General features: G+C 37.2%; 119 protein-coding genes, 1 other RNA gene and 6 pseudogenes (2 of these 126 running past the window's edge). 30 read left to right on the top strand and 96 right to left on the bottom strand.

What is annotated here, in order from left to right:
- On the top strand, positions 1-40 hold the end of the coding sequence (locus tag MKX49_RS10595; RefSeq protein WP_340876396.1) for an oligosaccharide flippase family protein. Its footprint begins 1,292 nt before the window's first position; the window shows 40 of its 1,332 coding nt (coding positions 1,293-1,332); its start codon lies beyond the left edge, outside the window; the stop codon is at positions 38-40.
- Between the two features lie 180 nt (positions 41-220).
- Entirely contained in the window at positions 221-412 is a 192-nt protein-coding gene (locus MKX49_RS10590) for a DUF3934 family protein (RefSeq protein ID WP_202310887.1), read from the top strand.
- Between the two features lie 215 nt (positions 413-627).
- Here MKX49_RS10590 and MKX49_RS10585 read toward each other — a convergent pair whose 3' ends face one another.
- Complete coding sequence (locus MKX49_RS10585; protein ID WP_048686441.1) at positions 628-993, bottom strand: DUF948 domain-containing protein; 366 nt, start codon at positions 991-993, stop codon at positions 628-630.
- A 94-nt stretch (positions 994-1,087) separates the two neighbouring features.
- Complete coding sequence (locus MKX49_RS10580; protein WP_072272964.1) at positions 1,088-1,477, bottom strand: DUF948 domain-containing protein; 390 nt, start codon at positions 1,475-1,477, stop codon at positions 1,088-1,090.
- A 169-nt stretch (positions 1,478-1,646) separates the two neighbouring features.
- Here MKX49_RS10580 and MKX49_RS10575 point away from each other — a divergent pair, with 169 nt between their 5' ends.
- The gene (locus MKX49_RS10575) at positions 1,647-1,976 is read left to right on the top strand and encodes a four-helix bundle copper-binding protein (protein ID WP_340876393.1); all 330 of its coding nucleotides are present in this window, start codon (positions 1,647-1,649) and stop codon (positions 1,974-1,976) included.
- Between the two features lie 211 nt (positions 1,977-2,187).
- On the top strand, positions 2,188-2,499 hold the full coding sequence (locus MKX49_RS10570) for a hypothetical protein (protein ID WP_034312065.1): 312 nt from the start codon (positions 2,188-2,190) through the stop codon (positions 2,497-2,499).
- A gap of 97 nt (positions 2,500-2,596) precedes the next feature.
- Here the strand turns inward: MKX49_RS10570 and MKX49_RS10565 are convergent, their stop codons facing one another.
- Positions 2,597-2,812, bottom strand: coding sequence for a hypothetical protein (locus tag MKX49_RS10565; protein WP_340876391.1), 216 nt, complete (start codon positions 2,810-2,812; stop codon positions 2,597-2,599).
- A gap of 76 nt (positions 2,813-2,888) precedes the next feature.
- Entirely contained in the window at positions 2,889-3,560 is a 672-nt protein-coding gene (locus tag MKX49_RS10560; protein WP_318292694.1) for a hypothetical protein, read from the bottom strand.
- A 311-nt stretch (positions 3,561-3,871) separates the two neighbouring features.
- Here MKX49_RS10560 and MKX49_RS10555 point away from each other — a divergent pair, with 311 nt between their 5' ends.
- Positions 3,872-4,081 (top strand): YqaE/Pmp3 family membrane protein, encoded by a 210-nt coding sequence (locus tag MKX49_RS10555; protein WP_340878519.1) that lies wholly within the window; start codon positions 3,872-3,874, stop codon positions 4,079-4,081.
- Between the two features lie 60 nt (positions 4,082-4,141).
- Here MKX49_RS10555 and MKX49_RS10550 read toward each other — a convergent pair whose 3' ends face one another.
- Positions 4,142-6,712, bottom strand: a complete 2,571-nt coding sequence (locus tag MKX49_RS10550; protein WP_340876389.1) for a helicase-related protein — start codon at positions 6,710-6,712, stop codon at positions 4,142-4,144.
- Between the two features lie 528 nt (positions 6,713-7,240).
- Here MKX49_RS10550 and MKX49_RS10545 point away from each other — a divergent pair.
- Entirely contained in the window at positions 7,241-8,200 is a 960-nt protein-coding gene (locus MKX49_RS10545; protein ID WP_340876388.1) for a sensor domain-containing diguanylate cyclase, read from the top strand.
- A gap of 277 nt (positions 8,201-8,477) precedes the next feature.
- On the opposite strand, the gene MKX49_RS10540 is transcribed toward MKX49_RS10545, so the two are convergent.
- Complete coding sequence (locus MKX49_RS10540; protein ID WP_048686455.1) at positions 8,478-8,657, bottom strand: hypothetical protein; 180 nt, start codon at positions 8,655-8,657, stop codon at positions 8,478-8,480.
- Positions 8,658-9,401 (bottom strand): type II toxin-antitoxin system SpoIISA family toxin, encoded by a 744-nt coding sequence (locus tag MKX49_RS10535; RefSeq protein ID WP_226990501.1) that lies wholly within the window; start codon positions 9,399-9,401, stop codon positions 8,658-8,660. It lies immediately after the preceding gene.
- Between the two features lie 440 nt (positions 9,402-9,841).
- On the opposite strand from MKX49_RS10535, the gene MKX49_RS10530 reads away from it, so the two are divergent.
- Entirely contained in the window at positions 9,842-10,756 is a 915-nt protein-coding gene (locus MKX49_RS10530; RefSeq protein WP_445670162.1) for an MBL fold metallo-hydrolase, read from the top strand.
- Positions 10,757-10,849: 93 nt separating this feature from the next.
- Here the strand turns inward: MKX49_RS10530 and MKX49_RS10525 are convergent.
- The 4 genes and pseudogenes from MKX49_RS10525 to MKX49_RS10510 form a co-directional block, all read right to left on the bottom strand.
- A pseudogene (locus tag MKX49_RS10525) lies at positions 10,850-11,661 on the bottom strand (transposase); the annotation flags it as partial.
- Between the two features lie 296 nt (positions 11,662-11,957).
- Positions 11,958-13,306 (bottom strand): IS3 family transposase gene (locus MKX49_RS10520; protein WP_340876385.1). Its coding sequence is split into 2 segments (ribosomal slippage): positions 11,958-12,847 and positions 12,847-13,306, totalling 1,350 coding nucleotides; the frame shifts between segments, so codons are not numbered across the junction.
- Positions 13,307-13,415: 109 nt separating this feature from the next.
- Positions 13,416-14,363 (bottom strand): DMT family transporter, encoded by a 948-nt coding sequence (locus MKX49_RS10515; protein ID WP_048681971.1) that lies wholly within the window; start codon positions 14,361-14,363, stop codon positions 13,416-13,418.
- A gap of 178 nt (positions 14,364-14,541) precedes the next feature.
- Positions 14,542-14,739: a hypothetical protein gene (locus MKX49_RS10510; protein ID WP_340876384.1), complete on the bottom strand. Its 198-nt coding sequence runs from the start codon at positions 14,737-14,739 to the stop codon at positions 14,542-14,544.
- Between the two features lie 350 nt (positions 14,740-15,089).
- On the opposite strand from MKX49_RS10510, the gene MKX49_RS10505 reads away from it, so the two are divergent.
- Entirely contained in the window at positions 15,090-15,416 is a 327-nt protein-coding gene (locus tag MKX49_RS10505) for a YnfA family protein (RefSeq protein ID WP_251539444.1), read from the top strand.
- Positions 15,417-15,526: 110 nt separating this feature from the next.
- On the opposite strand, the gene MKX49_RS10500 is transcribed toward MKX49_RS10505, so the two are convergent.
- The 4 genes from MKX49_RS10500 to ssrS all read right to left on the bottom strand — a co-directional run bounded on the left by MKX49_RS10500 (position 15,527) and on the right by ssrS (position 19,210).
- A complete protein-coding gene (locus tag MKX49_RS10500) occupies positions 15,527-16,375 on the bottom strand; it encodes an MFS transporter (protein ID WP_340878517.1) in 849 nt (282 codons plus the stop codon).
- Positions 16,376-16,836: 461 nt separating this feature from the next.
- Positions 16,837-17,025: a hypothetical protein gene (locus MKX49_RS10495; RefSeq protein WP_340876382.1), complete on the bottom strand. Its 189-nt coding sequence runs from the start codon at positions 17,023-17,025 to the stop codon at positions 16,837-16,839.
- A gap of 304 nt (positions 17,026-17,329) precedes the next feature.
- Positions 17,330-18,697 carry an MFS transporter gene (locus MKX49_RS10490; protein ID WP_289349919.1) on the bottom strand — a complete coding sequence of 456 codons (1,368 nt, stop codon included), beginning with the start codon at positions 18,695-18,697 and terminating at the stop codon, positions 17,330-17,332.
- A gap of 325 nt (positions 18,698-19,022) precedes the next feature.
- Positions 19,023-19,210: non-coding RNA, 6S RNA (ssrS, locus tag MKX49_RS10485), on the bottom strand.
- Between the two features lie 353 nt (positions 19,211-19,563).
- Here ssrS and tatA point away from each other — a divergent pair.
- Positions 19,564-19,770 (top strand): twin-arginine translocase TatA/TatE family subunit, encoded by a 207-nt coding sequence (gene tatA, locus MKX49_RS10480; protein ID WP_048686086.1) that lies wholly within the window; start codon positions 19,564-19,566, stop codon positions 19,768-19,770.
- Positions 19,771-20,096: 326 nt separating this feature from the next.
- On the opposite strand, the gene MKX49_RS10475 is transcribed toward tatA, so the two are convergent.
- On the bottom strand, positions 20,097-21,395 hold the full coding sequence (locus MKX49_RS10475) for a globin-coupled sensor protein (RefSeq protein WP_340876380.1): 1,299 nt from the start codon (positions 21,393-21,395) through the stop codon (positions 20,097-20,099).
- 557 nt (positions 21,396-21,952) lie between these two features.
- Positions 21,953-23,365: an amino acid permease gene (locus MKX49_RS10470; RefSeq protein WP_063593482.1), complete on the bottom strand. Its 1,413-nt coding sequence runs from the start codon at positions 23,363-23,365 to the stop codon at positions 21,953-21,955.
- 480 nt (positions 23,366-23,845) lie between these two features.
- Here MKX49_RS10470 and MKX49_RS10465 point away from each other — a divergent pair, with 480 nt between their 5' ends.
- A complete protein-coding gene (locus MKX49_RS10465; RefSeq protein ID WP_340876379.1) occupies positions 23,846-24,907 on the top strand; it encodes a DUF3900 domain-containing protein in 1,062 nt (353 codons plus the stop codon).
- Positions 24,908-25,120: 213 nt separating this feature from the next.
- Here MKX49_RS10465 and MKX49_RS10460 read toward each other — a convergent pair whose 3' ends face one another.
- The 14 genes from MKX49_RS10460 to MKX49_RS10395 all read right to left on the bottom strand — a co-directional run bounded on the left by MKX49_RS10460 (position 25,121) and on the right by MKX49_RS10395 (position 37,334).
- Positions 25,121-25,519 carry a hypothetical protein gene (locus tag MKX49_RS10460; RefSeq protein WP_340876378.1) on the bottom strand — a complete coding sequence of 133 codons (399 nt, stop codon included), beginning with the start codon at positions 25,517-25,519 and terminating at the stop codon, positions 25,121-25,123.
- Between the two features lie 46 nt (positions 25,520-25,565).
- Positions 25,566-26,552 (bottom strand): DUF5677 domain-containing protein, encoded by a 987-nt coding sequence (locus tag MKX49_RS10455; RefSeq protein WP_340876377.1) that lies wholly within the window; start codon positions 26,550-26,552, stop codon positions 25,566-25,568.
- A gap of 100 nt (positions 26,553-26,652) precedes the next feature.
- The gene (locus tag MKX49_RS10450; RefSeq protein ID WP_340876376.1) at positions 26,653-28,371 is read right to left on the bottom strand and encodes an ATP-binding protein; all 1,719 of its coding nucleotides are present in this window, start codon (positions 28,369-28,371) and stop codon (positions 26,653-26,655) included.
- An 11-nt stretch (positions 28,372-28,382) separates the two neighbouring features.
- The gene (locus MKX49_RS10445) at positions 28,383-29,528 is read right to left on the bottom strand and encodes a hypothetical protein (RefSeq protein ID WP_340876375.1); all 1,146 of its coding nucleotides are present in this window, start codon (positions 29,526-29,528) and stop codon (positions 28,383-28,385) included.
- A 159-nt stretch (positions 29,529-29,687) separates the two neighbouring features.
- On the bottom strand, positions 29,688-30,047 hold the full coding sequence (locus MKX49_RS10440; protein WP_340876374.1) for a P27 family phage terminase small subunit: 360 nt from the start codon (positions 30,045-30,047) through the stop codon (positions 29,688-29,690).
- A 145-nt stretch (positions 30,048-30,192) separates the two neighbouring features.
- Entirely contained in the window at positions 30,193-30,417 is a 225-nt protein-coding gene (locus MKX49_RS10435; protein WP_116821441.1) for a hypothetical protein, read from the bottom strand.
- 18 nt (positions 30,418-30,435) lie between these two features.
- Complete coding sequence (locus MKX49_RS10430) at positions 30,436-30,792, bottom strand: hypothetical protein (protein WP_340876373.1); 357 nt, start codon at positions 30,790-30,792, stop codon at positions 30,436-30,438.
- A 92-nt stretch (positions 30,793-30,884) separates the two neighbouring features.
- On the bottom strand, positions 30,885-32,465 hold the full coding sequence (locus tag MKX49_RS10425) for a phage major capsid protein (protein WP_340876371.1): 1,581 nt from the start codon (positions 32,463-32,465) through the stop codon (positions 30,885-30,887).
- Positions 32,466-32,470: 5 nt separating this feature from the next.
- Positions 32,471-32,659, bottom strand: a complete 189-nt coding sequence (locus MKX49_RS10420) for a hypothetical protein (RefSeq protein ID WP_340876370.1) — start codon at positions 32,657-32,659, stop codon at positions 32,471-32,473.
- A 663-nt stretch (positions 32,660-33,322) separates the two neighbouring features.
- Positions 33,323-34,105, bottom strand: a complete 783-nt coding sequence (locus MKX49_RS10415) for a hypothetical protein (protein ID WP_340876368.1) — start codon at positions 34,103-34,105, stop codon at positions 33,323-33,325.
- A 92-nt stretch (positions 34,106-34,197) separates the two neighbouring features.
- Entirely contained in the window at positions 34,198-34,380 is a 183-nt protein-coding gene (locus MKX49_RS10410; protein ID WP_340876367.1) for a hypothetical protein, read from the bottom strand.
- Between the two features lie 606 nt (positions 34,381-34,986).
- On the bottom strand, positions 34,987-35,499 hold the full coding sequence (locus MKX49_RS10405; RefSeq protein ID WP_340876366.1) for a hypothetical protein: 513 nt from the start codon (positions 35,497-35,499) through the stop codon (positions 34,987-34,989).
- Between the two features lie 189 nt (positions 35,500-35,688).
- Entirely contained in the window at positions 35,689-36,213 is a 525-nt protein-coding gene (locus tag MKX49_RS10400) for a DUF6241 domain-containing protein (RefSeq protein ID WP_340876365.1), read from the bottom strand.
- A gap of 320 nt (positions 36,214-36,533) precedes the next feature.
- Entirely contained in the window at positions 36,534-37,334 is an 801-nt protein-coding gene (locus MKX49_RS10395) for a hypothetical protein (protein ID WP_340876364.1), read from the bottom strand.
- 293 nt (positions 37,335-37,627) lie between these two features.
- Between MKX49_RS10395 and MKX49_RS10390 the strand changes: the two genes are divergently transcribed.
- Positions 37,628-38,758, top strand: a complete 1,131-nt coding sequence (locus tag MKX49_RS10390; RefSeq protein ID WP_340876362.1) for a site-specific integrase — start codon at positions 37,628-37,630, stop codon at positions 38,756-38,758.
- A 56-nt stretch (positions 38,759-38,814) separates the two neighbouring features.
- Positions 38,815-39,342 (top strand): annotated as a pseudogene (locus MKX49_RS10385) (DUF3898 domain-containing protein); the annotation flags it as partial.
- Positions 39,343-39,621: 279 nt separating this feature from the next.
- On the opposite strand, the gene MKX49_RS10380 reads toward MKX49_RS10385, so the two are convergent.
- Positions 39,622-39,879, bottom strand: a complete 258-nt coding sequence (locus MKX49_RS10380; protein ID WP_340876360.1) for a hypothetical protein — start codon at positions 39,877-39,879, stop codon at positions 39,622-39,624.
- Between the two features lie 197 nt (positions 39,880-40,076).
- On the opposite strand from MKX49_RS10380, the gene MKX49_RS10375 reads away from it, so the two are divergent.
- Entirely contained in the window at positions 40,077-40,316 is a 240-nt protein-coding gene (locus MKX49_RS10375; protein ID WP_340876359.1) for a helix-turn-helix domain-containing protein, read from the top strand.
- A gap of 637 nt (positions 40,317-40,953) precedes the next feature.
- On the opposite strand, the pseudogene MKX49_RS10370 reads toward MKX49_RS10375, so the two are convergent.
- From MKX49_RS10370 to MKX49_RS10345, 6 genes and pseudogenes are all read right to left on the bottom strand, one after another.
- Positions 40,954-41,523: pseudogene (locus tag MKX49_RS10370) on the bottom strand (hypothetical protein); the annotation flags it as partial.
- 93 nt (positions 41,524-41,616) lie between these two features.
- Positions 41,617-41,754, bottom strand: coding sequence for a hypothetical protein (locus MKX49_RS10365; protein ID WP_340876358.1), 138 nt, complete (start codon positions 41,752-41,754; stop codon positions 41,617-41,619).
- A complete protein-coding gene (locus MKX49_RS10360; RefSeq protein ID WP_340876357.1) occupies positions 41,751-42,095 on the bottom strand; it encodes a YolD-like family protein in 345 nt (114 codons plus the stop codon). The genes MKX49_RS10365 and MKX49_RS10360 overlap by 4 nt, the downstream gene beginning before the upstream one ends.
- A gap of 86 nt (positions 42,096-42,181) precedes the next feature.
- The gene (locus MKX49_RS10355; protein WP_340876356.1) at positions 42,182-42,328 is read right to left on the bottom strand and encodes a hypothetical protein; all 147 of its coding nucleotides are present in this window, start codon (positions 42,326-42,328) and stop codon (positions 42,182-42,184) included.
- 45 nt (positions 42,329-42,373) lie between these two features.
- The gene (locus MKX49_RS10350) at positions 42,374-42,547 is read right to left on the bottom strand and encodes a hypothetical protein (RefSeq protein WP_340876355.1); all 174 of its coding nucleotides are present in this window, start codon (positions 42,545-42,547) and stop codon (positions 42,374-42,376) included.
- Positions 42,548-42,666: 119 nt separating this feature from the next.
- A complete protein-coding gene (locus MKX49_RS10345; protein WP_340876354.1) occupies positions 42,667-43,017 on the bottom strand; it encodes an endonuclease domain-containing protein in 351 nt (116 codons plus the stop codon).
- 109 nt (positions 43,018-43,126) lie between these two features.
- Between MKX49_RS10345 and MKX49_RS10340 the strand changes: the two genes are divergently transcribed.
- Positions 43,127-43,345, top strand: coding sequence for a hypothetical protein (locus tag MKX49_RS10340; protein ID WP_340876352.1), 219 nt, complete (start codon positions 43,127-43,129; stop codon positions 43,343-43,345).
- A gap of 68 nt (positions 43,346-43,413) precedes the next feature.
- Here MKX49_RS10340 and MKX49_RS10335 read toward each other — a convergent pair whose 3' ends face one another.
- The 8 genes from MKX49_RS10335 to MKX49_RS10300 form a co-directional block, all read right to left on the bottom strand.
- Positions 43,414-43,875 (bottom strand): putative toxin-antitoxin system toxin component, PIN family, encoded by a 462-nt coding sequence (locus tag MKX49_RS10335; RefSeq protein ID WP_340876350.1) that lies wholly within the window; start codon positions 43,873-43,875, stop codon positions 43,414-43,416.
- Positions 43,865-44,011 (bottom strand): hypothetical protein, encoded by a 147-nt coding sequence (locus MKX49_RS10330; RefSeq protein WP_340876349.1) that lies wholly within the window; start codon positions 44,009-44,011, stop codon positions 43,865-43,867. Before MKX49_RS10330 ends, MKX49_RS10335 begins: the two co-directional genes overlap by 11 nt.
- A 435-nt stretch (positions 44,012-44,446) precedes the next feature.
- A complete protein-coding gene (locus MKX49_RS10325; RefSeq protein WP_340876347.1) occupies positions 44,447-44,869 on the bottom strand; it encodes an HNH endonuclease in 423 nt (140 codons plus the stop codon).
- Between the two features lie 402 nt (positions 44,870-45,271).
- The gene (locus MKX49_RS10320) at positions 45,272-46,096 is read right to left on the bottom strand and encodes a hypothetical protein (RefSeq protein WP_340876345.1); all 825 of its coding nucleotides are present in this window, start codon (positions 46,094-46,096) and stop codon (positions 45,272-45,274) included.
- Positions 46,097-46,121: 25 nt separating this feature from the next.
- A complete protein-coding gene (locus MKX49_RS10315; protein ID WP_340876344.1) occupies positions 46,122-48,095 on the bottom strand; it encodes a hypothetical protein in 1,974 nt (657 codons plus the stop codon).
- A 1,109-nt stretch (positions 48,096-49,204) separates the two neighbouring features.
- The gene (locus MKX49_RS10310; RefSeq protein ID WP_340876343.1) at positions 49,205-49,384 is read right to left on the bottom strand and encodes a hypothetical protein; all 180 of its coding nucleotides are present in this window, start codon (positions 49,382-49,384) and stop codon (positions 49,205-49,207) included.
- A gap of 689 nt (positions 49,385-50,073) precedes the next feature.
- Entirely contained in the window at positions 50,074-50,658 is a 585-nt protein-coding gene (locus MKX49_RS10305; protein ID WP_340876341.1) for a hypothetical protein, read from the bottom strand.
- 321 nt (positions 50,659-50,979) lie between these two features.
- On the bottom strand, positions 50,980-51,828 hold the full coding sequence (locus MKX49_RS10300) for a pyridoxamine kinase (RefSeq protein WP_053346497.1): 849 nt from the start codon (positions 51,826-51,828) through the stop codon (positions 50,980-50,982).
- A gap of 209 nt (positions 51,829-52,037) precedes the next feature.
- Between MKX49_RS10300 and MKX49_RS10295 the strand changes: the two genes are divergently transcribed.
- Entirely contained in the window at positions 52,038-52,577 is a 540-nt protein-coding gene (locus MKX49_RS10295; RefSeq protein WP_340876339.1) for an ECF transporter S component, read from the top strand.
- 339 nt (positions 52,578-52,916) lie between these two features.
- On the opposite strand, the gene MKX49_RS10290 is transcribed toward MKX49_RS10295, so the two are convergent.
- The 4 genes and pseudogenes from MKX49_RS10290 to MKX49_RS10275 all read right to left on the bottom strand — a co-directional run.
- The gene (locus tag MKX49_RS10290) at positions 52,917-54,188 is read right to left on the bottom strand and encodes an Ig-like domain-containing protein (RefSeq protein ID WP_340876338.1); all 1,272 of its coding nucleotides are present in this window, start codon (positions 54,186-54,188) and stop codon (positions 52,917-52,919) included.
- Positions 54,189-54,315: 127 nt separating this feature from the next.
- The gene (locus MKX49_RS10285; protein WP_323599650.1) at positions 54,316-54,948 is read right to left on the bottom strand and encodes a type 1 glutamine amidotransferase family protein; all 633 of its coding nucleotides are present in this window, start codon (positions 54,946-54,948) and stop codon (positions 54,316-54,318) included.
- 76 nt (positions 54,949-55,024) lie between these two features.
- On the bottom strand, positions 55,025-55,987 hold the full coding sequence (locus MKX49_RS10280; protein ID WP_340876335.1) for a helix-turn-helix transcriptional regulator: 963 nt from the start codon (positions 55,985-55,987) through the stop codon (positions 55,025-55,027).
- A 63-nt stretch (positions 55,988-56,050) separates the two neighbouring features.
- Positions 56,051-56,301, bottom strand: a pseudogene (locus tag MKX49_RS10275) (recombinase family protein); the annotation flags it as partial.
- 715 nt (positions 56,302-57,016) lie between these two features.
- On the opposite strand from MKX49_RS10275, the gene MKX49_RS10270 reads away from it, so the two are divergent.
- Positions 57,017-57,964 (top strand): IS110 family transposase, encoded by a 948-nt coding sequence (locus MKX49_RS10270; protein WP_231892157.1) that lies wholly within the window; start codon positions 57,017-57,019, stop codon positions 57,962-57,964.
- 92 nt (positions 57,965-58,056) lie between these two features.
- Positions 58,057-58,248: a hypothetical protein gene (locus tag MKX49_RS10265; RefSeq protein WP_101226107.1), complete on the top strand. Its 192-nt coding sequence runs from the start codon at positions 58,057-58,059 to the stop codon at positions 58,246-58,248.
- 267 nt (positions 58,249-58,515) lie between these two features.
- Here MKX49_RS10265 and MKX49_RS10260 read toward each other — a convergent pair.
- From MKX49_RS10260 to MKX49_RS10240, 6 genes and pseudogenes are all read right to left on the bottom strand, one after another.
- A pseudogene (locus MKX49_RS10260) lies at positions 58,516-59,720 on the bottom strand (IS110 family transposase).
- 259 nt (positions 59,721-59,979) lie between these two features.
- The gene (locus MKX49_RS10255; protein WP_054399311.1) at positions 59,980-60,177 is read right to left on the bottom strand and encodes a hypothetical protein; all 198 of its coding nucleotides are present in this window, start codon (positions 60,175-60,177) and stop codon (positions 59,980-59,982) included.
- A gap of 1,483 nt (positions 60,178-61,660) precedes the next feature.
- Positions 61,661-62,080 carry a hypothetical protein gene (locus MKX49_RS10250; protein WP_340876333.1) on the bottom strand — a complete coding sequence of 140 codons (420 nt, stop codon included), beginning with the start codon at positions 62,078-62,080 and terminating at the stop codon, positions 61,661-61,663.
- Positions 62,081-62,174: 94 nt separating this feature from the next.
- Positions 62,175-62,363: a hypothetical protein gene (locus MKX49_RS10245; protein WP_048683874.1), complete on the bottom strand. Its 189-nt coding sequence runs from the start codon at positions 62,361-62,363 to the stop codon at positions 62,175-62,177.
- On the bottom strand, positions 62,363-62,467 hold the full coding sequence (locus tag MKX49_RS28410; protein ID WP_404826692.1) for a peptidoglycan-binding domain-containing protein: 105 nt from the start codon (positions 62,465-62,467) through the stop codon (positions 62,363-62,365). The genes MKX49_RS10245 and MKX49_RS28410 overlap by 1 nt, the downstream gene beginning before the upstream one ends.
- A 67-nt stretch (positions 62,468-62,534) precedes the next feature.
- Positions 62,535-62,861, bottom strand: coding sequence for a hypothetical protein (locus MKX49_RS10240; RefSeq protein ID WP_340876332.1), 327 nt, complete (start codon positions 62,859-62,861; stop codon positions 62,535-62,537).
- A gap of 1,037 nt (positions 62,862-63,898) precedes the next feature.
- Between MKX49_RS10240 and MKX49_RS10235 the strand changes: the two genes are divergently transcribed.
- On the top strand, positions 63,899-64,168 hold the full coding sequence (locus MKX49_RS10235; protein ID WP_340876331.1) for a hypothetical protein: 270 nt from the start codon (positions 63,899-63,901) through the stop codon (positions 64,166-64,168).
- A 233-nt stretch (positions 64,169-64,401) separates the two neighbouring features.
- Here the strand turns inward: MKX49_RS10235 and MKX49_RS10230 are convergent, their stop codons facing one another.
- The 6 genes and pseudogenes from MKX49_RS10230 to vanR form a co-directional block, all read right to left on the bottom strand.
- Entirely contained in the window at positions 64,402-64,869 is a 468-nt protein-coding gene (locus MKX49_RS10230; protein ID WP_340876329.1) for a CBO0543 family protein, read from the bottom strand.
- 96 nt (positions 64,870-64,965) lie between these two features.
- The gene (locus MKX49_RS10225; protein ID WP_340878516.1) at positions 64,966-65,850 is read right to left on the bottom strand and encodes a YitT family protein; all 885 of its coding nucleotides are present in this window, start codon (positions 65,848-65,850) and stop codon (positions 64,966-64,968) included.
- A gap of 549 nt (positions 65,851-66,399) precedes the next feature.
- Positions 66,400-66,782, bottom strand: a pseudogene (locus tag MKX49_RS10220) (VanZ family protein); the annotation flags it as partial.
- A 54-nt stretch (positions 66,783-66,836) separates the two neighbouring features.
- On the bottom strand, positions 66,837-67,700 hold the full coding sequence (gene vanY / locus MKX49_RS10215; protein ID WP_340876327.1) for a VanY-A/VanY-F/VanY-M family D-Ala-D-Ala carboxypeptidase: 864 nt from the start codon (positions 67,698-67,700) through the stop codon (positions 66,837-66,839).
- An 84-nt stretch (positions 67,701-67,784) separates the two neighbouring features.
- On the bottom strand, positions 67,785-68,909 hold the full coding sequence (gene vanS / locus MKX49_RS10210) for a vancomycin resistance histidine kinase VanS (RefSeq protein ID WP_340876325.1): 1,125 nt from the start codon (positions 68,907-68,909) through the stop codon (positions 67,785-67,787).
- On the bottom strand, positions 68,902-69,597 hold the full coding sequence (gene vanR / locus MKX49_RS10205) for a vancomycin resistance response regulator transcription factor, VanR-F/VanR-M family (RefSeq protein ID WP_340876324.1): 696 nt from the start codon (positions 69,595-69,597) through the stop codon (positions 68,902-68,904). Before vanR ends, vanS begins: the two co-directional genes overlap by 8 nt.
- 515 nt (positions 69,598-70,112) lie before the next feature.
- Here vanR and MKX49_RS10200 point away from each other — a divergent pair.
- Complete coding sequence (locus MKX49_RS10200) at positions 70,113-70,865, top strand: alpha/beta fold hydrolase (RefSeq protein ID WP_340876323.1); 753 nt, start codon at positions 70,113-70,115, stop codon at positions 70,863-70,865.
- 7 nt (positions 70,866-70,872) lie between these two features.
- Positions 70,873-71,457, top strand: a complete 585-nt coding sequence (locus MKX49_RS10195) for a TetR/AcrR family transcriptional regulator (protein ID WP_340876321.1) — start codon at positions 70,873-70,875, stop codon at positions 71,455-71,457.
- A gap of 285 nt (positions 71,458-71,742) precedes the next feature.
- Here MKX49_RS10195 and MKX49_RS10190 read toward each other — a convergent pair whose 3' ends face one another.
- On the bottom strand, positions 71,743-73,347 hold the full coding sequence (locus MKX49_RS10190; RefSeq protein ID WP_340876320.1) for a phosphodiester glycosidase family protein: 1,605 nt from the start codon (positions 73,345-73,347) through the stop codon (positions 71,743-71,745).
- Positions 73,348-73,603: 256 nt separating this feature from the next.
- Here MKX49_RS10190 and MKX49_RS10185 point away from each other — a divergent pair, with 256 nt between their 5' ends.
- Complete coding sequence (locus MKX49_RS10185) at positions 73,604-73,912, top strand: hypothetical protein (protein ID WP_340876319.1); 309 nt, start codon at positions 73,604-73,606, stop codon at positions 73,910-73,912.
- A gap of 95 nt (positions 73,913-74,007) precedes the next feature.
- Here MKX49_RS10185 and MKX49_RS10180 read toward each other — a convergent pair whose 3' ends face one another.
- The 3 genes from MKX49_RS10180 to MKX49_RS10170 form a co-directional block, all read right to left on the bottom strand.
- A complete protein-coding gene (locus MKX49_RS10180) occupies positions 74,008-74,277 on the bottom strand; it encodes a peptidoglycan-binding domain-containing protein (protein ID WP_340876317.1) in 270 nt (89 codons plus the stop codon).
- Positions 74,274-74,846: a M15 family metallopeptidase gene (locus tag MKX49_RS10175; protein WP_340876316.1), complete on the bottom strand. Its 573-nt coding sequence runs from the start codon at positions 74,844-74,846 to the stop codon at positions 74,274-74,276. The genes MKX49_RS10180 and MKX49_RS10175 overlap by 4 nt, the downstream gene beginning before the upstream one ends.
- A gap of 497 nt (positions 74,847-75,343) precedes the next feature.
- Positions 75,344-75,553: a hypothetical protein gene (locus MKX49_RS10170; protein WP_053534922.1), complete on the bottom strand. Its 210-nt coding sequence runs from the start codon at positions 75,551-75,553 to the stop codon at positions 75,344-75,346.
- Positions 75,554-76,080: 527 nt separating this feature from the next.
- Between MKX49_RS10170 and MKX49_RS10165 the strand changes: the two genes are divergently transcribed.
- The 3 genes from MKX49_RS10165 (at position 76,081) to MKX49_RS10155 (ending at position 80,080) form a co-directional block, all read left to right on the top strand.
- Positions 76,081-76,902, top strand: a complete 822-nt coding sequence (locus MKX49_RS10165) for an alpha/beta fold hydrolase (RefSeq protein WP_340876315.1) — start codon at positions 76,081-76,083, stop codon at positions 76,900-76,902.
- 22 nt (positions 76,903-76,924) lie between these two features.
- Complete coding sequence (locus MKX49_RS10160; protein ID WP_340876314.1) at positions 76,925-78,136, top strand: SpoIIE family protein phosphatase; 1,212 nt, start codon at positions 76,925-76,927, stop codon at positions 78,134-78,136.
- 1,029 nt (positions 78,137-79,165) lie between these two features.
- Positions 79,166-80,080, top strand: coding sequence for an iron-hydroxamate ABC transporter substrate-binding protein (locus MKX49_RS10155; RefSeq protein WP_340876313.1), 915 nt, complete (start codon positions 79,166-79,168; stop codon positions 80,078-80,080).
- An 87-nt stretch (positions 80,081-80,167) separates the two neighbouring features.
- Here the strand turns inward: MKX49_RS10155 and MKX49_RS10150 are convergent, their stop codons facing one another.
- The 10 genes from MKX49_RS10150 to MKX49_RS10105 form a co-directional block, all read right to left on the bottom strand.
- Positions 80,168-80,311 carry an immunity protein YezG family protein gene (locus tag MKX49_RS10150; RefSeq protein ID WP_340878515.1) on the bottom strand — a complete coding sequence of 48 codons (144 nt, stop codon included), beginning with the start codon at positions 80,309-80,311 and terminating at the stop codon, positions 80,168-80,170.
- Between the two features lie 200 nt (positions 80,312-80,511).
- Positions 80,512-81,021 carry an Imm6 family immunity protein gene (locus tag MKX49_RS10145; protein WP_340876312.1) on the bottom strand — a complete coding sequence of 170 codons (510 nt, stop codon included), beginning with the start codon at positions 81,019-81,021 and terminating at the stop codon, positions 80,512-80,514.
- A 165-nt stretch (positions 81,022-81,186) separates the two neighbouring features.
- Positions 81,187-81,357, bottom strand: a complete 171-nt coding sequence (locus MKX49_RS10140) for a hypothetical protein (protein WP_340876311.1) — start codon at positions 81,355-81,357, stop codon at positions 81,187-81,189.
- A gap of 277 nt (positions 81,358-81,634) precedes the next feature.
- Entirely contained in the window at positions 81,635-82,123 is a 489-nt protein-coding gene (locus tag MKX49_RS10135) for a hypothetical protein (protein WP_340876309.1), read from the bottom strand.
- Positions 82,123-82,833, bottom strand: coding sequence for an AHH domain-containing protein (locus tag MKX49_RS10130; protein ID WP_340876308.1), 711 nt, complete (start codon positions 82,831-82,833; stop codon positions 82,123-82,125). Before MKX49_RS10130 ends, MKX49_RS10135 begins: the two co-directional genes overlap by 1 nt.
- 344 nt (positions 82,834-83,177) lie before the next feature.
- Positions 83,178-83,645, bottom strand: coding sequence for an immunity protein YezG family protein (locus tag MKX49_RS10125; RefSeq protein ID WP_340876307.1), 468 nt, complete (start codon positions 83,643-83,645; stop codon positions 83,178-83,180).
- Between the two features lie 2 nt (positions 83,646-83,647).
- Positions 83,648-85,618, bottom strand: a complete 1,971-nt coding sequence (locus MKX49_RS10120; protein WP_340876305.1) for a DNA/RNA non-specific endonuclease — start codon at positions 85,616-85,618, stop codon at positions 83,648-83,650.
- A complete protein-coding gene (locus MKX49_RS10115; protein ID WP_063576321.1) occupies positions 85,615-85,905 on the bottom strand; it encodes a YwqI/YxiC family protein in 291 nt (96 codons plus the stop codon). Before MKX49_RS10115 ends, MKX49_RS10120 begins: the two co-directional genes overlap by 4 nt.
- The gene (locus MKX49_RS10110; protein ID WP_309078806.1) at positions 85,905-86,333 is read right to left on the bottom strand and encodes a YwqH-like family protein; all 429 of its coding nucleotides are present in this window, start codon (positions 86,331-86,333) and stop codon (positions 85,905-85,907) included. The genes MKX49_RS10115 and MKX49_RS10110 overlap by 1 nt, the downstream gene beginning before the upstream one ends.
- Before the next feature lie 239 nt (positions 86,334-86,572).
- Positions 86,573-86,821, bottom strand: a complete 249-nt coding sequence (locus tag MKX49_RS10105) for a hypothetical protein (RefSeq protein ID WP_063591217.1) — start codon at positions 86,819-86,821, stop codon at positions 86,573-86,575.
- Between the two features lie 342 nt (positions 86,822-87,163).
- Between MKX49_RS10105 and MKX49_RS10100 the strand changes: the two genes are divergently transcribed.
- Positions 87,164-87,568, top strand: a complete 405-nt coding sequence (locus MKX49_RS10100; protein ID WP_340876304.1) for a hypothetical protein — start codon at positions 87,164-87,166, stop codon at positions 87,566-87,568.
- 150 nt (positions 87,569-87,718) lie between these two features.
- Here the strand turns inward: MKX49_RS10100 and MKX49_RS10095 are convergent, their stop codons facing one another.
- The 17 genes from MKX49_RS10095 to MKX49_RS10015 all read right to left on the bottom strand — a co-directional run bounded on the left by MKX49_RS10095 (position 87,719) and on the right by MKX49_RS10015 (position 105,282).
- Positions 87,719-88,012, bottom strand: a complete 294-nt coding sequence (locus MKX49_RS10095) for a hypothetical protein (protein ID WP_063593415.1) — start codon at positions 88,010-88,012, stop codon at positions 87,719-87,721.
- Positions 88,013-88,359: 347 nt separating this feature from the next.
- Positions 88,360-89,370: a serine hydrolase domain-containing protein gene (locus tag MKX49_RS10090; protein ID WP_340876303.1), complete on the bottom strand. Its 1,011-nt coding sequence runs from the start codon at positions 89,368-89,370 to the stop codon at positions 88,360-88,362.
- 125 nt (positions 89,371-89,495) lie between these two features.
- Positions 89,496-90,326 carry an ammonia-dependent NAD(+) synthetase gene (gene nadE / locus MKX49_RS10085; RefSeq protein ID WP_063593412.1) on the bottom strand — a complete coding sequence of 277 codons (831 nt, stop codon included), beginning with the start codon at positions 90,324-90,326 and terminating at the stop codon, positions 89,496-89,498.
- 34 nt (positions 90,327-90,360) lie between these two features.
- Positions 90,361-91,830 (bottom strand): nicotinate phosphoribosyltransferase, encoded by a 1,470-nt coding sequence (locus MKX49_RS10080; protein WP_034312208.1) that lies wholly within the window; start codon positions 91,828-91,830, stop codon positions 90,361-90,363.
- A 61-nt stretch (positions 91,831-91,891) separates the two neighbouring features.
- The gene (locus tag MKX49_RS10075; RefSeq protein ID WP_034312211.1) at positions 91,892-92,443 is read right to left on the bottom strand and encodes a cysteine hydrolase family protein; all 552 of its coding nucleotides are present in this window, start codon (positions 92,441-92,443) and stop codon (positions 91,892-91,894) included.
- 15 nt (positions 92,444-92,458) lie between these two features.
- Positions 92,459-93,223: an NUDIX domain-containing protein gene (locus MKX49_RS10070; RefSeq protein ID WP_054396004.1), complete on the bottom strand. Its 765-nt coding sequence runs from the start codon at positions 93,221-93,223 to the stop codon at positions 92,459-92,461.
- A 193-nt stretch (positions 93,224-93,416) separates the two neighbouring features.
- The gene (locus MKX49_RS10065) at positions 93,417-94,946 is read right to left on the bottom strand and encodes an acyl-CoA carboxylase subunit beta (RefSeq protein WP_063593407.1); all 1,530 of its coding nucleotides are present in this window, start codon (positions 94,944-94,946) and stop codon (positions 93,417-93,419) included.
- 22 nt (positions 94,947-94,968) lie between these two features.
- The gene (locus MKX49_RS10060; RefSeq protein ID WP_318291721.1) at positions 94,969-95,751 is read right to left on the bottom strand and encodes an enoyl-CoA hydratase; all 783 of its coding nucleotides are present in this window, start codon (positions 95,749-95,751) and stop codon (positions 94,969-94,971) included.
- A 19-nt stretch (positions 95,752-95,770) separates the two neighbouring features.
- The gene (locus tag MKX49_RS10055; protein ID WP_063593405.1) at positions 95,771-96,673 is read right to left on the bottom strand and encodes a hydroxymethylglutaryl-CoA lyase; all 903 of its coding nucleotides are present in this window, start codon (positions 96,671-96,673) and stop codon (positions 95,771-95,773) included.
- Between the two features lie 14 nt (positions 96,674-96,687).
- Positions 96,688-96,900 (bottom strand): acetyl-CoA carboxylase biotin carboxyl carrier protein subunit, encoded by a 213-nt coding sequence (locus MKX49_RS10050; RefSeq protein WP_034312225.1) that lies wholly within the window; start codon positions 96,898-96,900, stop codon positions 96,688-96,690.
- A 31-nt stretch (positions 96,901-96,931) separates the two neighbouring features.
- Complete coding sequence (locus MKX49_RS10045; RefSeq protein ID WP_048680678.1) at positions 96,932-98,281, bottom strand: acetyl-CoA carboxylase biotin carboxylase subunit; 1,350 nt, start codon at positions 98,279-98,281, stop codon at positions 96,932-96,934.
- Positions 98,282-98,293: 12 nt separating this feature from the next.
- On the bottom strand, positions 98,294-99,931 hold the full coding sequence (locus tag MKX49_RS10040; RefSeq protein WP_251539624.1) for an AMP-binding protein: 1,638 nt from the start codon (positions 99,929-99,931) through the stop codon (positions 98,294-98,296).
- Positions 99,932-100,055: 124 nt separating this feature from the next.
- Positions 100,056-101,198 (bottom strand): acyl-CoA dehydrogenase, encoded by a 1,143-nt coding sequence (locus tag MKX49_RS10035; protein WP_252269911.1) that lies wholly within the window; start codon positions 101,196-101,198, stop codon positions 100,056-100,058.
- A 60-nt stretch (positions 101,199-101,258) separates the two neighbouring features.
- On the bottom strand, positions 101,259-101,924 hold the full coding sequence (locus tag MKX49_RS10030; protein WP_318291718.1) for a TetR/AcrR family transcriptional regulator: 666 nt from the start codon (positions 101,922-101,924) through the stop codon (positions 101,259-101,261).
- 150 nt (positions 101,925-102,074) lie between these two features.
- Positions 102,075-102,830, bottom strand: a complete 756-nt coding sequence (locus MKX49_RS10025) for a hypothetical protein (RefSeq protein WP_340876301.1) — start codon at positions 102,828-102,830, stop codon at positions 102,075-102,077.
- A gap of 28 nt (positions 102,831-102,858) precedes the next feature.
- Positions 102,859-103,905, bottom strand: coding sequence for a cytochrome d ubiquinol oxidase subunit II (locus MKX49_RS10020; protein ID WP_063593400.1), 1,047 nt, complete (start codon positions 103,903-103,905; stop codon positions 102,859-102,861).
- Positions 103,906-103,920: 15 nt separating this feature from the next.
- The gene (locus MKX49_RS10015; protein ID WP_054396021.1) at positions 103,921-105,282 is read right to left on the bottom strand and encodes a cytochrome ubiquinol oxidase subunit I; all 1,362 of its coding nucleotides are present in this window, start codon (positions 105,280-105,282) and stop codon (positions 103,921-103,923) included.
- A 362-nt stretch (positions 105,283-105,644) separates the two neighbouring features.
- Here MKX49_RS10015 and MKX49_RS10010 point away from each other — a divergent pair, with 362 nt between their 5' ends.
- Positions 105,645-107,093, top strand: coding sequence for a flavin monoamine oxidase family protein (locus MKX49_RS10010; protein ID WP_445670161.1), 1,449 nt, complete (start codon positions 105,645-105,647; stop codon positions 107,091-107,093).
- A gap of 169 nt (positions 107,094-107,262) precedes the next feature.
- Here MKX49_RS10010 and MKX49_RS10005 read toward each other — a convergent pair whose 3' ends face one another.
- The 3 genes from MKX49_RS10005 to MKX49_RS09995 are packed head-to-tail and all read right to left on the bottom strand — an operon-like array spanning position 107,263 to position 110,895.
- The gene (locus MKX49_RS10005; RefSeq protein WP_340876298.1) at positions 107,263-108,375 is read right to left on the bottom strand and encodes a Ger(x)C family spore germination protein; all 1,113 of its coding nucleotides are present in this window, start codon (positions 108,373-108,375) and stop codon (positions 107,263-107,265) included.
- On the bottom strand, positions 108,372-109,466 hold the full coding sequence (locus tag MKX49_RS10000) for a GerAB/ArcD/ProY family transporter (RefSeq protein ID WP_340876297.1): 1,095 nt from the start codon (positions 109,464-109,466) through the stop codon (positions 108,372-108,374). The genes MKX49_RS10005 and MKX49_RS10000 overlap by 4 nt, the downstream gene beginning before the upstream one ends.
- Positions 109,438-110,895, bottom strand: coding sequence for a spore germination protein (locus MKX49_RS09995; RefSeq protein ID WP_340876296.1), 1,458 nt, complete (start codon positions 110,893-110,895; stop codon positions 109,438-109,440). The genes MKX49_RS10000 and MKX49_RS09995 overlap by 29 nt, the downstream gene beginning before the upstream one ends.
- Positions 110,896-111,103: 208 nt before the next feature.
- Here MKX49_RS09995 and MKX49_RS09990 point away from each other — a divergent pair, with 208 nt between their 5' ends.
- From MKX49_RS09990 to MKX49_RS09975, 4 genes are all read left to right on the top strand, one after another.
- Positions 111,104-112,630 carry a spore germination protein gene (locus tag MKX49_RS09990; RefSeq protein WP_340876294.1) on the top strand — a complete coding sequence of 509 codons (1,527 nt, stop codon included), beginning with the start codon at positions 111,104-111,106 and terminating at the stop codon, positions 112,628-112,630.
- Positions 112,631-112,648: 18 nt separating this feature from the next.
- Complete coding sequence (locus tag MKX49_RS09985) at positions 112,649-113,740, top strand: GerAB/ArcD/ProY family transporter (protein WP_048680650.1); 1,092 nt, start codon at positions 112,649-112,651, stop codon at positions 113,738-113,740.
- Entirely contained in the window at positions 113,737-114,822 is a 1,086-nt protein-coding gene (locus MKX49_RS09980; protein ID WP_340876293.1) for a Ger(x)C family spore germination protein, read from the top strand. Before MKX49_RS09985 ends, MKX49_RS09980 begins: the two co-directional genes overlap by 4 nt.
- A gap of 196 nt (positions 114,823-115,018) precedes the next feature.
- Positions 115,019-115,343 carry the 5' portion of a RidA family protein gene (locus tag MKX49_RS09975; protein WP_340876292.1) on the top strand. Its footprint extends 227 nt past the window's final position, so the window shows 325 of its 552 coding nt (coding positions 1-325); the start codon lies at positions 115,019-115,021; the stop codon falls past the right edge of the window.

The raw sequence follows: 115,343 nt of genomic DNA, 5'->3' as shown, positions 1-115,343 counted from the left end.
CATCTTACTGACGAAATCAAGATCGATATCGATAAAGTGAAGCCAAAAGCAAGTTCTGCACGGCAAAAACCTTGCTGTTATTGGTTTATAAAGATTTAGATTAAAAATATTGAGCCTTTCCCTGTACATATCCCCTTCGTTACTGTATATTTCAACATACTTGGGTAATAATCAAGTAAAATGGTTTAAACTAACCATACAATAGTAATGGAGTGATTTCATGAGTAAAGCTAAGGCTAAGAGCGGGACGGGTAAAGGTACGGGCACTGGAACGGGCAAGAAGGGCTGGAATCGTTGGAAAACAAGTGCCAACAAGAAAAAAAGCGCCAAACCATATGTTAGTAAAGGCGTCAAGCATTCCAGTGATTCAAAAACATCCGGTCAATCTACAGGTGACAAGACAGAAAAATAATTGCTTGTCCTACAATCCATACAAAACATACAAAATTTATGTTTGTTCCATATTCTCATACAGGGTGTTAAGAGATCTGTATGAGAGAAATGGGTCTTATAGATATAAACCACTGGCGATATCCATATGAGGCATAAGAGTACGGCCATTATACATACCATCAAAAAAGACACTCCAAAACCGGGCAGTGTCTTTCATTTTTATTTTTTTCTTTTTTATCTAATTTGGCTTTTGGGTTTGATAGCATTGATTTTTTTCGGGGAAAACTCTGTACGGAAGCCGTTAGTGGCTTTTTTAACAGAGTTTGTAACTGAATGTATCGCTTCACCAACATCCTGTGCAGAATCCAATAATGGTTCAACCGTTTTCATTTTAGTTTTTACATCGTCGGTGATTTCATTTGCAGTTTGCAATAGTTGTTTCGATTCGCCGGACAAATCGTGGATGGCATTTCGCACCTCAGCCAATGTTTGATTGGCTTCCCCTATCGTGACCATTCCCTTTTGAAGTGTACTTATTAAAAATACGACCAACCAAATGAAGGCTAAAGCGATTGCAGCCACGCTATATTGAATAATCAAGATAAAGCTCCCCCTCTGAATTAAATAGTAGAAACGATTATTTTAATAGGTTAGTGAATCCCGGGGTGCCTGTTTTTAAAGATAAATGATGATTCTATTTGAGTTTTATTTGAACCCCCCCACCTTTAGTTCGAGTTGAAGGAGCTGACGGTGTGGATAAATCCTTAGGTCGGCTTTCCAAACTGGCTTCTTTCATGGAATTGGTTACATTATGAATCATTTCCCCAACATCTTGAGCGGATTCTAGCAATGGATCTACATTTTCCATCTTCCCTTTTACATCCGCTGTGATTTGATTGGCAGAGTGGATCAGTTGTTTGGACTCTTGCGTCAATCCATGTACAGCATTTCTTACCTCTTCCAGTGTCTTATTTGTTTCTTCCAGCGTTCCCATTCCTTTACGCAGTGTCTGGTTGACATTATATATCAAATACACGACGGCTCCGGAGACACTGGCAACACTTAATTTAATGAACATTTTCATATATCCACTCCTTTCATTTAAATTTATGCATTGTCCCTTTCATTCATTCCCTATAGTCCATTACTTGTCCGATCAGTTTTAAAGAACCATTTACCTTTTCCCAATAGAAGTTTAAAGGATAGTTTAATGGATAATAGTAAGGGAAAACCATATTAGGAGGAGATTGTTCATGTCACATGAAAATTATTCATCTGTTATCCAAACTTTAAATGATTGTATCACCGCGTGTAATCATTGTTACGACGCATGCTTAAAAGAAGAACATGTAAACATGATGGTGGAATGCATTCGCTTGGATCGGGAATGTGCGGATATTTGCTCTTTTTTAGCACAGGCGATAGGGAGAGGAACCCTGTTTATTTCAGAGTTGGCTGAAGTTTGTGTCAAGATTTGTGAAAGCTGCGGAAATGAATGCAAAAAACACGATCATGAACATTGTCAAAAATGTGCCGAGGCTTGTTTGAGATGCGCAGAAGAATGCAGAAAATTAGTCGCTTGATGTAAGGAATAGCATTAGCTATTCCTTTTATTATCCTTTCCCCTTACCAACCGACTACTTTTTGAACCTATTAAAGGATGATGATATTTTTTATATATTCTAGCGAGGTATTTGTTGAAATTTATATACCAAGAATTTTTCAAAAATACGAAAAACAGCTATTGAAAACCGCCCTTTTTAGGCACACTAGTACTAAAAACAGGAGGATATTATGACACCTCGGAATGTTCCTGCTAAAGATGATTTAGAAGTGAAAGATACCCCCGCTTCACCTGATAAGGAAAGTGAAGCAGCTAAACTCAATCGATTATTAGGTGCGGTCATGCGATATTTATCAGATGATGAGCAAGAAGAAATAGATATAGAGTATCTTCTCGAAAACACCGAAGGGCTGCGGGATTGGTGGAGTGAATATAGGGAGCTTGACCGAAAACGGGTCGAAGAGGAAATTAAAAATTCCCTAACGGATCTATCCCTTGAAGAACTTGAAAACATCCGTGAACAAATCCGTACAAAGGCATAAAAAAAATCCCTGCATAGGGATTTCAGTTTGTAGATGGTGTTCTACCTAAAATATATAATAAGACTAGATTATCCTTCATGTTTTTTTACTGTAATCCTTATTGGATTGAACAAATTTGCGACACTCCTGCCGATTTACTGGCTAGCCGGACACCGCAGCCGCTTTGATGTGGCTTGGCAGACAATAGGCGGAAAGGGAATGGATTTCCGAAATCAACTGAAACGTTTTGTAAATAAAAAACGGCAGTCAAACTCGCTTTTTTTTCGAGCTTGTCGTCTGAAATCCCTGCATTGCGATAAACCAGATCATGCATGATTTTTTTTCATACTCAAAGACATTTTTTGAATTTAACAATCATTCCGTTCATCCGGCACCATACATCCTAGGATTCAAACGCCACTCAAGGAACTTAGTTCTAGTTGATGTATCATGGAATCAACTAATGCATGCAATGGATTTAAAACTGTCTGTCCTGTCTGAAGTTCATATCTCCTTGCCGCTTCGACCATTGATAGTTGAGCTACAGACAGCCGTCTATTTTCGTTTTTAAACTGGGATAGGCAATTCATGATTTCCTGATTATATCTTTCTCCCAATCCCTGCATAATGAATTCAAAGGCATCGTCGATAATGATGACTTCAAAATCCACAGTCCCATATTTTTCAGCATGTGCAGTTAAACGTTTGACTGTTCCTTCAACAGTGGCAGGGTTCGTGAATAATATCATTTGCGGCTGCTGCAATTGGCAAATTTGCTCAAAATATGGTTCATCGATTTTAATGATGGGCATGGGTAAAGATAGTTGTTCTTCGTTTAATAAAGCAATATAGTTTGTACAGGTTATCAGGATGGCATCCACTTTACATTCGGCAATCCATTCGACCTGTTGTTTAACCTTTTTTTGAGCATCCGAATAATTAAAATTTTCATCCGTTGACACCCGCTGCATTAATCCCGGATCTACAAAATGAAGCCATTCAATATCGAATTTCGAGAATGCGGTTTCTATGTATTCTATATTTGTATAGTGTGCATGCAAACAGCCTATCTTTTTTTTCATAAATCTCCCGCTTTCGTCAGTTAGTATTCTGATTATTCTAACACAAAAAACCGCGACACATTGACCGATGTCAGCAAAAACGATGATTAACCATGTCCCTCCTGTTATATCGGGGTAAAAAGACTGCTTCTTTGAGCCAGATTGCTCAGTAGGTATGAATCGGGCTATTGAGCATATATTTATCAAGGCGATTACTAGAGGAATCATCAGGAAAATGGAACATCAGTAATCAAATTGCTGTTCAGTAAAGTAACCATTAAGAGAAACAAACCGAAGTCAGATAAAAATCATTATATTGGAGAGTGTTCACCATTCTTTACTTAATTGCGATTATTTTCCCTCCATTAGCCGTATTATTGGCCGGTAAACCCATTCAGGCTGTGCTTAATTTGGTCCTCACACTATTTTTTTATGTCCCTGGATTAATTCATGCAATCTTAGTGGTGCATGACAAGAAAGCGGATAAACGAATGAAGCAGCAAGCAGCACTTATTGTTAAATCGAAACGAACGACTAAGTGATTTATGCAAACACCAATAACCCGAATGCAATTTATTCGGGTTATTATCAAAAGAATTCGTTTAATTGAATCTGTGCGTTTTTCTAATCCCTCTATGATAACAAGCGTCACATATTTGAAAACGTGAGTCATCAGGAAGCCTTTTTCCACAGCGCTTGCATTTTTTTTGATAATTCAACATTTCATCTTTTAACTGATCATGAACGCCATCACTGATTTCTTCACGGATACGCTCCCAATAAACAGCTTCCGTACGCTTACCCATCCGATATAAAAATAATAGATGAAGACCTATCGCTTTATAAGATAGCTCCAATTCCTCAAGATTTCTTGTCTTGATGATCGGTTCAGGAAGGTCACTGTTCTCGGCAATCGCTTCGACCGTTTCCAGCCACTGTCTGATCAGACTTGGTTCTTTTGCCGAAAAAGGAATATGCAGGAAACCATATAAATCCATTAAAGAAAAACGAGCTTCGATTTCTGTATCCCGTATTAGTTCGTAAAGCTCCCTTTCTTCCGATAGCGAAGCCTTTTTCGTGCCTTTAGGAGGCTCAAACCTCTCCCACATTTCGAAAAATGTCCCTAGGTTTCGGTAATATTTTTGAAAACGTTCAAATACAGCAGAGGTTGGGGCGATAGTGAAGGTTTGAACTGGCTCATCTACCTGTTCCAGCAACTTATTCATGATTTTGATTTCTGCTGTAAATGCAACCTTCCCCGTGTCATAAATCCCTTTCCTACCCGCTCGGCCTGCGATTTGCTTGATTTCTTGAGAAGTCAATCTTCTTCTTCGTGTCCCGTCGAATTTTTCATTTTCAAGAAAGACGATGCGGCGTATTGGCAAATTCAATCCCATTCCAATCGCATCGGTGGCAACGACAACTGAGGTTTCACCGCGATTGAATAATTCTATTTGCCGTTTTCTATTTTCAGGAGGCATACTGCCGTATATCATGCTGACATTATGTCCACTCTCTTTAAGCCTGGATGCTGTTTCCAGTACCTGCCTTCTAGAAAAACAAATGAGGGCATCCCCTTTTTTGGTATACTTCAGTCCAAACTCCCTTTGTTCCACCTCAAGCGGTATTTCCCGTCTGTATTCGTGAAGTTCTAAGTCGGCTTCATTCAGAAGGTTCAGAAGCATCTTTTTGATATTATTGCTCCCGATTATGTGTACTTCTTTCGCATTAGCTTGTGTAATTGCCCTAAACCAAGAAAAGCCTCGATCTTTATCGGCAATCATTTGGGCTTCATCTATGACAATTACTTCATGGTAGTCTTTTTCATGAAACATTTCAACGGTACTGGAGACATGTTTAGCACCTTCAATAGCCTTTTCTTCTTCACCGGTTTTTAATGAGCAAGGTACACCATCCGCATTTAATTTATCAAACACTTCAAGTGCAAGCAGTCTAAGTGGAGCCAGGTACATACCGCTTTCCGCTTGTTTCATTTTTTCCAGGGCCTTATGCGTCTTCCCTGTATTGGTCTCACCGATATGCAAAACATATCTAACTTTTTTTCCTAATGATGGAGTATAGGCCTTACCGATGATGTCATCGATCATCCTTTGCTCTTCTGCCCGCTTCCTGGCTTCTTCTGCCAATACCTCAGCTTTTCTTCTTTCTCTGTTCTCCACGTCTTTTTCAAATATTTCTTCGTGCAATATTTCATTAAAAGGAATTCCTTCAAGCTTCAGTAAATCAGAAAGGTATTCTTCCTGAAGCTCATCAAAACAGGACTGAGACAAATCGGCCAATTCATCGCTTAGTATACCTTGAAGGGTATCAACCGTAAGCCTTTCCCCATATGACTCTAAAAAATCATGATGCAGTGCGGCAGATAGATGGTTCAAGTATTTGTCAGGGGCTAATTTCATTATGAAATCCGAAACTAACCTTTCATACCTGTAGTAGTAATTTTCATATTCATAACGGTTCCGGCCCCAACCGATTAACGAGTGGATATCGCCTGTCAGCTCTTCGAAAAAGTCAGTGACCATTAGGTATTCGGCAGCTTGAAAGCCGCCCTCTTCAACCAATTGTTCTTCAAGCAAGTACGGATCGACATATTGGAATTTCGGCTTATTCTTAAGATCTTTTGCCAAAATACCGGCAATATAATACCTGACATGTAAATATAAAAGAAGTGAGTTATTTTCGAAAAATGAATTGGCCTCTTCTTGCAGCCTTGCGCGTATTTTCCAACGCTGCTTGGCAAGCCGCTGTTCTTCTTGCCGCCTAAAGTATTTCTCCCTTGCATTTTTATATCTCTTCTCCCAATCCTCTTGATTGTCGGCAAAGGTTTTTTTAATCCACGTTAAGCCATCAAATGGGCGATACTTCTTTAATTCGTTCCGGAACATGCTATTGATCAGCTTATGATCTGAACCTTCCGTTACAAATCCCCTTTCGCTTAAAAAAGCCTTTTTTTCCTTTCTAGGCACATCATTTGATGCTTTATTTATCCAAACATTAATCCAAATTTTCTCAATAAAAGTCGTCCTGTCTGAAATATATGCTGAATAAGAAGGCATTGTCTCTTGATTCTCTAAATAAAAATCAATATCCTGGATGATTTTTTCTTTTGTATTCTCTATAGCAATAGGATATATACTTTCTAATTTTCCCATAGTGATCCCCTTTTGAATTATCCAATATGTACTTTATTACTTCCTTTTATCCTCCCCAAATTTTTGTTTAAAATGAGCTTGGTACATTCGTTTTATCATTTAAATTCATGAGCTCCGTTAACATGAGAGGATGCAAAAATGCCAGGTTGCTTTACTCTCTAGGTAAATATCATAAATATGCCAAATATGCACATAAAGTTACTCTAACCTTTTCATTTACAGTATAATGCTATAAATACTGATCAGAATTTATGGATTATGAAGAGATACCCAGCCTTGGCCAGAATCGTTTTATAATCAGGCAAATTTAATGATAATAAAAAAAAGCCGAAAATAAAGTAAAGGTCCATTTTTCAACTTTCTTGATACATGATTCATCCATAATACAATTCCAACCCCTTAATTGAGTTTAGAGTAAATCCGGGCAACTGTCACGATATTCAGATTACGCTTTTGTTTCTTTGCTTTGAATATAAGAAATATCACCAGAAAACCTAAAAAGAATATAGACAAAAAAGGAGCCTGAGAATGATTCAGCAAGATATCAACTATTATAAAAATTTTGATTCCATCGCCAAAGAAGTATTAGCACTATTAGCTCAAACCATTGAGGTCAATACATTTTTCCTTTCTATAGTGACTCCCATCCAGAGTTTCATGATCAAGTCCTTCAATAGAAATGCAAAGTTGATTTGTGAAGGTGACTTCCTTCCTTATAATATGGCTTATAGTAAATTAGTTGTTGAGAATGGCTTGGAACCACTCGTTATCCCGAATTTGGGGAAACATGAATTGACTAGTGGCCACCCTGCAACGAGGTTTATCGGGAATGGGTGTTTTATGGGAGCTCCCCTAATGAATGAGGATGAAATCATTGGGACATTATGTGCATTCGACATTAATCCTCATGTTTTTAAAGAATATGACCTAACCCTCATTAAGTCTATGGCAGCTTTGATTAGTCATGCCATCAATCTTGAAAAGGGGATTATCAGGGATCCTTTATCAGGCCTTTATAATCGGAACTTCATTTATAACTATTTTGATTATCATCAAGATAAAACGAACGATGAAATGGCCCTTCTTTACATCGATCTTGACCATTTAAAATTTTTCAATGATTCCTTTGGACATGATACTGGTGACGAAGTCATTAAAAAGGCTGCCGAATGTTTTTTGCAAACCGTCCCCGAAGGCAGTCAGGTGGCTCGAATCGGTGGTGATGAATTCATTGTATTATTAAATCCTTCGCATTGTGAGGATTTAATGAAAAGCACTCAGCAAAACGCTGAATTATTATTGAACAGTTTATCCACCATGCCCATTACCATTAATGGAAATGATCATTTTGTATCAGCTAGCATAGGGATTAGCTTTTATCCTCATCATGGTACGGAAATGGACTCACTTTTGAAAAAAGCGGACCGTTCCATGTATATGGCCAAAGAGTCTGGACGGAAAAATATTCAATACTTCCACCCTGAGTGATCATGTAAAAAATAAAAAAACCAGTCTCCTTAGGAGACTGGCTTTCTTTCACCTTAAAAAAATCCAACGTTTCGCTTTAAGCCTTTGCAAAAGCTTGAGCAGGTCGGCATTTGCCTTATGTATCCGTTTCTCGGATGGTGAAGCGGAGGGGACCGGGATGTTAACTCTCTCGGGCTTTTTGTTCATATTCTGAAAGACCCTTCCTATTCTTTGATTATGAATAGTATATGCGGGTTAACCATTAAATATCATAAGGAAAGGAAAAACCCCTTCCTTCTTATAAAACATTTTTTAACCGGCTGAAACGTGCAGCTTTTTCTTTTTGTTTCAGGATAATGCGTTCGTTCTGTTTCATCACTTTTTTAGTGTGGGGACTTAAACCTACATCGGGTATTTTAACCTGTGGTTTGATTACGGTAACTGACACGTCGTTGCCGGCTTTATCATAAATGCTCATTTATCCTTCACCACCTGGTTTTTGTTTTATGACCATATCGAACATCATGATTAATAATGCTATCAATAAACAATCGACTTCTGAAACGAAGCTTTCTGATTTAACGTCAAGGATATAGGGTTCCATCAAAATACTAACAGGCTGCAAAGCCATTTTTTCTTCATCATTATAATACGTATCTTCTCTTTCCAATGTAGCACGAATGGTACTGCCATTCAAGTTCGGAAGCCCATTTATCACCGACTGCTTGTCCTGTTCGGTTTTGAAAGGAAGGATTTTCACGTTCATCCCTTCCTTTGCTGCATATGCTTGAAGGAGAATGCTCAAATAAGCCAAGTATTCCTTATTCGTTTGATAATACTCAGGTATTCCTTCTTTCTTTAGGAGATGAAACATATTCTTGACCTTTTCCCTATTATCCGTTAATAGTTTATCACTTTCCGCAACGGCTTTTGTTGCATAGGATAGCTCGTTATCGCCAATCTTCGATATATACATGCTCAAGAACACAAACATATCAATCAGGATGAATACGATAGCCATGATCAAGAAATTTTTCCACTCATTAAAAATGCTCATCGGATAGAAATTCCAATAAATCAGTGCTCCCAGTATAAAAATGATATACCAGGTTTTTCGAATCGCTTCAATCCTTTTACTAACCTTGTCTTTATATTTCCAAGAAAGAATGACATAGGCTAATAGAGCAATAAATACTACCCATACAAAGACTCTGAAAAACATTAACAATCGATTTATCACCCTACCCTTCAGCTGCTACATTCCTTATCTCGTCCTCTATATTATTCATTATATATACCTCTATTCCCTGCCTGAGACGGGTGAAACTTAAACATTTGCCATAAGAAAAAACTCTCCACCCAATGTGATTTACAGTTTATGAATCCTATCTTTATCATTTATCTTGTGGCACATCATAGTAAATAACCGTATAAATTCTGTGATATGATATGTATTAATAAAAGCGATGATTACTATTGGAGGAAGCTATCATGATGAAAATTATTAAGATCCTCATTTCTACTTTTATACTCTTGTTACTTTTCCTTAACCTCTATCCTCCGCTTGGAAGACGGACTAACAAAGAAAAAGTAAGAAGTTTCACTACTAAAGAGAATTTTGCCAAAGGGAAATTCCAAAATCAGATTCCTGCCAGTCAAGCGATGAGTCTTAAACATACTGGTTCCATTTTACGTGATTTCCTAAAACCTAATCCAAAGAGAAGACCCGACAGTCATATTGTAATTGGAACAAAAGAACCCGCTTCTAAGAATTCCAATAAAATCACCTGGTTTGGTCATTCTGCATTCATGTTGGAGTTAGATGGGAAAACCATTTTAGTGGATCCCATGTTTGGCAAAGCACCCACTCCCTTTCCATGGTTCGGGAACAAGCGCTTTAGCGGGGAGCTGCCTTTTGATATCGATGTGCTTCCTCCTATCGATGCCGTCCTGCTCTCACATGATCACTACGATCATTTGGATTATTTCTCGATAAAGAAGTTAAAAGATAAGGTCAGTCAGTTCATTGTCCCACTCGGTGTCGGTGGACATCTAGAAAGATGGGGCGTTAAACAAGAACTGATTCAGGAACATAATTGGTGGGATGAAGCTTCATTCAAGGACTTGCAATTTATTTGTACGCCTGCAAGGCATTTTTCTGGTAGAAGTTTAGGCGATGGCAATACGACACTTTGGTGTTCTTGGATAATTAAAGGAAAACAAGAAAAGGTATATTTCAGCGGCGATAGTGGTTATGGCAGCCATTTTAAAGAAATCGGCGAAAAATACGGTCCTTTTGATTTAACCTTAATGGAATGCGGCCAATATGATGAACGTTGGTCAACCATCCATATGCTTCCGGAAGAAACTGTTCAAGCACACATCGATGTACAAGGAAAACGGATGATCCCCATTCATTGGGCAGGTTTCACATTGTCTTTTCATGACTGGACAGATCCGATAGAACGGGTAACAAAAGCGGCCAATGACCTTGGTGTCCAGGTCTGCACCCCTCAAATAGGCGAACCGGTAGTGCTTGGTTCGAAGGATTTCCCTCAAACAAGATGGTGGAAATGAAAAAAGGGGTTCGGAATTAAAAAATTCCTAACCCCTTTTAAAATTCCCTTGAAATTTTGACCAATGGATAAGAGATTTGGGCTCTTCGAGCCACTATGTTAAGCCATTCCATGTCCAAGTGGCCATCTTCTTTAAATTAATGGCAGCGAAAGTAAGCATCGCTTGCATCGACAATTTTTTAAGTCCCCTTAAAGTAGTCCAACGCATACCATGCTTTTCTTTTGCATCTGCGAATACACGCTCAATCGTTTTTTTGCGTTTCGCATATATAGGTTTTACATCTTGATGATGACGCAGATGATCTGCTTCTTCCACATATGCTTGCCAGATATGCCGTGTCACTACTTTTAGTCTTTGCTTTCTGTACACCGTGATAAAAATGAGTATGTTGTACAAATTTGTTTTGGCGATTTGTACTCGCGATAGCCCTCTTTATTGCTGTTGAGTACTTTAAAGTTTCTCCCGAAGGGCAAAGGTAACAATCAAAGTGTTCATCGTAAACATAGTCATGTTTGCGAAAGAATCCTTCTTTTGTACGAGGACGTGTATAGGGTAAAGCAGGTGTGATTTCTTTGTTAAATAGGTAGCTTGTAATCGCTGGTGTTTTATAAGCTGCATCTTCGGCAACTGCTTCTGGTTACCTTTCTCAATCACTTGCTCAACAAGTGGCTCCAAAATATGACTGTCATGTGTATTACCAGGTGTTACAATCGTTGCCCATAGATAACCGTTGCGGTCTGCGGCCGCGTGGAATGAATAGGCAAACTGTTTGTTTGTTCATCTTTCACATAGTATCCCCTCTCAGGATCCGTAGTACTCTCTTTAATTGCTCTGGTTTCTTCCCTATCAAATTTATCTGGTGGAAAAGGCTTCTTTCCATGGTTTTCACGACCTTGATTGATTTCATCTTAAAGACGTCCTTGATATGCTCGTGTGCGAATAAGCGCAAATTTGAAAAGAAAATCGTACGCAAAGAAAAATTTTAAACATAGTTGATTGGAACGGAAGGTACGAGACTCCTGCGGGAAAAGCGCGTCTAGGGGAGACCCCGCAGGCGAAAGCCGAGGAGGCTCCCTGACCGCCCGCGGAAAGCGAGTGCCCTACGTTCCAATCAACGTCCAAATTTATACAAGCCAAAAAAACTGTAGACAAACTTGATTTTCATAGAGTTGATCTGACCCAATAAAGTTAGACATATAATTTAAGCAGCTTCTAAGACCTGAGTTCGGTATTCTATCGGACTCAGGTCTTTTAATTTTACCTTCATTCGTTTGTGGTTATAGTAATGAATATAATCATCTAATTCCTTTTCAAAGTGCTCCATACTTTCAAACTCTTGGAGATAAAGCAATTCAGACTTTAACAAGCCAAAAAAGTTTTCCATGACTGCGTTATCTAAACAATTTCCCTTACGGGACATGCTTTGTATAATGCGGGAATCTTTTAAGGTTTTTTGATACTTCTTCATTTGATAATGCCACCCTTGATCCGAATGGAGGATGACCGTATCTTCTGGTTTTAGGTGTTTAATCGCCTCATCTAACATATCTCCAACAAGTTTATAAACAGGCCGTTTCATCACTTTGTAGGCAATAATTTCACCATTACATAAATCAAGGATAGGGGATAAGTAACGTTTCTCCCCAAATAAATGAAATTCCGTTACGTCTGTTACCCATTTTTGATTCATTTTCTCGGCTTGAAAATCACGTTGTAAAATATGGGGGGCAATTCGACCAACACGCCCCTTATATGAACGATACTTTTTCATACGGACTAAACATTTTACGCCCATTTCATTCATGAGGCGGTTGATGGTCTTTGGATTGTGAGAAAACCCATATTTTTTTAACTCTTTTGTGATACGACGATAACCGTAACGTCCTTTATGTTCATGATAGATAGACTGAATAGTGGCTTTTACCTTCGAATACTTATCTTCTCGATTCAAGCGTTTTTCCCAATAATAGTACGTGCTACGTGGAATATCAGCGACTTTAATTAAGGCCACAACCTCATAAATGGACTTTAGTTCATAAATTACTTGCGCTTTGATTTTGGTTGTAATTTTTCCTGCATTTGAACTAAAGTATTTAACTTTTTTAAATACGCATTCTCCATTTCCAGTTGTTTAATTCGTTCTTCAAGCTCTTTAACCGAACCTTCAATTTGTTTGGATGGATTGATATCTTTTTTCATGGATGGTCTCCCCTTTTTCTTAGAAATTAGGGCATCTAATCCATAGGCATTAACATTTATTCTCCACGTCCGAATTAGCGCTGGAGATGAAATATTAAACCTTGCGGCTGCGTCGTAAGAAGATATACCCGTTTCATTCATATAATTAAGTACATCCATTTTAAACTCCGTAGAATAACTTGTATAGGATTTCTTAAATCCATCGGCTCCTTGAATTTGGTATAAACGAACCCATCCTTGAATCATTTGATACGAAACTTCAAATATTTTCTGAAGATCCATATAGCTGTGCTTTCCTTCAAGGTAAAGTCGTACAATGAATATTTTCTGTTCGGCAGAAAAATTAGCCATAAAAAACACCCCGTAAATGTTAGTTTGGTGTCTAACATTTACGGGGCAGTTCAAGTTTGTCTACAGTCTGAAAGGTCCATTCCTATTGGGATGGACCTTTTTCATTCATTTACAATTTCCCTTCATTATACTCAAGATTCACTTTTATTGAATGCTCTCTCTTCACTCCAAAATAATTCGTGCCTATTACACCTAAAATGATTAGTATCGAACCCAATATATCATAGATCGTAAGCTTTTCATTTAGAATGAGAGCTCCTGCTGCAATCGTGACAACAGTGGAAAGATTTGCAAACACACTCATTTGGGACGCTTTTATTTTTGATAAAATCGTATTGGATAATAATGAAGTGACCAATGAAGCCAATATCCCCAAATACAAAATGGAACTGATGAATTCCATGCTCGACCATGGTGTAAAGAATTCCGGCATCGTACCTTGTTTTAAATGGGTAACGAGTGCAGCTGCATTAAAAATGACAAAGCCTGTTCCCATCATGAAAAAAGACATTTCACCTGGTGTATAGTCCTTGGCAAGTGAACGGGTCATCGTTGTATAACAAGCCGTTGCAATACAGGATAGCAGGATCAACACCATCCCAAGCATGTCGGAAAAATTGATGGTGCTCCCTTTCATCACAAAAATGAAAATGACCCCAACTACCGACAAGACAATCGAAAGTTTTTGATATAAAGATGTTTTCTCCTTAAGGAAGTATCCAGCTATCATCAATGTTAGAATTGGAGTGACGGCAGAAAGAATTCCAGCATCGGTGGATTGCGAATACTTAAGCCCGAAAGTTTGAAAGGCAAAGAAAAGAGTTGGGAATAATAGAGAAAGCGGTACAAGATTTTTAATCGACTCCCAAGAATAGTTCACCTTAATGACTTTTACGGCGACCAGCAACAAAATGATGGCGAAAGAAACCGTGAACCGGAACGCCAAAGTATCAAGCGGATTCGATTCAGCAATCGCCATTTTCGTGAATAAGAAAGATAGGCCGACAATACTTGAATGAAATAGCGCTAACATGTATGCAAATGATCGGGATTTCATGGCTGCAACTCCTCAACTAGATTACTATATTCCTATTTAGGTATAGTACCCTTTGCATCTGTATTGCAACCCAAGTTAGAGGTAAAAAACTGGTCTTTTTCTGGATATGTAACGAATTAGAGCCTATTACAATAATGTATGGTCGAATTAAATCCGAATGCATAAATCGTAAGTAATATTAATCGACAATGACAGAGTTTTTTGGATAGGTTTCTTCTAATTCAATACTATTGTAGGCAATTGGTTCTTCAAAGGATGTCCGACTTTTCTGTTTTCTTTTCAAATACATACTGATGGCATAAGCAACTGTGAAGTTTATCAATAAAGCGATTAAGCCAATATTAATATTCAAGAAATTCATCTGAGCTAGATGCATACCTATGGCGAACAGATCCCCTGTAATGAGGCCGGCTGCAATACCTGCAGGTCATATGGAGCGGAAAAAGAAAATCGATAATAATCCAGGCAGGAATTGCCCAAAACCATAATAGGCTGTGTTGATCAAGTTAAGCATCAAGCTTGGCGCCAGCAATGTTAACCCCATCGAACACAACAGATAGAAGGACACCAAATCAGCACAAACAACATGATAACAATATCTCTTTTATGAAGAATCATATTCATCTTAACGGGGATGCCCAGTTAATTTCAATAACAGCACTTTATAGGATGATCATTTACAATTCATCTATGATAAAATTCAACGAGGAAGCGAGGTATACATATATGTTAGTTACTATTGTAATTTTCCTTATGGCTGGTCTGGCGGAAATTGGCGGCGGTTATCTTATTTGGCTTTGGTTAAGAGAAGGTAAATCCATTTATCTAGGCTTAGCCGGAGGTTTCGGGTTAGTGTTATACGGCATCATTGCAACTTTCCAAACGTTCCCTACCTTTGGCCGTGTATATGCTGCCTATGGCGGGGTTTTCATTGTTCTTTCTGTTTTATGGGGGTGGGGCATCGATAAGAAAACCCCTGATTTATATGACTGGATTGGAGCTGTAATCTGTTTGGTCGGTGTTTCAGTCATTATATGGGGCCCTAGACAGTAAAAAAATTAAAGGGCATAAGGCCCTTTGATTTTTTTACCACGATCTCCATTTGTTGTTTTGACCGATTTTCATTTGAATATTTCCATACAGTGATCCAGCTTGGGTGTACATCATATCAATTTCTTTTCCTGCCTGTTTGCCGTCAAATTGCTGAAGTTATCCTGTATGAACCAAATCGCCATTGCTGCAATGATGCATGGTATGGCAAAAGCTAAAAAATTGACTTGCAATGACAACTTCATATCCAGCAGGACTCCACAGAAAGTAGGAGCGAGTATTCCGCCAATTCTGCCGATCCCCAATGCCCAGCCGACACCTGTAGAACGGATTTCATTCGGATAATACTTGGATACATATGCATTCGTTACGATTTGTGTACCTGTTGTCGTACCTCCTGCAATGGCAATCAGTATATACAGCATGACCATGCTTGGCTTGAAGCTCAGCATCGTGAAGGTAATGAATCCTATGACCAAGAAAGTAACCAGAATCCTCTTGGAACCATATCTGTCTGCAAGCTTCCCTCCAACGATCGCCCCAAAAACTGCTCCAAGGTTCAATAAGACTAAGAATGTCAGGCTTGAACCTAATTCATATCCTGCCCCTCCCATGATTTTTGGCAGCCATGTACTCAAACCATACATTACGAACAAACACATGAAAAATGCAATCAAGAACATGAGGGTGCTCAAAGTCCTGCCATTTTTGAACAACTGCTTAACTGGAAACCCTTTCATTTCACTTTTGAGTTGCTCCTGAAGGACAAAATGATCATTAATGGTGTATTGCCCGTCTACCTTCACTTGATTCAGAACGCTCACCAATTTGCTTTTCTTATTTTTTGTCATGAAATAATTTATTGACTCAGGCAGCAATTTATATAGTATGGGCATGAAAATTAATGGGAGTGCACCAAGCCAAACCACTGCCCGCCAACCAAAGTTCGGAATCAGGTACATCGCCCCCAATGAAGCGACAACTCCCCCTAGTGCGTGTCCGCTGAACAACCTCTACAGCAATTATCCTCCACTCCGCCATCAAAGATGGCAGAATCGTCCCAAGCATGAACATATCATATCCGTCACAAATGATGATAAAGATACAACATAATAAAATCTGTAAATAAAAACGGTTAAATTCTTGCATCAATCATTTCAGACACTTGGATTGTGCGCATTTCCTTCCCCTCTTTCTGCCTTTCCTATTGACGTAGTCTTAAGGATGTCTATATTTTTTTGGCCGAGCTAACATTTAATGACAACTTCTATTGTAGTTAAAAATACAAATTATACATATATAGAACTAAGTTCACTATACATTAACTTAGTTTTTAGAATATTGTCAATAAACAAAGTTGATTAGCCATATTAATCAACAAAAAAACCCTCTTATCAAAGAGGGCTTTTAATGTGTATAAGGATTAAGCTTCCAAGGCTTCTTTACGCTTTCTTTTCCTTGATTCTGTTATTAGATCATAACCAAGATAAAGGATGATGGCTCCGCCTAACAATTTAACATATAACGGAATGTCCGCTACAAAGAAATAGATCATAGAGAATAATGTCCCTATAATGCATAACCAAAAAATTATATGTTTTAAAATTTTCAAAGTATTGACTCCTCACAAAAGATGAGATTAATTTCTAGTTCGCTCCACTTCAAGGGAGAATTAATTATCCGTACCTTCATTCTACCATTTATTCTTTATAGTAAGAGTAACTCATATTGCGAAATTATGAACATTTAAGCAACTTTTCACAAAAGCAGGTCACGCCAAACAATTTCTGGAAAACCTTTAAGCAATTTCTTGTCAATTTGCCATTTATTTAGTATGGAAAAAAAGTCTAAAAAAAAAAAATAGGCATGAAATGACAGCGAGGGTATCCCAGCACTGTGCATTTCATGCCTGTAGTTCACAAGACGTTCATTTTATTGGATTCTACGTCCATTTCTTCCGTTGGTTCCGAATGATCATGTTTATAATAAGCCATTTTCACTGGAACGAATGATAAGGCAACCGCAGCAATGAGGCCCGGAATGGCGAAGGCAATGAAATTCAATTGGATGGGTAGCGAGATGGATAATAAAAATCCGCCGAGTATGGGCCCGAGCATACCGCCAATCCTTCCGATACCAGATGCCACCCCTAGTGCAGTCGATCTAATATTTGGCGGATAGTACTGGGAAACATAGGCTTGTACAAGGTTTTGGGCACCAATGGTACAGGCTCCTGCAATCGCTACCAATGTGTAAATCACAAATGAGCTTCCTCCCATTCCCAATAGCGTCAAACTTACAGCACCAAGCGCATACATCGGCACAAGCATTTTCTTGGAACCATAACGATCACAAAGTTTAGCGATGATAAGCGTGCCTACGATAGCGCCGCCTTGAAGGACGATCAAGAAACCTAAGCTTGAATTCAACGCATACCCTGCCTCGATCATTAGCTTTGGAAGCCATGTATTCAATCCATATACCATCAATAAGCACATGAAAAAGGCGATCCAGAACATCAATGTGCTAAGAGTACGGGAATCCTTAAACAATCCAACAATCGGCATATTGGCTTCTGTTTTTTTCACTTCCACAAGTTCGTCCTTGATGTCGAATTTACTTTCCGGACTTACCTTGGATAATATTCTGATCAGTTCTTCCTTTTTGTTAATTCTGATCAGATGGGTCGAAGCCTCTGGTAAACGTTTCATCATGAAGGGTAAAAACAACAATGGTATTCCGGCAAACCAGAATATTGATTCCCACCCTAGTGTCGGCATAACCAGGATGCCCAGTATCGGCGCAAGCATCCCTCCGAATGAGTAACCGCACAAAACGATTGAAACGACCATGCTCCGCATCGTTTTCGGTGCATAATCCGTCAATAAGGCAATGACGTTCGGCATGATGCCCCCAAGCCCTAACCCCGCCAGGAATCGGAAAGTCGAAAACATCGTAGGCGTATCCGCAAATCCACATAAAAGCGTAAATAAACTAAATAAAATAAGTGTAATCGCGATTACGTTTTTCCTGCCAATCCGATCTGCTAATGTACCAAAGAAGATGGCCCCGAACAACATTCCAAATAGACCGTAGCTGCCCATAGCCCCAGCTTCCACGGAAGTAAGGTTCCATTCCTCTGTTAATAACGGGACGACTGTTCCGTAAACGACAAGGTCATAGCCGTCAAAAAGGATAATGATAAAACACCATGCCAGCAATCCTAAATGAAAGCGGTTAAATTTACTGTTGCTAATTACCTCGGTCGTATTAATTTTAGCCATAAAATCTTTCTCCTCTCTAGGTGACTGCAATAATTCCATCCAAATGATAGCGCTTACGTAATCATTCAAAAAATATTCGACTCACATATTTTTATACAAATAGTGAACCGAGTTATCTAATTGTTATTATAAATGCTAATTATCTGATATTTCAACAAAAACTTTCACATATTATTCATAATCTTGAAGCCTTCACATAACCCGGTTACTAACATGGTATTCGCAATTTCTGGATATCAACTTTTTTTATACCGATCTTCAACGTTCCAAACCATAAAACAACAAAAAACCAGTCCCTTATCGGACTGGTTTCTAATTATTAAAGTGGTAAGCCGCAATTGCCGTATTCAAGTAAGAAAGTTTTAAACCACCACTCCTCAAAGTGGGTGTTTGCAGAAGCAATCCTGTTGTCCAAGTCAGTGACGAGGCATAACATTCCTGTTTCAATATAAAACTCCCTATTACAGCTTAAAGGTTAAAACTTAATTATCATTACGAACAACGCAGCTTGTATAGTTATAATACCGAAATATCTTCAAACTTGCAAGTTTAATCATTCCCATGCAAGAAAAAAATTTCATGCCACTGGTGCAGCCAAATTAAATTCAAGCCCAAAACGTCAAATGGCACTCTGGTTTCACTATCCGTCCCCCATTTTCATTGATATCTTTTTAGGGAATATCATACTTGGGTAAGTAAATATTTTAAGATAGAATGTGCAAGATAAAATGGAGACGGAAATTGAAAGTGTTTGTCTTGCGAAAATCATCGGATGTTTAACACTATAATATATCCTAAATACCATTTGCAAATACATGGAAGGAGTCTATAATATTAACTAATAGATTTGATTGGAGTGACTGATTATGCTTTCAAACATTGGTTTTCCCGGTTTAATTTTAATCCTTCTTTTAGCTTTAATTGTTTTTGGACCGAACAAGCTGCCTCAAATCGGACGGGCAGTCGGCACCTCACTTAGGGAATTTAAGGATGCAACCAAGGGAATAACAGAAGAAATACAAGAGGAATTCAAAGATGACGTACAAGCTGCAAAAAAAGAATCGATAAAATGAAAAAGACGCCTGCACGCAGCAGGCGTCTTTGATGCGTTTGTGGCGCAGAACCGTCAGGCCACATCCCGACGTTTAGCTAAAAGCTTGTTCTTCGACTTACACAAATTAGCTCATCGCTTTATTAATATAACATTAAACTTATATTTTATCAAGTAATTTATTGAGCAGCCTGTTAACGGCATCCAATGGGAAGTGATTTAAATCCCTGTTTATAGTTTGTTCATATTCTATAGACCGCTTTGGGGATTTTTAAAAATATTCTATCGAGTTGTTTATTTAAATACAAATAAGCCTATAGAGCTGATCTCAAAAACCGTTCAACTTCATTACAAGTTCATTGTCAATTGAGTCAATTGATCCGAGGAAACGGCCACTTGATTGAACGCTTCATTAATTTCCTCGAATATATCATTCAGCTCTGTCATTTCCTTGGTGATCTTAATATTCTGCTCTTTAACAGAAAGCATGGCCTTTGCTATATCAGTAAAAAATATGCCCGTTTCTTTTCCTTGTTTCGTACCTTTAGTAATTTCCCCGCTAACCATGGAAATTGACGTGTTCATGACATTGGTAAAATGAGCGATTCCATTAACCAATTTCACTACTTCAGAAACCGAGTCCTTGGTATTTTCGGAGAGCTTCCTTACCTCACCAGCCACAACCGCAAATCCTTTACCATTTTCACCAGCTCTTGCCGCTTCAATCGCTGCGTTCAACGCCAACAAATTCGTTTGCTCGGCAATTGAAGTGATGATCGTGACAATTCGTTCAATTTCCTTTGAAGTATTGGAAAGCTGCTCCATATCTTTTGAAATGATCGTCATTTGCTCCTGCGTTTTTACCAATCTTTTCTCTAATCCCTGTAACAGTTCGACTCCCTCATTTGACTTTCCCTCTGCATGTATGGCTATTTCTGACCCCTTTTGGGTGAAATCATGAATTTCCACTACCTTACTTGCCATTAATTGAGTTGCTGAACTGGTCTCTTGACTGATTGCTGCCAATTCCTCTGCATTATGATTGACCTGTAGTTTAATCGTCTCTTTTTCTGCTAAGTTTTTTTGGCGAATCTTCTCATTTTCAAGTTCATATGCCTCTAAAACTATTTGCTGCTCTAAATTAAAAATTTTAGTGACAGCCAGAATGTTATCTTGATATTGCTCTATATTTTTTATGTTGGAAATCACATGAATGATCAATGATTGCAATAAATCCTGAAATGCACTCATATACCATTTTGGCTGAAGTCCAATTCGCACATGTACTTGTGCGATAATATAACGCTGTTTAATATACGCATCATCAATGGTTCCGCTAAACATTTCGAACATATGACGATGCAGTGTCTTTTTCAACCTATCAACAGAACCATTGTCCTTAATGATTTTCATTAAAGAGGGTTCATTTTCTAGATTTTTATAAAAATTCCCTACAATTTGTGTCAAATGTTCCTTCACTTGTTCCTGTAAAGAACGAATTATGCACAAATCCTCGATGCTCAAATGAATCATGTCCACTTGATTCAACACGCTCGGATATTCCTTGATATTGATACCGACGTGTTCTTTATATTGCATATAGTCTATAGAATCTATCTTTTGTTTATTTCTCCATATTCTTTTCATGATTGAATTGCCCCCCATTTTTTAGCCCATATATACTATTTCGACATAAAGTCTGTTTATCTTAATTCACTTTGAGAAATTTTCTTCTTTCACATAAGACTTATGAACGATATATGTCCAAACAAAAAAGACACTCCAGAGAGTGTCTCAGATCGTATACTTTATTGAGAGAGTGTAGGATATGAACGTTGATTTCCACTTCAGGCACTCGCTTTCCGCGGGCGGTCCGGGAGCCTCCTCGGCGCTCTTTTCCCGCAGGAGTCTCGTACCTTCCGTTCCAATCAACTGGAATCTATTTTAAGAATAAACTGTAGGCTGGACTCATTTCGAACACTTGAATAAGACTAGTTTATATTTTTGGTTTTTTTACATATCTATGAAACCCTCACAAGATTGAAGAAATTCGCGACACTCCTGCTGAATTTAACTGGCTAGCGAAAAAACAAAAAACATGAAGGATAACCAAGCTTTCATTTAAAATCTTGGTTCGGGGAGATAGCCTTCAGCCTTCCTAACCCCTTTAGTCGTCAAACTGAAACTCTCAAAAAGTGTCTTTTTCAATGATTTTTTTCATGCTGGTTAAGATTGGAATGCTTACGGGAATAAGCGAAGTAAATGACTACTCCGATAGCCATCCAGATTAAAAACCTTATCCATGTATGACTCCCTAGCTGAATCATCAAGAATACGCAAAAAACGATTGCCAGGCCAGGAACGAGCGGTACTGCCGGACAATAAAAAGCTCGTTTCATATCCGGTCTTGTTTTCCTTAAAACGATGACAGCTACGGAAATCATCGTAAAAGCAGTCAATGTTCCAATGTTGACTAACTCTGCCAATTCACCAAGTGGTATGAAGGCTCCCAATAGGGCCGCTATCATACCAAATATCCATGAAGCTGCATAAGGTGTTTTATATTTTTTATGAAGTTTTGATAAGGATTTTGGCATCAGCCCATCACGTGACATCGCAAACATGATTCGCGTTTGGCCATACAACATAACCAAGATCACCGTTGTCATTCCGAGGAAGGCACCTAGATCGATGATTCCTGCAACCCAATTTTGTCCTGCGCTTTGCAAGACCAAAGAAATCGGGTGATCAAGAGCCTTGCTGAATTGTGCATACGGTACCACACCTGTCATGATTAAACTTACGATCATATAAAGCACAACACAAATGACCAAGGAACCGAGGATTCCGCGTGGTAAATTCTTTCCAGGATTTCTTGTTTCTTCAGCAGCAGATGCAACTGCATCAAAGCCGATGAAGGCAAAGAACATTAATGCGGCAGTTGAAAATACTCCATCGATACCAAATGGCATGAAAGGCTGCCAGTTTTCCGGTTTCACATAATAGATAGAAGAAACGATGAACAACAACACTACCAATACTTTAATAACGACCATTATATTATTGATTCTGGTCGTTTGTTTCGTACCTATGGAAATCAAAAAGGTAATCGCCATGACTATCAAAAAGGCCGGCAAGTTCATATAAGTCGTGACACCTTCGACCGAACCTGGTGCTGCCGTCAATTTCTCTGGAAAGTTAATTCCGAATCCACTTAAAAATGATTGGAAATAGCCCGACCACCCAGCCGATACGGCACTAACAGCCAATAAGTATTCAAGAATTAAATCCCATCCGATTATCCAAGCGGCGAATTCACCTAAAGTTGCATAAGCATACGTATAAGTCGAACCGGATACCGGCACGGATGCTGCAAATTCTGCATAAGAAAGTGCAGCGAATAAACAGGCAAGCCCAGCAATGACGAAAGATAATGAAAGTGCAGGACCAGCATTCACTGCACCAGTACCTGTTAATACAAATATGCCTGTCCCAATAATCGCTCCAATTCCTAGCATCGTTAAATCCCAAGCCCCTAGTTCTCGTTTCAATCCCTTACCGCCGGAACCGGCGTTTTTCAACAAGTCCTCAATGGACTTCTTCCTAAAAATACTCATGTTCTTTCCTCCGTAAATTTTATAAACTATTCTGAAAACTACAGACAAATAAATTCACTTTCATTTATATCGAAGAAATTTCGACAAATTTCTACAATTCCTGAATTGTCTGACTTTCAAATTATACGTATTACCCCTTCCTTCGTCAATGATTTATTATTGTAAAATTCTGTTTTTTGAATTTTCTTTGGAAGGGAATCCTTAATATTCAACAGGAATATCAATATTTAACAAATAAGGATTAACAATTCATTATTTTAATATTAATAAAGTGCGCTACTTGTATAAGTTTCTAATATTTTTAATCCAATATAAGTTCATTCGTTATTTTTGTATAAGTATTATTATGAAATAATACTCCAATATTATCCTGATCATTCATGCACCAATAGTTTGACGGAATCAAAGTACATCACTATACTTATTAAGTCTTAAAAAAAGTACGGGAATTATGCTTAATAATTGAAGAAGGTGACATTCATGGATTTTGCAATTACCTATCTGTCTTTTTATTTAATCCAAGTCGAAGGAAAAGGCGATCAGGCTGATAAGCGTTTTAAACATTTCCAAACTCTTGATACTGAAGAATACGAAGAAAGTCCTCTAAAGGATTTTTTGGATGGGGAATTGATGAAGATTTCCAAACGGAAAGTCGACCGTCATCCAAAAACTGAACAAATACCAACGAAAATTGGTTCTTTTATTGTCGAAGAAGGACATGCACTTGATTCCAACCCTAATTACAATGTATTTAACCGTGTTCGATATGCTAAAACAAAACAGGAATTCCAAGAGGAAAATGAACAATTCACGCGGTCTTATATTGATACGAGTGCCGTCCGTGGCGGTGTCTTCATAATCGCATCGGCAAAATTAACGAAATATCTTGATGAACCATTCGTTTTCTTACTAAAATGTGATTTCGAGCCGAAAGTTGCTTCCATTTCGGATGAACGGACCTTGATTAGGCACGTTGAAATGGCAATCACCACTAAAAATATGAAATCCATCCAATACCCCTACATGCCCGAAGAAGGAATGGTCGAAGAAGGTGAACTGAAGATCCATCAGGCCTCACATGCCCGCTACTTCGAGGACTTCTTGAAATTCGTCGAATATGGCGAATCGATGCCGGAAATCATGAAAAACCAGGTCATCCATATGGTCCATGAACATGTATCCGCTCAATTCGAAGAAAACAGTGACGAACTGCAGAAATTCGAACAAGACCTGGAAATCTGGGAAACTAGTGAAAAGCGGGAAATTCAGGAACGCCTTGAAACACACCAAGTCGTCGAAGCCACAGCCCAGATTGTCGAACATACACCTGAAGCCGAATTACGAATGAAGCTTGGTAGTACATCTATCAAAGGACTGTTAGCCGATTTTGGCGATAGCATCCATTTAGGAAAGATTAATGGAAAGTATGTATTAATGATAGAATCCAATACAATAGAGTTCGATAAAGGCGTTTCCCCGATTGAGTTTCATAAGCCGGATGATTTGATGGAGATTGTGGAGAAGATTAGTAGGAAGGTTTGAGGGATTTTATACGTGTATTTTGAGCATTGTGTGACAATAACAGAAAACAGCGATTACAAAGGTTTTCTCGGCAATATTAGTGACCGATAGTGTGACCGCTAGATTAACAAAAAAATGGCTCTTATTCCTGTTAAAAGGTTTCCTAAAGGATTATTATCATTAAGAGAGAATGCATTATGAAATAGCATTCTCTTTTTATATTTATACTTCAATTCAATACAACCTTTTATTAAATGTACATAACCCTTGCTTTTTATATTTTCTTATTAGTTTTGCTTCATATTGTCTTGCTTCTTTTTCTGAATCAAATTCCGCCAGAAACTTATAAGTGAGCTTCCCTTCTTGCATCAACTTCTTATGTTCCAAGTTTCCTCTATTTGTATATCTTCTACAACGGTACCAAACTCCACTTCCAATATAAACAACAACTCCGTTAAGCCCATGCTCATAAACGATTTGGGTGTTTACCTTCCTGAGTTCATTTGGATTAATTCCATTCTTCTTAATAAGTTGTATTATTTTCTGAAAGGTTGTTCCATAAATATTGGCTATGTCCTTGTTTGTCATTTTGTCTGTTAAATGTTGTATTAGTTGCTCTTTTGTTGGCAACATAAAAATCACCTCGATATTCTTATATCGAGGTTTAGAGAAATGTAAACTATTTACGTATATTTAGTTCCTTTTCTTTTTCTTTGACTAAACGTTCTAATTTTGTCCAATCATGTCTTAAAGTTTCAAGATTATCCTCCAAAAACAAAACTTCGTATTTTTCATCTTCTGGATCCGTAGGTAAACCTTCCCCTGTTAAATTTCTAATAATATTCTTTGTAATATCAACATTAGTTTTTATATTTCCTGTAATTAAATCAAGAGAAGCAAATATAAAAAACTTTTCTTCAAATTTTTTCAATTGAATTTCTTTAACTTTTATTTCTTCAATATACCTTTTTATAATTTTATAAAAGCAATACATTGTATCATCAAGCATAATCTGGACTCGATCTTCATTATTTATGACTTCATCAGTTTCCTTAGAGTAATGTAATCCTTCTTCATCTTTGAACAAATAAAAGTTTTCTATACTAATGTTACTATGAACAAATTTAGAAAGTGGACTGTACTTTTCTATGTACAATATATATAAGCCTGAATATTCTGCCATCTTGTCTAAATTTGGCATTTCTAGATATTTTCCATTTTGTTTGTCTGAATAAATCTTTTTACACTCTGCAATTATTTGGTATCTTTCTCTCCACAACGATGTCTTTGTAACATATTTAACTGGTCGGGAGCTTAATAATGATGATAAAATTTTAGCTTGATCATTACTTTTAGAGCGACAATAATTTTCAAATTGATTACTTATTGATAAATACTCCATTCTAATTAGTATCTCAATAATTTTTCTCATTAATATTGTACTTGAATTAACTTGTCTGTTCTCCATTAATAAAATAAATGATTCAAAAGTTTTGTATGCATCTACAAACAACATATTTAAAGCTCTTGACTTATAATTATCGTTGTAGTGCATTCCTTTTATTATCTCAGTACTTAAATCACTTAAATTTTCAATAACTGAAACTTTATATTCAGGATCATTAAGTATTCCTTTAATCATTCCAGCATATTCTTTTTTACCCAAAACTGCACCCCTATATTTTTTAAAAGTAATATTACTCAATTATTAATAATATAAAATTGATATTTTATTTATCGTTTTTCATAATCTAGTGTACCTTTATTCATTTCCAATTATTAACAAGAATCTCAAAATCCACATCTGCCCATTTTTTCTTCCATTCTTGTAAGTAACTAATATCATTTGATGATGGAGTTGGCTCACATGGATTAATTGTTACTAGAGATGGCATTACAATAGAATCACCAATAAGTATTGCTTCACCTTCTTTTAATGTTGGTAAGGAGTCTGTTAAAGGCCCTAAACTATCTGGAAGTAACCTTTTCACATAATTTTGATCCTCTGGATTTGTTAATCTCATAGAAATGAAATTACTGCACTGTGAAAAAATGGTTTCAGAAATTTCAGAAGGCCTTTGGCTCACAATCATTGCAGTGACCCCATATTTCCTACCTTCTTTAGCAATTCTTTCTATTGAAACTCGACATGAGTTATATTTAGATGATTTTATTTTTGGGATATATTTATGGGCTTCTTCATAAACTAACATTATTGGAGTTTTATCAAAATCATCATTAAAAGTTTTTTTGAAATAATACCCATATTCAAAAATCACCCTTGATATTAAAGAAACAGTTATACTTAGAACTTCAAAAGGAACCCCACTTAGATCAATTATTGAGACATTATGATTCGTTGGGGTTTCTTGCCCTTCTATTTCGTACCCTAAAAACTGTTTGATAGTATCTTTAAAAGAAATTGTTTTTACTCTGCCGGTGAGTAAAAAACTTAATCTCTTGTCATTTAATTTGTTTTCCATTCTTGATATAAAATTAAGGAAATCCCCAAAATTAGGACCATTTGAAGTACCTGCTGGAGTTAGAATATCTTCAAACATTAAATTTATATTATCACTTGTAATCTCAAATTCGTGACCCTCAGTATTTTTCCAAACAATCTTATTCTCTTTATTTTTTCTATTATTGTTTTTGTTAAGTATATAAGTAAATACTTCATTTATATCGAATTTATATGGCGCATCATATGTTACTTGTTTTGGATCCACTCCTGGATTATGCTTTTTCTTATTAAGGGTTACTGCTTCTTTAAACACATTTCTTTGATTATGATCATTTGCTTCAGTATCTATGAATAATTCTTCTAATTCTTCACTATTCATTAACCAAAAAGGTAATACTAAGTTATTTACATCAATATAGTTAGCTCCTGGAAATGCTTCCTTATATTCTGAATGAATATCGAATAAAACAATATGTGAATTGTTTAACCCTTCATATCCATTATTTTTAACTGCTAAAGCCTCTTGTAGTACTTTTGCAACTGTATGAGACTTACCAGAACCAGTAGAACCTACAACAGCAATATGTTTATTGAAAAACTTATCACCATTCACCGGAACATTTATTTCTTTCTCTTGTGTTAAATTTGAAAAGCAAAACCTTTTTATAGGTTCAACAGCCTCATAAATAGTCTGTATCTCTTCTATTTTTGCAAGCTTCACATCTGTCGGTGGAATTGCAATATTATTTCCCCCTCTAGTAAACTTTCCATCACTATCCAAAAATCCAAGGGGCATCGCTTCTAGAATATACTGACTTTCACTACCCTCTTTTTGAATTGAAAAATTTTCTATTATACAAATTAAGGCGCAATCTTCACTATCCGATACTCGAATATATGATCCTACCGAAAATCTCTCAGCTTCTAATTTAAACTTCTCAATGTCAGTTACTTCTATCTTAATTTTGTTCGGCAATACTGAAATAACCTTTGCAATTTTTTGTTCAAAAGTCGCTTCCATCTTTATTCCCCCTATGAAATCATTCCTAAGATTTGCTGTATATCTTCAGTGAATATTTGGATATGTTTTGTACTTGAATTTGTATCTAATGGTACTTGCTTATTATTGTGAAACTGATATATTTCATTGAAATTCATTTTCCTAACTACTTCTGGTAAATCCTCAATATTAATAATCTTTACCTGCACACTTTCATTTCTCTCAATGATCTTGTCTATTCTAAATTTATCACCATTAAAAAAAGTACCATCCATAAAGAAAAACTCTTGATCTATTAGGGACTGTTTAATAATGTTCAAATTTCCATCTGCTATATTACTAAAACAAATAAACGGGGCCGGCGATTTATTAGGACGATAATACTTTCTCATTATTTTATATATAGTTTTCTGTACATCAACAATATGATCCTTTTCATTTGTTTCTATTACAAATAACCTTTCAAAATTATTAATATTGGGAGTTTTAATTGTAAAAAACTCCTTTTTTATCAATTTCTCATATTGCTCTTTAGTTAAAAAATCGGCATAGGAAGAATGAAAGATAACTTTTTTCACATCTTTGATATGTCCATCCAAGTCAATTTTGTTAATTTCTCTCATACTTTTTTCTTGGATAGCTAAATCTAATAATTTAGATCTAAAAATTGAGTGATAATATATTGCAAGTATATAATCATTTTTAGTATATAGTCGTTTAATTAAGTCTATAAGTTCAATAAATTGAGATTTAAAATCGTTAGAAAAAATTACTTGAAAATTTCTTATAAACTGACTTTTTAAATTGCGCTTATATCTTGATTTTTCATCTCCTAATATCTTATCAAGTTCAGACAATTTTAGTGATTTAATACAAGGGGGTTGATCTTTAAAATGACAATATAAATTAAGCTTTTTACTATTATCTTGATTAAATATATCTATTAATTGCATTATGGGTTTTCTAATCTTACTATCACTGTAATCTTGTGTTTCTTTATGTTTTACTTGAATAACATAATTGTCGTAATTAATATCCTGTATTTGTTCAAATTGGACTCTTGTTCCGGGATTATTTAATATTTCTAATAGTGTAATATCAAATTGATATAAAAAACCCTTGATTGCGTAATATCCTCCATCCCTTTCCTCCGGAGCCGCATTAACTTGTGAATTCAAACTATCTACCTCCAACAATTTACAACTACTTACATTATATATCCTTTTTATATAAATTTTGTGAATTTTTTAGGAATAATGTAGAAGTCTTGCTGGAAGGAAAAAAAATAAACAGCAAATTTAAGAATTTCTCATTAATTATACTTCTAACAATAATTTTTATACTCTTCCAAGAATTTTAAGAAGCGGGTCATTACTCAAATCCTCCGGTTTAGCTTGTTCTTCTTTGAATTTCTGAGCTGCATCTAATCCAAGCAATTTGAAACTCTCGATAATTTTAGCTTGAGCTTTCATTGCTGTACTGACCGACGGATGTTCTTTTTTTCCATGAGGACCCATGACAGTATAACCATCTTGAAAAAGTTCACGTTCGCAAGCCTCAACTGTTGCTAGGTTAAATGCTAGTCGTTCAATTATGATTTGATTAGTTGGGTCAAGTTTTCCGATTTTCTCTAACTCTTTAACCACATAGTCAAAATAACGTATGGTAGTTTCATCAAAATGTTCAGGTGCTTTCATATTAATTCTCCTTTACATATTTATACATAAAAATAGTTTTTATAAAAAATTCTGGTAGTGAAAGTGTACCTATGGTGGTTATTACAGTACTTACACTGTTTTTGTTCTGGAGGATAGGCGGTACCCCTCATCCTATATAAATGTTTTATTCAAACCATCGCCTTATGAAACCATAAGAGACTTCGGCATTACCCATTGATCTTAAGGATAAGTTCACCCTATCTAACAGGTTTGTTCGTGTCATATCCTTACCCTTGTTCTTCATCTCATCTAAGTAGTAATCAATTAAGATTGTTGCAGCTGCAAACCTAAACTTATCTTCATCTATAATTCCACGTACTATTTGTAAATGATTTAGTTTCTCTTTCATTTGATGTTCCATCCTCTCTTACTTAACTACTATTAACTGAGTGCTTAAACCCTGTAATGATATGGGCCAGGTGCCTAACTCATTATATGGAATATCATTATCAAAAGTAGTTATTGCGCAGTTACCAAAGTACTTCATTCCAGATGGTAGGTCGATATATACATCAACATTATTTCCTTGAAAGTGCTCTTCTCTTAATGTTGCATATGCCTCACTATCAGTAACGAATGCTTTATTACAAGCTATTGAGAATACTTCTGTATCAGTGCTTTCTACTGAATGACTTAAGGTAGCATTTCGTTGGGCAGCTAATGCTATATTTGTTCCTGCTTTATGGATGTATACTTTGCATCTCATTCCTGATTTTTTTGCCATTCTTATTTACCTTCTTTCAATTATAAAAATAAAAAAGAAGCCAGAAATTAATCTGACTTCGAATGTGAAGAACTTCAAATATAGTTGAATACTTAAGTAGTAATAGTTAACTTAGCTAATGCATCAGGATTATAAACTGCCCCATCCATGTAGGCATCAAGAAGGAATCCAACTGAACCTTTAAGAGCTTGTTCAGTATCTTGAATTGTAATAAGCTGTGGATCTTTTTTAATCATAACTGCGTATCCAGCTTCAATATTTCCGAACACACATGGGACTTGTCCAACATCAGTACCATCTTCTAATGAGCTAGTAACTGTTAATTCTAAACCAAGGAAAGTATAAGTTGGACGGCCATTTACAATACCATTCTGCATATAAAAATGTCCTGCTCCATCTTTCAACTTAGAAAGTTTGTTAAAGAAAGGTCTTGAAACAATGAACGCTGAACCTTGTAGATATTCTGGATGAATTGATGTTACCATGTCAAGAATCTTATCTAACAATTCAATATCAGTAACTGCTATTGGTAAAGTAAACTTTCCAATCTCTTCATTTGGAACAATACCTTTAAAGTCTTCATCAAGCGTACCCCGAAGGATTGATTTTTCAACAGCTTTGAAGGTGCGTTTTGCTAGTAAGTTAGGGATATATTCAGCCATATTCATAGCAGAATCATTAATTAATTGCATTGTTAAAGCCATGTATGCTCCTACTCGCTTCTGAGCAAGGTCTATATGTCCAAGTTCGATTATACCTTCAGTTAGTGACTGTCCTTCGCCAACAAAGGCACCAGTTCCAACGGATGTTTCTCTAGCAATTCTTAATGTACCAGCCACAGATGGAAACTTACGAGCACGAGCAAATACTGGGGAACTTTCTTCTAGCTTCTCAACAAGAGTGTCAGCAACTGCTGTTGGAATTACAGCTCCGTTTCCTACCGTTGTTTGAATACCAAGTGTACGAGCCTCTTGAACTTCGCCTGCAACAAATGCATTAAAAGCTTGGCTTTCTAAAGTTCGTTTTTCCTCTACTTCATTTTTATAAGTGGTTCCATATCGATGTTCAGTTTTCATTGTATTGTTTATCTCCTTTTGTTTGTTAACTGAATTTTCAGTCTTTTCGTTAGACACTTGTGCATTTTTAGGAATATCAACTTCTTCTACCAAGTCAATTCCTCGGGCTTGTATTGAACTTTGGCTATATGCAGGGTTGCGAACTATCGAAATTTCGAACAGCTCCATTTGTTCAATTGTTCGTTCATAAAGACCCGATTCAATTGATCTCCAACTGTCTTTGATAGTACGAAAGCCAAAGCTGAGATTTTTCAAAATTCCCGACTTAACCAATTCATAATAATCACGTCCCCAAGATGTAGAAGTAATTGTCGCCGTAAAGAAAAGACCTTTATCATCTTCTCTTAATTGTAAGCTTCCATTGCGAGTGGACGAAAGAATCATTTTTGAATTGTGTTCTGCCAAAAAATCAATATCTAGTTTTGCATTTTGAATTGCACGAGCAAAAGCTCCTTTTGCAATCTTTTCTTTAAAGCGCTTAGTGACGCCTAGAGTCTCAGAAAGCTGTTCCGTTTTATTAACATATCCACTTACAGTCATCGTTCCGTCTCCATTAGAACGTAGTTCAGTTGAATTAGCACGCAGTTCCATTTTCATATTTTCTACTTCCCTTCTAGTTCTTCAAAACATTCAGCAGCTAAATCCTCTAGTATGGAATCTATGATAAAGTTTCCACTGCAAGTTCGGTCTTCTGCTGTACGAAGAACTTTTCTTTCTGAATTTTCTAGGGTATATATCCGTTCGTTTTTAACCCATCTATAAGTATTTTCATCGTTGTTTAAGTTCGACATGATATGTCTCCTTCGAATTAATATTTTGCTTTGAAAGCAAACTTAAAAAATCGTAAAAAAATAGCCATACCCGAAGGTATGACTCTTGATTTTCTACTTCGCTCGGATTTAGGCAAAGATCGTCATGGCAAGAATAGAAAGTTTGGCCATAGCATTCGTACAAAACGCCAACTGTATATATATGACCCTTTCGGGCACTAAATATTTCTGCTTCTCATAATAAACAACATCGGCAACTCAACTAAAATCAAAATCGGAGAAATTCATTTATGGCAACAAAAAACCTATGTTGTTTATTATAAGAATCAAATTATTAAGGAGGTTGAATGAATAGCCAACTTCTCCGAAATGGAAGAAAAGAGGAAGCTAACTAAACATTCAACTTAAATCATGAATATTAAAACTCTTAAGGAAAAACGTTTCACTCAATTACGAAAGAAACAGAGAGGAAAGAGAATTGGAATAAACTTATCTCTCTATAAATATATATACATATCTAAAGTGCTTGGTACGATATATTGGAAAATAATTGCTTTTAAAGCATTTTTTTATCTCCCTAATTCATATATATACGAGTGCTACATACTAGACACTTTTTCTGAAACTATTTCATAATAAAACGCAAGTGAGATTTGAAAACTTCTCAAAAAAATAAGACAGCCATTAGGCTGCCTCGGAAAAGCTAAAATATGAAGAAAAAATCTCAAGTGCTTCTATGGTAGGAACTTTAGAAAGGGTCTTCATAGGAACGCCAGTGTAATTTCTTTTACAATCTTTATAAGCTGATTTTTTAGCTTCTTCCTTGTAATCTTTTATTGTTTGAACTCTTTCCTCATTTGAATGCTCTTGTCCATCCAATGCGGTCATAAAATAGGAAAGATACTCAGAATATTTTTCTTCAACAAACTTTCTCATTTCAAGGTATTCTCGCTCGCTCAATTCTTCTCGAAATTCGTCCCCTCTAGAAACGGAGTAATAAACGTATTTATTAGGATCATGAAGTTTTGAGAATAATTCTCCTGTATCTTTATCAAAAGAATATCGTATTTCTTTCGGCAATTTTGGAGGGAGAATTTGATACTTTCTGAATAAATCAATGTACCTTCCGATTGTATGTCTTTTGAGAGTATCCGGTATTTCGTATCCTAAGTCTTCATAATCAAGAATCGTATAATCTTTTTGAAACAAAACTTTCAATATTTTTTCTGCTGTTCTTTCCTTAGGAAAAGAAACTTCGGTACCAGCTAATTTTTCGCAAAGCCTAATGAACTCAGATTTCTCTTGTTCTTTATAACCTGTAACAGTGTAAGCTTTGCTTCGTCCGACTTTAGTTTCTATATAATAATAGTCTTTTAGAAATTTTTCTTTATGAGATTTAAAAGAGGTCTGCTTTATATTAAGAGCCTCACAGATTTCTTTAGTGGCATAGGTTTTTAGTTCAATCATTTTGAATGTCTCCTCAGTTTTCTTAGAATGTGTGAATAGGTAACATTAAAAGTTACCAATATATATATATAAATGTATGGAACATTTCGATGTTACCTATCAGTGATTTTGGATAAATCTTCATGCAGCTGCAGGGATGATTCGAAAATATAAACCATGTAGCCAGGACTATATTTGTTCTTTTCAACTTTTAAAATCTTATGACCTAGCTCAGTTAACTTGATAGCAAGCGATCTTTTGAATATACGTTTTTTTGAAATTGGATTGTTTGACATTGGATGGTTCCTCCTATTTGAATGTTCTTCTGTAAATTAAAAAACCTTCCAGTAGTAGGAAGGTCATTCTTCGATAATTTGAAAAATTGGTGATGAAGCATTTTGAATTTTGTCCTTTAAATACGAGTAAATTAATCCTCGTGATATCGCTGATTTATTTAAATCATTCGATTTACAGTAGTTGGAAAATTCTTCATATAAAAATTCTGGAATTGAGAAAGAAATGGTTTTAGTTTGCATCTTGATAAAGCCTCCGTTTTAGTTGGATTTATTATATATATGTACTATATCCGATGCATGCAAAACGTAAATCAACTGGAGAAAACTTTTTTAGAATGAATTCTAGGGGACTTTTAAGAAGATTAATATATATCCATTAGTCAGATAATTAGAGTCCAGCACGGGTCAATTTGGAGCTTCTGAGGATAGGTATGAGGATTGATTAAAGATATATAATGAGAATTTTAATTACATCTTAAACTTATAGTGCTGTAAGGCCAAATAAAAAAAGGGAGATTTTCCGCTCCCTTCTCATAAATATTCATTCGTTATTATTTATTTCATCTGAAAAGAAAACCCGAAGGTCCCTTTTCATAATCTATTCATTTATTGTGGTTTGTTTTCATTCCAAAGTTTTGCATTTTCTTCAAGGCTTTCAACACGAGCGGAAAGATCTTCTAATTGTTTTTTCAATTCTTGATTTTCAATTTCCAAAGTTTCATTTCCCGTTTGGAGAGCATTGATTTCTTGTTCATATGTGCTAATTTTCCCTTTGGTTCCCTGAACTTCAGATGAAAGATTTCCTAACTTTTCATTAATGGCTTTGTCTTGGTCTTGAAGTGGTTTAAATTCATTCCAATACAGCATGTTTCTAAACTTTAAGAAACTGCCTGCAAGTTCATATCTTAGAACTGTATCATATGGTCTAAATTCATATCTGTTATACTCTGGCTGTTCAAATTTGTTTTTCATGATATTATAACCCAACACATACTGAACATCACTGTAGAAGGGGTCTGTCTGTTTAACATCTTGGGCAACCATTTCTGCTGATGCGTTAGATGTAATTCCTCCAATAATTCCTACTGCTAAAAGTAATCCAGCAATTTTCTTTTTCATAATGATTTTCCCCCGATGTTTATAAATATTTCTTTATTAACCGATTCTGTTTCAATCTGCAATATATTGTAACATTAGTAATAAAGCTTGTACGCAAATCTAGAAAATTACCAGATTTTTAACATAAAATATTGATTTTAAAATAAAAAATAAGCCTTGATGGGCTCGTCTTGATTGGCTCGTTTTTTGTTAAAAGTTATTATCGATAAATTCTGCTTCTTCATCCGAGTTAAGGATTCCAGTAGCTTTTCCAACAGTCCCATTTTGATAATCCCAAAAGTAGTTATGATCTTGAGCAACGTTGTCAAAGTTTCCTTCTTTCCAACCAGTTACGATATTTAACAAATCACCTTTAAGCATGAATTCGCTATCAGCCACAATCTCGTAAACTGCATTGATGTTTTCGGAATTCATCTCAATTGCTCCCCATTTCTCTTCTGCAATAACTTTTTGATGAGTCATATGGTGCATAACATCCATGACTTCTTCTTGAGTTGAATTTTGGGTAAGACCAGTTTCATCTTGTACTCCACCAATTTCTGCAGTTTGTTCATCCATGTCTTCTTCTTCATCCTTATTCAAAATTTCCACGGGGGTGGCTGTATTTTCACGCTTTGCTTCATAATTTTTAGCGTTCTGATACATTGTCATTACCACCGAGATAATTGCAGCAGCTGCTATAAGTCCAACCATTGACCATCTAAATTTGTTCATTGTAATTTCCTCCGAGTCATAGTTCGATTATCACTCATTTCAGTTACATCCTTTTATGGATAAGCTAACCATTATTATATTAACATATACTATTAACAAATAATCTTAAACTATTAAGTAACCATATAGATAGATATAAAATTTTTATCTTATAATAAAAAAATTGAGCATAAGTTATTAATCCTCAAAATCTAAATTGATTAGATGGGGTTAATAATCACTCTGTATTGGCCATTAAACTATTCCCTATATAAATTCTATATAAAATTTATTGGAAACCAATACAGAGCATCCTGAGACTTCTGGGTACTATACAAATCTTACCAGTTAATTAATTGAACATTGGAATCTTTTAATCTTTCTTCAAATATCTCATAAGGATCAATTTGTCCATGCTTCAATTGGCTTTTATATAAGGTGTTTTCTAAGCAAGTTCTAAAGTAAGCTCCAAAGTTATCTATATCAGGATTTGCTTCTACCTCTTTTAAGACCCTATAACAAACTTCTTTACTAAGTCCCCTGATTCGATATTCGTTAGTTAATTTAAAAATTATATCATCATTGTTAACTGATTCCTTGTTAACAATATAATTTTTTTTATCTTTATATTGTTCTTTTTTATTTTTCTTTTTAATACTTGAGCCCTTTTGTAAAGGCTTGCCGGTCCCTTTAGTCAAGGCTAGGGTTTCCCTTTTGTCATAGCTGGGATTTACTTTTTGTCTTTCATGCTCTTGATTTGGTGGTATGTTCTGGTCTTCCCTTTTTTCAGACTTAGGATTACTCTCCAATAGTAATTCATCTACAATCTTATCTGTGATGTGAAAATATTTTTTTGAAGGAACACCCATTACTTTTGTTGCTATGTAACCGGCGACTTCTAATTCTTTAACAGCCTTAAGTTGCTGTTTGTATGTCAAAGAAGTTTCTTTCTCTAAAGTTTCACTAGTTAAAAAGAAGAATTCTTTGTCCTCTCTTATAGTTAACATTCCTTTGCTGCCGAAACTTTCATAACTTGAACACAACTGTCCAAATATGATGGCTCCATTTACTGATACAGAATGAGCTAAATCTTTGTTGTACATTACAAATCCTTTACCACTTAAAATTGACATTAATTTCATTATAGTCTATCTCCCTTGACACAGAAGAAGTAGATTTGCTACTATGTTTCATGTAGAAGTTTAATTCTTCTGCGATATTCTTAATAAGAGATGGTAGAGCCGCCAAACTCATTTGCCATCTCTTTATTTATTTTATTATAGCGAACGTATATTCGTACATAAAATTTTATATCTTTTAACCCTTTGTTTATGTTTTTGTTCAATCTCTGTCCGCTTAAAAATAATCATGTTAAAATATACCTAGGAAATCTTTTCAGGTTTAAAGAGCAGCTTTTAAGGAGGTTGTTCTTACTGTGAAAGGAAGTATAACTAAAAATAAACAAACAGGAAAATGGGATTTTGTCTTCAATGGTGGAATAGACCCTTTGACAGGTAAACGAAAGCAGATTCGCCGCAGAGGTTTTTTATCTAGACAAAAAGCTTTAGATGCTATGACACTAGTTAAATCTGAAATTCTTCAAGATGAATTTACTGATTTATCTTCATTAAGCTTAGAAAAGTTTATGATTGAATGGTTTCAGGAACGTAAAATCCAATTACAGGCGAGCACTTATGAAACTCAATATATTTATTTTAGAACTGTCATAAAGCCTCGCTTAGGTCATTTTAAATTACAAAAAATAACTCCAATGATTCTTCAAAGATTTGTAAATGATTTAGTGAAAGAGAACCATTATTCTGAATACACAATTCACCTTATATTCCGTGTCTTAAGTGCAGCATTAAAAAAGGCAACTATTATTAGACTGATCAAGACGAATCCTTCCATAGGCATTACATTACCTAAAATTAGAAAGAAGGAAATTGAAATATGGTCTCTTGAACAGATTAATTATTTTATAGCAGCCTCTAAACAGACTAAACGATTAACACGTTGCTTTGTAGGTTTCCTTATCGGTTTCCTATGTGGATGCCGTGAAGGCGAAATAATGGGACTTAGATGGAAAGATATAGACTTTGATACTAACACTATATATATACGTCAAACTTTAACTCAAAAGGCTGAAATTAAAGCAGGAGCAAAGAATAATTCTAGTGTTCGGTCAGTTAGTATTCCTGCAAAATTAATACCCGAACTTATATGTCACCGACAAATGATTATTGAAGAAAAACTCTTACTAGGTGAGAAGTATGAAGATAATGATTTAATAATTTGCACACAACATGGAACGCCGATGATTCCACGAAATTTCAGGAAAGAGTTTTACAATTTAACCGATAAAATTGGATTACCTCGAATAAAATTTCACTCATCTAGACATTCACATGTATCTCTTCTAATTCAGCAAAATGTAAACGTAAAGCTAATTAGTGAAAGATTAGGTCATGCTGATATTTCAACGACACTTGATATTTACAGTCACGTTTCGCAAAATATGCAGCAAAGTGTAGCAATTGAACTTGATAAAATACTTCAATTGTGACCAATTTTGTGATCATCGCAACCTAATACTAGTTGTATCAAAGGCTTAGATACCCTTTTCCATACATGCCCGAAGAAGGTATGGTCGAAGAAGGCGAACTGAAAATCCATCAGGCCTCACATGCCCGCTACTTCGAGGACTTCTTGAAATTCGTTGAATATGGCGAATCGATGCCAGAAATCATGAAAAACCAGGTCATCCACATGGTCCATGAGCATGTATCTGCTCAATTCGAAGAAAACAGTGACGAACTGCAGAAATTCGAACAGGACCTGGAAATCTGGGAAACCAGCGATAAGCGTGAAATCCAGGAACGTCTAGAAACACATCAGGTCGTCGAAGCCACAGCCCAGATTGTCGAACACACACCTGAAGCTGAATTACGAATGAAGCTTGGCAGTACATCTATCAAAGGACTGTTAGCCGATTTTGGCGACAGCATTCATTTAGGGAAGATTAATGGAAAATATGTATTAATGATAGAATCCGATACGATAGAGTTCGATAAAGGCGTTTCGCCGATTGAGTTTCATAGGCCGGATGATTTGATGGAGATTGTGGAGCGGATTAGTAGGAAGTTTTGAGGAAGGTTTTGTGAGCAAAAATGTGAGCAGTATGTGATCAATTTTAGACCCTTAAAATACTATTAATACTCTTAAATTTAACTACTAACTTCTATTTTCAATTAAGAAGTTATATATTTTTTTAGAAATGCATGCTTATCAAGAGCCTAAGTAAATACTGCTACTTAGGCTCTTTTCTTTTAGAACTTGTTTTCATACAACTTCATGTTCTTGTATTCCAAAGTTATAAATTTCCCCTTCCCTGCTACGTTTAGGTAGATTCTCTTTTTTCTCATAAGATTAGTTGATCACCCGGTACTCACAAACATAGTCAACTGAAGAATCATAAGGAAATTGTTCTTCATGCCATTGAACCACACCTTCTGCAGTTTCAACGTTGTATGTAAATACTTCACCTGTTCCAGCTGCATAGTCGTGTAGGTCTTCAATAGAAGCAAGTTGATATTGGAACCCTGCTTGCATTTCTTTTTCAAATACGATCCATTGTGCTTCGTTGTCAGTTACGAATACCTTTTTAGCTTCGATTGTTGTTGTCATATTAAATATCCCCTTTTGCCTTTCGGCTGTTTTTTGTTTGGATTTTTTCGTTGTCCGTCTTGCTGATAAGTTAACTATACTATATAGTATATATTATATCAACAATAAATTACAACTTTTCCAAATTATCTTTTTATGTTCTAGACGATATAAGATATAGTATAATTATATAAGTAAATAAAAGGGGTTGTATGAGAATGAAAACTACAGTGAAGGTCACTCCAAGATTAGGTAAAGTATTGAAGGAAAGAGGAATGACACAAGTTAAATTGAGTGAACTTACAGGAATCGCTCAAGGAAACATTTCAAGGTTTGATAAATTAGAAAGTCACAAGGATACTCATACAGTTTTAATCTCTAGAGCGTTAGGGATATCTATAGAAGACTTATTTGAAATTGAATTGATTCAAACAGAAGAAAACCACCAATCAAAATAAACTGTTGGTGGTTTTTTGTATAAAAGGTAATTTATTGTGAATAATACAATTGTAGCTTGCGTTTTAACTCATGAATTTCCCCTCTTTTGAGCTAAGGTGTATTCCATTGTTTAGTTTACTTTACTTCAAATTCAGCTACCTGCGGATCTACTCCATTCTCAAAGTTCTCATCGTTTGATGGACTGATTTGAAGTCTAATCTTTTCAATATCCTCTATAGGAGTATTAAAAATTACTCCTACTTCACTTTCTTTATTAACCTTGCCATAATAATTATCATCTTCACCTTCGTCATAATCGATAAAGTCATAGTTCAATGAGTCTACTGTTTCTTGTTTGCCATTAGCGAATACAGTTACCTCTTGAATGTTTTGGAAACTGTAGTCTTCATCAGATGTGTTTTCAGCATGTGATTTAATATATAGATATTGGAATTCATCTCCGACTTCTTTTTCTGTATACATGGAGATTCTATCTTGCTCATCTACACTTACATTAGATACCTTTTTAAAAGAGATTTCTTCAATTTTAAATTTGATTGGATTTGCATCATACTCTTTGTCTTTAGCTATCTCACGTAGCACTTCAACTTTTTGTTCTGGTTGATTCTCAGCAGAATCAGTCTCTTCTGCATCTTCCCCAAAAGCATCTTCAACTTGATCAAAGTTTGCTAATACAGCCTCTTTAAAGTTATCATCTGATACAATTTTATATTCTCCGTCTTTATTCTTCTTAAGATTTAACGTAACCTCACGAGTAACCCTTGGCGTATCCTCTGATTTGATATGCTTAAGCATGGATGATTCCATTAGCTTCTCCATTGCTTTATCAGCCTTCTCTGAATCTTCATCAAACGCTGTTGCAAACGCTACTGGCATTACCTCAGCAATCGCAGCCGTAGTTGCTACACCAACATCAACTGATGTAATTTCAACCTTTACCTTAGCCTTGTCGTCTTCGCTTGACACTTCTTTTGGTTTCTCAAACTTATAATCTTTAGCTATCGCTTTTAGAAACTTCTCACTACTCATTGATTCCTCTTCAGATTGTAACTCTTCCAAGCCTTCATCTATTTGTTTTCCTGCTTTTTCAAAGTCACTTTTTTGGAATGCTGTTAAAAACTCGTCAACTGTATCAGTTGGTTTTTCTGCTCCACATCCTGCTAATAGTCCTACTGAAACAACTAGACCAGCTATTACTTTTTTCATTTATAATCCCCCTAAAAATTACACTCTTTGTAATTTTACCATATTAATCTAATACTTTTGTATTGTTTTTTAATTTTTCCTTAACACTGATCCCTATAATGCTTCAGTTGAGAAGGTAATATTTCTCTCTTCTAATTTTTCTTGATATGCCAAATGCTCAATGTGTCCTTCAGCGACAAATGTTTTAGTTTCACCATTTTCAATCCATTTAATTAAATACATTTTTTTCATTCCCTTATCTCTACCGCTACAAAATCCTCAAACTTCACCCTGATAATATGTCCCTTCTCATTTTCCAACTCCAGATGAATCACCTTTGTAAACTGATCTAACCTATGTATCATCCCAACATACTCCCAATCAAAACCATCTTCCCAAACAGTAAACATTACAGGTGAAGCAAATTCCATAGCAGTGTGTATCTTGTTCTCAAACTCTTCTAACTGGTACTCATCTAATATCGGCTTTACTTGACGGTAATAATCCTTATTTACGTCATTTAATAATTTAACGTATTCAGGCAGCATCAAAGCAGGTTGCCATTTAAGCTTTCCACGATCTTTTATAGACATAAGAACATCTCCATTCATTCTATAAATACATTATAGAACACTTGTTCTTAGTTTAGTCAAAAAAAATGAAGGGGAAAATTTCCCTTCTATAGATAACGGAAATATCTTTCCTGTAAAAGTGTTTTAATTAACCCCTCTAAGTCCAGAGTACCCTCTTCAGTAGCTGTACCAATTCCCTCTATATAAGTGTATTCATCAGTATCAATTATTTTTAAGCCTTCTAGGTTGCGCATGTTTATTCCTCCAAATGTCAATCGATTACGTCAAAATTACATTATTCAGTTTTTCAATTCCTTTATTGCAAATTGGATTGCTTCTTCTTCACTATACTTTTCACGGCACAACTTCACAGGCATACAATCCTCAGCCATTAAGAATACATGATCATCAAATAACTGTAACTTAGCCTTTATGTAACCGGTTCGCTCAAAACTCAATTCTTTCAATTTCACAAAATCAGCCTCCCTCATAGCCTATATATTCATTATATAGGTAAAAAGTCCTCGTGACAGTATTGTGAATAGATTAGCAATTATTTTTTATTTGTGACAGAAAACGTAACAAACACTTTTTAATCAGAGTGTTTCTTCTGTATTTCAGATTCAATTCGAGTAATTACCTTGCTCATATTCCTATTGATATTACTTCCACTGAATCGTAGCGTTTTCCATCCGATTGATTTTAGGTATGCATCTCGCTTTCTGTCGTGCGCTTTAGCTTTCTTACTTGAGTGAAAAGCTTTACCATCACATTCAATAGCAATGCGATATTCTGGGAGTGCTACATCAATTCTATACCTTCTTATTGGATACTGGGTAGTTGCTTTGTAATCCCTCATCCACAATGCTTTCAGTACCTTCTTCTCAATAGGACTTTTACATTTGTCTAATTCCACGAAGTATGGGGGAATGTATTGATTCACCGTAACTCCTCTGCTTCTTCGTATGTCCAAGCATAGAAAGACAAACCCTGATATGACAAGTCCAAAAAACACCACATATTCTACCATTGTAAATAAAAGAGGGATTTAAATGTACGTTACTAAAGATGGTGACTTTCTTAAGTCTGATAAAGATTTTGAAGCACATCAGCATTTACTAACAGCTGTTCATGTAGAGTATTTAACAGAAGACAAAGCCGTTCTTACAACTGGTTTTATTCAAGAATTTACTGATGACTATGTTAAAATTAATGATCATCATTATAACCGAAAAGAACATCTATTTGTATCTCGACCATTTGCTAAATAATATCATTCTCACATACACAAAAAAGCACTGACCATTAAGGTAAAGTGCTTTTTTTATCAACAATGCTATCAACTAGAAGGCTCAGGTGAATATCTAATTTGTAAATATTGGTGTGGAGTACACGGCAAAAAGGGTACTTTTTTCAAACCTAATATCCCACTTTTAATATCAAACGTTACTAAATGAGTAGCATTTCCTGCAAAAGCAGTGTCCACAAACATTTGGTCATTTTCATCATTGATTAGCAATTTATTAATTTTATGCTTGTGGTAATTTGTATTTATAGATTTTCCCTGTTGGAATAGTTGAGTTGCCGCATAGAGCACATCTTGCGCATCTTCAAGTTCTAATCCTGATTCATTGCACGTTCTTTTTAAAATATAAAACAATTCACCAACTGTATCTTGAGAGAATAATAGTCGAATGTCTAATTCTTCAAGATTGGTCAGCAGATGACAACTAGCGTTTTCTTCCGGACCAAAGAAACTTTCAACAAAGACATTTGTATCTACAACTAATTTATCTCCCATTTTTATACTCATCCATTAATTTTTTTGCATCCTCATACGTATATCCGGTCTTTTTCATATGCTGCTGCATTACACTTCTTATTTTCTTGATAGCTTCTGATTGCGTCATTGCTTTTTTATCCTCCCCAACTCTCATTTTCTTTACCTCCCGTTTAGTAATTTGAATACCTAATCAAGCGGATTAATAATCCCTGTAATTATTATACCATATTTTACCTTCTTTTTTTAATTTTTATCCATTATACTATTCAATAATCCTTCAAATAAATTTTCGCTTCCAGTATAGCAGTCAGAGCATTCGGAAACACCCTGACTGCTGTTATTCTATGTATCACTTATGTATTCTATCGTGATTTACTATGTAATATTTATCAGCTTTATTACTTCCTAAGGAATTAAGCTATAATCAGTAAATTCTTTATTTCCATTTCTATATTAAGATTTCTCCTTATACGATACTCCAAGAATAATATTTTGAATAGTTCTAGCACATGTCCCATATTTCTCTGCCTGACTTTTGTAGAATTTCACTTTACCACCAGTCCGATTTTCATAATCGCCTCTAACCTGTCTAGATATCCATGTTTAAATCTTTTCGTTTACTCATGTCAGCTAATACTTCTGGAGTATACTGTGACGCTCTGTCAATTAACCTTAAATTTTCTATATTGTTATTCTTAGGATTGCGGTCAATATGGTCGATTTCCATCTTCTGACCATATGCCCTCCAACTTTTCCAGCTACCCCAAACGCACGAAAAAACAGCCTCGTGTTCGTGAACAGGAATAGACTTCCCTTTGTTATTTAACAATTTAGTAAGTAAATACCCCCGATCACCAACACCTATCGCATCAACCAAAAGCCATCCTTGTTTCTTCAGACACCATATTTTCCCTAGTTGTGGATGAACTAGATAACCGTCAAATTCAGGCAACCTCATCATCTCATGCTTTACTTCCTCAAAACTCGGTAATTCTTTTACTGCTTCTTTCATTTTACATTCCTCCACATATTTTTTTAGCGTATAAACGTTTGCCTATACACTTATTGCAGCACCACATAATTTAACGCATAATAAAATCCAACTAATTAATAGATGGATTCTATATACGCTAAATTGAGATGTGGAGTCTCCAATAAATGTACAGTTCACTTTTATCCAGTTCATCAAAAATAATAGCTTGCAATCGGGATCACCTTGATGTATTATTAACATAAGAATTAATAATTACGGAATCGTATGAACTTTTTTATTTTAAAAAAAACAATAAAGAGAGAGAAATCATTGACTATCTACTTCGACTTTAAGATACTTTGTCGTTCGGCCACATAATGAGTACTCTTGTGTTTCGCCATCCTCTCCCATTAGGGAATCAAATTAAGAAAAGAAAAAGCCTTACCCAGCAAGGGTTTGAAGGCTTTTCAATGAGTTATTTTTGGGATAATCAACACTTTTTAATAGATTAAGAAATGTCGTTCTGTGATTACGATATAAGGTATTCAATAAGTGGACGACAATACCTGACAAGTCATTTGTTTTCTTTAATTTTGTTCCATCGTACTGATCAGCAATCATCTTTAAAATTTTATACATAGTTGCTTTCCTGATGGATTTTTTAGCTATCTTGGCATCAAGTTCATTATAAGAATCTTCTATTAATGTCTGCCTCTCCTTACATTTCTTCCCTTCCTTGTCATCTCCTGATGATTTTATTTTGTTAATACCCTTGGTAAACTCCTTTAGTAATTCAATAATATCCCCTATTTGCTTATCGTCTGCTTTCCCGCCTAACTCCTCGCTACTTAGATCGAGTAGTAAATCACCAAAAGGTAAATTTTTACGATAACCCCCTTTTTCAATGTCATTATTAATATGGTTAATAAGTAAATCCATTGGACAATAATATTCAGTCATTTCAACATCTGCAGTGGAGACATACTTCCAAAACATCGGCTTATTTCGAGTAACTAATTTGCTCTTACCCTTTTTATTCAATGCACTTACCTTAGCCTCTTTACAAGATCTAATATTTCGTAATGCCTTATCCACATTAACCTCTACAATCTTTTTACTGTAATCGATGGCTACATTGGATAGCACTACACAGACGGCTACATTTTTCAATATCTTTTCAATCTTCCTCTGTCTCTCCGGTGTATCTGGTTCTGTGTTTTGTATGTCCCACAGTACACTAACTTGAAACTGTGCAGCATTAGTCACTTCACCTATCCACCCCTGGCTTTTACTAGTTCTCCGGTCGATTTCTGCTATATTTATTGGCCAACTCAACAGGATTAGGTTCCGATACAATGGTATTCAGGATAATGGGATAACTTCTATTTTCCAAAGTTTTATTTACCATACGATTGAAAACATTTGAATTAAATATCAACACCGTATCACTATCCATATCCATTCCGTTCAGTTGATCTAAAATAGGACTCTTTATGCTATTAATCACCACGATATTATTTGTTAAGTTTAGATATGTATTATAAAACTCATTATCTACGTTAATTGACTTAAAGAAGTTGTTTTGACTGTTATGTGGGTTACGGACGAGTGTATATTCTTTCTCATAATCATATAGCTGAGTATGTATTTGATTGTCTTTTAACTCACTTATTAACTTATGGCCATTACCACTTATCAAAGAGTGTAGCATTAATTCAGGGCAAGATAACACAGTGCAATAATCTGCCTCTAAACGTAATTTTCCACCCTTTACCTTGGTACGATAGTTACTAATTTGTTTGGCACGATAGTCTCTAAACATTCGTGTACGAACAACTTCAGGATTAATATTATAGATATCAGAAAACATTTGATAAGCATTTGTTATTTCTTTATTTTTAATCAGGTAATTGATGAATGGTTTCTCATCAAAAGTGCCACTAGCATCTTTTTTACCTTGTAACTCTTTAATAAAGTCAACCTCGAACGCTGCTAAGTCCTCGATATCTTGTTTTTCCACATCTAGCGTGTTAATCATTTGATATGAGGTAAATGACCTGTCACCATGTTTACTGGCCTTCTCCGATTTACAAATACCCATAATATTTCTATCTGCACGAACACGATTACACCAATTTGCATATGCTTCTTTTTCATACCCTTTACCAGCAAATTTAAGGAATTTTAATGAGCTAGGTGTCGTCAAAAGTAATATATCCTTGGCGAATACCACATTTCCGAAATTGTCCGTTAGCTTCCACTTTGTATAATTAGGGTTAACTGTGGGATCATAGTTCTGTTTTTCAGGGTTTGTCATCTCTTTATGTATATCCTCTAAATACTTTTGAAGATTACAATTAAATGCACATGACTTAAAAAAGTGTGATCGAAGTAAAGCCATTCCCTTATTACCTCGATTAGCCATTTGCATCAAAGAAATATCAATGAGAGCTTGACCGTCCCAAATATTATTTTTAATTTTAGCTTTCTTATTAAATTTAGCTTTTAAATCATTACCTACTTCAATGGCTGGATATTCAAATTCACTAAACTTATCATCTATAACAAAAATATTTTTAGGGTTAATCTCTATGATGGATTCTAGGCTAGATGAGACTAGACTCTCATAGGCACAAAGAGACGCTACATCAATTTTACCGATTAAACTTAGTCCCATATGTGACCATTCTTTCATTGGCTCATACAATTCATCCAAAATCCAAAGACCCTGTGACTGTCTAGATTTTGATGCTGTGCGTTTATAAAACTTATAATGCCTACCTTTAAAGTTGATTCCGTTTATGTATAAGTGATTCCGCAAATCATCTGCTTTTATTTCACGATAAATTACATTATCCCTATCCACTTTGATACGTTTATAATGCCCTTTGACAAGATCAGATTTATTTTCCAAATAACTAATCGACTTTTCCAATTTATCAATCATCCGTTTATTATTAGATAACTTTATTTCTTTTTTGTTATCCCTTATAGTCTTCTTCAGATGTTTAAAATGGTTCAGTAGACGAGACATTAGGTTTTCATAACCTCTAACAGCCGATGTGAATTGCTTACCGTTTTTCATTTTATTTTTAAATTTGATATTGATTACTGTATCAGTTTGAAATTTAACTTTTCCATTTTTGGAGATTTCATTTTCAATAAACCTTTTTTTATGTGCGCGTAACTTTAGTAATTCAAGTGACCAAGGAATCATGCCGACATATTCATACTTAGTGATATTTTCTAATCCACGTTCACTCATATGATTGTTTCTGCCTCTATACTTGGAATGTACACCGGCTTGTTTACCTTAACAATTTTATTATTTACCATTAAATCATTCTCCCCTTTGCATAATTGTTTAATTTGACCATCTCTGACCAATGAATATTATTTAACGAACCTCTTCCCAACACATTGAGAAAAGTTTATTGATTATGTAAAAATTAAATTTAAAACTTATGATATGAATAATGTAATTCCACATTTCGAAGCGTATTTTTTCGAAATTGAAATACTGTATATTGTTTTATCTTGTATGTATATTAATATTAAATTGTATACTACTTACAGTACTGCCAATGCTGCACTAGGAGTACCGCACCTCTGCATTCTAATTTTCTACTTCTGCATTGTTAAACGCTACCTCTGCATGTAGAGTACTTAGAGAAAACCCTTGTTTTTAGTGGAGCATATCAGCCACAAAATAATGATTATTATAGCGGTCATATTGCAGCTCATCGTCTATTCATGAGTTGGTTCCAATTTATGTTTGACTATTTTAAGCAACTTCGCTTTCTTTAATTGCTTATTCGCCTCTTCCACTTTTGATCTAGATATACGAAACCTCTTAGTCATTGACTCAAAACCTGAAAAACAATAATCATGTCCGTTCCCATCTAGGCTTTTATTGATGCGACTCTTATAGTAGAAAATTTGTCTAAATGCATAGGTATCAATCTGATCGTTAGTATGTAAAAATTGAAGCTGATAATTTTGTAAATGTTCTATTTTCTGCGATTGACTCATTGACCACGATATTTATTTGCCCTTTTGTGGGGACTTTCTCAATTTTGTTCTTAATTAAATCCAAACTATGTAAGTGGTTAATCCTCTTTTTAAAAGTTCTCGTGTCGGTTATCTTCAAAAAGTTCATCAGTTTACGATGATCCAAATTCAATATATTTCCCTTTTCCTTGGGATTTCTAAAATGTAAAAAACAAAGTCGTGTATACATTGCAAATTCATCATTGCTTAAGTAAATATCCTCATTCCTAACAATGTGAGTAGGCACATGCACGTATAACTTTTTCTTTTGAGCAGTTTCTTCTATACGCATCCTCCTGTTTAATTGTTTAATTGAATAATTAATTAATTTGACGCCTGAGTATGTTCTTTCATGATATTATCAATTTCGCTACATCTCGGATATAGCCAAAACTTCCTATCGGATAGGCTAATTGCTGCAGTAAGATACGAATAGCCTTCACGTTTGATTTTTCTATGTAGCACCACATCATAACAAAATATTAGATTTTCTTTTTTCACCATGTTCACACCTCCTTTCTATACTATTTGTTGACCTTTTATAAACTTGTTGATATAATTCTTTTTATAGAAATGGCCCTTTCCACTTGCCTTTCTTATTCAAAATACTGAAAAAAGAATATAGGAAACTAAGACAATACCAAAATGGTCTTGTCATTTTGTCGTTTCTTCCTTACAGTTCTAATTGTAGCGGTATTTTTTCATTTGGCAAATACGAATTGATAATTATTTAAAAGTACATAAAAACTTACTTCATTCTTTATAATTTCATTTATCAATGGTGTTTTCATGCATATTATTAAACCTTTTATTCATTCACATTTACGTCTCCTCAATTGAATTATACTCTGTTGTGAATCTTGATCTTGCTGTTAAAGTAACTATATTCCCTTTCCTAATGATGGTCAATACCCACTAATTTCAGTATTTAAAGTGCCATGTATAAAATTATTCACTACAAGTGTAATTTCCTCCAAGTCCAATACGTAATTAACATTATAGGTGGTATTCAAGTAATAAATATACAATTTAATGAATAAAAATTTATTTTTACTCAACTACATTTTTGATATTTATACAAAGTGGAATAAAAAACTTACATGAAGTCAACAATATTTCTCAAAATAAAAAGCCTCTAAAATTAGAGGCTTTTGGAGTTAGTATAGTTCTATGGACACATTTTAGTTAAGTCCTTACAATGATTTTTGATTATTAAGTAACCTTTTTGCTCTTATTTTTGAAAAAATATCTATCAACCAAATTAAAACTATATATAATAGCCAACTTGTAACAATGAAGGATAAAAATCGAAAAGATAGCAAACCATTCTCAGATCCAGTAAAAGTTGCTTTGTGAGTAGAATCCCACTGAGTTAAACTTACACCACTACCTATTGCTGCAAAAAACCAAAAAAAACTCCAAAATGTGTATGCAAATTTCGAAACAAGACCCTGTTTTTTTATCATTATATAATTCAATATAATAATGAAAAAAACATAAGTTATTAAAGCATAAAAAGCCCAAAGGTAATACTTTGGTTCTTCTAGATTCCACCCCATTGTAGCACAAATATATCCAATGATGATTAAGGAAACACCTATGTTTATATAGTATTTATTTCTCCTAGCCACCCTATCTTTATGGAATGAATAGAAGCGTAGCGACACTATATCTTTCAATTTCTCAAAATCCATTTGTTTCAACAATCCTGAAGTAAGTGTTAATACCGCACCAACAATCTGCAATATATTGCCTAACATATTATCCAAATCTTTCATTCCCCATTTAAAATACTCCCCTTTACATTTAATCTTAGTTTATTATACTTTAATTTCTATTTATTAAGAGTTACTGATTTTCATAAACAAAATCTTCAAATGTGGTAAGGCCGGAAGTAAAGGTCTATGGAAGTTAAATATTTTCAAACTTTAACGAACATAAATACTGGCTGTTGTGAGGTAAATTGAAAGTTTCCTTATTATTCAAGTGATTTTTTACAATATTCGGCAAAATATAAGTACTATTTGATTTATACAAAAAGCTCGGTTAGTCAAAAAGCCGAGCTTTTGTTACTCTATTTTTTCCATTTTTTAAAGCATTCATAATAACATTCGTAAATATTTTTCGAAGTTAACTCCTTCTACTTTAGGAATTTGCTCCAAGGAGGAATCATTGATAGCCTCTGTCAGGAATGCCACTGCGAGCTGTACGGATTTTTCTAGGTTCTCTCCACGCATCATGCTTCCCATAATCACAGATGCAAATAAATCACCAGTACCTGAATAGCTTTCACCGTTATACTGCGTCGCACTATAAAAGGTTCTACTTCCGTCCAAATACATATTTCCGATAAACTGCTTCTCTGAATCTGCTGACGGTGGATTCATTCCAGTGATGATAACCTGAGCTCCCGTTTCTTGCTGCAACATATTCCCTGCTTCTTCTATCGCTTTAATATAGTCCTCTTCGTTTGAATAGCTATGCAGCTTTTCATAAGACAATCCGGTTAATAAACAGCACTCTGTAACATTTGGTGTAATGACATCTGCACGCTTCACCAGTTCTCTCATAAGTACCAGTAATTCATCGGTAAAAAGTTTATAGACTTCTCCTATATCCCCCATTACTGGATCAACAAGTAAAATGGTTTCTTTTGTATAAAATTTATCTAAAAAATGGAAAATATTATTAATTTGCTCTTCACCAGTAACGAAGCCGGTATAGATTCCATCAAAGGTTACATTAAGCTTGCTCCATTCTTCTATGAAGTATTTCATTTTGGATGTAAAATCTTCACAAAAAAAACTTGGATATCCGGTTTGCGCAGTCAATATGGCAGTTGGTAAAGGGCATGCCTGCACGCCCATGACCGAAAGAACCGGAATTGCAGCTGTTAATGAACATTTTCCAAAAGATGATAAATCCTGTAGTACAGCAACTTTTTTCATAATAACCTCCATATGGCCTATCCACTTTAAACTTTATTTATCTTATCATAAATCAGCTAAAAACAGTCATCTCCTCTATCTTTTCAATACGTATAATATCTGTATTATTTATCAACTGACCTCATAGTTTTTTAATAAATTGACACTTTTATAGACACCAGTCTTTTGCTAAAATCATAGGAAAATACTAGTTAGGAAGGTTTACAGATATGCAAAATACACAAAGTTATTCAAGGTCAAGTCAAAAAACTATGGATTTAATTATTACCGCAATGTTGATTGCACTTGTGTTCCTATCTACTTTCTTTTTGAATATTAAACTGCCAATTGCCTCAAATGGAGGGTTAGTTCATCTAGGAACAGCTATGCTTTTTATTGCATCTATTTTATTTGGTCCTAAAAAAGCAGCTCTTGCTGGTGCGATAGGAATGGGGTTATTTGATATAGTTGGAGGGTGGACATTGTGGGCACCTATCACCATTGTGGCGCGTGGTTTGCAAGGATATATAGTTGGTAAAATTGCTTGGTCAAAGGGTCGCAACGGTACTAGCATTGCTTTCAATGTAATAGCAACAATCGTTTCCATTCCATTTATGATAGCTGTTTATTATATGGGTGAAGGGATTCTATACGGTAATTGGATTGCACCTTTAGCTTCGATACCTGGAGATCTCGTTCAAAATATATTAGGAATTATCGTTGCCGTTCCAGTTTGTGTGGCATTGAAAAAGGTTCCTTATTTTAAGTAAATTCGCTATAAAGGTAAACGTCAAGTAGCCCCCAAATACTACATGGATGGTGTATTTGGGGGCTATGTTTGGTTTGCCTCCCTTTTTATCGGTACTCTGCATGCAGAGGGTAAACTAGATGACCACGACAAGACTTTATCTATTTGAATATAGATGTCTTCTTTCGTTTCACACGTTTCTCCATAAGCAGTCGTATAAAGTGAGAAGAACAATATCATGAATAGGGATACGATTCCAACTTTGCTGTAAATCGGGTGCATATAGGTCTCCGATCTTTCTCATTTATGAACTCATGTATGGCCAAGGAGAGTATGCCCCTTGGCCATACATCTCTTCGTATTATTGAACTGTTGTCGCATTTTTATTTGACGTGTATTGTCCATTAATTTGGACGCCTTCATCGATCGTTACGACATCTCCCTTTTGAAGACGGCGTACGTCTCCTGACTTCGTGACAACAAAACGACTATAGACGCGATATGTTCCGTCTTTTTCAATTTTTCCAGCCCCAGCCTGTTTAGGTGTAATCACACGTTGAGGGATTCCATTGACCACAAGACGCAACGTCTGTGTCCCTTTTTCGGCTGTACCAGTGACATAGTCCGCCTTTGATTCAACGGTGTTAACCCTTATTGGAGATGTAATGGTCCACCCCACCTTCATATGAGCTTGTAAATGTTCTGGGGTCCGCAGTCCATAATCCACTGTAATCTGATCGGCATTCCGTATAGGGCGGCTTATCGTATCCGTTACTTTAATGAAACGAGTTGGAATCGTGAAATACCCGTCTTCCTCCACCGTTGCAATTCGTTGAGGAACCCCATTTACGAGTAAGCGGACGGTCTTGTGCCCATCGATGACGTAGCCAGTAACAGCTTGAAGACGTTCGGTAACAGCATTCAGTTTAGGGGCTACTCCATCAACAACTGTAATATACGTAGGATCGCTCTCAACTCCCCTTGCATCAGCAACCCTTACTTCTACTTTAGTACCTTGGTATAGGGATGGGACTGGTATCGAAAAATGACCTTCCGAATCTGCTGTCCCCGTATACGATTTCCCCTCAACCATTGCATGAACGGTATATCCAGGTTTGGTTGTACCTGTAATAGACGTATTCAGAATGGAAAGGGGCTGTAAGTTTGGTGGTTCAGGTAAATCGCCAACCTCGACTGATACCGTTTTTATATATCCTGGAACTGGTTCAATGGTTACTTGGTATGTTCCAGCTTCTTGACCTGTTAATGACACCTTTTGAATGGATGCAGAATCAATCTGAAGTCCAGATTCAGAGGTTGTAACCACAGGTTTAACTTGGCTAAAGTGAGTCTTAGAGAGGTCGGTTAGCGTTAAGCCGTCGTAAGTCCATGACAAGGGAACGTCTAGACTGGTCCCTAGTGCAATACGGATTGATTCAGGAACAGACACCTGGTATTGATTAGCTGTATCTGATAAAAAATTTTGATCTGCTATCATCTTTTCAATATTGAGTGGATTTTCCACTATGTAGTTTTGAGTCAGATTCACAGTGTGTAATTTAGATAATGTGTTTATAGATGATACGTCATTGATTTGATTACCAGCTAGATTTAATGTTTCAATATTTGACAAATCACTGAGGGCTTTTTCATTACTCCATAAGCATTTTTAAGTTATATTCAAAAACCATGCTTTGACATTGTCTAAAGCATGGTAATTATTTAAACTAATATAAATCTGCTAAGTTGATTTTTTTAGCTCATCTATTTATTGAATTCATTAACTGGAAGAAGTATTCAGGTTTGTGAGTCTTATTTAGGTTATACCATGAATGTAATGTATCTGGTGCAAATACATCTAATTTTTTCAGTACTTCCATCGCAAATTCCAGAGGAGCTACTCCTGATGCAGTAACCAAATTCTCACCAGATACCGCAGGTCCCATCTCATAAAATTTTTCTCCTTTATAATTAGGACAAACCATTTTAATATACTCTAAGTTATTGCTTGTATGCTTTCTAGAATCTAGGTATCCCATATTCGCAAGGGCCTCAGTTGCACCACAAATTGCAGCAACAATAGTGCCAAGCTTTAAAGCTTCGCCAATTTTTTTCATGATTGGTTGATGAATAGCTTCTCCCCAAGTATTCCCTCCAGGCAAAACTAAAAGATCTTTACTCTCAAGAGTACACTCATCAAGGGGAATATCTGGTTTTATGCTCAGTCCCCCCATCGTAGTAATAATTTCTTTATTAGCTCCTACTGTAACTACTTTTAAAGGTGCTATATCTTTTTTGAAATATCTTCCTGTGTTTAGTTCGGCAATTAAATATCCATATTCCCAGTCTGACATTGTGTTAAATACATATAGATAAACTTTTTTTGTTTGCATCCAATAACACTCCCAATCACAATTGATATAGCCAATTATAATATAACTTCCCTGACAGCTAACGTCAGGGAAGTTATCATACTTGATGAAATTTTATTAATTCCGACAGAACTTCAATAAGTCTTTTCTTTAGACTTATTGGCTCAATAACTTGAATAGATTTACCGTACGGTAAAAGTAAATAAGGTACATATGTATGTATCATATCCTTTTCAAGAAGAAATACTGCTTGATTTGAAGTCCGTTCTTGTAAATAATGTCCTAAAAACCAATGTTGGCAAATATCTCCCAACGTCCTTGTATTCCCATTAATAATTAAAGAAGTATTCCCTCCCTTATCTTCTATAGTTGGAAGGAGGTTTTTCATAAAAAAGTCACGTGCTGAAAAATTTTCTGGCCGGTTAAACTTATTTTCGGTTAGCATTAGACTTTCAATTCGATCTACTCTAAAACTACGGATATCATCCCTAAGATGACAAAATCCAATCACATACCACTTATTATTCCAATAGATAATTCTGTACGGATCGACCAATCTATAATTTAATTGCTTTTCGCCACTTTTATGGTAAAGAATTTTTACTGAGTACCCGTCAGCTACGGCCTGCTCCAACTCCTTCAAAAAAGGTTCCATAGAGATTGAACTTAATCGACTTATTACTTCAAGACTAGTTAAATGTTGGTTTATCTTTGTTTCCTGCTCTTGATTTGAGTATTTACTTAGTTTTGAAATGGCCCTATTTAGTGCTTCACTTCCATAATATCCGGCTTCTTCTGCAAAAACAGCAGCGTGAAATAGTGAAGTTTGCTCCTCAAAATCAAAAAAAAGAGGAGCCTCAATAAAATTGTTCAATAAAGTGTATCCACCGTTATGTCCTGGTTCTGAAATTATAGGTACGCCACTTGTTGAAATTGTATCAATATAACGATACACAGTCCTTATATTCATCTCTAACTTTTCTGAAATTTGTTTTGCAGTAACTTTTTCACCTGAACGAAGCATCCATAGAATTGCTAACATATTGTCAATTTTAGGCATATAATTCCACCTCTATATGGAATTTATTTTCTATTATATATTTCCGATTTTTGGTATAACTCATTAACTGTTCCTTTCCGATAGCTTTCTATATAATGAGGCCCTAGACCATTTGTAATTTCACAAATTTGATTTACAGTCATATCTCCCTCATTATAAAGCTTTACTGCATAATTCATTCCTGCATGATTTTTATGGTACTTCTTTAACCGACCTTTAAACTTTCCTTCTTTCTTAGCCAGTTCAATCCCTTCACGCTGCCGCATACGGATAAGATCACGTTCTAATTGGTTTACACCCGCCATCTTCGGTATCCCGGTTGGCCATCGAATTTAAGTGAATTGCTAAAAAATGGGTGGTTCCATCTTCAACTAAATTGCCCCGTTAGAAGAAAAAGCTGCCATAAAGACAGCTCCGATATCTTCAGTTAACACATCTGTTAGTGCAACAAGAAAAAAGCTTAATAATATCAAGCAACCGATTAGTACAATTATTATTTTTCCCTAAGATGATTTAATAGTGCAATAGCTAATAAAAGTATTGATAAGCCAGCCCTAAACTATCAGGTCCCTCATCGAAGAAAATTGGAGAAACAAAGTGATTTAAAACTGTAATGATTACAGCAAATGTAACCAAAGAAATATTTGTTATCTTCAAAGGAAAAGTCCTCCCTATTAAGTATCGGATCAAGTAAATATTCTCCTTTTAAATTATAACTCTTATGGAACTATCCTGCCCCGATAGTTCCATAAGAAACTCCTATGGCGGCGCTCCTCGCCGCCACCATCTACTACGAAAATCTAAACTCAAAATAGAGTCTAACCCATTAACCCCTTGACAATAATGGAAAATAACAATACAACCAGGCTGAACTTTTTTTGGTGGATCTTAAGGAAGATACCCTGTATAAGAAACTGGTTGTGACAGTATGGAAGAACCATTTAGTGTACTACTAGTACGTATACAAAAATTTTTGTAACAAATCTCCTGTCATATGTATTGTTAATTTTTTTTGAGGTGATTTCTCCTATGGAAGCAATGATTGAACGGTGTGCTGGCCTAGATGTACACCAAGAAACAGTAGTAGCCTGTGTATTATTTGGTCCATTAGATAAAAAGCCAAAGACCTCTATTGAAACTTTTTCAACTACAACAACGGGACTCTTGGCTTTAAGTGATTGGCTCGCTACCCTGCAGGTATCCGATGTTGTGATGGAAAGTACCGGAGTCTACTGGAAACCAATATGGAATATACTCGAAGGTTCTTTTCACCTTGTTCTTGCCAATGCCAGACATGTCAAAAATGTTCCAGGGCGTAAAACTGATGTGAAAGATGCCGAATGGCTTGCCAAGCTTCTAAGATGCGGACTTATTGAAAACAATTTTGTCCCACCAGAGGATATTCGTGATTTACGAGATCTTACTCGTTATCGAAAAAAATTGATTCATCATCGCACATCAGAGCAGAATCGCATTCACAAAATCCTTCAAGATGCTAATATCAAGCTAACATCCGTTCTATCAGACATTTTTGGTTTATCGGGACGTCGTATCCTTGAAGCGATTCTAAATGGTGAAAAAATAGAGACCGATGGTCTTCGAAAAATGGTGGATTGGCGAACAAAAGCAAGTATAACTGACATTGCAAGTGCAATTAATGGTCGTATTCGCCGTCATCATCGTGATATGTTGCGTTACCATTGGGATCATATGGGTTATTTAGAACAAACCATAGAAGAATTGGAAAAACAAATCGATCAACTCCTGTCCCCCTATCGTAAGGAAGTAGAATTATTGGATGGTATACCTGGTGTGAACAAAGCTGCCGCAGCCACTTTTATTGCGGAGATGGGTGTTGATATGTCCGTATTTAAGTCAGCTAAACATCTTGCCTCTTGGGCTGGTGTGAGTCCTGGAAATTACGAAAGTGCTGGTAAAAAAAAACGAGTAAAACCACACAAGGAAATAAAGCTTTAAAAACAATGGCCGTAGAATGTGTATTAGCAACATCAAGGCAAAATAATAGAATTGCTTCACATCGAAAAAGGATTACTAAACGACAGGGGAAAATGAAGGGACGAATCGCTTCTGCCCATTTACTATTAACGATTACTTACAACATCTTAAAAACAGGAGAACCTTATCATGAACTAGGCTCAAATTACCTTGAAGAAAAACAAAATAACAAAGAATTAAAAATGATCGAATACCTAAAAAAGAAAGGCTATACAATCGCTCCATCTGAACAACAAACTGCATAACCAGTTAAATAACGACATAGTACATTTACCCCCATCAAAAAAATGAGAATATGGAGGGTTTATTTTAGCATGGCTTTTTACTATTGTGTTTTCATACAAAAAAGCTGCCTTAAAGACATCTCTGATCTTCAGCTAAACCAGCTAATAGGATGTCAATATCTTTCTCTAAAATTTTCATTTCCCTTATGATATACTATTTTTGGCCATGACAAATAACCCTCCAAAACCCTTTTGGAAGGATTTTTCTCTGTTTCACAAAATCGTTAATCAGGATAAATCTAGGAATGCTTCTTTTCTCTTTAATAAAGCGTAAACCCAATGAAGAAGTTTATTCATACAGGCAACGATCGCCACTTTGGCTGGCTTTCCTTCCGATTTTTTCTTATCAAAGAAGGCTTTAAGCTTTTTGTTCCTTGAACTCCTTATGCCGCATAGTACGGCAAGATACAGAGAATGACGTAGTCTGCTCGAACCTCTTTTCGTAATACGATTAATGGTTGCCGTAAACTTACCTGATGAGTGAACACTTGGATCTACTCCAGTCGAAGGCAACTAGTTTTTTCGGGTGATTAAACCGATCGATTTCACCAATTTCAGAGATAATCGTGGCTGCGATTTTTTCTCCGATACCGGGAATCGATTGGATGATCTTATATTCTTCTAGTTCATTTGCCAGGGCCACTATACGATCTTCCAACTCAGAGAGGTGTCCCTGGTAATGAAAAAGCAACTCAATATACATACGAAGATTGATTACGTGACTTTGATACACGTTTATTTGAAATGGATTTCGAGACGCGGAGTCCATTATTTTTTTTTGCTTTTTCCCATGCCCATTGAACCGATCGGCTAGGACAGAACTCTATAACACTCTCTGCTAGTTTACTTTCCCCGGCTGTTAATACCGCCTCTGAAGTGGGATATTCCTTTAATATCAATAAAGAAACCCTTGAATATAGATCACCAAAAACCTTCCGGTATTCAGGAAACACTTGATCTAAAATGGTGTGAAACTGAAGTTTAGCTTCCACATACATATTCGTTACGATTTCCTGTTGTCTGGACAAATTCCGAAGGTCTAATAGCTGAATTCCTCTATTTTTATGAGGTTCTAAATCCTCTTTGTAATACAGCACACACAACTGGTACGCATCGATAGCGTCCGTTTTCACCTTCCGTAAGCTGGACTTCTTTGCCTGATAAGAAATAATCGGATTTAGTAAGATATATGGAACCCCTTGTTCCTCCAGGTATTGAATAACAGGAGAATGGTAATGCCCTGTAGATTCTAAAATGACCATAGGCATTTGCCCTGTCACCTCTTCAATTTCTTTTAGAAATTCTAAAAAATGATCTAACTCCTCTTTGATATGCTTCATTGAAAAGCTCTTCCCATACGGTTTAGATTGATCTAAAAATGCCTGAACTTGGCTCTCTCCTTTTGCCACATCCAGACCAACAACTGGATTCATTGTTTTTTCCTCCTCTACTTACTAACCAGTACCCCTAGCCCTCCATGTAGTGTCATAGCTTCGCTTGTTATACGAGATCTGTGTCCCAACCAGCCTCAAACATGTTTCTACAAGTAGGGGGCGGACAGTTTAGTTCACGGGATCAAGTCCCACGCACCCGTACGTCCTACCCTGGCTACTGATATAATAGATTCTATTAAAAAAAGGTCAACCAGTAAAAACTGGCTAACCTTATAATACGAACGCACCTGTTAGGATATTATTGCCTGTCATCGAGCTCTTCCATATCACTCATTATTTTTTTGTTCTTACTAAAATGAATAGCTATATATAAAAGTAAACCAAAACACCCACCAATTAGTACCTTAAAACCTGAACCAACAGCTGCCCATTCCAAGGCGTAGAAAATTATCACACCGAGAAGAACATATGAAAAAACTGTATTAATCAATATCATTCAGCCTTCTTCCTTAATTGACGTACTATATAAATTCTATTTCAAATGCATTATTCCTTGTTGAACTAACCTGCCCCTTTAGTTCATTAAGCAAAAAAGCCACCACATGGCAGCTCTGAATCTCAACTAACCGTTAGTTGAAAAAGGAACTTACTGTATAACTTTAATTATCATAGTTAGAAACATAATAAACAATAAAACTATATGTATCCATACCATACATTTTACGATTAATCCCGCCCAGACTTTCTTTCGTAAACCATAGTGAAGGACAATAGAAAAAACTAAGAGACTGACTATTCCACGAAAGATACTACCATCTACAAAGAATAAAACTACATTTATCAATATGGATATAATAAATAAAATGACATATACCTTATATATCTTTTCTTTTCTTTGTACCTCGTGTTGGAATTGATACATTACTTTTCACCCCGTGTTCCTCATATCCTTGATTAATTGATTATACCTTCTTCATTAAGCTGCCCCGATAGTTGCATAAGAAAAAGCTGCCTCAGCAACCTTCCTTATTGAAGTAAAGCACCTGTTAGTTTAACAAGAAAATATAATTAACTCTGATACACTTTTCCAAAAAGAATTTTTAATCTATGTTGAAGTAATTTATCTTCTTTAACTATTTCTAAACTATAAATATGTGATGTAAAATCATCATAATAATTTTCATTTTCCCAATATCGATTAATGTGTGCTATAAGCCTAATAATTAGATGGCACCAGTCCCAATGTTCTGTAGAAATCTTCCCTGAAGGAATAGGAAAAAAGAATTGATTATCCTTTAAACTTTTTATTAGGCTATCTCTAATCTGGTCATCAGTCGTTGAAATTATTAGTTCATTAATTTCTCTTAAATAAGAATAATTGCTGTACCTACGTTCAAAAAAACATTTCTCTATTAGTTTTATCAATTGTTCATAGTATTCAATTTTTAAAGCTGCCTTTATAATATTATATTTCTTGCTTCTTCACTTTCAATATTAAAATCCCACAAATCAATATCATTTTGACTAATACTTTTTTCTAGGTCGATATAATTAGAGATATTGTTTTTTACATTATTCAGGATATCCTCATTACTAACCCCAAATTCAATGGATAAAACCTCACACCATAGATTACCGAAATACAGACTTCGAAGTTTGGTGCCGTTGTCATTAAGAAATTTCTGTACAAAGATATCCGTTAATATCTGCTATTTATGTACAGTGAAATAATTATGTACACACAATCAATTAGACGAAAACAAATGTTATATAAGCATATGGATATAATTTTAAATAATGTACATGAACATTTATGGAGATACCTTAAGCTCCGTTAAGAGGAGTCGAACGGATCATCGGATTTGTGTAATAGCATTGGCGATATGAACAACGTAATTCACCTCGTCTATAAGTTTAACATGGCGCAGGGAGAGCGAACTAAGTAGATTATTGGAAAAACCCCGACCTAGTGGCCGAGGTTAGCTAATTATGCGCGATATTTCAGTAAATTGCTCCTTTGTGCACTGAATAAGGGTTTTGTACTCCTCGCCTTCTTCGTCGAATAAATAAAGGTAAGCGTTTGAAGTTTCTTTTTTCATTGCTCGGACTGCTATATCAGTGATTGCACCGACTGAACCTACAAGAGCAGTACTTAGAATCGAGCTGTTTGTAGATTTCCCGACGTTTCGACTTTCACCATGTTCCCACTCAATCCTGGAAAGTTTGAAGTGTTTTTGTCCAAATGCAGTTGTAACCTTGACCTCACCTGGCTGCCCCCACCTCATTATAGTCATTCTGTTAACGCTTTCATTACCTTCGACACCACCAGTTAATACGTGACCGCCTGCCAATACGCTGACTTGAATCCGAGGTTTAATAACCTGTCTCCAAAATCCCATAAAAGCACCTTCCCTCTTAATTTTGTCATATAATTATATGTACGCATCCGCCTATGAAAGGGTTCATTTTTCCATAGGCTTCCGCAGTTAATCGTTATATATCTTCGTGTTTCTTCGGAAAGAATGAACCCGTGATCTGTCCGAAGTTCATCACAAGCGCTCCGATAATAAGGTTCCGCGTCTGCTCATCGCCGTAAAACACAAATAAGGCCGCCGACAAAACGATCAGCAGTCCGAAGGAAAAGAGATACTGGAATTTAATCCGCTTGATAATCGTCATCATCAGAACATCACCGCCCAAGTCTTCGCGCCAACTATTCCGTCAGCCGAAAGCTTCTTACGTTTCTGATACACTTTGACCGCTGCCGCCGTTGCTTTACCGTAGATACCGTCAGGCTTAACGCCGACCGCGAATCACTTTGGGGGGGCAGTATAATAATTTAATTGTTCCTTGCTATATTGCCATATAATTTTTATTTTTTAATTGTTTTAACAATGCAGCTCGGCTGTTTGAACCGTACACGCCATCGACTTCTCTCGGAAGATATACACTCTGAAATCTTCTCATAGCATCAGTAGTATGTAGTCCCCAATGCGAATCAATTTCTCCGACGGCTTGCTTAGTAACTCCAGATTTTACTGGTACGTCCTTAAATACAGGTCGACCATTTTGTAAATCCTTTACTGTTAATCCACCTGTCATTTCAAAATGCGGTGGATAGCAGAAACCTTTCCAATCTCCACCCCATGCGAAGCCAGTGAATTGTTTACCGTTTTTCATTTTATTTTTAATTTGATATTGATTACTGCATCAGTTTGAAATATAACTTTTCCGTTCTTCGCTATTTCATTTTCGATTAACCATTTTTTATGTGACCGTAACTTGAGTACTCAAGTTACAAAGAAATCATACCGACATATTCATACTTGGTTTTATTCCCCAATCCGTGTTCACTCATATCGAAGATTGTTTCTGCTTCAATACTCGGAATGTACACAGACTTGTTTACCTCAACATTTTTACCATTAAATCATTCTCCCTTAATGTCCAATACTCAATTAGTCTCTAGCCTTCTGTCATACGGATCATATCATGCATGGAATGATTCACGGTTAACACTCCCTTAGTTAGACAAATAAAAAAGCCTGAGCATTGTGCCCAGACTCCTATACAGAAATCATTTTTGGTATGTTGGTTTCTTAATTGCTATCAAAAGCCAAAAGACCATGAATATTGGAATAAAAAATAAATTTAAATTAATTCTTTTATCAACGATAATTGAAAAAACATCGTTGATAATTAAACAAACTAAGCTTAATAAAATGCATAAAAGCAAAGAATGTAACGATAATTTCAGCATTTTTATTCTCGAAAAGTCAGGTATGTCAAACAATGTGTTTCCCCCTTAGTTTCGGATATTTTACCAGTATCCTAGTGCTTTACAAGCCTTTTTAACTTTAGGCTTCTTTTTACCCCATTTGTGGCAAGCGGAATAAGCTCCTGATTTATACAAGTCTTGAACTATTAAAGTAGCAACAGTCATCCCAACAACAGCCCAAATACAAGTTTTAAAGCCTACTTCGTCTATTTGAATAAAATCGTCTTGTTTAAGTATTTTCCTTCTCTAATAATTCTTTTGCGTTTTAATTTCTCTTTAATCATCCGAATAAATCCCAATAAATTCCTGTTTGAGATTGTTAACTTCGCCAGTAGGGCATTATTCATCAAATCTTTACATGATTAATACATTTATTGAACTTATCTATTTTATAATTAAATCACAATTTAATAATTCACATCATATGGAGGATACAATCATGGAAATAAATGAAAGGCAACCATTTGAGTCTTTTTTATCTCCTCGTCAACTTACTGAGCTAAAAATCTTATCTATTAAAACAAACATAGCTTTCCATGAATTATTAGCAATGCCATCAATAATCTCACTTCTAGAGAAACTGAACAATACTACCGAACTAAATAATGAGCTTAATAATAAAAAAATGATATTAAGAAATAAAGTTTTCATTAATAAAAATAAAGAAGTATTAAAAAAGACACAAAAAGCACTCGACCAATTAGGTTAAGTGCCTTTTCTGTGTATTACATTCTAAAAAAGAATAAGACATCACTTGGTTAAAGTGGATGTCTACTTTTTCTTATGTTTTCCATCTCTTTCATTACATAATAAAAAGCCACCCTTTTGGGACGACTTAAATTTTGTTAATAATAAAATTTCAGACTTAATGATTCCAAAACACTTTTTATTTAATTTTCTCAATCGGTATATTTAACACATTCCATAAAATTAATATCCATACTATAGATACCCCCAAGCTAATAAGGGTTTTTTATAATGTATTCGAAGTATTGAAAACATAGCGATATTAAACAACACAGACCACCAAATATTCCAACCATTGTAATGGTTTATCAAGTCTAAATACTTAAGGTTAATTAATTCGATTGTCGAATACAGAAAAACCCAAAAGGCAATCCAAAATGACTGTTTCCGTTTCGATTGAGGGAAACGACCAAGGTATATCATAATTGTTGAAGGATACGCCATAAACATAATAATCAGCGAAATAATTAGGTCATTTCTCAGGATGTGTACACCAAAAAATATTTCTTGATAAGCCCACAGTTGATGATTATAGAGTAAACAACTATATAGAAGATCACCGATAATAAAGAATAAGATGGTCGGATAATAATCCTGCCATCTCCTCCAATCGCCCCATTTAATTCCTGCTAATAAAAAAAGAGCAATAAATACAAAGTGCATATTCTTCTCCAATGTTTTTTACTACATTATTCCCATCCTGTTAAAAAGGTATGCAAAAAAGCACTCAAGTTACGAGCGCTTCCTGTGTGGTTAAAATTAATGAATATCTCTCTTTTTGAATCTTCCTCCACGTACTTCCGCGATATTTGCCATTGCTAAGAAAGATGAAGGGTCGATTTCTTCAACAATTGTAGTTAACTTGGATTCTTCAAGTCTGGTAATTACACAGAAAATAACCTTCTTGTCTTCTCCAGTAAAAGCACCCTCACCATGTAAATATGTTACACCCCGTCCTAATCGGCTATTGATTGCATCACCTATCTCTCTTGCTTCATCGCTAATTATCCACACTGACTTTGTTTCTTCCATTCCAGTAATAACAATGTCAATGGCTTTAGCAGCTATTACATAAGCTAAAATTGAATACATAGCTCTATCCCATGTGTAAACGAATCCGGCAGAACCAAGTATGAATAGATTGATGAACATAACAATTTCGCCAACAGAAAAAGGCACTTTTTTACTTATTACAATTGAAAGAATTTCTGTACCATCAAGAGCACCACCGTTACGAATTACTATTCCTACACCTATACCTAAAAAAATCCCGCCAAAAATTGTAGCAAGAAGGATATCTTCAGTGAAGGGTGGGATAGGATGAAAATATGTCGCAAAAATGGAAAGCATTATAATTCCATATATAGTAGATATAGCAAATGTTTTTCCAAACTGTTTATATCCCAAATATACAAATGGTAGGTTTAATAGAAAAAGAAAGATTCCCAGTTTTATACCGGTAATGTGAGAAAGCATAATTGAAATGCCTGTAATACCACCATCAATTACATGGTTGGGAATTAAAAAGATTTCCAATCCAGTGGCCATAAGCAAAGCACCAATTGTAATAAGAATGATCCGTTGGGCAATTACCAAAGGAGGTAACTTTTTATGCTGCTTTTTAAGTGGTAAAACTTCCGTCAGAAAAATCACACCTTTTATTATTCATTTATTATTATTATATCCTAATATCAAATCATGAAAAATAACTTTGAATATAGAAGTTCTAACTTTGTTCCATCTTCCCAATTTAGCCAAAATAAAAACCGCTATTCTTGTTAGCGTTTGATTGTTGTTATTGGTTTTCACATCGTTACCCAAGCACCAGCTTTTCTAATTCTGAATATTCCATTCCCTCTAAAAGTAGAGCCATCTGCACAATCGTTGGGTGCTGCAGCGAAGTTACCTGATAAATCCACTAACCAATCAGATGAACCCCTAATACTGACGAAGCATTGTTAGGACTCACATATGCTGAAGCGTAACATCCTGAAATAGCTCCTGTACCTGATTTTGCAGTTTGGATACAATACAGAGCTGAACCTGTCTCTAAAATAACATTGATAATGGCAATTCTTCTGAATGTGTACTTAGTAGCAGATATGTATATCCCTGCATTGACAGGGTTTAGTATGATTCCGCCATTTATATTAAAACGGGATGAGAGTGAACCAAAATCCCCACCTGCTAACGTCCAATAATCGCGCCTAGGGTGTTCATAAGTAAATCATTAATATCCGTAATCCTATGATTTTGCAATTACTTAGCTCAATAGCCAATGAAAAAAAGAACCCAGCACTGCAGTATTTTTAATTGTTCTAACTGCGGCCAATTAGTTGGCAATAAAGAACCTAACGGTATAAATAGAATAAGGTTCAAAATATATGTAGTAATACCTTCAGAAGAAAATGGTAGTGAATTGATTTCAAGTGAAAGGTAGAAAAAGAAAAACATACACCCATAGAAAATGATTAATAGATAAATCCTTTTGCGCCTTTAATAAAAAATACAATTTGAAACACAATACAAAAAATAATAGTACAAAAATAAGTATAAAAAACTGTAAGTGTAAGCAGATAGAATACGTCTCCTACTTTACATTGAAACCTATGACTTTATCATTTTTGAACCTAATTCAATGTGGTCACAATCACTCCATCAATATTATTACCAGATATTTCATACTGTTCATTCGCTGGTACTTCAACTTCAATTGTCCCGTTTTGAGATATGGGATAATATGAAATTGTATATTTTTTCCCTTCAACACTAATAGAAATGCTCTTTTCTTCTTTTAAATAATCCAAATATTCTTCTAAAGCTAAATTCATTCCCTGCATGATCGCACTGTGAGGCAAGCCGACATAGCGAATATGCCATGGTTCATATTGAATTCCTGTAATATCCGTTTTATTCGCGGGATAGCGTAAGATAAAGCCGTTTTTCCAAGAATTTTCTTCTATCCACTCTCCTTCAGGTGCTTCTTTCATCTTCATTTGAGTAGACCCTACATCGAGTGCTAATCCTAAATTGTGTTCGCTATGCCCGGCTGGCAAAGCATAGTCAGCCCCCATCTCCTTGTACAGTTTGTTTTGCTCATCAAAGTCTCGATAACCACTGTTAATTAAGAAATTACTAACCCCATCCTCTTCAGCCGCAGCTATCATCTCCGAAAATTTTTCAGCCATTTCTTCTGATAATTTTATTTCATTATTAAATAACTCGTATCCGGTATTTAATTCTTTGTGTGTAAATAAATTTATGATATCCGATTTTATGCCAGCTTGTTCAACAGCATATTCACTGTTAACCAAAAGCAGATTCCCTTGATGGATCTGCTCTTCTGTAATCTCAATCTTTTGAGAATTTTCAATAGCTGTATTGTCATTTTGTTCATAAAGTTGATCCTCTACTTTATCTTGGAATATCGGTAATATCTTAAAAAGAAAAACTAGAAATAATGCAAAAACCAATAAAAATCCCCACTTTTTCATTTTTTAGTCTCCTCCTTGATGTAACTTGTTTATAGGATAGGAAAAACTTTTAAAATAAAAAGTGGGGTAAACATTAAATTTTTCTTAAATTTTCACATGGATCTTATTATTATTCTTCTCCGCCATTGGTAATCGGACTTCAAATATAGTGCGTATTAAATCACTTGCGGCAGATATTGTCCCATTGTGTTGCTCTACAATATTCTTCGCAATGAATAAACCGAGACCTGTACTATTTTCTTGATGAGTTCGTGCTTTGTCACCAGTATAAAGCATATCAAAAATATGAGGCAGTTCATCTGGAGGAATGGCGTCCCCATAATTGATAACTTGAATAACCACTTCCTCTGAATCAATAAAACCGTTGATATCTACAAACTGCCCCTCATACCCATAGCGATTTGCATTAATCAGAAGATTTTCAAACACACGTGCCAATAACTCTCCATCACCCATAATAGATAAAGGGGAAGTAATATTCATTCTTGCTATCAAATCGTTTTTCTCAAAGACAGGATACAATTCTTCTTTCAATTGAACAAGAAGCTCACTTAAATCGATTTGTTTCTTTTCAACTGGTAACATCCCATAATTCATCCTAGTTATTTCGAATAATTCATCAATTAACCTTTCCAAGCGTTGAGATTTGGTAAAGGCAATCGTTAAATAATGCCTGATCTGATTTTCAGTCAAATTATCATCCTTAAGGATTAAATCTAAATAACCTAAAACAGAGGTAAGAGGTGTGCGCAAATCATGAGCCAAATTAACCACTAATTGCTCTTTACTACTCTCCGAAAAGTCGCCCCTTTCTATGGCTTGTTCCAACTTTTCACTTGCCAGATTAATGCCTTGTGCAATATCACTAAATTCATCATTTGACAATATTTGAACTCGATGCTTAAAGTCACCCTGAGCGAGATAATGAATTCCTTTTGAAATCTCATTGAAATAGGCAGAATAGGGTTTTGTAAGTAAAAAGAAAAATAATATCGAAAGCGTAATAAATAAAAGCAAAAAGACGTTAAGGTCTCCAATATTTTGTGTGATTTTGCGAAAATAAGCTAGTGTATCTCCATGATTAACATTTGTATAATAATACAATTGGAGTACTTTAAAGAGGAAATATGTTATGACACTAGACAACAACATGCTTAAACCTAACAATATGATCATTTTTGAACGAAAGCCTCGTAGAATATTACCCATTGAATTTATAACCTACCCCCCATACAGTTTTTATCAATTTGTTTTTTCGTTTATCCTCTTCAAGTTTTTTCCGCAAAGTACGAATATGAACCATAACGGTATTCCCACCTTCATAGTATGCATCCCCCCATACCTTCTGAAAAATATCTTCTGCATTATAGACTTTATTTGGATTACTGGCTAATAAATATAAAATTTTGAACTCTTTCGGTGTTAACTCAATATTCTTACCATATAGAGTAACTGTACGTTGTTCAGGAGAAATCGTTAATCCTCCAAATTCCAAGTTTGAACTCTGTTTGTATTTAGGTTGATTCAATTTCATAAAGCGCCTCAGCTGTGCATTTACCCGAGCTACCAATTCAATGGGTATAAATGGTTTCGTCATATAATCGTCTGCTCCAATCACGAGTCCCTGCACTTTATCAAAATCAGACGTTTTAGCGCTCAAAAAAATAATGGGCATATTATGTTTTTCGCGAATGCGACGTGTAACTTCATATCCATCCATTTTCGGCATCATAATATCCAAAATCAGTAAATCAATTGGTTGAGTCTGGATAACATCAATGGTTTCTTGCCCATCCGATACCTTAATGACACGATACCCTTCTTTCTCTAAATGTATAGCAACCAAATCAGCAATCTCAACATCATCATCTGCTATTAAAATTTTTATATTTTCCATGTATTCCACCCCTAGAAAAAGTTATCATTAATCGTCAATAAGTGTTACGAAGTTGTATCATAAAAAAATCAGCTGTTTTTGCCGAATTCAATTATCACTTGTTTATTCCACAAGCTGCCCGATTATTGAATATAAGTCTTTGTAGTTCGTAACGCAATACCTCAAGTTTAGTATCCGCCTACCTGTTTAGAAAAAAGCTACGAATACATAAATAAAAGAGGGAGTATCATTTTCATGAAAGGTCCCAAAACGGGGTGATCTCGTTAACAAATTTGTTAAAAAACGTAACATCACCCATTAAGGTGAAAATGTTACAGCTTTAATATCCAAGATTAAAGTGAATTTTAGACACTTTACATAAACATTAGATTAACATTAATAGTAAAATCAGCATTATACAAAAGTTAATACTTTTAGACAGTTGTTCAAAATTTAATTGCAATTTCTATTGACTAAACGTTCATTCAATAATAAAATAAATCTGAAAATTCAGTGATAAAAAAGGAGGGGTTGCATTGGATTTACATTTCGAGGTTAATGGCAAGGGGCTTCCTGTTGTTCTTATTCATGGTGGTGGTGTTGATTTAAGGCAATGGACATTTTTAGCATCTCTTTTAACTGAAAATTACCAAGTGATCGTTTTTGATGGCCGTGGTGCCGGAAAATCCCCATCCCCCATAAAACATGCAAACTATGTAGAGGATGTATTGGCACTAATGGATTACCTGGAACTTAATCAGGCAACGATTATAGGTCATTCCATGGGCGGGCAGATTGCCACTGATTTCGCCCTTAATTACCCAGAAAGGGTATCGAAACTTGTATTAATTGCTCCTTCTTTAACTGGTTTTCCCTATTCAAAGGAGTTTGAACAATATCATAACAAGATATTGGAAAGTGCCCCCAATATAGATAAGATGTTAGAGCTTGCCCTTCATTCACCAACATATCAAGTTGTTATAGATAGTCCGCACAAAGATCTCACTGTCCAAATGCTCAGGCATCATTTCGGGCGCATGCGTAAGTGGCCCGCTGAATTCTGCATGATATGGCCACAGCCGCCAGCAATGGAACGATTAGAAGAATTGAACACCGAAACTTTATTCTTTATCGGCAAAAAGGACTTGGCAGATAATTTCCGAGTTGCCGATTGTTTCCGAAAGGTTCCAAACATCCGTTTCATCGAAATAGAGGATGCCGATCATATGCTGCCCCTCACCCATTCTGAAGTTTTATATCAAGAATTCACTGCTTTTATGGAGGATTGAAGACAAAATGCCACGTACACCAGAAGAGAATGACCGTATTCGCCAAGCATCCAAAGAAAAAATTCGCGCTGCAGCCATGGAGTTATTTATGAAACAAGGATATTACACTACTTCCATAAGCGATATAGCCAAGCAGGCGGGCATTTCGAAAGGGTTACTCTATAACTATTACAAAGGAAAAGAAGAGCTGCTTTCTGAAATGGTCGACGCCAGAATCAGGGAAGTGGTGGAAGTCATGGAAGAAGCGTTCACCCTAAATACACCTCGTGAACAGCTTGAACATATTATCAATGGTGCCATTGATAATATCCTCCAAAAACCAGAAGTCCACCGGTTCTATCTACACCTTCAAACTCAGCCAGAGTCTGATGAAGAGTTGATAAAATACAGTCATCTCATACTTGAAGAAAATGCTAGACAATTTGAGTTTCAATGTAAAATATTTGAAAGTATGGGTGAAAAGGATCCAAGGAAACGATCGTTATATTTTTCATCTGTGCTACAAGGAATTATGTTGATGATATCCACCTATCAACCAGGGTTTCCGGTAGAAGAAATAAAGAACCAGATTATAAGGGAGTTTTGTAACTAGTCTACCGTTTTATAAGTCATATCTTGAATAAAGATTAATAGAGGAACTTAGACAATCGGGTGCTAATATGGAGAAAAATGAGATCGTCAACAAAAAAATCTCCATGATTATCTATAGGCCCTATTTTATGCCTAAAGTTCTAACAATTAATAGCTGGATTCTTTGTGATCTTGTTAAGATGATCCCGTTATAAAAAAATCTCTTCAGAAACCTAACTGAAGAGATTTTTTTCGTGAAGGCCGGCTTGAACTAAAACGATAAATGAAGACGTTAATCTCTGCCCATCTATTCTACTAACAGAATACCGTCGGCAATCGGGCGTTCACCTGCTGCATCAGATGGTCTTGTGACTCGGTCATCCCCAACTGTCATGGTCGTCGATCCGCCGCCGTCAAGATTGATGGCATCGACTGCCCCTAATGACTTCATGACTTTCGCACTTTCTTCAAAATTAGCTCCCACGCTCCATCCAGGTGCGCGTCCATCAATGGTGACAAATAATAGATTGCCATTCTCTTTGATTCCTGCAAGCGTTCTTGGATTACGACGTTCCCCAAAACGATAATAAAACCCTGGATCTTCTTCCCAGTGAAAGCCTTCCTCTACGGCATTAATGGAAATTTCTCCGTTTTCCAATAATCGAGGACCTCCATTGATCATACTTATAGTTTGGTCTAATTTTAATTGCTTTCCATCCCCGATGATTTTACTTTTCACTTGAATCTTCATTCCTTGTCGGGCATGGTCACGAAGCCACTTTGCCGCCTCACCCGTTCCCGCAAGAACAGAACCACTGCTTGGAATGTCTCCCCCACGCTTGTTTCGGATTTCCGCCACTACCCCGGCATGATTCACTACCACTTCCATACCGTCGCCCGATTCTGTTTTTTCTCCAAATACGGACGTATATTGAATAAGTTCACTTTCATCCTTACAAGTAAAATCATGTTTTGCCCGTTCTGTTGTCGTATCTCCTCCAACACCGCCACAATTGCGGATTAATCCTGGCTTCCGATTTAACCCATCCACTTCCCTAACCGCACCATCAGATGAAGTAGCCTGTATCGACGTGGACACAGATGCAATGTTTGCCTTCTCTTCAACAGTAGATAAAATCAGAGCTGAACGGCCATTTATAGCTTCACTGACAAGTTGACCTTTGCTTGCGAGTATACCGGCAAGATCGCCTGGTGTTCCATCCTTTTCTCCCATAACAAAGTATCCAGCATTAACTCCTGCAATGGCATCCTTTCTATCAGATATTTGGGTCAATGTTTCTTTTCCTGCCACTGCACCATTAGCTAATTCAGGCACCACATGCCCATGAAATCGATCCTGATCCACTTCAAGGACGTTCACTACCCATGGTCCTGTTGTTTTCTCTCCGTCTTCACCCGTATACACAGTCCGAAGTCCCGTATATCCCTTTTCAGATAACTTGTTTCTCATTTCGGCTGCATCCGCTTCCAGCTGATATTGACCGATGCGAACAATGTACCCAAGCGCTCCCTTTTTCCGGTCATCCACGGCCCGATCCGATTCTTTAATGATATGAGCATTTTTGAAACCGTCTTTCTTTAAATTTTCCAACAATTTCTTTGCCTGCTTTTGGGTTTCTACAAATGCCACATCCAATGTATAAAAGTCTTTAGAAGATGTTTCACCACGATTGATTTTGGTATACTTTACTCCTGGTGCTAGATTCATGGAAGTTCTTTTCTCCTGCAAATTTGGGGTTCCAAGCGGAAGCAAATGATTTTTCGTTTGCACTTGTGATTGAACATTCAATTTTGCTTGAACTGGAGTTTCGGGAATGGCATTTACAAACATCACAGATGCCAGACCAATAGAGGCGATAGGCAAAATTGGCTTTTTCCATAATTTTTTCATTTTTTTCCTCCAATAAAGTTATGTCCTCCTTTAACTTTATTGTCTAAATGTGATGGAAAATTAAAAAAACTATTATATTTCAGTCAATTTTAAGTGAACAAAAATGAGTATAAATACTCGATAAATATTACAATTCAAATTTGGATTGAATAAATTTTGAGTATTTTGTCTTTGTATACAGTTAATCAAAAGTTTTGCTGGCTCATCGTGAATATTATAAGATATGTGTGGGATTATCTCCTAGGAGGCGAAATTTATGGAGACAGTAAAAAAGAACTTGTTGTTAATACCAACCATTTTGTCGGTTATCAATGTTATCTGCCTTGCTTCATTCCTTATTGGACTTAGTGTTATGAACCACCCAATTTCAAGCATTTTAACTGATCTTGGCTTGTTATGCCCATTGATCGCAACTTCATCATTCTTCTATTTAGTGATTAAAGTCAAAAAGCATTCCGCATTAAAGTACTTTCATTTCGTAAATGCGGTTACATTTCTTGTCCCCATATGTATTCTTACGTTTCTTATCCTTCGATTCTTAAACGATTGGGATATTCACTTTTAAAATGACTGCTATTTTTTCATTTTACAAAAAAAGCCCTCATAGGGCTTTTTTGCTAAGCTAATTTTAAGCATAATAGTTCTATTCCATTTCAAATATCATCCAAATAGTTTTGCAAAGGTATTTTCACCGGCGATGCCGTCTGCAGATAATCCATTGTCCCTTTGAAATGCCTTCACAGCTATTTCCGTTCCGCTTCCAAAGATACCATCCATGCCATGTGGATTATGTCCTTCCAAATAAAGTGCAGCTTGAAGGATATAAGTGATATTCCCTTCCGCCCCTTCCCTAACATTAGGTGAAGCCGCTTTTGTTTGGGGTCCCCATATTCCATCAACCTTAATCTTTGCACCATATTGTTTATTCAATTGGTTTGAAAACCCTTGATCAGGGCTTTTTTAGTATTGGGACCATAATATCCATCAACATCTATTTTTGTACTATATCTGCTATTTAATGTCCTCTGAATGGACTTGATAGTTTGATTGCCGCTGTCCTTTGCTGGTGTATCTTTTACAATGACTTCAGATTCGACTTGTGTAGCTGGTGGAGTGGTTCCATTCACTTTTGATATCAGTCTAGGCTTTGTTCCCGCATTTAACTGAGAATACGTCAGTCCGCCCGTCATATCCAAGTGCGGATAATCTTTAAAGTTTGACCAATCCCCGCCCCATGCAAAGCCCAAGGATTTACCAATAGCCGCTACACGTCTCCATTTTGCATCAACTGTCCATATGGCATTCTTTCCATCATCGCTGACGATGAAATAATCAATGGCTAGTCCATAGTTATGATAAGATTGACCTGGCATCGCGTTGGTCACTCTCGGTTTCGATAAATCACTATAGTTTTTACCATCGTATATATAACCTAGGCGACCTTGACCATATAGCTTTGCTTGCTCTTCCATAGACCGAAAACCTGCGCTGATTTGCACGAAAATGCCTTCTTGGTATGCCCGTTTAACCATTTACAAGGCTGATTCTTTTACGACTGGATGAATTCCGCTGCCCATATTCTTTTCTGAACGATCCAATAAAGTTTCTAATTTAACCGTCAATTCAATCACCTCCTAATATGTTAGGTGCTAATTAGGAAATGCTTGTACACCTCCTTGACGTTACAAAAAAATCGCCCTTTTTATGTGGATCTAGTATGCTTTCATCAAAAAAAGCACAACCCTTAATGGAATTGTGCTTTTTTATATTGGCTGTTTTCGCATACTTAGTTCCTATTTACCAAGTAGTGCGGTGTGGTTGATTTCCCCTCCAGATGCTCGCTTTCCGCGGGACGGGCGGTGAGCCTCCTCGGCGTAAACACCTGTGGGGTCTCACCTGTCCCGCTGCTCCCGCAGGAGTCTCGCACTTCCGCTCCAATCAACCTTAAATATGTTTCGTTTTAAAAACAACAATCTTTACGAAAAGAGCCTTTATATTAAAGTGGCTTATTTTGATCTTCTTTATCTTTACCAATGACTTTTATCAATTCATCCAGCTTTTCATTTCTTTCTTGATCTAATCTTGTCTTTGCATTGATGAATTTAATGATCTTAATTATGAAATAAACACTTAAAACAATAAGTCCCAAATAAAACAAAATCGGTATGATAGCAAAAAGCCCTATTAAACTGCTGGCTTGGTCCATGAATAATCCCTCCCAAATGTAAAATATAGTATTATTATACAGGAAAAACAAAGAAGGCGTCCGATATCGATTTATTATTCAAATAATTAATTTGCTTAAAAAAACTGAAGCTAGCTTTTAATTGTTCCAATTAGTCAGGGTAAAACAATATTCAAGGATTTGGGTCAGAAAAAGGGAGATGTTTAAGTTACCCATACAAAAACCCTTTATCTATTAAAATATAATATCATGACCATATTTTTCTTAGCGATCTAATCAAAAAATCCCTCGTATTTCTTTTATACATGATCCCTTTTTATAATAAGGCTTTCCATATCAAGGAACCTTGTCGACCTTTTCCGGGTATAAGAGGTTCGTGTATACGTAAGACCAAGAGTTTCCAAAAGTCTTGAAACTCCACCAAGTGTATACCACTCTCCTCAATCCTGTTCAAGCTCAGACAATTTTCAGCTAAAGTGTAATTCTTTAATTCGAATAAGGTTAGTGTTAACATATAGTAAGTATATCTTCCAATGAAGGAGCCAATCATGAATTCCAATATTTTATTGCGTAATAATGTAAAGATTAGAGGAAGAGGTACACGACCAATGATATTTGCACCAGGTTTTGGTTGTGATCAAAATGTATGGCAATCAGTTGCAAAAGATTTCGAAGATGAATACCATATTATTCTATTTGACTATGTTGGGTCAGGTAATTCAGATATACAGGCATATAATGTGGAAAGATACAGTACTCTTGATGGGTATGCACAAGACGTACTTGATGTTTGTTCCGCATTAGACCTAAAAGATGCTATATTTGTTGGACACTCTGTTGGATGTGTGATAGGCATCCTGGCATCCATTAAACATCCTGAATATTTTTCTAAACTTGTCCTGGTTGGTCCTTCCCCTTGCTACCTGAATCTCCCTAATGATTATTATGGAGGATTCGAGAAAGAACAACTTTTAGGATTGATTGATATGATGGACAAAAATTACATAGGCTGGGCAACCGCTTTTTCGGGAACGGTCATGAGTAATCCAGATCGCCCAGAGCTTAAACGGGATTTAGAGAATCGTTTTTGTTCTACTGACCCCATTATTGCACGACAATTTGCGGAGGTTACCTTTTTTGCAGACAACCGTAAAGACTTAGCAAAAGTAAAAGTACCATCACTCATTTTGCAATGTTCCAATGATGTTATTGCTCCGTCAGCAGTAGGTGAATATATTCATAAGCATCTTCCTGATAGTACATTGAAAATGATGAAAGCAACAGGACACTGTCCACATATGAGTCATCCTGAAGAGACGATATTCTTAATTAGACAGTTTTTGGATGAATTTCCGACAAACGATTTATAGATAGAGATGGGTGTGAATTTTTGTGAATGAACAACTAAATGAGGCACCCTGCGGATATTTAACTTTATCAGAAGAAGATGATATTTTATCCGTTAATCAAACCTTACTTAAATTATTGGGGTATAATCTCGATCAATTGCAAGGGCAGCCTATTAATTTTATCCTTTCGGCTTCAGCTATACTCTTTCATCAGCTTTATCTGGTTCCTCTGATTAAGTTAGAAAATCAGATTGAGGAAATATATATATCCTTAAAGTCTGTAAATGATGAAGAAATACCTATGTTACTCAACGCTGTTCAAAGAGAGCGAGATGGAAGAACCATTATTGAGTGTGTGGTGATTCCAATGCGAAAAAGAAACGAATTAGAAAATGAGCTTCTTATAGCGAAAAAAGAGGCAGAGACCGCACTAAATGCTAGGAATAAGGCTTATGCTGATTTAGAGATTGCTCATGAAACGATGAAAATGCAAAAGAATAAGCTGATTGAATTGAACGAAAAAAATGAAAGATATAAAGTCGATACAGAAAGAGAACTGGGTATTGCCAAAAAAATCCAAGAGACACTATTACCAGTTCCTATTATTAATGAACATCTTGAAATTCAAGCGTATTATAAAGGGTCCAATCAATTATCGGGTGATATATATGGTTTTTACCAAATTGACGCCAAACGGTATGGCCTTATCCTATTTGATGTGATGGGGCACGGGCTTTCTTCTGCCCTAATAACCATGTCACTACATTCCATATTTGAAAGATTAATTTTAAAAGGTTCAGAAGTGAAAACGGTGATGAAAGAATTAGATGACCATCTCCATTCTTTATTCAAAAACACAAGTAAATCTTCTCATTACTGTACTGCCGTCTACCTTTTAATCGATACTGATAAGAGAGAAATTAATTATATCAATGCAGGCCATCCATCCGTTCTTTTACAGGATATAAACGGAAAACAATATGAGTTGCGTTCTAATCGGCCACCACTTGGGATGTTTGAAGATATAATTTTTAAAACAAATACCTTTACATACAATAAGGAAAGTATGCTGTGCCTTTATACAGATGGAGTTGAAGAACCTATAGGTTCAGACCGTTTATACTCATTGTTAAAGACCTATTCTGCTGCCCCTTTATCTACACTTAAGGAGGAAGTTATACAATCGCTTAGATATGAAGAGGACACTCTCCAACGTAAAGATGACCAATGTCTTATTTTAGTTAAACTAAAATAAAGCATCGGGATTGTGCTATCTGCTACATAAACTAATCCAAGTTACTGTTCAATTTCTTGGGAGTTCGTATAATGGATACTATGATCGAAACACCCTTCTATTTAGGGATTAACTTTAGTTCAATGAACTTTAATTTTCTATATCCCATGCTTAAAAACACTCAGCCATAATGGTTGAGTGTTTTTTTCATCTTTATATATTTCAGCACAATTCCACTAATATATATCACGCATGTCCAAAAAAAGGCAGCCACTAGGCCTGCCTCTGTTGAACAACTTATGTCCAGTCATTCATTTAGTGATTATTAAAAACGGCGCTTGTTTTTTTTGCATTTGCACTTACATTTACAACGCTTTCCAGGAAACCAGACTGTACTTGGGTCATTGTTCTCAAAACATTTTTCTTCATAACAACAATTTATCTCCATCCTAACACCCTCCTTACTATTGTATATGCATGGACTGATGGAAGGTGTGGACAAGTTGCTAAAATTTTAGACTGAATGCAAATCAATTTATCTTCCATGATTCTGGACAATTTCCGAAGTATGTGGAAGCAAACTGAAATCTCCCCAAGTTTTATGGCCAGGAATAAACGATCTTGCATCATTATTTTCGTTCAAACATATATGATTTCTCAACGATTAAACCATAATATAGTTATGTAAACAACTACTTGTCATTATTTTAATAATAGTTAATCGAAAAAACCTCAATATCAAGTATTTAACGACGCATTCGGAAAATGATGACGCGAACCGAGCAATTTTATCCCTCTTCTTAAGATGCGGCATCCGGTTGAATGAGTTATCCACCTTTAGCTACTAGACTTGGTTTACGAAGAAAAACACAATACTAGCAAGGGTGACGGTTTAGTTAACGGAGTTTAGCAATCTGGCGAAAGTTATTGACAATGATTATCATTCCTATTAATATGTTGATGTAGTCATTGAAAATGAATATCATTATTAATTAGACATTTTTTGGTATATTTTTAACCTACACTATAATTAGTAAGGAGAAAATCAAAATGAAAAAGCTATTCATACCCTTCCTACTCTTGTTCGTACTTATTCTTAGTGCCTGTGGGAACAACGAGAAAGCGAACGAAAATAATGATTCCAAGACAAAACCAGAAACAATTACATATCAATCAGAAACTGGTCCTGTTGAGATTCCTAAAAACCCAAAAAGAATAATTGCTCTCTCCAATGGACCTAATGTATTGGCTTTGGAAGGTAATATTGTTGGAATAGATCAATGGACTAATATGAATCCCCTTTTTCAAGATAGACTAAAGGGAGTGGAAGTCGTTTCAGAAGATGACCTGGAGAAAATCATTGAACTGGAACCGGACCTAATCATAGCCGGATCCGAGATGAAAAATATCGGAAAGCTTAATGAAATTGCTCCGACTGTTGTATTCACTTGGGGAAAATTAGATTATTTATCACAGCAGATAGAAATCGGAAAACTTTTAAACAAAGAAAAGGAAGCAAAAGAATGGGTTAATGATTTCGAAACGCGTGCAGAAACAGCAGGAAAAGCGATACGTGCAAAAATTGGTGAAGATGCAACCGTTTCTGTCATTGAAAATGATGCTAAAGAGTTTTATGTATTTGGAAATAATTATGCACGCGGAACAGAAATATTGTATCAAGCAATGGACTTGAAAATGCCTGAAAAAGTAAAAGAAAAGGCACTTAAATCCGGCATTTATGTCCTCTCATCTGAAGTGCTCCCTGAATATACTGGAGATTATATTATCTTTAGTAAAAACCCGGATGTGGTTAATTCATTTGTGGAGACCGAAACGTGGAAAAATATACCTGCAGTTAAGAACAATCGTATATTTGAAATAAATAGTAAAGCATCCACCTACAGTGATCCAATCACTCTAGAACATCTTCTGGAATTTTTCGAAAAATCATTTCTTAACAAATAGTATGCAATGAAGGAATTCTTTAAATCAGAATTCCTTCTTTAATATTTTATACTTGAATATCTTCGAAAAAACAAAAAGCACTTTTGCCTAAAAGGCAATCAAGTCATAATCATAGTCAACCTTAAATTCCCCTGTACTTTCTAAAGTAAATAAATTGGTCCATTGTTCTTGATTATTATCTTTAAATTCATCTGATAATTCTTTTAATTCATCTAAATATGTGCCTTTTATTTATTCTTCCATTAATTATTTGGTCTGTATACCCTTACCCGTGCAAAGGTTATAATCTATACACTTAATATTTAGGAATAAAGAAGGTGATAACTGGCTTTACCAGTTATCACCTTCTTAAACAAAATTATTAATAGATCAAAAGTTCTATTGTAAGCCTTGATACGTAACATAGACAAACCCATAGGTTTATTTCATGTTTAAAATAATTTTATAAATTCTTCTCTATTTATTTGGACTTTATTATCTGTACACAGATAATCATGAAGAACTGATGACATTCTCTCAATTTCATCTACTGTGAGAAAACTGGTTTCAACTGCACTATTTAAAAAGATTGTGATACTATCTGTATTAATACCTTCCAGAGATTGGGGTAAATATTTTACTTCTTCTAAATTAAAAGCTTCCCATGATGTATAAGCAACAGCATCAACTAGTAGTGACCATAGTTTAGCAATATTCATTTCTTCTTCTTCCTCAGCAAATTCTGAGATTCCTGTATAGTCTGCATTATCAATAAGCTCATACAGTTCATCCCCAGTTACAGCATGGGATTCTACCCATAACCAACATTGATCCAATGCTTCTCTCCCTTCTGGATATCTTTCATCATCTTTACTGATAACAGAAAATACTCTTTCAGCAACAGTTAAAACAAAGCCCACTTTTACTTCACTTTGTATATTATCAAATAATTTATTTTCCATAAGTTCCTCCTTGTATTTATTCGATTTTCCCATCTTTTAAAACGAAAGAGAGCAAACCATTAGTTTTAACACTGTCATTAATCTCCGATGTTACGACTATTGTTAGGTTGGGATATTTCTTGCTAGCTTGATAAAATATACCGCTTTTTTCAATTGGATAGGGTTTCAGCAATCCTTTACTGCACTTATTACAAACACCACTCGGATTAGATTGGTAATTCTTAAAGTTCCTGTAATATCGCTTGGTTCGATTTCTGCTTTTTTGACGACAGAATCAAATTCATTTAAAACTCCTTCTTCAGCATGCCACACTATCATTTTGAAATTTAATTGCATCCTAAAATTATCCACCTAATAATTACATCCTTAAAAACAAACATTTTATTCGATATAAGGAGATTTCAGAATTATAGTTCTGTAGACAGAAAGCTAAGCTTCTTTTTTTCTTTAGTCCTCACGCCCTCATATCTCAGGTGCCAGATAGGGCATAATAGAGTACATATTCATATCAACAATGAAAAGACCTTAACTTTTGCGTTAAGGTCATACAAAAGAACAAGCTTTTCTTGTCCACCGTTATTCTTTCTTAAGGTATTCTTCTAAAATACTCAATTCATTTTTTCAATTTATACGCAACAATTTTCCCATCTGGATAATCACCATTCCAACCGCAAGGAAAAGCACCAAATTGATATATGTCAAATAATTCTTCAAAAAAGGAACTATTCTTTCCATTTATTGCTCTATTGATAGCACAATTAGTAAGATCAGCCAAAACATCGTTATAAAATATATTATATTCAAAAGGGCTTTCTCTTACATTCTTAGAGATTATTTCTAATAATGCTTCCAATCCCTCCGGCTTTTCATCTTCTGGCATTGCATAATAACTACCCCAAACTTCACTCATTTCTAATTCCCTGATATCTTTCCAATTATATTCGTCTTCACCAAATATTTCATCATAAGCTAAGTGCTCTGCTGTTTTTATATCATTAATAAAAACAATTTTATCTGAAATATTATTAGAAAGTTTTCCTTGAAAGTTTTTCGAAAATTGTATCACTTCTTCAACAAAATTATTATATATACCATAATTCATTACTTATTATACCACCTTTCCCATAGGTCGACTGTTGCTCCCCCTCCTCTTTTCCATACAGGGGTTCCAATCTCCTTTTCCATTCTTTCAATTTTATACTGTTCCAACCCAATTTCTTTTATCCTCTTAAGCTCAATTTCAAGATAAGCATCTTTCATGTATAATGGTAATCCCTTTTCTTGAAGTGTTCTTAACTTTTGTTGCAATTCAAAAACTTGCATTTCTATTTTAGATATATCTTGACTAGCATCTATTTCGTCTAATTTTTTTCTTACAAAATTACTATAAACTGAGTGATATCCTTTATGTCTAGAAGTTGTACTAATATCAGCATCAGGTACTCGAAGAAAAAATCCATTTGAGGCATCGTCCATATCCATTCCTATTTTTATTAATACAGGATGACTTCTAAATTCCTTTGGAATAATATGTTGTGCTTGATAGGGCGTTCTTTTTGTAGTTTTAGGTAGACCCATTTCTTCAAACATATTTTTCCCTAATTTTGTAGAACTACCTCCTGTCACCTTTCCAGGACTACCAGGAATAAGCCTTTTAACTTTTTTACCCGTACCCTTAGGAACACTCTCCCCTGAAACAGCCTCTACTTTTCTATCCTTCACCGTGAATTTCTGATAGGCTTCCTTAATTGTCTGTTTTTCCATCATAACTTGGGGAAGGGTTGGTCCTCCTGCGAGGGAAACTTGTTCCACACTTATCCGTTTAGGTATTTCTTTTTTACCTAGTTCGTCACATATTTTTTTTAACGTGTTTTTTCCTGATTTCGCGATGTCTGTTATTGTAGCTTGAACCTTCTGAACCTGTTTTTGTGCAAATTCCTTGCTGTAAGGGATGAACTTTGTACCACTTGTATTTAATCACGATGTCTGAGGTCAGTAAATCCATATCCTCATCTATATATCTTTTTTAGACCTAACGGCCTTTTATCTGAGAAGCCCGATATACCTTAAAACGATACATATTCTATTTCTACAATGAAAAGACCTTAACTTTACCGTTAAGGTCATACAAAAAAACAAGCTTTTTTTATCCTCCATTATTCTTTCTTGAGGTATTCTTCTAAAATACTCTTATCATATTCAGTTTCAGGTAAAAGACCCAAACGAGTATATTCCCAAATAACCCTTCTTTCGTGATCATCTGCATCTGATAAATCTTCATAATCATAGTCAACCTTAAATTTTCCTGTACTTTCTAAAGTAAAAGTTAAATTGGTCCATTGTTCTTGATTATTATCTTTAAATTCATCTGATAATTCTTTTAAAACCTTTATTAACCTCCGCCATGTATCTCTATACTCTATTCTACTAATACTATGTAATTCAGGGATATCGTGACTATATATGAGTTTATCATTAATATTAGACTGATAGAAAAAGAACGCAGTCCCTGTCCCCTCTTTAACTTCTCCATATAAAATTACTTTACTCCATTCTTCTGGAATCATCTCATTTACAGTTTGAGCTATTTTCAGGTAATATTCATTTAGTTTTGATTCATTCATTTTTATCCCCCTGCTCTATTTTCGAATGTTCTTAAATCCCAACGGCCATCGTCAATTTTATACTCTATGTCGAAACTTGTAGGTCGAGTTGAATTTCCCTCATACACAGGATATATTTTCACTTCTACTGTTTTAGGAGGATTACTGTCTAAAGCTTTTGCCCAAGATATTTCGAGTTTTTTCCATTCTCCCATATTCAGGTTTGCATTCATAGGAACAAGATTGTCTAGATGACCAGATCCTTTAAATATGCTGGCGATTAAGTGGCCCCCTTGATCATCTGGCAAGCGGTCTTCCCTTCCAGCAATCCGCTGAGCATAATTGTTTCGTTTACCACTGCCTAAGTCGAGAGAACCTTCTACACTTGTTATCCGACCCTTTTCGTCTGTTTTATATACATGACCACCAGGGGATGTATATTCAATATTCGGTTTTAAAACTTTCTTCATTCGCTCTCTTATATAATGCTTTCCATACTCCACTTTTGTAATTTCAATGGAGCCCTTTGCAAGCACTACTTTGCCTTTACCCTTACCACCATCACTCTTCACCGCAAACCTCTGCACGATATCATTTATCGTCGTTTTATCAAAGGTGACATGTTTATAGTTGTTTCCATACGCCGTCGCTAATTCTTCTACCCTAATCCGGAGAGGCACTTCCACCTTGCCAATTTCCCTGCCGAAGGCCTGAACCTTCTGAACCTGTTTTTGTGCAAATTCCTTGCTGTAAGGGATGAACTTTGTACCATTCGCTACTTTATCGGCCACTTTGGCCGCACCTGCCACACCGCCGATGCCTAGTGCCATCAACAGCCCGTTCTGGCGCTGTTCCTCGGTTAGCTGGTTGCCGAACATGTCTTTGCCTGTGGCCGCTTCGCCGAGGCCGTTGGCTGCGAGGAGTCCGTATATCCCGTATTCGGTTTTCTGGAGGAGGCTAAAGCCTTTTGTCGTTTTATAGGCATCGAGCGCGTGGTCCGCTGCGTTGAGTCCTTTGGCCGTTTTGTATAGGGCGCTGCCGCCTTTGATGGCCCGGCCGGCCCAGCCGACGACGGGGATGAATCCAGCGGCTGCCATGGCGCCTGCGGCGATTCGTTCGGCATCGGACAGCTTGCGGCCCGTTACTGGATCGACTCCGGTTGAGGCCCTGATAGAATCATAATATCCCGTGAATTCCCCTGTAAAGGTTTTTGTCGTATCCCAGGCTTTTTCGTACCATGGGCGGTTTTCGAGTTCTTCCATTTCCTGTTCGATTTTCCGGGCTTCGGCTTGCTGCTTTTTGAAGGTTTGATAGTCTTTCATCTGACCGGCGACTTCATCCTTCACTTGATAGACGTCACTGCTCTTGAATGCCGATTGGTTGAACGTCATCGGCGAAACGTTGCCGTCCTGTTTGGTGGCATCAAGCAAGGCACGGAAGAGGCCAACGGCCACGTTTTCCTGCCCGACGGACACATCATATTCCTCGACCAATTGCCGGTCGACATTCTCGACCTTTGTCACGGTGTCATCCAGTCTATACCCGGCCAGCGTGATTTTTTCATTAAAGTCCTTTTGATCGAACATATCAAGAGGCAGGATATCATCAATGCTGTTCAGGATTCTTTGGAGATCGTTCGCTTGTTCATCGACAAGCGATTTCGCTTGGTTGATGCCGTTCGTCACTTCGCCATCTAAAAAGGGAACCTCGACCACCGTATTTCCGGAGAGGTCCGCCTCTTCCAGACTGGCCGGTATGCCTTCCAAAAAACTGATTTGGGTCGTGAATAGTTCCATCCAGGCGTCCGCCACCTCGATTTGCGCTTCATAGAAGCTTTTGATGGCGGTAGCACCGGCTCCCTGAAACTCGTTATCCAGGCCGACAATGCCCTGAAATTCCTTTTTCAGGGCTGCGACTTCCTTCTTTAGGTCTTCATATTGCTTGGCACGCGACTGGGTTGCGGCCGTCAATGTCTCGGCTTCATATATTTTCATCTCACAGGATACCCATGTGAAGACGTATGAGCGATGGCTTCATCCTGTTCTTTTAATAAGTCAATGTTGGCACGGGTATCTTCCACATTTTTCTGGACGATTTTGATATATTGCTCGAAGACCTTCTCCAGGTTCGTTTCGCGATCGATCCATTTCGAAGTGAATTCCAATTTATTGTTGCCAAGCTCGCCTGCCGGCAAATTTCCAAGCGTGACTGTACCAAGTGCCGTCTTTACTTGATCGACTTGCTTCGTTACGGCAGGATGATTCAGTTTGATTGTCGTCATTAAAACAACCGCCTTTTTAAATCGGATATTTTACTTTCCAGCTGATCAAATGCCTCTTCACCTTTGCTCAAAAGGGAGTCGGCTTCTTGGGCTATATTCCCCGCTATGCTAAGAAGCGTATTCTCGGCATTCAGCTTTGTAATCATCGCTTCGATTTTCCATTGGTAATCATCATAATCGTCATGAATGATACTAAACATCACATTATAGGCATCATGACGGGCATCCTGAAAGTGATCCGAACGGTTCCCGGTCCAGCTGCCACCAAGCTCAGGCTCTTTTATTTTCCTAATCTCGTTAAGACACATACTTTGTTCTTTTATAATATCGTTTTTTGCATTTTCTAATCGTTCAATTTTCACATTTAAATCAGCTTTTTTACTGGAGATAGCAGAGTGTATATTACTCAAAATATCTGCATATACCATGAAACTCACCTCAGAAACAGTATAATCCTACACTAAATGTCATATTTTCCTATTTAATATTATAAGGATTATAGTCCGAGAGTTAAATAGGGAGAAATATGCTATTTTGTCAGTTGAAAGAGAAGATTGGCATAAAAAAGTTCCTACATACCATATTCTTTATACCCGGCATTTTACCAATTTTAAACAAGTTAACAGAATATCATTTTATTAGATTCTCTATAAGTATTTTCGGCACTTCATTCAAATTGTCCTTGCCTGTATCTATGCAGCAGGTCATGCCGAACAAATTCCCTGCAAGAGGAAGATAAATGTGACCGCTCGGGATGTATCAAATCACCAAAAGGCAAATCACCGACAAATTTAACTTCACCTTCAAAGTCCTGTCCGGATTCAGCATCAAAACCGATGACCTTCACAAAGCAAGTTTTGTGTCCGGTTTTCATAAAATCAATTACTGTTAACACATGATTATGTATATCATTCATACTTTTTCCTCCAACCATGAAATCATTAAGTAAAAATATTTTTTTCTAGCATTCCGATTAAAACAATTATGGTTTAGATCGCTAAGGTGTTAAAACATTGGAAATAGGCACTCCTGCTTTCCATGAATTACTTTATTTTTCTATGTATTTTGTTCAGTCTACCCTTATTTAGCTGAAGTTACATGAACTGATTTCTTCATTCATTTATGTTTTTTTTCGTTTCCAAGCATGTTTATGATTTCCCATTACTTCCACCGAAGGACAATCAGGCAGCCTCGAGGACCTTCCCCCTTCTATATAGATTTATAACCTGCTATAATCTAAGGATTGGAGGTGTGAGAAATGAAAGAAATCATCCAGATATTAGCTGAAATCGTCAATAATCTTCACGATTTCATACTATTCTTTGTAAGTGACACATTAAATTCAAATGCAACCGACAAAGATTTGCATTTTTGGATAATGGGAATCATCGGTATCATCATATTTTTGTTCGTGTTATTTTTATCTAATTTAATTGCCCGGATGCGTTTTGGGATAACGATACTCTCTTTCCTTTATACCTTTACAGTCATGGTTGTTTTGGTATTTGCCATTGAGATACAGCAAGCCCTTACCAGCAGAGGAAATATGGAGTTTCAAGATGCGGCGATAGGCCTATGGGGGTTCATCGTATTTTTCCTGGTTTTTGCTGTACTATCATCCTTATTCCTATTGGTGAAGAATTTTTTCAAGCAATCAAAATAAAGGTAACTATAGGTCACCTTGCTTAAAACATTCCTAATGCCTTTCAATAACTGGAAATTTGGGTTTTGTATTGGCGGGAATGATAAATTCTCTGCAGCATTATCTTAAATCGAAAGCAAGGTTACAGAGAAGCAAATATGATTCGGGGAATTACTTCGATTCATTTTCATTGAATAAATCAATGCTGAACAGATTAAAAGAATCGTCGTCATTAATACGTTCCTGATCATTTCCTGTTATATCAGGACTATTTTCCCTGCGGCGGCGATTTACTTCCCTTAATTCCGCTTCCAGAAATTCTGCTTGTTCGTGGGAAAGCTTGATCGTGATTTCATTATTTTGATCATCTGCAGCTTTCAAGAGGACATAGCTATCCGCAGCATTACGTAAAGTCACATTGCTTACTGTTAAGTTCATGTTCGCTAGTTCATATCTTGCCTTCATAATGTAAAAAGAACCTCCATCGGAAAATACCGGATAAAATAAAGTATATTAAATATACTCTACTTCAAGATATTTAAATATACAAATTCTTTGTTTGGAAAAGCCTTGAAACCTAAGAAAGCTACCTCCTTAAAGATTTCCGACAATAAAAAATTGGTGTGCCGCATCATAAAAGATTCGTTCTTGAATAAGGGTACAGAAGGGGTTCTTCCCTTGAAACTCCAGAAGTTCTGGAACCAATTTAGCAATTAAATGCGAAATCGTCCCTTTCTTAAAAAATACTTGAATGAATTCGGATTGACTATAAACAATGGAACCCTCCATTAGTGGAAAGGTTCCATTTATTTTTATACTTCCTTCTCGATCGCTCTAGTAATATGGTATGGACCCATGCCTTTATTTGAAGTAATGACGGTTCTCAATCGCTTTGCCGGATATACCGCAGAATTGAAACTTACCCCCGGGTCATACCCCATAAGGTGGTATTTGAAAATCGCGTCATTTTTTTTACGGATCCATATACCATAGCCATAGTATTCCCCTTCATCTTCTGTAGCAATATGGGATTCCAATAAGAGATTGGTATATTCTTGATTCAGTAACTGATTGGAAAATAACCCATCCCAAAACCTGAACATATCTGATGTGGTAATATACGCCCCTCCATCCGCACTGCCTTTGATGGGAAGGGAATAAACGTTGGTTCTCCATGCTCCATTTTCTTCGTCTATGTACCCTAATGCAGTATTTTTAGGTAGCTGATCCATGGAAAAATAACCGGAATTTTTCATTTCACAAGGCAGAAAGATGTTCTTGTCGATATATTCGGTAAATTCAAGTCCGGTTAGTTCCTCAACAATCAATCCTAATAAAATATAGCCTGCATTATTGTAATGAAACCTTTCCCCGGGTTGAAACATCATCCCCTCATCTTGAAACATTGGCAGTAAATCTTTTAATCCTTTTACATGGTACATCGGATTATTCTTCCATAGCTCCTCAAAATCATCCATCACTTCTTCATCAAAGTAATCAGGGATGCCCGAAGTGTGTGTTAAGAGGTGATGTATGGTCACATTTTGATTGAAATTAGGAAACATGATCCGAACACAGTCTTTAAGCTTAGAATCGAACCTAAGTTTTCCTTTTTGTATTAACTGGCAAATGGCTATCGCGGTAAACAGTTTACAACCGGAAGCAATACCGAACCTTGTTTCGGTCGTATTCAAGATTTCGTCCGCTCGATTGGAATAGCCATGTGCTGAACTATGGATCAAATCATCTCCCGCTTTCACACTGATTACACCCGAGAATTCAATTTCCTTGCTCGTTGCTTCAATATTCCTGGATATATCCATATGTAAGAGTCCCCCTTTGCCGGTAAAATTTTCATTACTGATGTATTGGCTAAGGTGCTTGTTTGGTCTTGCAAAAAAACCCGCATCTTATGTGATGCGGGATAACTTATCTTAGTTTTCACTCGTTATTTCCACCAAGTATCATAAACATTAATGGCTTCATTGCGTTTATGTTCGGTTTTAGTATACCATCCTTCGATGATTTCAGCTGCTTCCGTTCTGATTTCCTTGCCTTCAAGATAATCATCGATTTCATCATAGCTAACGCCTAAAGCCACTTCATCAGGAAGTAACGGTTTGTCATCTTCTAAATCGGCCGTTGGTATTTTCGTATAAAGGCGCTCAGGAGCACCGACGAATTTCAGGATTTCTTTTCCTTGCCTTTTATTTAAGCGGTATAATGGAATGATATCCGCTGCACCGTCACCATGTTTCGTAAAGAAACCTGTGATCGCTTCAGCTGCATGGTCCGTACCAAGCACAACGCCTTTATACAGCCCGGCTAAATCATATTGCACCTTCATTCGCTCTCGTGCTTTAACATTTCCCCTTAAGAAATTCGATAGCTTTTCAGAAACTGCTTCTTCCACAGCTTTGACAGATGCATCCACCGCTTCCTTGATGTTGACTGTAACCGTTTGGCTTGGCTTAATGAATTTTAAAGCCAGCTGCCTATCATCTTCATCTGCCTGTACTCCATATGGCAAGCTTACAGCAACAAACTTATAGTCACTGCCATTCGTTTCTTCATTTAATTCATTGACAGCGGTTTGGGCAATATAGCCCGCCAGTGTTGAATCTTGACCTCCGGAAATTCCAAGTACAAAGCTTTTCAGAAACGTATTTTTCTTCATATACCCTTTTAATAGATCAACACTTTTCCTGAATTCGGCTTCGGGATCGATCGTTGGCTGGACAAGTAATTTTTTTACGATTTCTTTTTGTAATGGACGCATTGGCATTTCCCCGCTTTCTAATAAAATAGATTGGTCATTTCGTTAGCATTCTTTCAACTTTGGCTTTAACTTCATCTATATTCCTCATTTTATTATCCCAACAATCCTGGCTTAGATCTACCGGATATTCTTCAGGATTAAGTGCACGAAGGTACTCCGGCCATAATACTTGGAGATTTTTTTGCGTGAAGGCCTTGATCTCATCTATGGTCGGCAATTCATAAATCAAACTTCCATCCTTGAAAATATCCACATGTAGATCAACCGCATCGAAATCCGTGACGAATTTACTTAGGAATGTATGGACAGGATGAAACATTTTTAATTTTTCCTGTTCCTGCGGCTTCTCATATTCCATCGCCAAATAATCACCTTCAGCATGATGGTTCACTTTATTGATGATTCGATATACTCGTTTTAAGCCAGGTGTCGTAACCTTTTCAGGGTTAGAAGAAATTTTGATGGTATCTCTCATATTCCCATCTTCGCCCTCTATTGAAACCATTTTATAAACAGCACCCAGCGCTGGCTGGTCATAAGCCGTAATCAATTTGGTTCCGATGCCCCAAATGTCAATTCTTGCTCCTTGTTGTTTCAGATTGATGATTGTATATTCATCAAGGTCATTGGAAGCGACAATCTTCGCATCATGGAACCCTGCAGCATCAAGCATACGTCTTGCTTCTTTTGATAAGTAAGCTAAATCACCACTGTCAAGACGGACGCCAATGAAATTGATTTTATCACCCAATTCCTTGGCAACACGGATTGCATTCGGGATGCCAGAACGCAATGTATCATACGTATCAACCAAGAATACACAGTCTTTATGGGAAACAGCATATTTATGAAAAGCCGTATATTCATCTTTATAAGCTTGGATCATGGAATGTGCATGCGTCCCTGAAACCGGAATGCCGAACAGCTTTCCAGCCCGTACATTACTAGTGGAATCAAAGCCAGCAATATAGGCCGCTCTCGCTCCCCAAATTGCGGCATCCATTTCTTGCGCCCGCCTTGAACCGAATTCTAGGGCAGATTCTTCACCGATGACCTGCTTGATGCGTGATGCCTTTGTTGCCACGAGTGTGTGATAGTTCACAATGTTAAGCAACGCAGTTTCTATGAGTTGAGCCTCACCAAGCGGTGCTTCCACCCGTAATATCGGTTCATTGCCGAAGACGAGCTCCCCCTCTTTCATGCAGCGGATTTCTCCCGTGAAACGAATGTTCTTCAAATATTTCAAAAATTCTTCATCATAGTGCAGATCATTTTTTAAATAGTCGATATCACTTTCCGAGAAGGAAAAGTTTTGAAGGTAATGGACAATTTTTTCAAGTCCTGCAAAGATCGCATATCCGCTATTAAATGGAAGCTTTCTGAAAAATATCTCGAAAACTGCCTTGCGGTTATGTGTTTTGTCCTGCCAATAGGTTTGGGCCATATTAATTTGGTATAGGTCAGTGTGTAATGCGTAACTGTCATCGTTGTATTTTTTTTCCATGGATAGTTCCTCCCAAAAGAGAAGCATTCGCTTCCCTTCTATTCTGTTGCTTGAATCGAAATTATAGAATGGTTGCTCCAAGAGATCCTTTAAAATGTCCAAGCGCCCAATGGTGACCGGCATCATTGAACGAGGCCACTGCATGTTCATATACAAAAATTTTATAGCCTAAATTATAAGCGTCGATTGCCGTATGCAAAATACAAATATCTGTACAAACTCCGACTAAATATACATCGGTAATGTGACGTTCCCGCAGGCGGATATCAAGGTCAGTTCCTGCAAAGGCCGAATAACGTGTTTTATCTATATAATGAACATTCTTTTGATTTTTATTTGTTTCATATTCCTCTTTTAACGCCCCGTATAGGTCTCTACCCATTGTACCGCTAATATTATGCGGTGGAAACAAATTCGATTCGGGATGTAAGCGGTCTCCTTCTTCATGTAAATCAATCGCGAATACCGTATATTCGCCTTGTTTGATAAATTCCTTGGTTATACTGACAAGTTCCTTCTCGATATCCTGACCTGGCTTCCCGCAGGTCAATGAACCCCCGTCTGCCACGAAGTCATACGTATAATCTATATTGATCAATGCCTTTTTTCCCATTTCACCAATTCCCCCTTAATAGTAAATAGAGTCCATGACAACCTCTGCATTAAACCGGTAAAGCTGTGAAGGCCGATACGAATTACGTTTCGTTTTCTTTTGCATTCCCTTTTCATCCAACACTTTCTCCAAAAACGGAAGTTTCGGGGCTTTTGCATAAAAAAGTGAGTCTGCACTGATTTTTGCATCATCTCTGGCTGTCAGCAAAACCCGTTGCAGTTCAGAAAGTGTAAATTCATCCGGCAGGAATTTTTGGGCTATCGTCGTTTGCACCATTTCTTTTTTCAATACATTCATCGCATCGTTAATAATTGTATAGTGATCAAATGCAAGATCTAATTGTAAGGCTTCCTGAATCGTGAACAATTCAACCTCAGCTGCGTCGTCATTCGCTTTTCTTTGATGAAGAAACTCTTCCTGGACAATTGCATAAAAAGCATTGGATATGATCCATCCCCTGGGATCGCGCCCTGGGCGGTCATAAACCCCGAAATGCTTGACATGGAATCCAGCTACGCCCGTTTCTTCTTTCAATTCTCGTTTAGCTGCTTCATAGGCAGTCTCGGCAGCATTGACAAAGCCTCCGGGTAAAGCCCATTTATCTCCTTCAACATTGGGGCTTCCTTCCTTATCTTTTGAGGCACGTTTGATTAATAATAGCTTCAAAAACATTTCAGGCGGGGCTTTCTCTGCCGTTTTCTTCGTAGTAATAGTAAAAATCGCAATATCTGCTGTGTATCCATCTGGAGTAATATATTTCTTTTTTTCCTGCTGAGCCATGGCAACTCTCACTTTCTTTCACTAAGTATGGAATTAAGTAATTAGTAAATCTTTAATTACTAATTATAGTACTCTTCCTTGTGTGATTTAGCAACTCTAAATCAGAAAAATTTTCTAATTATTTAAATAACCATTCATTTTATTCCATGAAAAAAACCCGGTCATGATGAACCGGGCTTTTTTATTGAACATTTTATACGGGATAGACCCCATGCTTACGATCGGTAAATGTCAATTGCTTACTGCTATACGCTTCAAAGCGCGCGCTCAATTCATCACGCAGGTCATTCGGCTGGATGATGCCATCAACGATCATTTCAGAGGCTAAGCGGTAAATATCGATATCCTCATTATACTCATTGCGCTTCTGTTCGATGAATTTAGGGCGCTCTTCTGGTTCCATCGCATTGATTTTATTGGCATAGACTGCATTGACCGCAGCTTCAGCACCCATGACCGCTATCAATGCCGTCGGTAAGGCAAGAACGCAGTCCGGTTCAAAAGCGGGACCGGCCATCGCGTATAGTCCGGCACCATAAGCTTTACGGACGATGACGGAAATCTTGGGAACAGTGGCTTCACTCATGGCCGAGATCATTTTCGCACCATGGCGAATGATTCCTGCCCGTTCGACCTTCGTCCCAATCATGAATCCTGGAATATCCACTAGGAACAACAGCGGTATATGGAAAGCATCACATAAGTTGATGAACTTGGCAGCCTTATCAGCTGAATCATGGAACAGGACGCCGCCCTTGACTCGCGGCTGATTGGCTATGATCCCTATCGTTTGTCCATTCAGCCTTGCAAGCCCAGTGATTAATTCAGGGGCAAATAGCTTTTTGATTTCACAAAATGATTGCCTGTCTATAACCCTATCGATCAGGTCGTACATATTGAAGGCTGCATTCTGATTTTTTGGAATCAGTTCTTCCAATGTTTTTTCGAAATCCGCAGGCAGCTCAGGTTTTACGCTTTTAGGTCTTTCTTGATAATTTCCTGGAAAATAGCTTAAGTACCTGCGCGCAAACGCGATCGATTCTTCCTCCGACTTGACAAGTACATCGCCGCAGCCTGAAACGGAACAATGCATCTTCGCCCCGCCCATTTCCTCTTCGCTCACCTTTTCGCCAATGACCATTTCTGCCATTCTCGGTGAACCTAAATACATGGATGCATTGCCATCAACCATTACGACAATATCACAAAAAGCTGGGATATATGCCCCGCCGGCGGCGGACGGACCGAACAATAGACAAATTTGCGGGACTTTTCCTGATAACTTCACTTGGTTGTAAAAGATGCGGCCCGCTCCTCGGCGGCCCGGAAACATTTCTACTTGATCCGTAATTCGTGCCCCGGCAGAATCGACTAAATAAAGAAGGGGCAGCTGTAACTTTTCGGCTGTTTCCTGAATGCGAATGATTTTCTCGACGGTCCTTGCTCCCCAGGATCCAGCTTTTACAGTCGAATCATTGGCCATAACACAGACCCTTTGACCATTGATTTTTCCGATGCCCGTAACCACACCATCAGCAGGCAGACCAACACTTGCACAATTGGCAAAGAAAGCGTCCTCTATTTCTACCCCTTCATCGAAAAGCAGCTCTAGACGTTCACGTACGAAAAGCTTTCCTTTTTCAGCGTTTTTTTGATGATACTTTTCTAAACCGCCTTTTTTAATCGTTTCAACCGTTTCGGTTAGTTTATCCGTCGTTACCATCCCTGTTCCTCCTTCAAAGAAATCATTGGCCTCTATATACCGGTTTGCGTTTTTCCTTGAATGCTGACAGACCCTCCAGTCGGTCAAGGGTTTTTAAAGTTGTCTGATAGCAGTCATTTTCAATTTGCAATCCTGTTTTCAAGTCAGTCTCAGCCCCTTGATTGATCGCCGCTTTTGCAGCCCTGAGTGCTAATGGGGCATTGACCGCAATCTCCTTAGCCAATTTTTTCGCTTCCTCAAGTAATTGTTGGGGTGAATATACATGACTGATGATTTTCAAGGCATGTGCCGTTTTTGCATCCAATCTCCTTGCCGTATAAATCAGTTCTTTCGCTGTCGGCATTCCGACTATCCGGGGCAGTCGCTGTGTACCGCCTGCACCAGGGATGATGCCTAATGACGTTTCAGTCAGCCCCACCTTTGCCGTATCCGATGCGATGCGTATGTCACAAGCGAGTGCCAATTCCAGCCCACCGCCAAAAGCCGAACCGTTAATCGCGGCGATGACCGGTACTGGAAGGTTTTCTACAGCCGTAATCGTGTCTCCGATCAACTTGACTGTCTCCTTGACTTTATCATCATTCATACCCGCTCTTTCCTTAAGATCCGCACCTGCACAAAACGCCTTTTCACCTGCTCCGGTTATAATGACTGTTCGTAAATTGGAATCTCTCTTCAATTCATCCAGCCCTTCGACTAAGCAATGAAGCAATTCTGTGGATAAAGCATTAGCAGCATCCGGCCGATTCAAGGTCACGAGGGCAATTCCCTTTTCTTCATACCTTATATCAACTAATGAAGTCATACCTTCACCTCGATTTCGCTTATTGTGCGTTATTTACAGCCATCTGATGGCTAGGCAATGGTTTTTCCAAAAAGCTTTGAACCATGGCCGCAGCCTTCATAAGCTTTTCGGGATTGATTCCTGTGTGAATCCCCATTTTATGTAGCATATGAACCAGGTCATCCGTAGCCACATTTCCGCTCGCGCCTGGTGCATACGGGCATCCCCCTAAACCTCCGAGCGAAGAGTCGAAAGTGTCAATACCATAATTCAGTGATTCAAGAATATTTGCGAGTGCCATTCCCCTTGTATCATGAAAATGGAGGGCAATTTGGCTCATATCATATCTTTTTACAGCCTGTTCAAGGAACAGTGCAACCTGCCTTGGAGACGCGACCCCAATGGTATCACCCAATGAGACTTCGTCGATGCCATATTCAAAAAGTTGATCACAAACACGGAAAACCTGATCAGTCGAAACTTCCCCTTCATACGGACAGCCGAAAACGGTTGAAACATAGCCCCTAACCGTTTTCCCGCTATTTGCTGCTGTCCTGATGACATCCTTCAATATTGGAAAGGTATCGGAAATCGACTTATTGATATTTTTTAGATTATGCGTTTCACTAGATGACATGAACACGGAAATATCATCGATATTGGCTTCAAGGGCCGACTCCAGACCCCTTTGATTCGGTACAAGGGCCGCATAAGTGATACCAGGCTTGCGCTTTATTCCCTTAGCCACCAGGGCGGCATCACTCAATTGGGGAATCCACTTTGGGTGTACGAAAGAAGTCACTTCTATATAAGATAATCCTGTATCAGAGAGCTGATCGATCCACTCCATTTTGCTTTGTGCAGGTATTATGACCTTTTCATTTTGCAGCCCGTCACGGGGTCCAACTTCCTTAATTGTCACTTTTTCTGGCCAATTCATCATACCCCTCCGTCCCTTTATTCAATGACGGCCAAAACGTCGCCTTCATTTACGAAATCCCCTTCATTCACTTTTAGTTCTTTAATGGTGCCAGCTTCCTCGGCTGCAATGGGGATTTCCATTTTCATCGATTCCAAGATAATGATATCCTGTCCGTCGGTTACACTTTGCCCCTCATTTGCTACGATTTTCCAAACGCTTCCTGCCATGCTTGCCTTTAATTCTGCCATTTTATTTTCCTCCCGAACATTGTGTTTTAAGTTATACAGTCAATTTTTGAATATATTTCGCAATGAAATCCGTAGTCGTATCTCCTTGGGAAAAAGCTTCATGAGAAATTATTTCCATCAACAAAGGAAGGTTTGTTTTAATTCCTTCTATTTTATAGCATGCCAGCGCTTCTCTTAATCTCTCAATCGCTTTATCCCTTGAGTCGCCGCTCACCACCAATTTGGCGATCATCGGATCATAAAAGTGGGATACGACCGATGTTCCATGAACCGCCAATTCATGACGAATCCCTTCACCTTCCGGAAGTTCCATGGTGGTGATTCTCCCCGGTGCTGGATAAAAGGTTTTCGGATCTTCAGCATAAATGCGCACTTCAATGGAATGTCCGTCCTGTTTAATCTCACTTTGGGTGAAATCCAATTTGTTGCCCGATGCAATTTTAATTTGCTGTTCGACTAAGTCCAGTCCCGTAATTTCTTCAGTGACAGGATGCTCTACCTGAAGGCGTGTATTCATTTCCAGGAAATAAAAGTTTTTATCTGCATCTACTAAAAATTCGAGAGTGCCCGCATTGCTATAACCGATGGATTTTACCGCTTTCACTGCAGCCATTCCCATCCTGTTTCTTGTTTCTTCGTCAAGGAAAGAAGATGGAGCCTCTTCCACGACCTTCTGGTGGCGCCTTTGAACGGAGCATTCCCTTTCCCATAAGTAAACAGCATTCCCAAAGGAATCCGCCAATACCTGAATTTCGATATGACGAGGCTTCTCAATCAATTTTTCTATGAACATATCTCCATTTCCAAAAAATAATTGGGCACGTTTTTGATTCCCTTCGAAGGCTTTGGTTAGTTCATCTTCATTAGCAACGGCTTGCATGCCGATTCCCCCGCCGCCTGCTGCTGCTTTTAACATGACTGGATAGCCAATCTTTTCAGCAACGGCTGCCGCTTCTGCACTATCAATTAACGGACGTGAAAATCCAGGCACCAATGGAAGACCGGCTTGCTCCATCTTTTTCCTCGCCTCGACTTTATTGCCCATTTGCTGGATGATCTCTGGTTTGGGACCAATGAATATCAAGCCGGCTTCTTCGCATGAACGTGCAAAATCTGCATTTTCACTAAGAAAACCATAACCAGGATGAATGGCATCCGCTCCGGTTTCCTTAGCTATTTCCAAAATCTTATTGACGTTTAAATAGCTTTCTTGCACTCTCGGACCACCCAATAAATATGCCTCATCCGCCAATCCCACAAAAGGCGAATCCGAATCTGCTTCCGAATGGACAGCGACAGTAAGTATTCCCAGCTTCTTGCATGTACGAATAATGCGAGATGCTATTTCTCCCCTGTTTGCGATAAGAATTTTTCGAATCATTCGATATCCTCCTTATTTAGTGCGTTCCGTTAGTAGGTCAAGAGTTTGTTGCCGAAGCTTATACTTTTGGATTTTTCCGGATGCAGTCATTGGATAAGCATCGGTAAATTGAATGTAACGCGGAATTTTATGAAAAGATATTTTCCCTTTGCAATACTCTATCAATTCTTTCTCCGTAAGGGTTTCTCCTGCTTTCAAAATGATCCATGCGGCTACCTCTTCCCCATACTTCTGATCTGGAACGCCGAGTACCTGGACATCGACAATTGCAGGATGTTGATAGAGGAATTCTTCAATCTCACGGGGATAAATATTTTCCCCTCCACGGATGATCATATCTTTCAGCCGTCCAGTAATCTTGCAATAACCCCTTTCATCCATCACCGCTAAATCTCCCGTATGAAGCCAGCCTTCCCGGTCAATCGCCTGCTCAGTGGCTTCCGCGTTATTATAATATCCCTTCATTACATGGTATCCCCTCGAACAGAGTTCACCCTGTGTGCCACGCGGGACTTCATCCCCTGTAGCCGGATCGACAATTTTCACTTCCACTTTCGGCAACGCCCTTCCCACTGAAGAAACACGAAGTTCGATCGGATCATCCGTTCTCGTCATCGTAATTCCTGGAGAAGATTCCGTTTGACCATAAGTTATTGTAATTTCCGAGATGCCCATCTTATTCACCACGCTTTTCATGACTTCGATCGGACATGTGGAGCCTGCCATGATGCCAGTCCGTAACGAACTTAAATCATAATCGTCAAAGTCATCGAGATTAAGTTCAGCAATGAACATCGTCGGTACACCATGAAGCCCCGTACATTTTTCGGCTTCAACTGTCTGAAGGACAATGCGCGGATTAAACTCCACGACCGGCACCATTGTTGCCCCTACTGAAACAGATGCCATCGTACCAAGGGAACAGCCGAAACAATGAAAAAACGGAACCGGGATGCAAAGCCGGTCAGCTTCGGTAAGCTTCATGCATTCCGCGACATTCAATCCGTTATTGACCAAGTTGGAATGCGTCAGCATCACTCCTTTTGGAAATCCTGTCGTCCCTGATGTATATTGCATATTAATCACATCACCTGGAGTTAATTCCTCCATCCTCATGTCCAGCGACTCCTCCGAAACGGATTCGCTCCCGCCAATGACTTCATCCCACGAAAACGTACCGGGATAACGTTTTTCACCTAAAACGATGATATTTTTTAATTTTGGCAGTTTCTCAGATTGTAATTTTCCTGGTTCTGCATTTTTCAATTCAGGTACGATTTCATACAGCGTATCTATATAAGAATGATCCTTATATTGTTCCATCAGGATGATCGTCGTCGAATCGGATTGCTTTAGCAGGTATTCCAGTTCACTTGTGCGGTAATTAGTATTGACCGTTACCAGCACCCCGCCCATTTTTGCGGTGGAAAATTGGGATATAAGCCATTCCGGTTTATTGGATGCCCAAATGGCGATATGTTCCCCTTTTTTTATATCCAGTGACATGAACCCCCTGGCAGCCTTTCGGCAAATCTTTTCAAATTCGCGATAAGAATGGCGCAGGCCTAGTTCATGGTATACAACCGCTTCATTATCACCATATTGTCCAGCTGTCCTTTCAAGCAGTTTCCCGACAGTAACATCTAGCAAATCAGACATCAAACTCCTCCTAATCAAATAAAGGTAAGAATGAACGCTTTTTGCTGTATAGATAACATCTGCTTTTCACCCAAATGAACCCCAAGCATCAAGTTCATTTTACGTTCCGTAAAGATTAACAGCCTAATTGCCTGGCGATAACGAGTCTTTGAATTTCGGATGTGCCTTCACCAATTTCCAATAACTTAGCATCTCTTAAATAGCGTTCAACTTCATATTCGCGCATGTAACCAGAGCCGCCGTGAATTTGAATCGCTTGATTGCTGGCGCGGAACGCGGTCTCACTTGCAAAAAGCTTGGCGTATGCCGCTTCCTTTGCAAAAGGTTTTTTATTGTCTTTTAACCACGCAGCCTTATATACCATATTCCTCGCCAATTCGATTTCCATCGCCATGTCTGCCAGCTTGAATTGAATGGCCTGGAAATTTGATATGGTTTTACCGAATTGAATTCGCTCTTTTGAAAAAGCTAAAGCTCTGTCAAAGGCAGCCTGAGCGATACCGACGGCCAAAGCTGCAATGGAAATCCGTCCTCCATCAAGCGTGAATAAGAATTGTTTGAACCCTTTGTCTGGATCTCCCAATAAATTTTCCTTTGGCACCCGGACATTATCCAGAATGATTTCACAAGTATTGGAAGCCCGGACTCCCATTTTTTCATAATTGCTATTGATCGTTAGCCCTTTGGTATCGGTTGGCACGATGAATGCCGAGATGATATTTTTGCCCTTTGAATCTTTTCCCGATACAGCAGTGACCGTAACCGTTCTTGAATAGCTGGCATTTGTTATCCATGTTTTCTCGCCATTAATCACATATTCATCACCATCCAACACGGCAGTCGTTCTCGTACCGCCAGCATCGGAACCCGCATTAGGCTCTGTCAACCCGAAAGCTGCCAGGGTTTCACCGGTCGTGATTGGAACCAGATATTTTTGCTTCTGTTCTTCGGTTCCAAAATAGTAAATTGGACTTGCCCCGAGCGAAACGGCTGCGGCATAACTTAAGCCGGTTCCCCCGCACGCCTTGCCAACCTCTTCAACGGCAATGGCATACGAAATCGTATCTCCGCCCGAACCGCCATATTCTTCAGGAAACGGAATTCCAAGCAATCCGAGTTTCCCCATTTTTTTGAATACATCCTCCGCAAACATGGACTTTGCGTCCAACTCTATCGCAATGGGTTTAATTTCCTTTTCGGCAAACTCCCTAACCATTTCCTTAATCATCTGCTGTTCTTTTGTAAGTGAAAAATCCATATGTTCATTCCCCTTTCTATTGAGACCGACTAGTTGGTCTGTACAAATCAAGTTGATTGTTCAATCCACAACAACTTGGTTCTTCAGTAAAAATGGCTGAGTGATTTTCGCTTCTTTTTGTTTATCTATCAATAGGGCATTCAGAATTAAATCCACGTAAATATCACCGATTTCGTCGATCGTTTTTCCGCCGTCCCTTTTGTACCATTTGTAGGACCAGTTCACCATGCCCAGAATTGACATTCCGGTAATTTCCACTGGCAATTCGCTGCGGAATACTCCCTTGTCAATACCTTCTTTGATAACGGAAAAAATGATTTCTTTATACGTTTGACGCTTTTTTTTGATTGCTTCAACATAAGGTGGTTTTAAGTAAATGCTTTCTTGATAGAAAACTGAGATGTGTGGTTTATAGAGGTCAAAAACTTTAACAAATGATTGAATGATCTTTTGCATTTTTTCTGTTGGATGGGTACTTTCTGAAATGGCTTCCTGTGCTTTTATTAAAACATATGAAATAAAGTAATCATGGATGACAAATAAGAGTTCATCTTTGGAAGAGAAATGGTGATAAAAACCACCTTTGCTAGTTCCGCATGCCTTAACGATTTCGTTGACGGAGACACCATGAAAACCATGCTGATCGAAGAGCGTCAACGATGTTTCAATTATTTTTTCTTTTAACTCCGTAAGACTGCACCCCCTTTGTATCCGCTTACATTCCATCCAGAAGAAAGAGTTTGATTATGTATAAACTGGATTTATTTAGATTTTACCAAATAATTAAAAATTGTCAATTTTTAATTATTACAAAAAAACAGCCCTCAAAACCAAGAGCTGTCAATCCAGTTTATTTAAGAAGCAGTCGATACCATGTCATTTACTACCCTTGACCGGTTTAACCTGTGCTTTTACAAGCTGCCATCCATTATTATATTTCCATACTGATTTGATCTCCAGTATCGGATCACGTTCATCGGACCCTTTTACATTTTGGATTCCAATAAGCGCTTTTCCTTTTCCAAAAACGGTCTTGAAATCCAGTGAAGAGTAAGGATCAACCAAAAGCTCTGTCGGTTCATTTAGTTTTCCATTTTGATAAATGCCCAATTTATCATAAGCTTGTTTTCTGGAACTGACATCCATCACCACAGGTTTTTGACCTTCAATAATGATTTCCGCTTTGTATCCGTCAAGAAATTGTGCCATTACGGGAACGGATGGCGGTACTTCCAGCTCCTTCACTTTTCCATCCTTGAATGTATAGGCGCAACTGGATATCAGCCGCTCTCTACCTTCCATCAAAACCGTAACCAATACATCCTGGACCCCATCATCATTCAAGTCGGCAACCTTTAGATCTGGATTATACCCAGCTTCAAGCGGGACGTCGATTGTACGGCGATTGCTTTCCACACTTAACTCAATTTTCTTCAGAAACTTGCTACCTTCCTCATAAGGCAGTCCCTGAACCTGGATGATGTCTATTTTCTGGTCACCTGTTACATCTCTTTTTGTTGATATATATGTGCCATCCACCTGAAAATTTTTATCATGCGCTTCAACCGCTTGATAGCTCAAAAATAGTGAGATGACTAAAACCGCATATTTTAGCAGATCTAACTTTTTCATAGTGATAACCTCTCTTTTCAAAGATGAACTAATTTGACATTTGTCGCCGTTTGAACTTTCTACGCTGATCTTTCATGAAGATGGACCAGAAATAATAGAACCCTGGGACTAATATCGCAAAGCCCACGATATACGTGGCAAACACGGCCCGGAATGAGGTTGGATCGGTAAATCCTGATAGAATCGTGACATTTGGATAGATGATATAAGGTAAATGAGCGATACCATAAACATAACTGCCGATTAAATACTGTATGATAATCGCAATGACAGCGAGGCGTGGCATCCCTTTAACCTCCTGCTTAGAAAAATAGGGTAGGTACAGTGCTATCCCGCTAATGATGAAAAAAATGAGCGAGACGAATAACAATGGAGAGTTTTTCATCATTCCTTGGTAAATCCAATTCGCTTCGTTTCTTAACGTGAGCATGACCAACAGAGCCATGACCAACATAAGCGGTCCCGTTATCATCGCATCCCTGCGATATATTTTGTATGCTTTCATTTCGTCGGCCTGTTTTGAGTAATCGGACAGGAGCAAAGATGATAGAAAAAGCGTGCTCATAATCCCGAACCCCACAAATGCATACTCATTCGGACTCGTGAAAAGTTTAGATAAATTCAATTCTTCATTTCCTCTCACGCCTTCGACAAACCCAAGATGAGTGATTGGCAATACGCTGATTAATAGCCCCGGTATGATCAATCCTGTCAATCCTGAGATATACGTTAACGCTTTTTCATATTTGTCAACGCTATGCGAGAAAACCAAGAAAGCACTCCTAATACATAGCAGAACCAATATCAGGCTCGCGGGAACGATCAAGGCTACCCCAATCGGGAATACCGCTCCTGGAAATAAACTGTAAATTGCAATGACAAGACCAACCACAAAAGTATTCGTCACTTCCCAAGTTGGTGATAAATAGCTATTCGCTATCTTGGTAGCATTCGTCTCTTCCTTTTTAATGTAAGTCATTGCCCAGAAGCCCGCGCCGAAATCCATAGAGGCCATGATGGCATAAAGAAAAATAAAGCCCCAGACCAGTGTTATTGCAAGAAGAGCATCACTCATTCGCCTTCCCCCCTTTTATGAATTCGAATCGAAAAGTCTTACATCTTTCTGTTCGGCTTTATATATATCATCCATTACGGAATGACGTTTGAAATAATACAAAAGTGTAAACACGACAGAAACGCATAAAATGATATATACAATAATGAACATCGTGAATAAGAATCCAAGGTTTTCGTACGAAGTGACTGAATCCTCAGTTGTCAGCATCCTGTATATCGTCCATGGCTGCCTGCCGGTACAGGCAAAAATCCAACCGCATTCTATCGAAATCACCGAAAGCGGCCCTGATGCAACAAACAGCCAAAGAATCCATTTTGGATATGTCTCCTTTTTCAGCCATTTATTCCATACCAATGCAAACAGTGCCAACGCGATTAAGCCTGAACCAATCATGACCATGGCGTTGAATAAGATATGGACATAAAGCGGCGGCCAATACTCTTCCGGAAAATCGTTCAAACCGGTCACAACCGTATCGAAGCTATTACCAGATAGAAAGCTTAATAACCATGGGAATTCAATCCCATACTTCACTTCCTGGGCTTCCCTATCGGTATAGCCGAACAAGGTAAGTCCGGCATGGTCCTGTGTTTCAAACAACCCTTCTGCCGCTGCCAGTTTTTCCGGCTGTTCCCTATATAAATGCTGCGTAGTCGCATGACCATTCAATGCCGTCAAAAACGAAAAAACCAAGCCCAAGACAATACTGAGCCTCAGTGCTTTTTGGTGAAAATTAAATTCAGCAGTGCCATATTTATTTTTCAGCATCTTATAGGCTGCGACGGATGCCACGACAAAAGCGCCTGTTGTATAAGCAGTCAGGGCCGTATGTCCAGCCGTCACCAAGAAACTTGGGTTGAAAAATGCCGCCCAAGGATCGACATCGACGATTTCCCCATTTTCAAACCGGAACCCAGCAGGTGTCCCTTCAAAAGCATGGACATTCGAAATCAAAACAGCCGAAGCCAATGCTCCGAATGCAACAAAAAATAAACTCACGATTCGGGCCCATGGCTTGATTTTTTCAGCAGCATACACATAGATTGACATGAACAGCGCTTCAACCATGAATGCATAAATCTCGATCTGGAATGGGAGCGCCATGACGCGTCCAATTACTTCCATGAACCCAGGCCATAATAGTGAAAGCTGCACACCCGCAATCGTACCGGTCGGAATCCCGACCCCAAGCAAAACCCCTAATGTTTTGGTCCAGCGTTTAGCCATGACGACATACTGTAAATCCTTAGTCCTTTGATACATCAATTCCGCTGCCAACATCATCATCGGCAACCCGACGCCGATCGTTGCAAATATGATATGTACAGCCATATTCGTCCCGAACATTGCGCGGGCCATTTGTATATGATCCATACTGTCTTCCTTTCTACCCTTTGTCTCTTGGTAGTATCTCCTCTGTAAAGGAAAATATTTAATAATATTCCACAAACTAATTTTTCATAGGGTTTTGCAGTAGGTAGGTATTTACTTAATGATGTTTTTGGATGATTGTTTAGAATATATTCTATCGAGGTTATTTTTGGTATATATTTTACGTGGAATTCACCAATGCACTAAAAAAATTTGTTACTAAGCATTTAGATGACAAATTATTGAAATCCTTCATAAATGGTAACCCAATAGGAATAAGATAGCGTAAATCCCATATAGAAAGTGTAACAAGAGAGGAGAAAAACACTTTGTCCCTTTTCAAAGATCCGCTATCACCAGATCAAATGCTGGCTGTTATCAGAAATGGCCTGGGGCCTTCTCAGATCCCCAAAAAAATCATTATCATTGGTGCCGGCATGTCTGGGTTGGTTGCAGCATCCCTTTTAAAACAAGCGGGGCACGATGTTACGATATTGGAAGCAACCGGGAGGGTCGGAGGGCGTGTTTTGACGATACGGGAGCCATTTTCAGAAGGTTCCTACCTTGAAGCCGGTGCCATGCGCATTCCGAATTATCATTATTTAGTTGCTGAATACATCAAGAAGTATGGTTTACGTGTCAACACTTTTGTGAATGCGACTCCTAATGATCCCATTTATGCCAATGGAATCAAGACGACCGCTGCCATATATCAGCAGAACCCGGATATACTGAGGTACCCTGTAGCTCCCCATGAAAGAGGTAAAACAGCTGAAGAATTACTTAACATGGCAATCAAGCCTGTGACTGACTTCATCATTCAAAATCCAAGCAGAAATTGGGAAATAGTCATTAAAGAGTTTGATAAATACTCCATGAGCTTCTTTTTGCAGTACAATCCAGTCGGAATCAGTCTATCAACAGGTGCGATTGAAAGCATCAAAGTCCTGATGGGTTTAGAAGGATTCCCGGAACTTTCTTTTCCGGCCATACTTAGGGAGCTTATGCCTCTCTTTAATCCAGACGTGAAATTTTTTTCAATCGAAGGAGGAAACGACCGGCTTCCTTATGCCTTTCTACCGGAATTGAAGGATAATTTAATCTTCAGATATGAAGTGACAAAGATCATCCAACATGATAATCAAGTTACCATCCATTCCAAACATACTCAAAGTCAAAACCCCTTAACGGTTACCGGTGATCTTGCCATCGTGACGATCCCTCTTCAATTGCTGCAATTTATAGATATAGAACCCCGGAATTCCTTTTCCCATAATAAATGGAAGGCAATAAGAGAACTCCATTATGCTGCTTCCACAAAAATTGGACTTCAATTCACTCATAGGTTTTGGGAAAAGGAAGGAATCTTCGGCGGTAAATTGACTACCGATCTACCCATTAGATTTTCTTATTACCCCAGCCAAACGAGCAACCAGCGTGAATCGGGTCTCATCTTAGCAAGTTATACATGGGAAGATGATGCCACTTTATGGGATATCCTACCGGAAAAAGATAGAATACAACACGCATTGAAAAACTTGGCAGTAATCCATGGTAATCAAGTATATGATCATTTTTTATCAGGAGCTTCTTATAGCTGGACATTGAATCAGTATTCCTACGGCGCTTTCTCCATGTTTAAGCCTGGTCAGGAAACGGACTTGTTTCCATACATCCCAACTCCTGAAGGAAGGGTCCACTTCGCTGGTGAGCATACATCAACCGTACCAGCATGGATTGAAGGAGCCATTCAATCCGGAATCAGGGTTGCACATGAAGTGACGAATCTGCCTAGAACTTTCGGTGGGCCTTGAATGGACCATTTCCTTGGCTATAAGTAACCTCATCAACAAAGAACACTTGACAAAAAAACCTTCCATTTGGAAGGTTTTTATTCTAATGTCCAATTGGCCATCTTCTTCCAGCGAAAGTAAGCATCGCCAGCATCGACAATTTATTAAGTCCCCTTAAAGTAGTCAAACTTCACTTTATCCCTCCTTTTGAACCAAAGTCTACGATCCTTATGTCCACTTCATAATTAATATCGGCTTTACTGAAAACTTCGTCCCATTTATTCTTATTTTTCTCCCAAAACTTTGGATGCTGATTTTCCACATACCGATACAAACCTGCTACCCCTGTTTTATAATCATGCTGTAATTTATATACGATTTTCTTTACATCCTTTTTCACTTCATCCTCGGCAATACGCTCAATCTCTTTTATATAGGCTTTTTCAAAAGAATCCTCCTTACCATACCAATCTTCCGAAAGTCTTGCTGTATACCCGACCTTAATATTGATCGTCAAATGATCACCGTTCAATTCCGTCGTGATTTTCCTCCTTGTCCTATTGATCACTTCAACACTTAAAGGCTCATCGTGTTGGACCGCTTCGATTACTCCACCCTTTACCTCTCCGTTCAGCCAATTTAATGCAGCAATATCTTCATCATTCATGACCCCGACCAACTTTGAATTGTTGATCACCCCTGCACCCTCCAAAATTAATTTTCCACCCCTAATATCAACGGCCTGAATGGCAAAGCTTCCATCTGACTGTAAATTTGAGGATGCTTTGCCCAGTGTTAAAGGCGGAAGTATCTTATTCGTTCTGTGCTCATTATCTTTCAATTCATAGATTACATTCGAAGGGATCTCCCCATCTTCGGATCGTCCCAATATTTCTTTCGTCGGTCTCTTCGTTAAATAAACATGACAGCTTCTCCTTGTATTATTATCGCGTATTGACTGATTAATGATCGCTTCCATCGGGATTTTCCTTAATACATCTTCATTAATGAGGATAATACGCTGATGATTGGTTAATACCGTATTGGTTATGAGTAAAGAATCCCTAATTGCTTCATGAAGTGTTTTGGCACTGACGGTAACATTTTTATATTTTAGTTGGGCCTGATTCTCCTGACCACTATTTCCTGGAGGCACCAGAATTTGCTGTGTTAACATGATTTCGTCATCCTTTTTGCCTTTATCGATCCCCACTCCCACCACAAGGGATAATTCTTCTATATTTTCACTGTCCCAACAGCCTGTAAGCAAAGGAATAAGCAAGATCAACCATAATCTTTTCATCCGCTTCTTCTACTCCTTTTCACTTGAACGATTATGAATGTAATAATTGGCAAGCCAATCAATATAACCGGAAAAAGATATCCAAGTAAATCACTCATTTTAAAAATGTCAATTATATCTTTAGGGATTTTGGCCAGAAAAAAAACGATAGGAACCAAAACAATGAGGTTCGTTGTATATGAATTGCTAAATATTTTCGTCATCCCTTCTGCTGCGAAGTAATAGTAAATCGCATGTGTTAAAAAAAACTGAAGAATCCAGGTGATTAAGAGAAATAACTCCATACGCTCTAAAAATATCCCTGTTACTTCAAAGGACTGAATAAAAGAAATGGTTGGCCAAGTAACTGCTTTGACTTCCGGGACAGTCAATGTAGCTACTACCAATATATATGTAATCACATACAAAATAAGCGGGATGAAAAACCCGATTAAAACGCCACTTCTTACTTTGTTTTGATTTTTAACGACGCCAAACAAAAAGATGAAAAGTTCAATTCCAAAAAAAGACAAAGTTCCGGAACCCATTCCTTTCATGATAGGGAGAAATCCTTTCGCAAGAACAGGCTGGAGGTTTTTTAATTCTACTACCCTCAGACTGAACAAATAAATGAGCAAGACGATGACGATTGTCAAAGGGAGAAAAAAGACACATGCCTTTGCTATGGCTTTTATTTTGCCTGTCAAAAGATGGACACTCGCTAAAATCATGGTAAGTATCACGATCTCAACCGGGGTTTCCTCCAACAAATAAAAGCGGACCATTTCACTCATCGCAAGAACTTCAAAGCTGGCCACGCCTATAAAGTACACCACCACGACCAACCCAATAAGTTTGGAGAGCCATTTTCCATAGGCCTCCTCCATGTATGTGTAATAGTTAGCGACCTTATGTTTTTTTAACAGAACAACCAATAAGCATATCAAAAGGGCAATAGCGATCCCATTTAAGATCAAGACGATCCATCCATCGCTCAATTGGATTTTTTCCGTTATCGTCCTTGGAAGCGTCAGCATTCCAATTCCTAACATGCTGCAAGAAATGATCACAGCCAATTCGCCACTAAGAATTTTGCCTTCGGATTGACCCAAGAGAATTCCTCCCCTTTTTCCGTTTCGGTAACCGTATGAAAGCATCCCTCCAGGTCTTTTTACCGATAAAATCCATTGGTTGAAAATAAGGTTCTTGGAAGCTCGTCAATTTTGACAAATGGCTGATAACGATGATAAAGAATAATGTAGTTCCGTATAAACCTAAAACGGCGGCAAAAATCATCGCCCCGAACCTTAATGCCCTGAACGCCAGTCCAAAGCTATATTGCGGGACCGTAAAAGAGGTAATCGTCGTGATCGAAACGATTATGACCATCAGGGAACTTACAATATTGGCTTGAACTGCCGCTTGTCCAATAATGACTCCGCCAACCAATCCAACCGTTTGACCAATGGGCGATGGGAGCCGAATACCTGCTTCGCGAAGCAGTTCAATCGTCAATTCCATGATGATAGCTTCAACAAACGGCGGAAATGGCACGTTCTCCCTTGTACCCGCGATCGTCATCGCCAGTTCTGACGGAAGCAATCCAGGGTTGAACGAAACCAAGGAGATATAAATCCCTGAAAGAAATACGGTAACAAATAAAGATAAATAGCGAAGTATACGTAAAAAAGAACCCGCTACCCACCTTTCATAATAATCATCCGGTGACTGCAGCAGCATCGTGATCGTCGTTGGTGCCATCAAAGCAAATGGCGATCCGTCAACCATGATGACCACCCTTCCCTCCTGCAATGCAGCCAATACTTTATCCGGACGCTCCGTATTTTGGATTTGCGGGAAAGGGGTTAACGCTGTATCTTCAATTAATTCCTCAAGCATCCCCGAGTCTTGAAGATCAGTAGCTTTCACTTCATTTATCCGTTTATTCACTTCTTTTAGCAAAGAATCGCTAGCTTTTCCTTCATAATAAATCAACGCAACTTCCCGTTTTTCCATCGTCCCGAACTTCTGTTGTTGGACGATAAGGTTGGGATGGTTCGAATATTGCCTTATCAAACCGATATTTTCTTGAAGACTTTCGATAAACCCAAGCTTCGGTCCCCTGACAACCCTCTCTGTTGAAGGTTCACCCAGTGTACGAACTTTTTCCTTTTCCAGATTCAAGACATAGCCATTTACAATTCCATCTAAAAATAAAAGCGTTTTCCCGTCAAAAATATGCTCTTTAGCTGTTTCATATGTTTCAACATCATCCTGTTCCCTGACTGAACAGATTTTGGAAATGACCAGCTGTTCGATAGAAACCCGATGCCTGGTTTCAACCTGGGCAGCCGATAGATCCAGGACAATCTCATTGAATGCACGATAATCCATCGTTCCATTGACAAATACGAATAAACCCGAAACTTCATAATCGGGAATGAATATCTGTTTAAATACTACATCATCCTGCATATCCAATTCAGATTTCAATTCTTCCTGCTTTTGATCCAATTTAATATGCAAGGGTTTACTTTTCATGGTGAACTCCTTTGGTTAAATAGGTTTTTATTTATTCAGTTTCCTCTATTTACAATTTTTTTATGCGACAGGAAATGAAGGTAGCTTTTACACCAATTTATTTAATGAATTTCCTTTCTGAAGCGAGCAACATTAACATCCAAAAGGGTTAATTTGTAATTAAATTGCAAATGCTAGGATAATAAGCTTTAGTGTAGAGGTGACAACATTGTTTAACCGCAGAACGTTCAAAAAAAAGCCCCATAAACCCAACGAAAAAAATGATGAATTAAATAACGTTTCAGAAGTAAGGGACCTATTCAATACCCTATCTTTATCCAATGATTTCATAAACCATCAAGGAACATATAATGGCATTGGCTATTGGGTCTCTTTTTATCGCTCGTTGATTGATGCACAGGTACTTCATGAAAGTGTTCTTTCCGTCATACCTACTCTGGAAACGATAAACTTGGAGCAAATTAAAGAAAACGTACCTATTGAAAACACACTGATCACCAGTACCAAGGTTGTAATCGAAAAAAGGATCATGAGAGGCGAAATTGCACTTCGGTTAGATGGAAATCTTGATGAATGCCTATTAATCAATGTTGCGGCCCAACAAGGAAGACAAGTTGAGAAACCTGAACTTGAATTTGGCATCATAAGTGCACAAGAAGCATTTGTCGAGGATCTTGATATCAATCTTAATTTAGTCAGAAAAAGGCTTCCTATCCCTGAATTGCAAGTAAATGAAATGACTGTGGGCTCTCTGTCTAAAACGAAAGTGGCCGTTTTATCGATAGAAGGGATCGTTGATCAGGAAAATGTTGATAATGTTATCCAAAGGATCAATGACGTAGAGTTTGATGAAATATTGGACGGGTCCTATCTGGCGCAAATGCTATATGATAATTCAAATACCTTGTTTCCCCTTTTCCTTAATACGGAAAGGCCTGATCGCATCGCAAGTGCCTTGGCTGAAGGCAAGGTAGCCCTGTTAGTCGATAGGTCGTCCTCTGTACTTATTACTCCAACCATTTTGTTGGAATACTTTATCACGATGGAAGATTATAATATGCCTTGGATTCCGGCATCGGCATTCCGTTTATTAAGGATATTCGCCGTCGCTTTTTCTATATTTGCCACTCCCATTTATGTAGCCGTGCTGACGTATCATTATGAACTGATTCCTAAAGATCTTTTGGAAACGATCGTAACTTCAAGGAACTTAATACCTTTTCTGCCTTTAATCGAAGCATTATTCCTGGAGATTTCCATTGAGTTATTACGGGAAGCGGCTGCCAGGCTGCCAATAAAGGTAGGTCAGACATTAGGTATCGTCGGCGGTATCGTTATCGGTCAAGCCGCTGTAGTAGCTGGTTTGACCAGTAATATCTTATTGATCATCGTTGCCCTCTCGGCATTGGCATCATTTGTTACTCCCATTTATAAAATGGGGAATGCCATTCGGCTGCTGCGGTTCCCCTTTTTAATCGGTGCCCAAATTTGGGGGCTGCTCGGCATTACCATATCAGCCGTGTTTTTGATGACCCACCTTATCAAATTAACGTCAATGGGACACCCGTACCTTGAACCGATATACCCATTTCGCATGCCAGATTGGAAAGACAGCTTTGTTCGGCTTCCTTTCAATCTTTTCAAATCACGTCCTGTAAATTTACGACCAGATGATAAATCCAGACAGCCTCAACCAAAAAAAGCAAGAATCAAAAAAAATGATTTTAATGAATGATCTAAATGAGGGTCCCATATGAACCAAGCTGGTGTTAATGAAAAGTATAAAGTGTCACCGTTCTATGCGTTTTTTTTAGTGCATTCCATGCAAACGGGAGTAGGCGTTTTAAGTTTTCAAAGAGTTTTAGCGAAGACAACGGGAACAGATGGCTGGATTTCGATCCTACTGGCCGGCCTGATCGTCCATATAATGATTTGGGTCATATATAAAATCTTCAGTATCGTTCCTGGTGATATCATTTCTGCAAATAATCAAGCATTCGGGAAATGGATGGGAAATTTCTTCAGCCTATTATTCATTCTTTACTTTTTTTTCCTCGGGATGACAGTCATGATTAGCTATATAAATGTCATACATGTATGGATGTTTGAAGAGGTACCATCTTGGGCTTTTTCAGTGGTCTTCCTAGTTTTGATTTATTATATTCATACGGGAGGATTCCGAACAATTACAGGTATTGCCTTTTTAAGCGTCCTTTTGACATACTGGCTTTTATTTGTCCTATTCTATGCCATGAAATACTCTGAATTCACCAATTTGCTTCCTGTTTTCCATCACACTCTATTGGACATATTGAAAGGAACCAGAGGTACTTCATTGACGCTGCTTGGTTTTGAAATGATCGTGATGTATTATCCGTTCATCAAAAATGCTAAAACTTCACAAAAATATGCCCATTGGGGGGCCTTAACGACAACCTTAATAACCGTATTCGTTTATTTGGTTTCACTTGTTTTTTATTCACAAAAACAGTTGGAACTGACTATATGGCCGACATTGTCAATGACCAGCGTTGTCGAATTGCCCTTTATCCAGCGATTTGAGTATATAGATGTTTCTTGGTGGGCCATCATTATCATACCCAACATGACCATCGCCTTGTGGTCAGCAAGCAGAGGTTTCAAGCGCTTGTTCAATGTTCAGCAAAAATATCCATTATGGGGGATGTCGATTATTATCCTGCTTACCAATATATTTATTTTTGATATCGATTCCCTCTATATATTGAATAAAATAATCGATCCATACGGCGTACTCTTTATTGCTTTATACTTGCCTCTTCTTTTGGCCATCATCTATATAAAGAAAATGAGGAAACGTATATGAGAAAATTATTTCTTGTTATCTTGGCTTTGCCCCTCCTTTGCAGCTGTGCCGAGCCAAGAGTGGTGGATGAAGTCAATATGTCCCAGGCCATTGGCTACGACATACTGAAGAATGATAATGTCGAAGGAATGTTCGTCATCCCTATCTTCCAGCAGGACATGATGGGTAAATATCAAATCTTAAGCGGAACATCGACGACAACAAGTGATGTCCAGGCTGTCGTTTCCAAAAAAGCGGATAAGCCGGTATTGCTTGGACAGACACGCATCATTTTATTCAGTGAGAAAATGGTTCGGGAAATCGGAATGACAGAACTGACCGATTATCTCTACCGTGAACCACAACTTGGAAACAGGGTCATTTTGGCCATCGTTGAAGGAAAGGTCAAGAATGTCATAAATTCGAAACCATCAAATACGAATGTGAATATTGGAATTTTTTTATCAGGTTTGATCAATCAACAAATTGAAACAGGTAATGGACCGGATACTAACCTCCATCTTTTTTTAAGAAACTCTCTAGAAGATGGCGGCGATTCGTTTCTTCCTTTATTTAAATTAATCAATAATGAAGTTTCGGTTTCTGGAGCCGCCCTATTTCATGAAAATAAGATGGTCAGCAAAGTCCCCACGGATGATATGTTCATCTTCAAAACATTAGTTCAACATCATAGGCGGGGAATATATAAATTCAAATTAAAAGACAAGAGAAAAAGCGATATTGTAGTGGAAAGTATCCGAAGCGGTTCAAGTTATGAGGTATCCAGCTCAGAGAGAAATCCCTCGATCACGATCAAGATTAAAATTAAAGGACAAATCAAGGAATCCATGCGAAGTGAAAACCTTACCAATAGAAAGATGATAAAAAAAATTGAAAAGGAAATGGAAGCTGATATAACCAAGCAAGCAAACCGTCTTATGAAAGATTTTCAGGAAAAATCCCTTGATCCGATTGGGCTGAAGGAAAAATATCACGCCAAAAATAAAAAATTGACCTATGAACATTGGAAAAAGATTTATCCGACAATGGACATTAATATAGAAACCAAAGTTAACATCATCCAAACCGGGGTCTCAGAATGATGAATTATCGATATGCCATTTAGAAATCTTCATCCGATTGGAAAAACTACATTCATATTAAATTGCTGGTGAACAGCTCAGTTATTTAACTGCATGGCTAGCAGATGCTTTTGAAACAGCAAGAATTGTGGTTAGCCGGATAAATGAATCTGATTATCTACCTATCGTCGTTACATAAATAACAGGAGCTGACTATATGAAAACACCTATGAAATCGATCATCACTGCCTTAGTATTAAGTATAAGTTTAATCGCAGGATACTCATTTGCTTCCGCAGGTAACGAACAAGATGAATTAAAATCGGATAAAGTGACCTTTTTTGGGTCCCCAACTTCTGCGATTTCCAGTTCAGTTGCTGTGCCTCAAAGTTATAACCGGTTATTGTTTAGCGGAACGGTAGCTCCTCTTTTAAACAAGGATGGGAAAACCACTTATGAGAGATATGGCAATACAGAAAAGCAGGCAATCGGAATCTTAGAGAAATTAAAAGCAGATTTGAAAACAAAAGGACTTTCCCTCG

The organism is Peribacillus sp. FSL M8-0224, from assembly GCF_038003055.1.
GTDB classification, from domain to species: Bacteria; Bacillota; Bacilli; order Bacillales; family DSM-1321; genus Peribacillus; species Peribacillus frigoritolerans.
This window is presented reverse-complemented; position numbering and strand designations above follow the sequence as displayed.

Excerpts from the sequence above, each read along its gene's own strand:
- MKX49_RS10250 (WP_340876333.1), bottom strand. The coding sequence starts at position 62,080 with ATGGGATTTTGGAGACAGGTTATTAAACCTCGGATTCAAGTCAGCGTA.
- MKX49_RS10125 (WP_340876307.1), bottom strand. The coding sequence starts at position 83,645 with ATGAATGAATCAAAACTAAATGAATATTACCTGAAAATAGCTCAAACT.
- MKX49_RS10135 (WP_340876309.1), bottom strand. The coding sequence starts at position 82,123 with ATGAATTATGGTATATATAATAATTTTGTTGAAGAAGTGATACAATTT.
- vanY (WP_340876327.1), bottom strand. The coding sequence starts at position 67,700 with ATGAAAAAGTGGGGATTTTTATTGGTTTTTGCATTATTTCTAGTTTTT.
- MKX49_RS10550 (WP_340876389.1), bottom strand. The coding sequence starts at position 6,712 with ATGGGAAAATTAGAAAGTATATATCCTATTGCTATAGAGAATACAAAA.
- MKX49_RS10425 (WP_340876371.1), bottom strand. The coding sequence starts at position 32,465 with ATGAAAATGGAACTGCGTGCTAATTCAACTGAACTACGTTCTAATGGA.
- MKX49_RS10100 (WP_340876304.1), top strand. The coding sequence starts at position 87,164 with ATGAAAGAAATCATCCAGATATTAGCTGAAATCGTCAATAATCTTCAC.
- MKX49_RS10560 (WP_318292694.1), bottom strand. The coding sequence starts at position 3,560 with ATGAAAAAAAAGATAGGCTGTTTGCATGCACACTATACAAATATAGAA.
- vanR (WP_340876324.1), bottom strand. The coding sequence starts at position 69,597 with ATGGAAAATATAAAAATTTTAATAGCAGATGATGATGTTGAGATTGCT.
- MKX49_RS10470 (WP_063593482.1), bottom strand. The coding sequence starts at position 23,365 with ATGAGTATTTTTAGGAAGAAGTCCATTGAGGACTTGTTGAAAAACGCC.
- MKX49_RS10530 (WP_445670162.1), top strand. The coding sequence starts at position 9,842 with ATGAGTCTTAAACATACTGGTTCCATTTTACGTGATTTCCTAAAACCT.
- MKX49_RS10240 (WP_340876332.1), bottom strand. The coding sequence starts at position 62,861 with ATGAAAAACGGTAAACAATTCACTGGCTTCGCATGGGGTGGAGATTGG.
- MKX49_RS10050 (WP_034312225.1), bottom strand. The coding sequence starts at position 96,900 with ATGGCAGAATTAAAGGCAAGCATGGCAGGAAGCGTTTGGAAAATCGTA.
- MKX49_RS10075 (WP_034312211.1), bottom strand. The coding sequence starts at position 92,443 with ATGGGAAAAAAGGCATTGATCAATATAGATTATACGTATGACTTCGTG.
- MKX49_RS10190 (WP_340876320.1), bottom strand. The coding sequence starts at position 73,347 with ATGAAAAAATTATGGAAAAAGCCAATTTTGCCTATCGCCTCTATTGGT.
- MKX49_RS10070 (WP_054396004.1), bottom strand. The coding sequence starts at position 93,223 with ATGGCTCAGCAGGAAAAAAAGAAATATATTACTCCAGATGGATACACA.
- MKX49_RS10415 (WP_340876368.1), bottom strand. The coding sequence starts at position 34,105 with ATGATTGAACTAAAAACCTATGCCACTAAAGAAATCTGTGAGGCTCTT.
- MKX49_RS10120 (WP_340876305.1), bottom strand. The coding sequence starts at position 85,618 with ATGAAAATATATGAAGCCGAGACATTGACGGCCGCAACCCAGTCGCGT.
- MKX49_RS10255 (WP_054399311.1), bottom strand. The coding sequence starts at position 60,177 with ATGATATTGATTAATACAGTTTTTTCATATGTTCTTCTCGGTGTGATA.
- MKX49_RS10080 (WP_034312208.1), bottom strand. The coding sequence starts at position 91,830 with ATGGAAAAAAAATACAACGATGACAGTTACGCATTACACACTGACCTA.
- MKX49_RS10145 (WP_340876312.1), bottom strand. The coding sequence starts at position 81,021 with ATGGAAAATAAATTATTTGATAATATACAAAGTGAAGTAAAAGTGGGC.
- MKX49_RS10110 (WP_309078806.1), bottom strand. The coding sequence starts at position 86,333 with ATGGTATATGCAGATATTTTGAGTAATATACACTCTGCTATCTCCAGT.
- MKX49_RS10500 (WP_340878517.1), bottom strand. The coding sequence starts at position 16,375 with ATGTACCTGATTCCGAACTTTGGTTGGCGGGCAGTGGTTTGGCTTGGT.
- MKX49_RS10300 (WP_053346497.1), bottom strand. The coding sequence starts at position 51,828 with ATGAAAAAAGTTGCTGTACTACAGGATTTATCATCTTTTGGAAAATGT.
- MKX49_RS10140 (WP_340876311.1), bottom strand. The coding sequence starts at position 81,357 with ATGCAATTAAATTTCAAAATGATAGTGTGGCATGCTGAAGAAGGAGTT.
- MKX49_RS10405 (WP_340876366.1), bottom strand. The coding sequence starts at position 35,499 with ATGAAAAAGAAAATTGCTGGATTACTTTTAGCAGTAGGAATTATTGGA.
- MKX49_RS10265 (WP_101226107.1), top strand. The coding sequence starts at position 58,057 with ATGAAGGGACGAATCGCTTCTGCCCATTTACTATTAACGATTACTTAC.
- MKX49_RS10165 (WP_340876315.1), top strand. The coding sequence starts at position 76,081 with ATGAATTCCAATATTTTATTGCGTAATAATGTAAAGATTAGAGGAAGA.
- MKX49_RS10355 (WP_340876356.1), bottom strand. The coding sequence starts at position 42,328 with ATGCGCAACCTAGAAGGCTTAAAAATAATTGATACTGATGAATACACT.
- MKX49_RS09980 (WP_340876293.1), top strand. The coding sequence starts at position 113,737 with ATGAGAAAATTATTTCTTGTTATCTTGGCTTTGCCCCTCCTTTGCAGC.
- MKX49_RS10115 (WP_063576321.1), bottom strand. The coding sequence starts at position 85,905 with ATGACGACAATCAAACTGAATCATCCTGCCGTAACGAAGCAAGTCGAT.
- MKX49_RS10575 (WP_340876393.1), top strand. The coding sequence starts at position 1,647 with ATGTCACATGAAAATTATTCATCTGTTATCCAAACTTTAAATGATTGT.
- vanS (WP_340876325.1), bottom strand. The coding sequence starts at position 68,909 with ATGGGTAATATTCTACGAGGCTTTCGTTCAAAAATGATCATATTGTTA.
- MKX49_RS10410 (WP_340876367.1), bottom strand. The coding sequence starts at position 34,380 with ATGTCAAACAATCCAATTTCAAAAAAACGTATATTCAAAAGATCGCTT.
- MKX49_RS09985 (WP_048680650.1), top strand. The coding sequence starts at position 112,649 with ATGAACCAAGCTGGTGTTAATGAAAAGTATAAAGTGTCACCGTTCTAT.
- MKX49_RS10295 (WP_340876339.1), top strand. The coding sequence starts at position 52,038 with ATGCAAAATACACAAAGTTATTCAAGGTCAAGTCAAAAAACTATGGAT.
- tatA (WP_048686086.1), top strand. The coding sequence starts at position 19,564 with ATGCTTTCAAACATTGGTTTTCCCGGTTTAATTTTAATCCTTCTTTTA.
- MKX49_RS10170 (WP_053534922.1), bottom strand. The coding sequence starts at position 75,553 with ATGGACCAAGCCAGCAGTTTAATAGGGCTTTTTGCTATCATACCGATT.
- MKX49_RS10340 (WP_340876352.1), top strand. The coding sequence starts at position 43,127 with ATGTACGTTACTAAAGATGGTGACTTTCTTAAGTCTGATAAAGATTTT.
- MKX49_RS10580 (WP_072272964.1), bottom strand. The coding sequence starts at position 1,477 with ATGAAAATGTTCATTAAATTAAGTGTTGCCAGTGTCTCCGGAGCCGTC.
- MKX49_RS10105 (WP_063591217.1), bottom strand. The coding sequence starts at position 86,821 with ATGAATGATATACATAATCATGTGTTAACAGTAATTGATTTTATGAAA.
- MKX49_RS10280 (WP_340876335.1), bottom strand. The coding sequence starts at position 55,987 with ATGCCTAAAATTGACAATATGTTAGCAATTCTATGGATGCTTCGTTCA.
- MKX49_RS10515 (WP_048681971.1), bottom strand. The coding sequence starts at position 14,363 with ATGAAATCCCGATCATTTGCATACATGTTAGCGCTATTTCATTCAAGT.
- MKX49_RS10420 (WP_340876370.1), bottom strand. The coding sequence starts at position 32,659 with ATGTCGAACTTAAACAACGATGAAAATACTTATAGATGGGTTAAAAAC.
- MKX49_RS10155 (WP_340876313.1), top strand. The coding sequence starts at position 79,166 with ATGAAAAAGCTATTCATACCCTTCCTACTCTTGTTCGTACTTATTCTT.
- MKX49_RS10450 (WP_340876376.1), bottom strand. The coding sequence starts at position 28,371 with ATGGAAGCGACTTTTGAACAAAAAATTGCAAAGGTTATTTCAGTATTG.
- MKX49_RS10285 (WP_323599650.1), bottom strand. The coding sequence starts at position 54,948 with ATGCAAACAAAAAAAGTTTATCTATATGTATTTAACACAATGTCAGAC.
- MKX49_RS10365 (WP_340876358.1), bottom strand. The coding sequence starts at position 41,754 with ATGAAAAAAATGTATTTAATTAAATGGATTGAAAATGGTGAAACTAAA.
- MKX49_RS10335 (WP_340876350.1), bottom strand. The coding sequence starts at position 43,875 with ATGGGAGATAAATTAGTTGTAGATACAAATGTCTTTGTTGAAAGTTTC.
- MKX49_RS10310 (WP_340876343.1), bottom strand. The coding sequence starts at position 49,384 with ATGGTGAAAAAAGAAAATCTAATATTTTGTTATGATGTGGTGCTACAT.
- MKX49_RS10245 (WP_048683874.1), bottom strand. The coding sequence starts at position 62,363 with ATGATGACGATTATCAAGCGGATTAAATTCCAGTATCTCTTTTCCTTC.
- MKX49_RS10030 (WP_318291718.1), bottom strand. The coding sequence starts at position 101,924 with ATGGAATGTAAGCGGATACAAAGGGGGTGCAGTCTTACGGAGTTAAAA.
- MKX49_RS09995 (WP_340876296.1), bottom strand. The coding sequence starts at position 110,895 with ATGAAAAGTAAACCCTTGCATATTAAATTGGATCAAAAGCAGGAAGAA.
- MKX49_RS10195 (WP_340876321.1), top strand. The coding sequence starts at position 70,873 with ATGCCACGTACACCAGAAGAGAATGACCGTATTCGCCAAGCATCCAAA.
- MKX49_RS10270 (WP_231892157.1), top strand. The coding sequence starts at position 57,017 with ATGGAAGCAATGATTGAACGGTGTGCTGGCCTAGATGTACACCAAGAA.
- MKX49_RS10400 (WP_340876365.1), bottom strand. The coding sequence starts at position 36,213 with ATGAACAAATTTAGATGGTCAATGGTTGGACTTATAGCAGCTGCTGCA.
- MKX49_RS10590 (WP_202310887.1), top strand. The coding sequence starts at position 221 with ATGAGTAAAGCTAAGGCTAAGAGCGGGACGGGTAAAGGTACGGGCACT.
- MKX49_RS10435 (WP_116821441.1), bottom strand. The coding sequence starts at position 30,417 with ATGAAAGAGAAACTAAATCATTTACAAATAGTACGTGGAATTATAGAT.
- MKX49_RS10535 (WP_226990501.1), bottom strand. The coding sequence starts at position 9,401 with ATGTTTTTCAGAGTCTTTGTATGGGTAGTATTTATTGCTCTATTAGCC.
- MKX49_RS10475 (WP_340876380.1), bottom strand. The coding sequence starts at position 21,395 with ATGAAAAGAATATGGAGAAATAAACAAAAGATAGATTCTATAGACTAT.
- MKX49_RS10035 (WP_252269911.1), bottom strand. The coding sequence starts at position 101,198 with ATGGATTTTTCACTTACAAAAGAACAGCAGATGATTAAGGAAATGGTT.
- MKX49_RS10015 (WP_054396021.1), bottom strand. The coding sequence starts at position 105,282 with ATGGATCATATACAAATGGCCCGCGCAATGTTCGGGACGAATATGGCT.
- MKX49_RS10330 (WP_340876349.1), bottom strand. The coding sequence starts at position 44,011 with ATGAGAGTTGGGGAGGATAAAAAAGCAATGACGCAATCAGAAGCTATC.
- MKX49_RS10230 (WP_340876329.1), bottom strand. The coding sequence starts at position 64,869 with ATGCACTTTGTATTTATTGCTCTTTTTTTATTAGCAGGAATTAAATGG.
- MKX49_RS10020 (WP_063593400.1), bottom strand. The coding sequence starts at position 103,905 with ATGAGTGATGCTCTTCTTGCAATAACACTGGTCTGGGGCTTTATTTTT.
- MKX49_RS10315 (WP_340876344.1), bottom strand. The coding sequence starts at position 48,095 with ATGAGTGAACGTGGATTAGAAAATATCACTAAGTATGAATATGTCGGC.
- MKX49_RS10005 (WP_340876298.1), bottom strand. The coding sequence starts at position 108,375 with ATGAAAAGATTATGGTTGATCTTGCTTATTCCTTTGCTTACAGGCTGT.
- MKX49_RS10465 (WP_340876379.1), top strand. The coding sequence starts at position 23,846 with ATGGATTTTGCAATTACCTATCTGTCTTTTTATTTAATCCAAGTCGAA.
- MKX49_RS10430 (WP_340876373.1), bottom strand. The coding sequence starts at position 30,792 with ATGGCAAAAAAATCAGGAATGAGATGCAAAGTATACATCCATAAAGCA.
- MKX49_RS10010 (WP_445670161.1), top strand. The coding sequence starts at position 105,645 with ATGCTGGCTGTTATCAGAAATGGCCTGGGGCCTTCTCAGATCCCCAAA.
- MKX49_RS10025 (WP_340876301.1), bottom strand. The coding sequence starts at position 102,830 with ATGAAAAAGTTAGATCTGCTAAAATATGCGGTTTTAGTCATCTCACTA.
- MKX49_RS10055 (WP_063593405.1), bottom strand. The coding sequence starts at position 96,673 with ATGATGAATTGGCCAGAAAAAGTGACAATTAAGGAAGTTGGACCCCGT.
- MKX49_RS10460 (WP_340876378.1), bottom strand. The coding sequence starts at position 25,519 with ATGTTGCCAACAAAAGAGCAACTAATACAACATTTAACAGACAAAATG.
- MKX49_RS10540 (WP_048686455.1), bottom strand. The coding sequence starts at position 8,657 with ATGAGCATTTATGATAAAGCCGGCAACGACGTGTCAGTTACCGTAATC.
- MKX49_RS10505 (WP_251539444.1), top strand. The coding sequence starts at position 15,090 with ATGTTAGTTACTATTGTAATTTTCCTTATGGCTGGTCTGGCGGAAATT.
- MKX49_RS10375 (WP_340876359.1), top strand. The coding sequence starts at position 40,077 with ATGAAAACTACAGTGAAGGTCACTCCAAGATTAGGTAAAGTATTGAAG.
- MKX49_RS10570 (WP_034312065.1), top strand. The coding sequence starts at position 2,188 with ATGACACCTCGGAATGTTCCTGCTAAAGATGATTTAGAAGTGAAAGAT.
- MKX49_RS10305 (WP_340876341.1), bottom strand. The coding sequence starts at position 50,658 with ATGAAAGATTTGGATAATATGTTAGGCAATATATTGCAGATTGTTGGT.
- MKX49_RS10045 (WP_048680678.1), bottom strand. The coding sequence starts at position 98,281 with ATGATTCGAAAAATTCTTATCGCAAACAGGGGAGAAATAGCATCTCGC.
- MKX49_RS10490 (WP_289349919.1), bottom strand. The coding sequence starts at position 18,697 with ATGGCTAAAATTAATACGACCGAGGTAATTAGCAACAGTAAATTTAAC.
- MKX49_RS10440 (WP_340876374.1), bottom strand. The coding sequence starts at position 30,047 with ATGAAAGCACCTGAACATTTTGATGAAACTACCATACGTTATTTTGAC.
- MKX49_RS10185 (WP_340876319.1), top strand. The coding sequence starts at position 73,604 with ATGGAGACAGTAAAAAAGAACTTGTTGTTAATACCAACCATTTTGTCG.
- MKX49_RS10235 (WP_340876331.1), top strand. The coding sequence starts at position 63,899 with ATGGAAATAAATGAAAGGCAACCATTTGAGTCTTTTTTATCTCCTCGT.
- MKX49_RS10395 (WP_340876364.1), bottom strand. The coding sequence starts at position 37,334 with ATGAAATTAATGTCAATTTTAAGTGGTAAAGGATTTGTAATGTACAAC.
- MKX49_RS10565 (WP_340876391.1), bottom strand. The coding sequence starts at position 2,812 with ATGCATGATCTGGTTTATCGCAATGCAGGGATTTCAGACGACAAGCTC.
- MKX49_RS10360 (WP_340876357.1), bottom strand. The coding sequence starts at position 42,095 with ATGTCTATAAAAGATCGTGGAAAGCTTAAATGGCAACCTGCTTTGATG.
- nadE (WP_063593412.1), bottom strand. The coding sequence starts at position 90,326 with ATGCGTCCATTACAAAAAGAAATCGTAAAAAAATTACTTGTCCAGCCA.
- MKX49_RS10060 (WP_318291721.1), bottom strand. The coding sequence starts at position 95,751 with ATGACTTCATTAGTTGATATAAGGTATGAAGAAAAGGGAATTGCCCTC.
- MKX49_RS10065 (WP_063593407.1), bottom strand. The coding sequence starts at position 94,946 with ATGGTAACGACGGATAAACTAACCGAAACGGTTGAAACGATTAAAAAA.
- MKX49_RS10545 (WP_340876388.1), top strand. The coding sequence starts at position 7,241 with ATGATTCAGCAAGATATCAACTATTATAAAAATTTTGATTCCATCGCC.
- MKX49_RS10380 (WP_340876360.1), bottom strand. The coding sequence starts at position 39,879 with ATGACAACAACAATCGAAGCTAAAAAGGTATTCGTAACTGACAACGAA.
- MKX49_RS10325 (WP_340876347.1), bottom strand. The coding sequence starts at position 44,869 with ATGAAAGAAGCAGTAAAAGAATTACCGAGTTTTGAGGAAGTAAAGCAT.
- MKX49_RS10510 (WP_340876384.1), bottom strand. The coding sequence starts at position 14,739 with ATGCATCTAGCTCAGATGAATTTCTTGAATATTAATATTGGCTTAATC.
- MKX49_RS10090 (WP_340876303.1), bottom strand. The coding sequence starts at position 89,370 with ATGGATATATCCAGGAATATTGAAGCAACGAGCAAGGAAATTGAATTC.
- MKX49_RS10095 (WP_063593415.1), bottom strand. The coding sequence starts at position 88,012 with ATGAAGGCAAGATATGAACTAGCGAACATGAACTTAACAGTAAGCAAT.